Origin of the sequence: Mycobacterium europaeum, from assembly GCF_002102155.1 — a bacterium.
Classification (GTDB): Bacteria; Actinomycetota; Actinomycetes; order Mycobacteriales; family Mycobacteriaceae; genus Mycobacterium; species Mycobacterium europaeum.
Genome location: NZ_LQOU01000042.1, coordinates 1 through 112,049 on the forward strand (window position 1 = coordinate 1; position 112,049 = coordinate 112,049).

General features: G+C 67.5%; 118 protein-coding genes and 1 pseudogene (1 of these 119 running past the window's edge). 54 read left to right on the forward strand and 65 right to left on the reverse strand.

The genetic code is table 11. From position 1 onward, the window contains the following. Positions 1-343 (forward strand): annotated as a pseudogene (locus AWC03_RS27940) (transglycosylase family protein); the annotation flags it as partial. A gap of 78 nt (positions 344-421) precedes the next feature. Here the strand turns inward: AWC03_RS27940 and AWC03_RS19380 are convergent. From AWC03_RS19380 to AWC03_RS19395, 4 genes are read right to left on the reverse strand one after another with little or no spacing between them, the layout of a single operon-like run. Continuing rightward, entirely contained in the window at positions 422-847 is a 426-nt protein-coding gene (locus tag AWC03_RS19380) for a molybdenum cofactor biosynthesis protein MoaE (protein ID WP_085242339.1), read from the reverse strand. After that, complete coding sequence (locus tag AWC03_RS19385; protein WP_085242443.1) at positions 844-1,326, reverse strand: MogA/MoaB family molybdenum cofactor biosynthesis protein; 483 nt, start codon at positions 1,324-1,326, stop codon at positions 844-846. Before AWC03_RS19385 ends, AWC03_RS19380 begins: the two co-directional genes overlap by 4 nt. Further along, positions 1,326-1,853 carry a cyclic pyranopterin monophosphate synthase MoaC gene (gene moaC, locus AWC03_RS19390; protein ID WP_085242340.1) on the reverse strand — a complete coding sequence of 176 codons (528 nt, stop codon included), beginning with the start codon at positions 1,851-1,853 and terminating at the stop codon, positions 1,326-1,328. Before moaC ends, AWC03_RS19385 begins: the two co-directional genes overlap by 1 nt. Positions 1,854-1,861: 8 nt before the next feature. Further along, positions 1,862-2,062, reverse strand: coding sequence for a hypothetical protein (locus tag AWC03_RS19395; protein ID WP_090421285.1), 201 nt, complete (start codon positions 2,060-2,062; stop codon positions 1,862-1,864). A 118-nt stretch (positions 2,063-2,180) separates the two neighbouring features. Here AWC03_RS19395 and AWC03_RS19400 point away from each other — a divergent pair, with 118 nt between their 5' ends. Both AWC03_RS19400 and AWC03_RS19405 read left to right on the forward strand, forming a co-directional pair. Continuing rightward, complete coding sequence (locus AWC03_RS19400; protein WP_085242341.1) at positions 2,181-4,433, forward strand: helicase-associated domain-containing protein; 2,253 nt, start codon at positions 2,181-2,183, stop codon at positions 4,431-4,433. A gap of 94 nt (positions 4,434-4,527) precedes the next feature. Further along, on the forward strand, positions 4,528-6,177 hold the full coding sequence (locus tag AWC03_RS19405) for a DNA repair helicase XPB (protein WP_085242342.1): 1,650 nt from the start codon (positions 4,528-4,530) through the stop codon (positions 6,175-6,177). Between the two features lie 73 nt (positions 6,178-6,250). On the opposite strand, the gene AWC03_RS19410 is transcribed toward AWC03_RS19405, so the two are convergent. Together AWC03_RS19410 and AWC03_RS19415 are read right to left on the reverse strand one after the other, a co-directional pair. Beyond that, a complete protein-coding gene (locus AWC03_RS19410; RefSeq protein ID WP_085242343.1) occupies positions 6,251-7,396 on the reverse strand; it encodes a thiolase family protein in 1,146 nt (381 codons plus the stop codon). A gap of 68 nt (positions 7,397-7,464) precedes the next feature. Then, a complete protein-coding gene (locus AWC03_RS19415) occupies positions 7,465-7,878 on the reverse strand; it encodes a Zn-ribbon domain-containing OB-fold protein (RefSeq protein WP_085242344.1) in 414 nt (137 codons plus the stop codon). A gap of 150 nt (positions 7,879-8,028) precedes the next feature. Between AWC03_RS19415 and AWC03_RS19420 the strand changes: the two genes are divergently transcribed. Continuing rightward, on the forward strand, positions 8,029-8,322 hold the full coding sequence (locus AWC03_RS19420) for a putative quinol monooxygenase (RefSeq protein WP_085242345.1): 294 nt from the start codon (positions 8,029-8,031) through the stop codon (positions 8,320-8,322). A 3-nt stretch (positions 8,323-8,325) separates the two neighbouring features. On the opposite strand, the gene AWC03_RS19425 is transcribed toward AWC03_RS19420, so the two are convergent. Beyond that, positions 8,326-9,315, reverse strand: a complete 990-nt coding sequence (locus AWC03_RS19425; RefSeq protein ID WP_085242346.1) for an LLM class F420-dependent oxidoreductase — start codon at positions 9,313-9,315, stop codon at positions 8,326-8,328. Between the two features lie 127 nt (positions 9,316-9,442). Here AWC03_RS19425 and AWC03_RS19430 point away from each other — a divergent pair, with 127 nt between their 5' ends. The 3 genes from AWC03_RS19430 to AWC03_RS19440 are packed head-to-tail and all read left to right on the forward strand — an operon-like array spanning position 9,443 to position 12,180. Continuing rightward, positions 9,443-10,684: an FAD-dependent monooxygenase gene (locus tag AWC03_RS19430; RefSeq protein WP_085242347.1), complete on the forward strand. Its 1,242-nt coding sequence runs from the start codon at positions 9,443-9,445 to the stop codon at positions 10,682-10,684. Next, the gene (locus AWC03_RS19435; RefSeq protein ID WP_085242348.1) at positions 10,675-11,532 is read left to right on the forward strand and encodes an LLM class F420-dependent oxidoreductase; all 858 of its coding nucleotides are present in this window, start codon (positions 10,675-10,677) and stop codon (positions 11,530-11,532) included. Before AWC03_RS19430 ends, AWC03_RS19435 begins: the two co-directional genes overlap by 10 nt. A gap of 24 nt (positions 11,533-11,556) precedes the next feature. Continuing rightward, the gene (locus tag AWC03_RS19440) at positions 11,557-12,180 is read left to right on the forward strand and encodes a class I SAM-dependent methyltransferase (RefSeq protein WP_085242349.1); all 624 of its coding nucleotides are present in this window, start codon (positions 11,557-11,559) and stop codon (positions 12,178-12,180) included. A gap of 73 nt (positions 12,181-12,253) precedes the next feature. On the opposite strand, the gene AWC03_RS19445 is transcribed toward AWC03_RS19440, so the two are convergent. Together AWC03_RS19445 and AWC03_RS19450 are read right to left on the reverse strand one after the other, a co-directional pair. Continuing rightward, entirely contained in the window at positions 12,254-14,398 is a 2,145-nt protein-coding gene (locus AWC03_RS19445) for a 3-hydroxyacyl-CoA dehydrogenase NAD-binding domain-containing protein (RefSeq protein ID WP_085242350.1), read from the reverse strand. 4 nt (positions 14,399-14,402) lie between these two features. Continuing rightward, positions 14,403-15,614: an acetyl-CoA C-acetyltransferase gene (locus AWC03_RS19450; protein ID WP_085242351.1), complete on the reverse strand. Its 1,212-nt coding sequence runs from the start codon at positions 15,612-15,614 to the stop codon at positions 14,403-14,405. Positions 15,615-15,800: 186 nt separating this feature from the next. Between AWC03_RS19450 and AWC03_RS19455 the strand changes: the two genes are divergently transcribed. Then, positions 15,801-16,979 (forward strand): pyridoxal phosphate-dependent aminotransferase, encoded by a 1,179-nt coding sequence (locus AWC03_RS19455; protein WP_085242352.1) that lies wholly within the window; start codon positions 15,801-15,803, stop codon positions 16,977-16,979. A gap of 9 nt (positions 16,980-16,988) precedes the next feature. Here AWC03_RS19455 and AWC03_RS19460 read toward each other — a convergent pair whose 3' ends face one another. The 4 genes from AWC03_RS19460 to AWC03_RS19475 are packed head-to-tail and all read right to left on the reverse strand — an operon-like array spanning position 16,989 to position 19,584. Next, positions 16,989-17,438, reverse strand: a complete 450-nt coding sequence (locus AWC03_RS19460) for an SRPBCC family protein (RefSeq protein WP_085242353.1) — start codon at positions 17,436-17,438, stop codon at positions 16,989-16,991. 51 nt (positions 17,439-17,489) lie between these two features. Next, complete coding sequence (locus AWC03_RS19465) at positions 17,490-17,945, reverse strand: SRPBCC family protein (RefSeq protein ID WP_085242354.1); 456 nt, start codon at positions 17,943-17,945, stop codon at positions 17,490-17,492. A 57-nt stretch (positions 17,946-18,002) separates the two neighbouring features. After that, positions 18,003-19,136, reverse strand: coding sequence for a CaiB/BaiF CoA transferase family protein (locus AWC03_RS19470; protein ID WP_085242355.1), 1,134 nt, complete (start codon positions 19,134-19,136; stop codon positions 18,003-18,005). A gap of 4 nt (positions 19,137-19,140) precedes the next feature. Beyond that, positions 19,141-19,584 carry an SRPBCC family protein gene (locus tag AWC03_RS19475; RefSeq protein ID WP_067927510.1) on the reverse strand — a complete coding sequence of 148 codons (444 nt, stop codon included), beginning with the start codon at positions 19,582-19,584 and terminating at the stop codon, positions 19,141-19,143. Positions 19,585-19,647: 63 nt separating this feature from the next. On the opposite strand from AWC03_RS19475, the gene AWC03_RS19480 reads away from it, so the two are divergent. Further along, complete coding sequence (locus AWC03_RS19480; RefSeq protein ID WP_085242356.1) at positions 19,648-21,333, forward strand: alpha-keto acid decarboxylase family protein; 1,686 nt, start codon at positions 19,648-19,650, stop codon at positions 21,331-21,333. A gap of 10 nt (positions 21,334-21,343) precedes the next feature. Here AWC03_RS19480 and AWC03_RS19485 read toward each other — a convergent pair whose 3' ends face one another. The 5 genes from AWC03_RS19485 to AWC03_RS19505 all read right to left on the reverse strand — a co-directional run bounded on the left by AWC03_RS19485 (position 21,344) and on the right by AWC03_RS19505 (position 25,302). Further along, positions 21,344-21,529: a (2Fe-2S)-binding protein gene (locus AWC03_RS19485; protein WP_085242357.1), complete on the reverse strand. Its 186-nt coding sequence runs from the start codon at positions 21,527-21,529 to the stop codon at positions 21,344-21,346. A 13-nt stretch (positions 21,530-21,542) separates the two neighbouring features. Beyond that, positions 21,543-22,169 (reverse strand): fatty-acid--CoA ligase, encoded by a 627-nt coding sequence (locus AWC03_RS19490; RefSeq protein WP_085242358.1) that lies wholly within the window; start codon positions 22,167-22,169, stop codon positions 21,543-21,545. Then, positions 22,166-23,569 (reverse strand): FadD3 family acyl-CoA ligase, encoded by a 1,404-nt coding sequence (locus tag AWC03_RS19495; RefSeq protein ID WP_085242444.1) that lies wholly within the window; start codon positions 23,567-23,569, stop codon positions 22,166-22,168. Before AWC03_RS19495 ends, AWC03_RS19490 begins: the two co-directional genes overlap by 4 nt. 35 nt (positions 23,570-23,604) lie before the next feature. Further along, positions 23,605-24,795, reverse strand: a complete 1,191-nt coding sequence (locus AWC03_RS19500) for an amidohydrolase family protein (protein WP_085242359.1) — start codon at positions 24,793-24,795, stop codon at positions 23,605-23,607. A gap of 84 nt (positions 24,796-24,879) precedes the next feature. Further along, the gene (locus AWC03_RS19505) at positions 24,880-25,302 is read right to left on the reverse strand and encodes a lipoprotein LpqH (protein ID WP_085242360.1); all 423 of its coding nucleotides are present in this window, start codon (positions 25,300-25,302) and stop codon (positions 24,880-24,882) included. Positions 25,303-25,416: 114 nt separating this feature from the next. On the opposite strand from AWC03_RS19505, the gene AWC03_RS19510 reads away from it, so the two are divergent. Together AWC03_RS19510 and AWC03_RS19515 are read left to right on the forward strand one after the other, a co-directional pair. After that, positions 25,417-26,163: an enoyl-CoA hydratase/isomerase family protein gene (locus AWC03_RS19510; RefSeq protein ID WP_085242361.1), complete on the forward strand. Its 747-nt coding sequence runs from the start codon at positions 25,417-25,419 to the stop codon at positions 26,161-26,163. Beyond that, positions 26,160-26,585, forward strand: coding sequence for a hypothetical protein (locus AWC03_RS19515; protein WP_167542622.1), 426 nt, complete (start codon positions 26,160-26,162; stop codon positions 26,583-26,585). Before AWC03_RS19510 ends, AWC03_RS19515 begins: the two co-directional genes overlap by 4 nt. On the opposite strand, the gene AWC03_RS19520 is transcribed toward AWC03_RS19515, so the two are convergent. After that, the gene (locus tag AWC03_RS19520) at positions 26,501-27,202 is read right to left on the reverse strand and encodes a TetR/AcrR family transcriptional regulator (protein ID WP_085242362.1); all 702 of its coding nucleotides are present in this window, start codon (positions 27,200-27,202) and stop codon (positions 26,501-26,503) included. The genes AWC03_RS19515 and AWC03_RS19520 overlap by 85 nt on opposite strands. 184 nt (positions 27,203-27,386) lie before the next feature. Here AWC03_RS19520 and AWC03_RS19525 point away from each other — a divergent pair, with 184 nt between their 5' ends. Then, on the forward strand, positions 27,387-28,682 hold the full coding sequence (locus AWC03_RS19525; protein ID WP_085242363.1) for a cytochrome P450: 1,296 nt from the start codon (positions 27,387-27,389) through the stop codon (positions 28,680-28,682). Between the two features lies 1 nt (position 28,683). Here the strand turns inward: AWC03_RS19525 and AWC03_RS19530 are convergent, their stop codons facing one another. The 4 genes from AWC03_RS19530 to AWC03_RS19545 are packed head-to-tail and all read right to left on the reverse strand — an operon-like array spanning position 28,684 to position 31,131. Further along, positions 28,684-28,962, reverse strand: a complete 279-nt coding sequence (locus tag AWC03_RS19530; protein ID WP_085242445.1) for a cytochrome C oxidase subunit IV family protein — start codon at positions 28,960-28,962, stop codon at positions 28,684-28,686. Between the two features lie 5 nt (positions 28,963-28,967). Then, on the reverse strand, positions 28,968-29,546 hold the full coding sequence (locus AWC03_RS19535; protein ID WP_085242364.1) for a cytochrome c oxidase subunit 3 family protein: 579 nt from the start codon (positions 29,544-29,546) through the stop codon (positions 28,968-28,970). After that, positions 29,546-30,352, reverse strand: coding sequence for a hypothetical protein (locus AWC03_RS19540; protein WP_085242365.1), 807 nt, complete (start codon positions 30,350-30,352; stop codon positions 29,546-29,548). The genes AWC03_RS19535 and AWC03_RS19540 overlap by 1 nt, the downstream gene beginning before the upstream one ends. Beyond that, positions 30,349-31,131, reverse strand: a complete 783-nt coding sequence (locus AWC03_RS19545; RefSeq protein WP_085242366.1) for a hypothetical protein — start codon at positions 31,129-31,131, stop codon at positions 30,349-30,351. The genes AWC03_RS19540 and AWC03_RS19545 overlap by 4 nt, the downstream gene beginning before the upstream one ends. Positions 31,132-31,240: 109 nt before the next feature. On the opposite strand from AWC03_RS19545, the gene AWC03_RS19550 reads away from it, so the two are divergent. Further along, positions 31,241-31,843 carry a TetR/AcrR family transcriptional regulator gene (locus AWC03_RS19550; RefSeq protein ID WP_085242367.1) on the forward strand — a complete coding sequence of 201 codons (603 nt, stop codon included), beginning with the start codon at positions 31,241-31,243 and terminating at the stop codon, positions 31,841-31,843. Between the two features lie 3 nt (positions 31,844-31,846). On the opposite strand, the gene AWC03_RS19555 is transcribed toward AWC03_RS19550, so the two are convergent. After that, positions 31,847-32,230, reverse strand: coding sequence for a hypothetical protein (locus AWC03_RS19555; protein ID WP_208859369.1), 384 nt, complete (start codon positions 32,228-32,230; stop codon positions 31,847-31,849). A 319-nt stretch (positions 32,231-32,549) separates the two neighbouring features. On the opposite strand from AWC03_RS19555, the gene AWC03_RS19560 reads away from it, so the two are divergent. The 3 genes from AWC03_RS19560 (at position 32,550) to AWC03_RS19570 (ending at position 34,468) form a co-directional block, all read left to right on the forward strand. Beyond that, positions 32,550-33,227: a hypothetical protein gene (locus AWC03_RS19560; RefSeq protein WP_085242447.1), complete on the forward strand. Its 678-nt coding sequence runs from the start codon at positions 32,550-32,552 to the stop codon at positions 33,225-33,227. Continuing rightward, on the forward strand, positions 33,224-33,823 hold the full coding sequence (locus AWC03_RS19565) for a hypothetical protein (RefSeq protein WP_085242368.1): 600 nt from the start codon (positions 33,224-33,226) through the stop codon (positions 33,821-33,823). The genes AWC03_RS19560 and AWC03_RS19565 overlap by 4 nt, the downstream gene beginning before the upstream one ends. Before the next feature lie 123 nt (positions 33,824-33,946). Continuing rightward, a complete protein-coding gene (locus AWC03_RS19570) occupies positions 33,947-34,468 on the forward strand; it encodes an Rv2253/PknI dimerization domain-containing protein (RefSeq protein WP_085242448.1) in 522 nt (173 codons plus the stop codon). Between the two features lie 57 nt (positions 34,469-34,525). On the opposite strand, the gene AWC03_RS19575 is transcribed toward AWC03_RS19570, so the two are convergent. From AWC03_RS19575 to AWC03_RS19625, 10 genes are all read right to left on the reverse strand, one after another. Further along, positions 34,526-36,271, reverse strand: coding sequence for an MCE family protein (locus tag AWC03_RS19575; RefSeq protein WP_085242369.1), 1,746 nt, complete (start codon positions 36,269-36,271; stop codon positions 34,526-34,528). Further along, positions 36,272-37,537, reverse strand: coding sequence for an MCE family protein (locus tag AWC03_RS19580; protein WP_085242370.1), 1,266 nt, complete (start codon positions 37,535-37,537; stop codon positions 36,272-36,274). It abuts the gene before it with no gap. Then, entirely contained in the window at positions 37,534-38,961 is a 1,428-nt protein-coding gene (locus AWC03_RS19585) for an MCE family protein (protein WP_141659128.1), read from the reverse strand. The genes AWC03_RS19580 and AWC03_RS19585 overlap by 4 nt, the downstream gene beginning before the upstream one ends. Next, on the reverse strand, positions 38,958-40,076 hold the full coding sequence (locus tag AWC03_RS19590; protein WP_085242449.1) for an MCE family protein: 1,119 nt from the start codon (positions 40,074-40,076) through the stop codon (positions 38,958-38,960). The genes AWC03_RS19585 and AWC03_RS19590 overlap by 4 nt, the downstream gene beginning before the upstream one ends. Then, entirely contained in the window at positions 40,076-41,098 is a 1,023-nt protein-coding gene (locus AWC03_RS19595; protein ID WP_085242372.1) for an MCE family protein, read from the reverse strand. Before AWC03_RS19595 ends, AWC03_RS19590 begins: the two co-directional genes overlap by 1 nt. Then, positions 41,095-42,354, reverse strand: a complete 1,260-nt coding sequence (locus AWC03_RS19600; RefSeq protein ID WP_085242373.1) for an MCE family protein — start codon at positions 42,352-42,354, stop codon at positions 41,095-41,097. Before AWC03_RS19600 ends, AWC03_RS19595 begins: the two co-directional genes overlap by 4 nt. Positions 42,355-42,373: 19 nt before the next feature. Continuing rightward, the gene (locus AWC03_RS19605; protein ID WP_085242374.1) at positions 42,374-43,219 is read right to left on the reverse strand and encodes an ABC transporter permease; all 846 of its coding nucleotides are present in this window, start codon (positions 43,217-43,219) and stop codon (positions 42,374-42,376) included. A gap of 9 nt (positions 43,220-43,228) precedes the next feature. Next, on the reverse strand, positions 43,229-44,047 hold the full coding sequence (locus AWC03_RS19610) for an MlaE family ABC transporter permease (protein ID WP_085242375.1): 819 nt from the start codon (positions 44,045-44,047) through the stop codon (positions 43,229-43,231). A gap of 384 nt (positions 44,048-44,431) precedes the next feature. Then, positions 44,432-45,637: a CaiB/BaiF CoA transferase family protein gene (locus tag AWC03_RS19620; RefSeq protein WP_085242377.1), complete on the reverse strand. Its 1,206-nt coding sequence runs from the start codon at positions 45,635-45,637 to the stop codon at positions 44,432-44,434. Continuing rightward, complete coding sequence (locus AWC03_RS19625; protein ID WP_085242378.1) at positions 45,634-47,139, reverse strand: aldehyde dehydrogenase family protein; 1,506 nt, start codon at positions 47,137-47,139, stop codon at positions 45,634-45,636. Before AWC03_RS19625 ends, AWC03_RS19620 begins: the two co-directional genes overlap by 4 nt. Before the next feature lie 282 nt (positions 47,140-47,421). Here AWC03_RS19625 and AWC03_RS19630 point away from each other — a divergent pair, with 282 nt between their 5' ends. The 7 genes from AWC03_RS19630 to AWC03_RS19660 all read left to right on the forward strand — a co-directional run bounded on the left by AWC03_RS19630 (position 47,422) and on the right by AWC03_RS19660 (position 52,744). After that, entirely contained in the window at positions 47,422-48,123 is a 702-nt protein-coding gene (locus AWC03_RS19630) for an SDR family NAD(P)-dependent oxidoreductase (protein ID WP_085242379.1), read from the forward strand. Between the two features lie 49 nt (positions 48,124-48,172). Beyond that, positions 48,173-49,048, forward strand: a complete 876-nt coding sequence (locus AWC03_RS19635; protein WP_085242380.1) for a mycofactocin-coupled SDR family oxidoreductase — start codon at positions 48,173-48,175, stop codon at positions 49,046-49,048. 47 nt (positions 49,049-49,095) lie between these two features. Further along, on the forward strand, positions 49,096-49,296 hold the full coding sequence (locus AWC03_RS19640; RefSeq protein WP_085242381.1) for a ferredoxin: 201 nt from the start codon (positions 49,096-49,098) through the stop codon (positions 49,294-49,296). Positions 49,297-49,343: 47 nt separating this feature from the next. Further along, the gene (locus tag AWC03_RS19645) at positions 49,344-50,708 is read left to right on the forward strand and encodes a cytochrome P450 (protein ID WP_085242382.1); all 1,365 of its coding nucleotides are present in this window, start codon (positions 49,344-49,346) and stop codon (positions 50,706-50,708) included. A 125-nt stretch (positions 50,709-50,833) separates the two neighbouring features. After that, a complete protein-coding gene (locus AWC03_RS19650) occupies positions 50,834-51,265 on the forward strand; it encodes a hypothetical protein (protein ID WP_085242383.1) in 432 nt (143 codons plus the stop codon). Positions 51,266-51,314: 49 nt separating this feature from the next. Next, positions 51,315-52,175 (forward strand): hypothetical protein, encoded by an 861-nt coding sequence (locus tag AWC03_RS19655; RefSeq protein ID WP_085242384.1) that lies wholly within the window; start codon positions 51,315-51,317, stop codon positions 52,173-52,175. After that, complete coding sequence (locus tag AWC03_RS19660; RefSeq protein WP_085242385.1) at positions 52,172-52,744, forward strand: hypothetical protein; 573 nt, start codon at positions 52,172-52,174, stop codon at positions 52,742-52,744. The genes AWC03_RS19655 and AWC03_RS19660 overlap by 4 nt, the downstream gene beginning before the upstream one ends. 26 nt (positions 52,745-52,770) lie before the next feature. Here the strand turns inward: AWC03_RS19660 and AWC03_RS19665 are convergent, their stop codons facing one another. Both AWC03_RS19665 and AWC03_RS19670 read right to left on the reverse strand, forming a co-directional pair. Beyond that, positions 52,771-53,946, reverse strand: a complete 1,176-nt coding sequence (locus AWC03_RS19665; protein WP_085242386.1) for an acyl-CoA dehydrogenase family protein — start codon at positions 53,944-53,946, stop codon at positions 52,771-52,773. Next, positions 53,930-54,928 carry an acyl-CoA dehydrogenase family protein gene (locus tag AWC03_RS19670; protein ID WP_085242387.1) on the reverse strand — a complete coding sequence of 333 codons (999 nt, stop codon included), beginning with the start codon at positions 54,926-54,928 and terminating at the stop codon, positions 53,930-53,932. The genes AWC03_RS19665 and AWC03_RS19670 overlap by 17 nt, the downstream gene beginning before the upstream one ends. A 195-nt stretch (positions 54,929-55,123) precedes the next feature. Here AWC03_RS19670 and AWC03_RS19675 point away from each other — a divergent pair, with 195 nt between their 5' ends. From AWC03_RS19675 to AWC03_RS19700, 6 genes are all read left to right on the forward strand, one after another. Further along, a complete protein-coding gene (locus AWC03_RS19675) occupies positions 55,124-55,516 on the forward strand; it encodes a carboxymuconolactone decarboxylase family protein (RefSeq protein ID WP_085242388.1) in 393 nt (130 codons plus the stop codon). A gap of 52 nt (positions 55,517-55,568) precedes the next feature. Beyond that, the gene (locus tag AWC03_RS19680) at positions 55,569-56,492 is read left to right on the forward strand and encodes an NAD(P)-dependent oxidoreductase (protein ID WP_085242450.1); all 924 of its coding nucleotides are present in this window, start codon (positions 55,569-55,571) and stop codon (positions 56,490-56,492) included. Between the two features lie 207 nt (positions 56,493-56,699). After that, positions 56,700-57,791 carry an amidohydrolase family protein gene (locus AWC03_RS19685; protein ID WP_085242451.1) on the forward strand — a complete coding sequence of 364 codons (1,092 nt, stop codon included), beginning with the start codon at positions 56,700-56,702 and terminating at the stop codon, positions 57,789-57,791. A gap of 30 nt (positions 57,792-57,821) precedes the next feature. Continuing rightward, entirely contained in the window at positions 57,822-58,967 is a 1,146-nt protein-coding gene (locus AWC03_RS19690) for an amidohydrolase family protein (protein ID WP_085242389.1), read from the forward strand. A gap of 1 nt (position 58,968) precedes the next feature. Beyond that, a complete protein-coding gene (locus AWC03_RS19695) occupies positions 58,969-59,379 on the forward strand; it encodes a Rieske (2Fe-2S) protein (protein ID WP_085242390.1) in 411 nt (136 codons plus the stop codon). 15 nt (positions 59,380-59,394) lie between these two features. Then, on the forward strand, positions 59,395-60,261 hold the full coding sequence (locus AWC03_RS19700) for an alpha/beta fold hydrolase (protein ID WP_085242391.1): 867 nt from the start codon (positions 59,395-59,397) through the stop codon (positions 60,259-60,261). Between the two features lie 5 nt (positions 60,262-60,266). Here AWC03_RS19700 and AWC03_RS19705 read toward each other — a convergent pair whose 3' ends face one another. Next, positions 60,267-60,740: a hypothetical protein gene (locus tag AWC03_RS19705; protein ID WP_085242392.1), complete on the reverse strand. Its 474-nt coding sequence runs from the start codon at positions 60,738-60,740 to the stop codon at positions 60,267-60,269. 36 nt (positions 60,741-60,776) lie between these two features. Here AWC03_RS19705 and AWC03_RS19710 point away from each other — a divergent pair, with 36 nt between their 5' ends. From AWC03_RS19710 to AWC03_RS19750, 9 genes are all read left to right on the forward strand, one after another. Next, the gene (locus AWC03_RS19710) at positions 60,777-62,093 is read left to right on the forward strand and encodes an NADH-ubiquinone oxidoreductase-F iron-sulfur binding region domain-containing protein (RefSeq protein WP_085242393.1); all 1,317 of its coding nucleotides are present in this window, start codon (positions 60,777-60,779) and stop codon (positions 62,091-62,093) included. Beyond that, positions 62,090-62,386, forward strand: a complete 297-nt coding sequence (locus tag AWC03_RS19715; protein WP_068009970.1) for a ferredoxin — start codon at positions 62,090-62,092, stop codon at positions 62,384-62,386. Before AWC03_RS19710 ends, AWC03_RS19715 begins: the two co-directional genes overlap by 4 nt. 132 nt (positions 62,387-62,518) lie before the next feature. Continuing rightward, on the forward strand, positions 62,519-62,845 hold the full coding sequence (locus AWC03_RS19720) for a hypothetical protein (RefSeq protein WP_085242394.1): 327 nt from the start codon (positions 62,519-62,521) through the stop codon (positions 62,843-62,845). 112 nt (positions 62,846-62,957) lie between these two features. Continuing rightward, positions 62,958-64,613, forward strand: a complete 1,656-nt coding sequence (locus tag AWC03_RS19725) for a thiolase C-terminal domain-containing protein (protein WP_085242395.1) — start codon at positions 62,958-62,960, stop codon at positions 64,611-64,613. Beyond that, positions 64,610-65,491 (forward strand): alpha/beta hydrolase, encoded by an 882-nt coding sequence (locus tag AWC03_RS19730; protein ID WP_085242396.1) that lies wholly within the window; start codon positions 64,610-64,612, stop codon positions 65,489-65,491. Before AWC03_RS19725 ends, AWC03_RS19730 begins: the two co-directional genes overlap by 4 nt. Continuing rightward, on the forward strand, positions 65,488-66,303 hold the full coding sequence (locus AWC03_RS19735; protein ID WP_085242397.1) for an NAD(P)-dependent oxidoreductase: 816 nt from the start codon (positions 65,488-65,490) through the stop codon (positions 66,301-66,303). The genes AWC03_RS19730 and AWC03_RS19735 overlap by 4 nt, the downstream gene beginning before the upstream one ends. Positions 66,304-66,310: 7 nt before the next feature. Continuing rightward, complete coding sequence (locus AWC03_RS19740; protein WP_085242398.1) at positions 66,311-67,111, forward strand: NAD(P)-dependent oxidoreductase; 801 nt, start codon at positions 66,311-66,313, stop codon at positions 67,109-67,111. A 113-nt stretch (positions 67,112-67,224) separates the two neighbouring features. Next, positions 67,225-68,430, forward strand: a complete 1,206-nt coding sequence (locus AWC03_RS19745) for a cytochrome P450 (RefSeq protein ID WP_085242399.1) — start codon at positions 67,225-67,227, stop codon at positions 68,428-68,430. 12 nt (positions 68,431-68,442) lie between these two features. After that, complete coding sequence (locus AWC03_RS19750) at positions 68,443-68,643, forward strand: ferredoxin (protein WP_066957765.1); 201 nt, start codon at positions 68,443-68,445, stop codon at positions 68,641-68,643. A gap of 3 nt (positions 68,644-68,646) precedes the next feature. Here AWC03_RS19750 and AWC03_RS19755 read toward each other — a convergent pair whose 3' ends face one another. The 9 genes from AWC03_RS19755 to AWC03_RS19795 all read right to left on the reverse strand — a co-directional run bounded on the left by AWC03_RS19755 (position 68,647) and on the right by AWC03_RS19795 (position 76,297). Next, on the reverse strand, positions 68,647-68,880 hold the full coding sequence (locus AWC03_RS19755) for a DUF1330 domain-containing protein (protein WP_249025923.1): 234 nt from the start codon (positions 68,878-68,880) through the stop codon (positions 68,647-68,649). Positions 68,881-68,950: 70 nt separating this feature from the next. Further along, positions 68,951-69,139: a ferredoxin gene (locus AWC03_RS19760; protein ID WP_085242401.1), complete on the reverse strand. Its 189-nt coding sequence runs from the start codon at positions 69,137-69,139 to the stop codon at positions 68,951-68,953. Then, a complete protein-coding gene (locus tag AWC03_RS19765) occupies positions 69,136-70,407 on the reverse strand; it encodes a cytochrome P450 (protein WP_085242402.1) in 1,272 nt (423 codons plus the stop codon). Before AWC03_RS19765 ends, AWC03_RS19760 begins: the two co-directional genes overlap by 4 nt. Positions 70,408-70,524: 117 nt before the next feature. Beyond that, positions 70,525-71,031, reverse strand: a complete 507-nt coding sequence (locus AWC03_RS19770; RefSeq protein WP_085242403.1) for a hypothetical protein — start codon at positions 71,029-71,031, stop codon at positions 70,525-70,527. 17 nt (positions 71,032-71,048) lie between these two features. Next, positions 71,049-71,642, reverse strand: a complete 594-nt coding sequence (locus AWC03_RS19775) for a TetR/AcrR family transcriptional regulator (RefSeq protein WP_085242404.1) — start codon at positions 71,640-71,642, stop codon at positions 71,049-71,051. A 118-nt stretch (positions 71,643-71,760) separates the two neighbouring features. Beyond that, a complete protein-coding gene (locus tag AWC03_RS19780) occupies positions 71,761-72,909 on the reverse strand; it encodes a thiolase family protein (RefSeq protein WP_085242405.1) in 1,149 nt (382 codons plus the stop codon). 4 nt (positions 72,910-72,913) lie between these two features. Then, the gene (locus tag AWC03_RS19785; protein WP_085242452.1) at positions 72,914-73,723 is read right to left on the reverse strand and encodes an enoyl-CoA hydratase/isomerase family protein; all 810 of its coding nucleotides are present in this window, start codon (positions 73,721-73,723) and stop codon (positions 72,914-72,916) included. Next, entirely contained in the window at positions 73,720-74,886 is a 1,167-nt protein-coding gene (locus tag AWC03_RS19790; RefSeq protein WP_085242406.1) for an acyl-CoA dehydrogenase family protein, read from the reverse strand. The genes AWC03_RS19785 and AWC03_RS19790 overlap by 4 nt, the downstream gene beginning before the upstream one ends. Before the next feature lie 112 nt (positions 74,887-74,998). Continuing rightward, on the reverse strand, positions 74,999-76,297 hold the full coding sequence (locus AWC03_RS19795; protein ID WP_085242407.1) for an amidohydrolase family protein: 1,299 nt from the start codon (positions 76,295-76,297) through the stop codon (positions 74,999-75,001). A gap of 435 nt (positions 76,298-76,732) precedes the next feature. Here AWC03_RS19795 and AWC03_RS19800 point away from each other — a divergent pair, with 435 nt between their 5' ends. The 8 genes from AWC03_RS19800 to AWC03_RS19835 all read left to right on the forward strand — a co-directional run bounded on the left by AWC03_RS19800 (position 76,733) and on the right by AWC03_RS19835 (position 82,744). Then, complete coding sequence (locus AWC03_RS19800; protein WP_085242408.1) at positions 76,733-77,248, forward strand: carboxymuconolactone decarboxylase family protein; 516 nt, start codon at positions 76,733-76,735, stop codon at positions 77,246-77,248. Between the two features lie 13 nt (positions 77,249-77,261). Next, on the forward strand, positions 77,262-78,545 hold the full coding sequence (locus AWC03_RS19805; protein ID WP_085242409.1) for an aromatic ring-hydroxylating oxygenase subunit alpha: 1,284 nt from the start codon (positions 77,262-77,264) through the stop codon (positions 78,543-78,545). Continuing rightward, positions 78,523-78,852, forward strand: a complete 330-nt coding sequence (locus AWC03_RS19810) for a hypothetical protein (RefSeq protein ID WP_085242410.1) — start codon at positions 78,523-78,525, stop codon at positions 78,850-78,852. Before AWC03_RS19805 ends, AWC03_RS19810 begins: the two co-directional genes overlap by 23 nt. A 3-nt stretch (positions 78,853-78,855) precedes the next feature. Continuing rightward, the gene (locus AWC03_RS19815; protein ID WP_085242411.1) at positions 78,856-80,088 is read left to right on the forward strand and encodes a metal-dependent hydrolase family protein; all 1,233 of its coding nucleotides are present in this window, start codon (positions 78,856-78,858) and stop codon (positions 80,086-80,088) included. Continuing rightward, positions 80,060-80,494: a nuclear transport factor 2 family protein gene (locus tag AWC03_RS19820; protein ID WP_085242412.1), complete on the forward strand. Its 435-nt coding sequence runs from the start codon at positions 80,060-80,062 to the stop codon at positions 80,492-80,494. Before AWC03_RS19815 ends, AWC03_RS19820 begins: the two co-directional genes overlap by 29 nt. Beyond that, a complete protein-coding gene (locus tag AWC03_RS19825) occupies positions 80,491-81,588 on the forward strand; it encodes an acyl-CoA dehydrogenase family protein (protein ID WP_085242413.1) in 1,098 nt (365 codons plus the stop codon). The genes AWC03_RS19820 and AWC03_RS19825 overlap by 4 nt, the downstream gene beginning before the upstream one ends. 54 nt (positions 81,589-81,642) lie before the next feature. After that, positions 81,643-82,401, forward strand: a complete 759-nt coding sequence (locus tag AWC03_RS19830) for an acyl-CoA dehydrogenase family protein (RefSeq protein ID WP_085242453.1) — start codon at positions 81,643-81,645, stop codon at positions 82,399-82,401. Between the two features lie 76 nt (positions 82,402-82,477). Continuing rightward, complete coding sequence (locus AWC03_RS19835) at positions 82,478-82,744, forward strand: DUF4190 domain-containing protein (protein WP_085242414.1); 267 nt, start codon at positions 82,478-82,480, stop codon at positions 82,742-82,744. Here the strand turns inward: AWC03_RS19835 and AWC03_RS19840 are convergent. Beyond that, the gene (locus AWC03_RS19840) at positions 82,741-83,916 is read right to left on the reverse strand and encodes an acyl-CoA dehydrogenase family protein (protein WP_085242415.1); all 1,176 of its coding nucleotides are present in this window, start codon (positions 83,914-83,916) and stop codon (positions 82,741-82,743) included. The genes AWC03_RS19835 and AWC03_RS19840 overlap by 4 nt on opposite strands. 243 nt (positions 83,917-84,159) lie before the next feature. On the opposite strand from AWC03_RS19840, the gene AWC03_RS19845 reads away from it, so the two are divergent. The 3 genes from AWC03_RS19845 to AWC03_RS19855 all read left to right on the forward strand — a co-directional run bounded on the left by AWC03_RS19845 (position 84,160) and on the right by AWC03_RS19855 (position 86,727). After that, positions 84,160-84,810 carry a TetR/AcrR family transcriptional regulator gene (locus AWC03_RS19845; protein WP_085242416.1) on the forward strand — a complete coding sequence of 217 codons (651 nt, stop codon included), beginning with the start codon at positions 84,160-84,162 and terminating at the stop codon, positions 84,808-84,810. Between the two features lie 226 nt (positions 84,811-85,036). Further along, on the forward strand, positions 85,037-85,885 hold the full coding sequence (locus AWC03_RS19850; protein WP_085242417.1) for a mycofactocin-coupled SDR family oxidoreductase: 849 nt from the start codon (positions 85,037-85,039) through the stop codon (positions 85,883-85,885). A gap of 11 nt (positions 85,886-85,896) precedes the next feature. Beyond that, on the forward strand, positions 85,897-86,727 hold the full coding sequence (locus tag AWC03_RS19855; protein WP_085242418.1) for an SDR family NAD(P)-dependent oxidoreductase: 831 nt from the start codon (positions 85,897-85,899) through the stop codon (positions 86,725-86,727). Here the strand turns inward: AWC03_RS19855 and AWC03_RS19860 are convergent. From AWC03_RS19860 to AWC03_RS19900, 9 genes are all read right to left on the reverse strand, one after another. After that, a complete protein-coding gene (locus AWC03_RS19860; RefSeq protein WP_085242419.1) occupies positions 86,724-87,533 on the reverse strand; it encodes an SDR family NAD(P)-dependent oxidoreductase in 810 nt (269 codons plus the stop codon). The genes AWC03_RS19855 and AWC03_RS19860 overlap by 4 nt on opposite strands. Before the next feature lie 6 nt (positions 87,534-87,539). Continuing rightward, complete coding sequence (locus AWC03_RS19865; RefSeq protein WP_142278443.1) at positions 87,540-89,957, reverse strand: CaiB/BaiF CoA transferase family protein; 2,418 nt, start codon at positions 89,955-89,957, stop codon at positions 87,540-87,542. Further along, on the reverse strand, positions 89,957-90,952 hold the full coding sequence (locus tag AWC03_RS19870; protein WP_085242420.1) for an enoyl-CoA hydratase/isomerase family protein: 996 nt from the start codon (positions 90,950-90,952) through the stop codon (positions 89,957-89,959). The genes AWC03_RS19865 and AWC03_RS19870 overlap by 1 nt, the downstream gene beginning before the upstream one ends. A gap of 2 nt (positions 90,953-90,954) precedes the next feature. Then, positions 90,955-92,082 (reverse strand): M24 family metallopeptidase, encoded by a 1,128-nt coding sequence (locus AWC03_RS19875; RefSeq protein ID WP_085242421.1) that lies wholly within the window; start codon positions 92,080-92,082, stop codon positions 90,955-90,957. Further along, positions 92,072-93,322, reverse strand: a complete 1,251-nt coding sequence (locus AWC03_RS19880; RefSeq protein WP_085242422.1) for a M24 family metallopeptidase — start codon at positions 93,320-93,322, stop codon at positions 92,072-92,074. The genes AWC03_RS19875 and AWC03_RS19880 overlap by 11 nt, the downstream gene beginning before the upstream one ends. Before the next feature lie 9 nt (positions 93,323-93,331). Beyond that, a complete protein-coding gene (locus tag AWC03_RS19885; RefSeq protein ID WP_211279257.1) occupies positions 93,332-94,393 on the reverse strand; it encodes an amidohydrolase family protein in 1,062 nt (353 codons plus the stop codon). Between the two features lie 160 nt (positions 94,394-94,553). Next, the gene (locus AWC03_RS19890) at positions 94,554-95,801 is read right to left on the reverse strand and encodes a cytochrome P450 (RefSeq protein WP_085242424.1); all 1,248 of its coding nucleotides are present in this window, start codon (positions 95,799-95,801) and stop codon (positions 94,554-94,556) included. A gap of 1 nt (position 95,802) precedes the next feature. Further along, positions 95,803-95,997 (reverse strand): ferredoxin, encoded by a 195-nt coding sequence (locus tag AWC03_RS19895; protein WP_085242455.1) that lies wholly within the window; start codon positions 95,995-95,997, stop codon positions 95,803-95,805. A gap of 11 nt (positions 95,998-96,008) precedes the next feature. Continuing rightward, entirely contained in the window at positions 96,009-96,674 is a 666-nt protein-coding gene (locus AWC03_RS19900; RefSeq protein ID WP_085242425.1) for a TetR/AcrR family transcriptional regulator, read from the reverse strand. Between the two features lie 206 nt (positions 96,675-96,880). Here AWC03_RS19900 and AWC03_RS19905 point away from each other — a divergent pair, with 206 nt between their 5' ends. Then, positions 96,881-97,525 (forward strand): PAS domain-containing protein, encoded by a 645-nt coding sequence (locus tag AWC03_RS19905; RefSeq protein ID WP_158089983.1) that lies wholly within the window; start codon positions 96,881-96,883, stop codon positions 97,523-97,525. 9 nt (positions 97,526-97,534) lie between these two features. Here the strand turns inward: AWC03_RS19905 and AWC03_RS19910 are convergent, their stop codons facing one another. Continuing rightward, positions 97,535-98,341: an SDR family NAD(P)-dependent oxidoreductase gene (locus AWC03_RS19910; RefSeq protein WP_085242427.1), complete on the reverse strand. Its 807-nt coding sequence runs from the start codon at positions 98,339-98,341 to the stop codon at positions 97,535-97,537. A gap of 159 nt (positions 98,342-98,500) precedes the next feature. On the opposite strand from AWC03_RS19910, the gene AWC03_RS19915 reads away from it, so the two are divergent. Together AWC03_RS19915 and AWC03_RS19920 are read left to right on the forward strand one after the other, a co-directional pair. Next, on the forward strand, positions 98,501-99,268 hold the full coding sequence (locus AWC03_RS19915) for an SDR family oxidoreductase (protein WP_085242428.1): 768 nt from the start codon (positions 98,501-98,503) through the stop codon (positions 99,266-99,268). Between the two features lie 160 nt (positions 99,269-99,428). Next, positions 99,429-101,075: a multicopper oxidase family protein gene (locus tag AWC03_RS19920; protein WP_085242429.1), complete on the forward strand. Its 1,647-nt coding sequence runs from the start codon at positions 99,429-99,431 to the stop codon at positions 101,073-101,075. Between the two features lie 3 nt (positions 101,076-101,078). On the opposite strand, the gene AWC03_RS19925 is transcribed toward AWC03_RS19920, so the two are convergent. The 8 genes from AWC03_RS19925 to AWC03_RS19960 are packed head-to-tail and all read right to left on the reverse strand — an operon-like array spanning position 101,079 to position 110,237. Beyond that, positions 101,079-101,900 carry an alpha/beta fold hydrolase gene (locus AWC03_RS19925; protein WP_085242430.1) on the reverse strand — a complete coding sequence of 274 codons (822 nt, stop codon included), beginning with the start codon at positions 101,898-101,900 and terminating at the stop codon, positions 101,079-101,081. Beyond that, the gene (locus AWC03_RS19930) at positions 101,900-102,892 is read right to left on the reverse strand and encodes a cyclase family protein (RefSeq protein WP_085242431.1); all 993 of its coding nucleotides are present in this window, start codon (positions 102,890-102,892) and stop codon (positions 101,900-101,902) included. Before AWC03_RS19930 ends, AWC03_RS19925 begins: the two co-directional genes overlap by 1 nt. Beyond that, on the reverse strand, positions 102,889-103,713 hold the full coding sequence (locus tag AWC03_RS19935) for a coniferyl-alcohol dehydrogenase (RefSeq protein ID WP_085242432.1): 825 nt from the start codon (positions 103,711-103,713) through the stop codon (positions 102,889-102,891). The genes AWC03_RS19930 and AWC03_RS19935 overlap by 4 nt, the downstream gene beginning before the upstream one ends. A 31-nt stretch (positions 103,714-103,744) precedes the next feature. After that, positions 103,745-105,052: an LLM class flavin-dependent oxidoreductase gene (locus tag AWC03_RS19940; protein WP_085242433.1), complete on the reverse strand. Its 1,308-nt coding sequence runs from the start codon at positions 105,050-105,052 to the stop codon at positions 103,745-103,747. Positions 105,053-105,054: 2 nt separating this feature from the next. After that, a complete protein-coding gene (locus AWC03_RS19945) occupies positions 105,055-106,794 on the reverse strand; it encodes an FAD-binding protein (RefSeq protein ID WP_085242434.1) in 1,740 nt (579 codons plus the stop codon). Further along, the gene (locus AWC03_RS19950) at positions 106,791-107,708 is read right to left on the reverse strand and encodes a 3-carboxyethylcatechol 2,3-dioxygenase (protein ID WP_249025922.1); all 918 of its coding nucleotides are present in this window, start codon (positions 107,706-107,708) and stop codon (positions 106,791-106,793) included. The genes AWC03_RS19945 and AWC03_RS19950 overlap by 4 nt, the downstream gene beginning before the upstream one ends. Beyond that, entirely contained in the window at positions 107,656-109,374 is a 1,719-nt protein-coding gene (locus AWC03_RS19955; RefSeq protein ID WP_085242436.1) for a bifunctional 3-(3-hydroxy-phenyl)propionate/3-hydroxycinnamic acid hydroxylase, read from the reverse strand. Before AWC03_RS19955 ends, AWC03_RS19950 begins: the two co-directional genes overlap by 53 nt. After that, positions 109,374-110,237 carry an alpha/beta fold hydrolase gene (locus tag AWC03_RS19960; RefSeq protein ID WP_085242437.1) on the reverse strand — a complete coding sequence of 288 codons (864 nt, stop codon included), beginning with the start codon at positions 110,235-110,237 and terminating at the stop codon, positions 109,374-109,376. Before AWC03_RS19960 ends, AWC03_RS19955 begins: the two co-directional genes overlap by 1 nt. Before the next feature lie 125 nt (positions 110,238-110,362). Here AWC03_RS19960 and AWC03_RS19965 point away from each other — a divergent pair, with 125 nt between their 5' ends. After that, complete coding sequence (locus tag AWC03_RS19965; protein WP_085242438.1) at positions 110,363-111,040, forward strand: IclR family transcriptional regulator; 678 nt, start codon at positions 110,363-110,365, stop codon at positions 111,038-111,040. 14 nt (positions 111,041-111,054) lie between these two features. Beyond that, a protein-coding gene (locus AWC03_RS19970) for an FAD-dependent oxidoreductase (RefSeq protein WP_085242439.1) crosses the window boundary here: on the forward strand, positions 111,055-112,049 show its 5' portion. The gene runs 619 nt beyond the window's last position; the window shows 995 of its 1,614 coding nt (coding positions 1-995); it begins with the start codon at positions 111,055-111,057; its stop codon lies off the right edge, out of view.

The following is a 112,049-nucleotide window of genomic DNA, read 5'->3' on the forward strand; positions in this document are numbered from 1 at the left end:
CGCCCCTCCCCCGCCCGCTCCGGTGCAGCTGGCCGGCTTCGACCAGGCGGCCCCTCCGGCCGACCTGCCGCCCGCGCCCCCGGCCGACGTGCCGCCCGCGCCACCGGCCGACGTGCCCCCAGCCGACGCGATGCCGCCGGCGCCTCCGGCCGACCTGCCGCCGGCGCCTCCCGCCGACCTGCCCGTCGCGGACAACGACTTCCACGGCTTCGTGCCGGCCAACATGCCGCAGGACGTCTCCTCGGTCGGCTACACGAAGCAGCTGTGGGAGGCCATCCGGGCACAGGACATTCAGGGCAACGACGCGCTGGACGCGATCGCGCAGCCGTCCCCGGCCACCTGAGTTCCGCCCGTCAGACTGCCCGGCACGCCTCGAACGTCGACGCTTCGGGGCGTGCCGGCATGCCAAATCGCTACGGCGCTACGCCGAGCCCACCCATTCTTCGGTGCCGTCGTCGAAGAACTGGTGCTTCCACACCGGTAGCCGCGCCTTGATGGTGTCCACCAGCAGCGCACAGGTGGCGAACGCGGCCTGACGGTGATCGGCCGCCACCGCCGCCACCAGCGCCGCCTCCCCGATGCGCAGCACGCCGATCCGGTGGCTCGCCGCGACGGCACGCACCCCGCTCGACTGTTCAGCGACCTCCGCGACCACCTCGCCCATGACCTGCTCGGCCGACGGATGCGCGGAATACTCCAGCCGCACCACCCGTCGGCCGCCGTCGTGGTCGCGGATCATGCCGACGAAGCCGACGACGGCGCCGGCCGACTGATGGGCGACCAATTCTTCGTGCCCGGCCAAAGAGATCGGGTGATCGGTCATGGCCGCGCGGACGACGAGCGTCATCCCTGGTGATCTCCACCGGCGAGCTGGTCGAGCGCGTGATCGATCACGCCGGCGAGCACACCCAGGCCGTCGCGCACACCGCCGGGCGAACCCGGCAGGTTGACGATCAGGGTCCGCCCCGCCACGCCGCACACTCCTCGTGACAACACCGACGTCGGCACCTTGGGCAGCCCCGACCGGCGAATGGCGTCGGCCAGCCCCGGGATCATGTAGTCCAGCAGGGCCACGGTCTGGTCGGGGGTGCTGTCGCTCGGCGAGATGCCCGTGCCGCCGGAGGTGATGATGACGTCAACGCCGTCGCGGACCGCCTTGCGCAGGGCATCGCCCACCGGATCGCCGTCGGGAACCACCTCCGGCTCGGTGAATGAAAACCCGCGCTCGCCGAGCCATTCGGCGATGAACGGCCCGCACCGATCGTCGTAGACTCCCGCCGACGCGCGGGTCGAGGCGATGATGACGCGGGCGGATCGGGCGCCCATCACCGCTCCCACGTTCCGGTCTTGCCGCCTTCCTTGCGCAGCACCCGAATGTCATCGAGGCGCGCGGCGGGATCGACGGCTTTGATCATGTCGTAGAGCGTCAGGCCGGCCACACTGACGGCGGTCAGCGCCTCCATCTCCACGCCCGTGCGGTCGGTGCTGCGCACCGTCGCGGTGATCTCGATCTCGGAGGGCCCCACGGTGAATTCCACGTCGACTCCGGTGAGCGCCAACTGGTGGCAGAGCGGTATCAGGTCGCTGGTGCGCTTCGCCGCCAGGATGCCCGCCACCCGGGCGGTGGCCAGCGCGTCGCCCTTGGGCAGGCCCCCTGCCGAGATCAGCTCCACGACGCGCTGCGACGTGCGCACGGCGCCCGCCGCGACGGCGGTCCGCTTGGTCGCGCCCTTGCCGCTGACGTCGACCATGTGCGCCGAACCGCGGTCGTCCAGGTGTGACAGCGAGCCAGCAGGGGATTCACCCGTCGCCCAGCTCGCCGGGGGCTTGGCGGCCTCGGAGGCCCTAGCCATGCTGGCGCCTACCGGTTAACGACGGTGACCGGGTGCAGGTAGGGCAGGTCAGTGGAGGGCAGCGGGAACACCATCTCGCCGAAGGGGGACAACGCACCCGTCCGGTCGGTCACGAGTTCGCTCACCGCGTGGTCGTCGGGGTCCGTCGTCGGCCACCCGTTGTCGACATACCTGGTTTTGCGGGCTTTGCCCTCAGCAGTGTCAGCCACGCCGTCCATTCTGACAGGTCGCTGTTGCACGCGTCGTGCAAGACCGTCAGTTCGGCCGACGAGCTGCCGGCCTTCGCTGCCTGCTCAGCACCGACCGACTGCTTTACGCTGGTCAGCAATGACCGACAACACCCCGGATATCCCGCTGGGGTCGTGGCTGGCCGACTTGCCCGACGAGCGGCTGATCCGCCTGCTAGAGCTGCGGCCGGACCTCGCCCAGCCGCCGCCCGGCAGCATCGCCGCGCTGGCCGCCCGCGCGCAGGCCCGCCAGTCGGTGAAGGCCGCCACCGACGAGCTCGACTTCCTGCGCCTGGCGGTGCTCGACGCGCTGTTGGTGCTGCAGGCCGACGCCACGCCGGTGCCCACGGCGAAACTGCTGGCCCTGATCGGCGAGCGCGCTCCCGAGTCCGACGTGGCGCAGGCGCTGGACGATCTCCGGGAGCGCGCCCTGGTCTGGGGGGATGCGGCGCTGCGCGTCGCTCCCGACGCCGGCACGGCCCTGCCGTGGCACCCGGGCCAGGTCACCCTCGAGGACGCCTCCCGCACCGGCGAGGAGATCGCCCGTCTCATCGACGGGCTGAGCCAGGCGCAGCGCGAAGTGCTGGAAAAGCTCCTCGAGGGCTCCCCGATGGGCCGCACCCGTGACGCCGCGCCGGGCGCCCCGGCGGACCGGCCGGTGCCCCAGCTGCTGGCGATGGGCCTGTTGCGACGCATCGACGCCGAAACGGTGATCCTGCCCCGCCACGTCGGGCAGGTGCTGCGCGGCGAGCAGCCCGGCCCCATGCGGCTGACGGCACCCGACCCGGTGGTGTCGACCACCACCACCGCCGACGTCGACGCGGCGGCGGCCGGGGCCACCATCGACCTGTTGCGTGAACTCGACGTCCTCATCGCCGCGCTCGCCGCCGCACCGGTTTCCGAGCTGCGCAGCGGCGGACTGGGAGTCCGCGATGTCAAACGGCTCGGCAAGACGACCGGCATCGACGAGTCGCGGTTGGGGCTCATTCTGGAGGTGGCGGCCGCGGCCGGCCTGATCGCGAGCGGGATGCCGGACCCGGAACCGGCCACCGGCGAGGCCCCGTACTGGGCGCCGACCGTGGCCACCGACCGGTTCACCGCGCTGCCCGCCGCCGAACGCTGGCAGCTGCTGGCCAGCAGCTGGCTCGACCTGCCGAGCCGCCCGGCCTTGATCGGCACCCGCGGTCCCGACGCCAAACCCTATGGCGCCCTTACCGATGCGCTGTACTCGACCGCCGCGCCACTGGATCGCCGGCTGTTGCTGGACACGCTGGCGCACTTGCCGCCGGGCGCCGGTGTCAACACGGCCGAGGCGTCGGCCGCCCTCATCTGGCGGCGGCCGCGCTGGGCCAAGCGGCTGCAGCCGGGGCCCGTGGGTGACCTGCTGGCCGAGAGCCAGGCGTTGGGCCTGGTGGGACGGGGGGCGCTCAGCACCCCCGCCCGGGCCCTGCTGAACGAAGGCCCCGCCGCCGCGGTCGACGCCATGGCGCGGGCCCTGCCGCAACCGATCGATTACTTCCTGATCCAGGCCGACCTGACCGTCGTCGTGCCGGGCCCACTGCAGCGCGACCTGGCCGAGCAACTGGCCGCGGTGGCCACCGTCGAATCGGCCGGCACCGCGATGGTGTACCGCATCAGCGAGCAGACGATCCGGCATGCCCTCGACGTCGGGAAGACCCGCGACTGGATGCATACCCTGTTCGCCAAACATTCTAAAACCCCTGTCCCCCAAGGGCTTACCTATCTGATCGACGACGTCGCACGCCGGCACGGCCAGCTGCGGATCGGGATGGCGGCCTCGTTCGTACGGTGCGAGGACCCGGCGCTGCTGGCCCAGGCCGTCGCCGCCCCCGCGACCGAGGGGGTGCAACTGCGCGCCCTGGCGCCGACCGTCGCGGTGTCTCCGGCGCCGATCGCCGAGGTGCTGCTCGCATTGCGGGCCGCGGGCTTCGCCCCCGCGGCCGAGGACTCCACCGGCGCCATCGTCGACGTCCGGCCGCAGGGGGCCCGGGTGCCCACGCCCCAGCAGCGGCGGCCCTACCGCCCGATGCCGCGCCCCAACAACGAGAGTCTGAACGCGGTGGTGGCGGTGCTGCGGAAGGTGACGGCCGCGCCGTTCGGCAGCATTCGCGTCGACCCGGCGGTCACCATGTCGCTGTTGCAGCGCGCGGCCAGGGAACAAGACACGCTGGTGATCGGTTATCTAGACGCCGCCGGTGTGGCCACCCAGCGCGTGGTGTCGCCGATCACCGTCCGGGGCGGCCAGCTGACCGCCTTCGACTCGGCGTCGGGGCGGCTGCGCGACTTCGCCATCCACCGCATCACGTCGGTGGTGTCGGCCAACAGCCGATAATGGATGGTTGGTGCGGCGAGACATGAGGAGGATCGGCGTTCGTGACTCGCGCCGGCGACGATGCAGAGCGAAGCGATGAGGAGGAGCGGCGCCCGTGACTGACGGCCCGTTGATTGTGCAGTCCGACAAGACGGTGCTGCTCGAGGTCGACCACGAGCTGGCCGGCGCCGCGCGTGCCGCCATCGCGCCGTTCGCCGAGCTGGAGCGCGCGCCCGAGCACGTGCACACCTACCGCATCACCCCGTTGGCGCTGTGGAACGCCCGCGCCGCGGGCCACGACGCCGAGCAGGTGGTCGACGCGCTGGTCAGCTTCTCGCGCTACGCGGTGCCCCAGCCGCTGCTCGTCGACATCGTCGACACCATGGCCCGCTACGGGCGCCTGCAGCTGGTCAAACACCCGGCGCACGGCCTGACCCTGCTGAGCCTGGACCGCGCGGTGCTCGAGGAGGTGCTGCGCAACAAGAAGATCGCCCCCATGCTCGGCGCGCGGATCGACGAGGACACCGTCGTCGTGCACCCCAGCGAGCGCGGCCGGGTCAAGCAGATGCTGCTCAAGATCGGTTGGCCCGCCGAGGACCTGGCGGGCTACGTCGACGGCGAGGCCCACCCGATCAGCCTGGCGCAGGACGGCTGGCACCTGCGCGACTACCAGCAGATGGCCACGGACTCGTTCTGGTCCGGCGGGTCGGGGGTGGTGGTGCTTCCGTGCGGGGCAGGCAAGACGCTGGTGGGCGCGGCCGCGATGGCGAGGGCCAGCGCGACGACGCTGATCCTGGTCACCAACGTCGTCGCGGCGCGGCAATGGAAGCGCGAACTGGTCGCGCGCACATCCCTGACCGAGGACGAGGTCGGCGAATATTCGGGTGAGCGCAAGGAGATTCGGCCCGTCACGATCTCGACGTACCAGATGATCACCCGCCGCACGAAGGGCGAGTACCGGCACCTGGAGCTCTTCGACAGCCGCGACTGGGGTCTGATCATCTACGACGAGGTCCACCTGCTGCCGGCGCCGGTGTTCCGGATGACCGCCGACCTGCAATCCAAGCGGCGCCTGGGCCTCACCGCCACGCTGGTCCGCGAGGACGGCCGCGAGGGCGACGTGTTCTCCCTCATCGGCCCGAAGCGCTACGACGCGCCGTGGAAGGACATCGAGGCCCAGGGCTGGATCGCGCCGGCCGAGTGTGTCGAGGTGCGGGTCACCATGACCGACAACGAGCGGATGATGTACGCCACCGCGGAACCCGAAGAGCGCTACAAGCTTTGCTCGACGGCGCGATCCAAGATCGCCGTCGTGAAGTCGATTCTGGACAAGCACCCCGGCGAGCAGACGCTGGTGATCGGCGCTTACCTCGACCAGCTCGACGAGCTGGGCGCCGAGCTGGACGCGCCGGTGATCCAGGGATCGACCCGGACCAAGGAACGCGAGGAATTGTTCGACGCGTTCCGCCGCGGCGAGGTGTCCACGCTGGTGGTGTCCAAGGTCGCCAACTTCTCCATCGACTTACCGGAAGCCTCTGTGGCCGTGCAGGTTTCGGGGACCTTCGGCTCGCGCCAGGAGGAGGCTCAGCGGCTCGGGCGGTTGCTGCGGCCGAAGGCGGACGGCGGTGGGGCCATCTTCTACTCCGTGGTGGCCCGCGACAGCCTGGACGCCGAGTACGCCGCGCACCGGCAACGCTTCCTCGCCGAGCAGGGCTACGGCTACATCATCCGCGACGCGGACGACCTTCTGGGCCCGGCGATTTAGCCTCGGCGAGCAGACGCAGAATCGCATGGATCGCCCTGCGCCAGTGCGATTCCGCGTCTGCTCGCGCCACTCACTAGAGCGACAGGATGGTCGCCGAGGCGGTGCCCGGGGCCCCGTATACCTGGGCCAGCCCGACGCGCGGATTGCCGGGCACCTGGCGCTCGCCGGCCTCACCGCGCAACTGGCGCACCAGTTCGTGCATCTGCCGCAGCCCGGACGCGCCGATCGGCTCGCCGTTGGCGATCAACCCGCCGTCGGTGTTGACCGGCATCGAGCCGTGGATCTCGGTGGCACCGTCGGCCACCAGCTTCTCCTGCTCACCGTCGGCGCACAGACCGGTCTCGGCCATGTGGATCACCTCCGCGCCCGCATCGGTGTCCTGCAGTTGGGCGACGTCGACGTCCTCGGGCCCGATGCCGGCGGCCTCGTAGGCCGCCCGCGCCGCGTACACCGTCGGCGAGGCGTCCTCGTCCAGCGGGGCCGACGTGGCGTGCACCTCGTAGGCACCGAACCTCCGGGTACGAATCTCGCAGGCGCGCACGTACACCGGCTTGTCGGTGAACTTATGTGCCAGGTCGGCGCGGCACATGATCACCGCGGCGGCGCCCTCGTCGGGCGCACAGAACATGTACTGCGTCAGCGGGTAGTTGAGCACGGTGGAGTTGAGGATCTCGTCCTCGGAAATCGGCTTGCGGCGGAAGGCGTTCGGATTCAGCGCGCCGTTGCGGAAGTTCTTGGCCGCGACCTTGGCCAGCGTGGCCTGGGAGATGTTGTGGTCGTGAATGTACTTGTTGGCCTTCATGCCGAAGAACTTGGTGGTGACGAACTGCCCGTTCTGGGCGTACCACTGCGGCAGCGCCAGCTTGGCGGGGTCGTCGGTGAACGCGCCGCGGGGGTGCTTGTCCAGGCCGATGGCGATGCCGATGTCGTACTTGCCCAGCCGGATCGTGTCGGCGGTCTGCTGAATCGCACTCGCCGCGGTGGCGCACGCGTTGAACACGTTGGTGAACGTGATGCCGGTCAGCCCGACCAGGCGGGTCACCGCGTCGGGATTGGACACCTCGTGGCTGCCGCCGAAGCCGAACTGGATGTCCTTCCACGCCACGCCGGCGTCCTTCAGGGCGGACTGGACCGCCTCGGCACCCATCTGCATTGCGGTCTTGTCGAACCGGCCGAAGGGGTGCAGGCCCACGCCGATGATGGCGACGTCGTTGGTCATCTCAGTCTCCTACGGGGTAGATGGTCGCGGCCCGCTTCGCCCGGCCGAGGCCGCGCTCGCGATCGCCACTAGACCGGCCGGAACGCGAACGTCATGATTTCGGTGCCCTCGTCGTCGGTGGTGAGCGGCACCATGGTGAGCTCGACCTCCTGCCCGAATTGCAGCTTGGCCGGGTCGTTCTCGGTCAACCGCCCCTCGACGCGGATCACGTCGTCGAGCTGTACCAGCCCCACCCCGAACGGGACGAAGTCCTTGCCGGTGGGGCCGGCGTAGGGGGCCCCGGGCGGGAAGCCCTGGGTGGTCCACGCGACGAGCGTTCCCCGGCGTGGCAGCAACACGTCGCTCATCTGGCCGGCGCTGCAACGCGGGCACCACTGCTGCACCGGGAAGGTGGTGGCGCCGCAGCTGCCACACCGACTGCCGATCAGCTGTGGGCTCTCATCGGGCCAGGTCGAGATCTCGGGGGCGAGTGCTTTTTGCATCGGGATCCTCCAGCGGGGCCGCCAACAGAATGTTGCTCACTGAACCGTATAACAGCTTTCCGAAAAGTGGAAACCGCATTCTCATGGCGTGCGGGAGCGCGGGGCTGGGCTATCTTGGCCGAGGGTCGCGGCGACGTAAGGAGACGATCAATGCCCGTCACGGTGATACTCGAGCTGAAGTTCAGGCCCGACGCGGTGCCCCAGGCGCGCGAGGTCATGGGCCGGGCGCTGAAAGACACCCGCGCGTTCGCCGGCAACCTGGGCACCGATGTGCTCGTCGACGAGGACGACCAAGCCCACTGGCTGATCTACGAGCTGTGGGACACGGTCGAGCACGACGAGGCCTACCGCGCGTTTCGCGCCGGCGAAGGCCGGCTCACCGAGTTGCCGCCGCTGCTGGCCGAGCCGCCCGTCAAGAAGAGGTACACCACCTCCGACATCTGACGGCTAGCTGAGGGCGGGGATGACCTCGCGCTCGAACAGCTCGATGCCCGAGCGGTCGTACGCGGCCTCCGGGAAGTAGCAGATGGCGTACTCGCAGCCGAGGTCGCGGAGCTTGGCGATCCGCTCGATCACCTGTTCCGGCGTGCCCGTCGCCGAGTCGGGTCCACTGCCGGCGGCGAGCATCGCGTCGGCGGCCGCCTCGGGCACGTAGCGGACCAGGCGGTCGCGGACGCGCCGCAGCCGGTCCTTGACGTCGGCGTCCGAGGTTCCGACGACGGCGTTGAAGTTGGCCGACCGCACGATCGCATCGAAGTCGGTGCCCAGCTCCTGGCAGTGCCGCGCAAGCACTTCCGACTTGTGGGCGAACGCCTCGGGTTCCGGCGTGAAGTTGGTGTACTGCGCGTACTGCGCGGCGATGCGCAGGGTGACCTTCTCACCGCCGCCGGCGATCCACAGCGGGATTCCGTTGTCCTGCAAGGGCTTGGGGGCGACGATGGCGCCGTCGACCTGGTAATGCCTGCCACCGAAGCTGACCTTGCCGTCACGCCAGGCGTCCCGCATGATCTGTACGCCCTCGTCCAGGCGGCCCAGCCGCACGCCGGCCGAGGGGAAGCCGTAACCGTAAGCGCGCCATTCGTGTTCGTACCAGCCGCCGCCGATGCCCATCTGGATCCGGCCGCCGGAGATGATGTCGGCCGTCGCCGCAACCTTGGCCAGGTACACCGGATTGCGGTAGCTCATCGCGGTGCACATCTGGCCGAGTTTGATCCGCGAGGTGACCGCCGCATAGGCGGCCATCAGCGACCACGCCTCGTGGGTGGCTTCGCCGGTCGGCACCGGAACGGTGTGGAAATGGTCGTAGACCCACAGCGAATCCCACGCGCCGTTGTCGGCGTAGCAGGCCAGGTCGCGCATCACCGCCCAGTGCCGCTCCGGTTCGATGTCGACCAGATCCATTCGCCAGCCTTGCGGGATGAAGAGACCGAAGCGCATGACAACGGACTCTAGCCCCAGGACCAACGCGCCGCGGACGGTGCGGGGACCTCAGCGGTCAGCGCCGCCGCGGCCCCGGTGCTGCTGATTAGGCTTACGGAATTCGGTGAGGCACGGGGAGGTCGGCATGCGGATTCTCGTCTCGGGCGCGAGCATCGCCGGACCGGTGCTCGCGTACTGGTTGACCCGTCATGGCTTCGACGTCACGGTCGTCGAGCGCGCGCCCGCCCTGCGCAAGACCGGCGGCCACGCCGTCGACCTGTTCCGTCCCGCGATGCAGATATCGGCGAGCATGGGCGTCCTGCCCCAGATCGAAGCGCTCGCCACCGGAACGAACCGCATGACCATGCATCGGGAGGGCCGGGCGCGGCCCTTCGACATCGACCTCACCAAGGTCTACGCCGCCACCTCGGACCGGCACGTGGAGATCATGCGCGACGACCTCAGCGAGATCTACTACGCCGCCGGCCGCGACGACGTCGAGTACCTGTTCGGCGACTCGATCACCGCGATCGATCACGACGGCGAGGTGACGTTCGAGCACGCCCCCGCCCGCCGGTTCGACGTCGTCGTCGGCGCCGACGGGCTGCACTCCAACGTCCGGCAGCTGACCTTCGGCGACGAAGCCAACCTCACGCGATTCCTCGGAGGCTATCTGGCGGTGGTGTCGGCACCCAAGGGGCTGGCCAGCCCCGGCGAGATCACCTGTCATGTCGGCGTCGGCCGCGTCGCGGCCGTCTACACCGCCGAGCACCTGGACGACGCGCGCGCCGTCTTCCTGTTCCGTTCCGGTCGGGAGCTCGCCTACCACCATCGGAATACGTTGCGGCAGAAGGAGCTTCTGCGTGCGGCGTTCGGGAACATGCACGAGCAGGTGGACGGTTGGCTCGGCGAACTCGACCGCACACCGGCGTTCTACTTCGATTCCATCAGCCAACTCCGGCTGGACCGATGGTCGCGCCGGCGGGTCACCCTCGTCGGCGACGCGGGATACTGCCCCGGCCCCGCGGTGGGCGGCAGCACCAGCCTGGCGGTGCTCGGCGCCTACGTGCTGGCCGGCGAGCTCGCCCGGGCCGACGGCGACCACCTGCGCGCGTTCGCCGGCTACGAACTGCAGATGCGCGAACCGGTGCACCGCAGCCGGGCCTTCGCGCGCGGCGCCGCCAAGGGCGTCATCCCCGGTTCGCGACTCGGGGTGTGGGCGTTGACCCGTGGCGCCCAGCTAGTCTCACTGATGCCGGGCTCGCTTTCCCGGGCGCTGGCCAGACTCAACACCAAGGGCGTGCGCATGCACGACTCGATGCCGGTGCCCGACTACGGCGCGACCGGCCTCCACGCCGACGAAAGGAACATCCGCCCATGGAACTGACCGGCGTCGGAATCTGGAGCAGTCAACTGCGCTACGGCGACCCGGCCGAATCCGCCGACGCGGCAGCGGAATTGGACGAACTAGGCTTTCCGGCGCTGTGGATACCCGACGTCGGCGGGCCGGTGTTCGACGCGGTCGGCAACCTGCTCGCCGCGACCAAGCGGACCGTGATCGCCACCGGGATCCTCAACCTCTGGATGCACGCGCCCGGCGACGTCGCCGAGTCCTATGCGGCGCTGACCGCCCGGCACGGCGACCGCTTCCTGCTGGGCATCGGCGTGAGCCACGCGCCGCTGATCGACGCCGGCCAACCCGGGCGATACCGCAAACCACTGGCGGCGACGGCGGCGTTCCTGGACGGGCTGGACGCCGCCCCACAGCCCGTACCCGCCGGGAGCCGGGTCCTCGCCGCGCTCGGCCCCAAGATGCTGGCCCTTGCCGCGACCCGGGCCCGCGGGGCGCACCCCTACCTGGTCACCCCCGACCACACCGCGTCCGCCCGTGCGGCGTTGGGCGACGGCCCGCTGCTGCTGCCCGAGCAGACGGTGATCCTGACCGACAGCGCCGACGAGGCGCGGCGCATCGGAACCGATTGGCTGCGCGCGTATCTGGCGTTGCCCAACTACGCGAACAACCTGCTGCGCAGCGGGTTCTCCGACGACGACCTGGCCCAGGTGAGCGACCGGCTGTTCGACGCCATCATCGCCTGGGGCGACGAGGAGGCGATCCTGCGCAGGGTCGCCGTGCACCGCGCGGCCGGCGCCGACCACGTCTGCGTTCAGGTGCTGCTCGACGATCCGAGGGCCTTCCCGCGCGAACAATGGCGCCGGATCGCCGCGGCCCTGTAACGGGTTTAGGCATACCGTTGGGGCATGGCCTCCAAGCACACGCTGTTCCGGATCTTCTACCGCATCGGCTTCACCCCGTGGGACGGTCATCCGATCGCGCAAAACCTGCGAGACCTGGTCGAGGGCACCGATGACACGCCCCCACTGCCCATCGGGTCGGCCCTCGATCTCGGATGCGGCACCGGGGACTCGTCGATCTACCTCGCACAGCACGGATGGAAAGTCACCGGCGTCGACTTCGTCCCGAAGGCGCTCGACAAGGCCCGGGCCAAGGCCGCCGATCTGCCGGTCAACTTCGTCGGGGCCGACGTCACGCGGCTGAGTCAGACGGGGATCGGCACGGGCTTCCACCTGATCGTCGACAACGGCTGCCTGCACAACATGAGCGACGCAGATCGCGCGGCGTACGTCCGGGAGGTCAGCGCGGTGGCCGCGCCCGACGCACGGCTGTTCATCGTCGCGTTCCGTCCCGGCGGGCGGTTCGGCGTGCCGGGTGTCGAGCCCGCCGAGATGGAATCACGATTTTCAGCCGCATGGACGCTGTTGTCCGCCGGCGACGAGGGGGACCTCGATGAAGCGCGGCTGGGTCGGGGAACTGCGCGCGAGCAGACCCCGGCGCGGTACTACCTCTTCCAGCGCCGCACCTAATCCGCGAGCAGACGCAAAATCGCACTGCGGGAACCGTTCCCATGCGATTCTGCGTCTGCTCGCCGCGCCTGCCCTACGTCAGCGAATCCGGCGGCAGGAAGCGGTCGCCGTACTTGGCGGCCAGCTCACGCGCCCGCGCCACGAAGGCTTCCTTGCCCGTACCGCCCGGGCCGGAGTAGCCCACGATGAACTGCGCGCTACCACCGGTGTACGGCGGGAAGCCGATGCCCATGATCGAGCCGATGTTGGCGTCGGCCGTCGACGTCAACACGCCCTCGTCGAGGCACTTCTGCGTCTCGAGCGCCTCGGCGAACAGCATGCGATCGATCATGTCCTGCAACGGAATATCCGCGCTACCGGAGTTGAACGTCTCCCGCAGGCCCGGCCAGAGCCGGGTCCGTTTGCCGTCGGCATACTCGTAGAAGCCGGCGCCCTTCAACCGCGACGGGCGGCCGATCTCGATCATCTTCTCCACGACCGCCTCGGCCGGGTGCGGCTCGTAGGTGCCGCCCGCGTCCTCGACGCCCTTGCGGGTCGCGGCCGCGATCTTGTGCATCAGCTCGAGGTTGAGCTCGTCGGACAGCTGCAGCGGCGGGGCCGGGTAGCCCGCCTGCGAACCGGCGTGCTCGATGCTGGCGGGTTCGACGCCCTCACCCAGCATCGCCAGCGCCTCGTTGACGAAGGTGCCGATGACGCGGCTGGTGAAGAAGCCGCGGCTGTCGTTGACCACGATCGGGGTCTTGCCGATGGCCAGCGTGTAGTCGAACACCCGGGCCAGCGCCTCGTCAGAGGTCTTCTCGCCCTTGATGATTTCGACCAGCGGCATCTTGTCCACCGGTGAGAAGAAGTGGATCCCGATGAAGTCCTCTTGGCGCTTCACCCCGGTCGCCAGGCCGGTGATCGGCAGCGTCGAGGTGTTGGACCCCAGCAGCGCGTTCGGCTCGACGACGTCCTCGATCTCGCCGAACACCTTGTGCTTGAGTTCCTGGTTCTCGAACACCGCCTCGATCACGAAGTCGACGCCCTTGAAGTCGGCGGGGTCGGCCGTCGGCGTGATGCGGTCCAGCAGCGCCTTGCTCTTCTCCTCGGTGGTCTTGCCCCGCTGAAGCGCCTTGGCCTCAAGCTTTTCCGAGTAACCCTTGCCCTTCTCGGCGGCCTCGATGCTGACGTCCTTGAGCACCACGTCGAAGCCGGCCTTGGCCGACACGTAGGCGATACCCGCGCCCATCATGCCCGCGCCCAGCACACCGATCTTGTTGATCTTGACCGGCTCGATGCCGTCGGGACGCGAACCGCCGCCGTTGATGTGCTGCAGGTCGAAGAAGAACGCCTGGATCATGTTCTTGGCGACCTGGCCGGTGACCAGCTGCGTGAAGTAGCGGCTCTCGATGCGGCTGGCGGTGTCGAAGTCCACCTGCGCACCCTCGACGGCCGCATCCAGGATGGCCCGCGGTGCCGGCATCGGTGCGCCCTTGAGCTGCTTGCGCAGCAGCGCGGGGAACGACGGCAGGATGCCGGCCAGCGCCGGGCTGGACGGGGTGCCGCCGGGCATCTTGTAGCCCTTGGCGTCCCACGGCTGGGTGTGCGAGTTGGGGTTGGCCTTGATCCACGCCTTGGCGGCGGGCACCAGTTCCTCGACGGAGCCGACCAGCTCGTCGACCAGCCCCATCTCCTTGGCCTTGTCCGGCTTGAACCGGGTGCCCTGCGACAGGATGTTCATGAACGCGTTCTGGATGCCGAACATCCGCACGGTGCGGGTCACCCCGCCACCGCCGGGCAGCAGGCCCAGCGTCACCTCGGGCAGCCCCACGACGAGGCCCTTGACGTCGGCGGCGATGCGGTGATGACAGGCCAGCGCGATCTCCAGGCCGCCGCCGAGCGCGGCGCCGTTGATGGCCGCGACCACCGGCTTGCCCAGGGTCTCCAGGGCGCGCAGGTCGCGCTTGATCTCCTCGACCTCGGTGAAGACTTCCCCGGCGTTCTCCGGGCCGGCGGTGATCATGCTCTTGAGGTCTCCGCCGGCGAAGAATGTCTTCTTCGCACTGGTGATCACCACGCCGGTGACCGAATCCTTCTCCGCCACAAGGCGTTCGACGGCCTTGTGCATCGATTCCTTGTAGTGCTCGTTCATCACGTTCGCCGACCCGGTGGGGTCGTCGAGCGTCAGCGTGACGATGCCGTCGGCATCCTTGTCCCACGCAATGGTGTTCTCAGCCATGGTCTTAAACCCTCTCGATGATGGTGGCGACACCCATGCCGCCGCCGATGCACAGCGTGATCAGCGCGCGACGCGCGTTGCGGCGCTCGAGCTCGTCGACCATGGTGCCGGTGATCATGGCGCCGGTGGCGCCCAGCGGGTGGCCCATCGCGATGGCGCCACCGTTGACGTTCAGCTTCTCGTCGGGAATGTTGAGATCCTTCTGGAACTTCAGCACCACCGAAGCGAACGCCTCGTTCAGCTCGAACAGGTCGATGTCGTCGACGGTCAGCCCCGCACGGTCGAGCACCTTGCGGGTGGCCGGGGTCGGGCCGGTCAGCATGATGACCGGGTCCGCGCCACTGGTCGCCGTCGCCACGATGCGGGCGCGCGGGGTCAGGCCCTGCGACGTGCCGGCACTCTCGGACCCGACCAGCACCAGCGCGGCCCCGTCCACGATGCCCGAGCTGTTACCGCCGGTGTGCACGTGGTTGATCTTCTCCACAAAGTGATACTTCTGCAGCGCCACGTCGTCGAAGCCGCCCATCTCGCCGATGCCGTCGAACGCGGTCTTCAGCTTGGCCAGCCCCTCCATGGTGGTGTCGGGCCGCATGTGCTCATCGTGGTCCAGGATGACCAGACCGTTCTGGTCGCGCACCGGCACCACCGACTTGGCGAAGTAGCCGCCCGACCAGGCCTCGGCGGCCTTCTGCTGGCTGCGCAGCGCGTAGGCGTCGACGTCCTCGCGGGAGAAGCCCTCGATGGTCGCGATCAGGTCGGCGCCGATGCCCTGCGGCACGAAGCCGATCTGGTAGTTGGTCTCGGGGTCCAGCGCCCAGGCGCCGCCGTCGGAGCCCATCGGGACGCGGCTCATCGACTCCACACCGCCCGCGAGCACCAGGTCGTCCCAGCCGGAGCGGACCTTCTGGGCGGCGGTGTTGACGGCCTCCAGGCCGGAGGCGCAGAACCGGTTGAGCTGCACGCCGCCCGTGGTCTCGGGCAGGCCGGCGGCCAGCACCGCGGTGCGGGCGATGTCGCCGCCCTGGTCACCGACCGGCGAGACGCACCCCAGGATCATGTCGCTGATCAGGTTCACGTCCAGGTCGGGGTTGCGCCTGCGCAGCTCGTCGACCAGCCCGACGACCAGGTTCAGCGGCTTCACCTCGTTCAGCGAGCCATTGCGTTGCTTGCCTCGGGGCGTGCGGATGGCCTCGTAAATGAAGGCTTCTTCGGACATGTCGAGTTCCTCTTCGCGAGTGGGTATCGGATCCGTATTAAAGGTAGGTCCAGATACCGCACCCTAACAAAGTGCCCGGCCAACCTGTTGGTTGGGCCGATCGCCGCTGGTCAGCCTCAACCTCGGAGCGCAGCGGGGGCGCCCGGCCACGCCGTCGAGCCTGCGCGGCCCCTAAGCTCGACCAGCATGACGGTGTCGCGACTGCGTCCCTACGCGACCACGGTGTTCGCCGAGATGTCGGCGCTGGCCGCGCGGGTCGGTGCGGTCAACCTCGGTCAGGGGTTCCCCGACGAGGACGGGCCCGCTGCCATGTTGAAGGCTGCCCAAGATGCCATCGCCGAGGGGAACAACCAATACCCGCCGGGCATCGGCGTCGCGCAGCTGCGGCACGCCATCGCCGCCCAGCGGCAGCGGCACTTCGGCATCACCTACGACCCCGACACCGAGGTGCTGGTGACGGTCGGGGCGACCGAGGCCATCGCGTCCGCGGTGCTGGGCCTGGTCGAACCCGGCTCGGAGGTGCTGCTCATCGAGCCGTTCTACGACTCCTACTCGCCGGTGGTGGCGATGGCGGGCGCGCATAGGGTGGCCGTCCCCCTGGTCCCGCATGGCCGCGGCTTCGCCCTGGACGCCGACGCCCTGCGCCGGGCCCTGACGCCACGCACCCGCGCGCTGATCGTCAATTCGCCGCACAACCCGACCGGCACGGTGCTCAGCGAAGCCGAGCTGACCGCCATCGCCGAGGTCGCGGTCGCCGCCGACCTCTTGGTGATCACCGACGAGGTGTACGAGCACCTCGTCTTCGACGACCACCGGCACCTGCCGCTGGCCGGCTTCGACGGCATGGCCGAACGGACGGTCACCATCTCCAGCGCGGCCAAGATGTTCAACTGCACCGGATGGAAGATCGGATGGGCTTGCGGCCCAGCGGAACTCATCGCCGGTGTGCGGGCGGCAAAGCAGTATCTGAGCTATGTCGGCGGCGCCCCGTTCCAGCCGGCGGTGGCTCTCGCGCTCGACACCGAGGACGCGTGGGTGGCCGGGCTGCGCCGCTCGTTGCGAGACCGCCGCGACCGGCTGGCCGCCGGGCTCTCCGAGATCGGCTTCGAGGTGCATGACAGCGCCGGCACGTATTTCTTGTGCGCCGACCCGCGCCCACTCGGCTACGACGACAGCACCGCGTTCTGCGCCGCCCTACCGGAAAGGGCGGGCGTGGCGGCCATTCCGCTGTCACCCTTTTGCGACCCGGGCGCCCCGCACGCCTCCGCGCAGGCCGAGGTGTGGAACCACTTGGTGCGCTTCACCTTCTGCAAGCGCGAGGACACCCTCGACGAGGCGATCAGGCGGCTGGGAGTCCTGCGGTGACCGGAAGGCTCACCCGAGCGGGCCGAAGATCTCCATCACGCGGTTGCGCAGTCCCTCGAGCGCGGCGTGCAGGATCTTCTTGCGGGCCCGGTTGACCCAGAACTCGGGCAGCGGGGCAAACGGTTCGACCGTGATGGCGAACCGCACCCTGGTCTTGTCGTAGCCCTCCCGGGTGAGGGTGTACTCGCCGTGCTGGCCGCGTTGCTGGGCGGTCTTCTGCGCGTCCCACACCATCCAGTCCGGCCCCCAGTGGTATTCGAGCAGTTCGGTGTCGTGGATGCCCGTCACCGAGATGGTGACCTTGACGTGGTACGGCCGGCCGTCGGGGTGCTTGTCGACGACCTCGACCCGCTTGTGCACCGACGACCACGACGGCACGGCGTCCATGTCGGCCAGCGCCTCCATGATCACTTCCGGAGGCGCGTCGATGACGATTTCCGACGACGCTTGAACGGCCACTGCTAATAAGTTAGCAATCGCCCGGGCGCTGACGAAGGAGAAAAAGGCGGACTATTCGGCATCGGATGAGCCTTGGAAGCGCTTGACCAATTCGCACAGTCCCTTGACCGACGAGTCGAGAACGCTTTCGCTGGCCCGCCGGACGATGAACGCGGGCATGGGCCGGCCGGGTTCGACCGTGACATCGAAGCGCACCCGCGTCTTGTCGAGGCCCTCGGGCTTGAGGTTGTACTCGACGTGCTGACCGTGCTGCTGGGAAGTCCCTTTGGCGTCGTAGACGACCCAATCGGGGCCCCAGTGATATTCCAGGATCTCTTTGTCGACCAACCCCAGAATCTTGATGGTGGTGGCGACATGGTGCGGCCGACCGTCGGGATAGCGGTCGATCACCTCGATGTGTTTGTGCAGTGGTGACCACGACGACAGGACGCCGACATCTGTCAGCGCCTCCATCACCACATCTGGCGGCGCGTCGACGACAAACTCCCGTGATGCTTTTACGGCCACTGAGTTCAACCTAGCAACGCCGGTCCACCCGCGGATCGGTTCGGCGTAAAACGCTGGCTACCAATCGATTTCGGCAAGGGGCGTGGTGGCTGCCGGTGGCCGCCCGACCGGTGCGGCCGGGGTGCGCGAGAAGCGCGGGCCCGGTGCCGCCTGGTCGACGCCGTGCGCGGTGACGATCGTGGCCCGCGCCCTCAAGTGCTCGTCGGCGGCCGCTTCGTTCCACGTCAGCACCGGGGTGACGCACGCATCGGTGCCGGCGAAAACGGCCATCCATTCGTCGCGGGTCCGGCCGGCGAACCGTTGCGCGAAGACGTCGTACATCCGCCGGTAGGACCCGGTGTCGAGCTGGGCGGGCACCTCGTCGGGGGACAGGCCCAGCCCGGCCAGCAACGCCGCGAAGAATTGCGGCTCGATGGCGCCGACGGCCACATACTTGCCGTCGGCGGTTTCATAGCAGCGGTAGAACGGGGCGCCCCCGTCGAGCAGGAACGACTCCCGCCGGTCGCGCAGCGCCCCGGTGGACTTCATGGTCCACATCATCTGGGCGAGCAGGCTGACGCCGTCCACCATCGCCGCGTCGATGACCTGACCTCTGCCCGAACGTTCCCGTTCGTACAGCGCGACGGCGATGCCGAGCAGCACCAGCATCGACCCGCCACCGAAGTCGGCGACCAGGTTCAGCGGCGGCATCGGGGGCCGGTCGGCGTAGCCCAGCGCGGACAGCGCGCCGGTGCGGGACAGGTAATTGATGTCGTGGCCCGCCGTCTGGGCCAGCGGCCCGTCCTGCCCCCAACCGGTGATCCGCGCGAAGATCAGGCGCGGATTGACCGCCGCGCACTCGTCGGGACCGATACCGAGCCGTTCGCAGGTGCCGGGCCGGAAACAGTCCAGCAGCACGTCGGCTTTGGCGGCCAGATCCAGCAGCGCCCGCGGCTGCGCCTTGACGTCCAGGTCGACGATCCGCTTCCCGCGATGCAGCAGATCGCGATCCTCAGGCGGCATCACCAAGCCGCCCCTATGGTGGCGATCCGCCGCGCCCGGCTTCGCCGCGCTCGCGATCGCCACGCCGGGCCGGCGCACCCGCACCACATCGGCGCCCAGGTCGGCGAGCATCATCCCCGCGTGCGGCCCCGGTCCGATCCCGCCGAGCTCGATCACCCTCACCCCGGCCAGCGGCCCGCCGTCGCCCACGCGATCAGTTGCCCTTCTTGACCTTGAGCACCCGCTCGCGCAGCGCCTTGGTCGCCGAATCGATCGTGCCCTTCACGGCGCGTTTCAGGACGAACCCGGGCAGTGGCACGTTGGGGTCCGCGAGCAGCTCGAACTTGACCAGCGTCGCCTCGCCCTGCGGTATCAGGGTGTACTTCCCGTCCTGCGCCTTCTGCTGCGAGGAGCTGACCAGCTTCCAGCTGACCGAATCCGCCGCCCAGGTGTAGGCCACCACCTGTTCATCGGTGATCCCGGCGACCTTCACCTTCATCTTCACCTGTTCGGGCCGCCCGTCGGCCCCCCTCGAGAGGACTTCCGCACTTTGATGGGGTTCGGACCATTCGGGCATCGCCTCGAAATCGGCGATCACGTCCAGAATCTCCTCCGGGCCGGCTTCGATGACGATGTCGCGGGATTCTTTGAGTGCCATGGCCCGCACGATACTGAAGCGGCGTGGCGGCCGGTACGGATTGGTCCGGGTACCGTCGTGCTTGTGACTGACGCCGCCAGCCAGCCCGTCTACACCGTCGGTGACTACCTGTTGGACCGCCTCGCCGAACTCGGTGTGACCGAGATCTTCGGCGTCCCGGGTGACTACAACCTGGAATTCCTGGACCACATCGTCGCTCACCCCAGCATCCGGTGGGTGGGCAGCTCCAACGAGCTCAACGCCGGCTACGCCGCCGACGGCTACGGCCGGCTGCGCGGAATGTCGGCCGTGGTAACCACTTTCGGCGTCGGCGAGCTGTCGGCGGCCAACGCCATCGCGGGCAGCTACGCCGAACAGGTGCCCGTCGTGCACATCGTCGGCGGGCCCTCCAAAGACGCGCAGGGCACGCGGCGCGCGCTGCACCACTCGCTCGGCGACGGGGACTTCGAGCACTTCTTCCGGATCAGCCGCGAGATCACCTGCGCGCAGGCCAACCTCATGCCCGCGACCGCCCGCCGCGAGATCGACCGGGTGCTGTCCGAGGTGCGCGAACAGAAGCGGCCCGGCTACATCCTGCTGTCCACCGACGTCGCCCGCTTCCCCACCGAACCGCCCGGTGACCCACTACCCCGCTACACCGGCGGCACCAGCCCGCGCGCGCTGTCGCTGTTCGTCGAGGCCGCCTCGGCGCTCATCGGCGACCACCAGCTGACCGTGCTGGCCGACTTGCTGGTGCACCGGCTGCAGGTGGTCAAGGAGCTCGAGGCGCTGCTGACGGCCGACGTGGTGCCCTACGCGACGCTGATGTGGGGGAAGAGCCTGCTCGACGAAAGCTCGCCCCACTACCTGGGCATCTACGCGGGCTCGGCCAGCGCCCCGGCGGTGCGCGCCGCCATCGAACAGGCGCCGGTCCTGGTGACCGCCGGCGTGGTGTTCACCGACATGGTGAGCGGCTTCTTCAGCCAGCGGATCGACCCGGCGCGGACCATCGACGTCGGGCAGTACCAAAGCAGCGTGGCCGGCGAGGTCTTCGCGCCGCTGGAGATGGGCGCCGCGCTGGAGGCGCTGGCCACCATCCTGACCCGGCGTCCGGTCTCGTCGCCGGCGGTGGCCTCGCCGCCCGCCGAAGCCCTGCCGCCTCCCCCGCCGCGCGATCAACCGCTGACGCAGGAAATGCTGTGGGACCGCCTGTGCACAGCCCTCACCCCGGGCAACGTCGTGCTCGCCGACCAGGGCACCTCCTTCTACGGCATGGCCGACCACCGGCTGCCGCAGGGCGTCACCTTCATCGGCCAACCACTTTGGGGCTCAATCGGTTACACGCTGCCCGCGGCGCTGGGGGCGGGGGTGGCACACCCGGACCGCCGGACCGTGTTGCTGATCGGTGACGGCGCCGCGCAACTGACGGTGCAAGAGCTGGGCAACTTCTCGCGGGAAGGGCTGTCCCCGGTCATCGTGGTGGTGAACAACGACGGCTACACCGTCGAGCGGGCGATCCACGGCGAGACGGCGCCCTACAACGACATCGTGAATTGGAGGTGGACGGAGATCCCCGGCGCGCTCGGGGTCGCCGACCACCTGGCCTTCCGGGTGCGGACCTACGGGGAACTCGATGACGCCTTGACTGCCGCCGCGCAGCACTCCGACCGCATGGTGCTCGTCGAGGTGGTCTTGCCGCGGCTCGAAATCCCCCCGCTGCTGGTCGAACTCGTCCAGCCGATGTCGCCGGACGGCAGCGTTCGCCGCTAGGGCCACCGCGTCAGGATCGTGTGGGTGCGCCGTTCGGGCCCGACGACCGCAGTATCGCCTGGACGGTTCGCCGGCAGCGGCCGCAGTCGGCACCCGCCCCGCAGGCCTGTGCGACGTCCTTGGTCGTGCACGCCCCGGCCTCGACCGCCTCGGTCACCGTTTGGCTGGTGACGCCGTTGCACAGGCACACGAACATTCCCGGTGGCCGCTCAGTCCGCCTCGATGCGCATCATGTTGGTGAATCGGCCGACGAAGACCGGCGGGTAGGGCCCCACCCCCGCGCCGGACATCCATTCGGCCGCGGCGTCGGGATGCTCGATCCATCGCCGCGCGCTCTCCTCGTCGGGCAACTCCGACATGATCAGCACCTCGTGCTCATCGTCGAACGCCTGGAAGATCCAGGTCTTGCGGATGCCGGCCGCGACGAATCTGTCGGTGGCCGAGGCGACTTCGGCGGTCAGGGCCGACACGTCGTGGACCGAGGCGATGGTGGCGACGACCACGCCCGGCGCCTCCGGGGTCGCGGTGGGTGCCGGGACGAATCGGTCGACGATCTCGCCGGCGAAGACGGCGGGTATGTCGTCCACGCCGGCCGCGTCGAACCAGTCGAAGAAGACCCGCGACCGCAGCAGCTCGACGATCGGCTCGCGGCTGTGGACGCCGATCATCACCAGCACGCGGCCGTAGTCATGCGTCGAGGTGTAGACCAGCACGTGGTGGGCGCCGATGTCGGCCAGCGCCGCCTTCCTGCGCTCGAGCAACGGCCATACCCGGCTGGGATCCGGAACGCGGTAGTCCGACGCGATCACCATCGAATGAATGTCGCCGTCACTCAACGGAGTTGATCCTTCATCACTTTCCCGGTGGCATTGAGCGGCAGCGCGTCGAGAAACTGGATGGATCTCGGCGCCTTGAAACCAGCCATCCGCTCCCGGCACCATATCAGCAGGTCATCCTCGGCCACCGGTGTTTTCGCCACCACGAAGGCCTTGCCCACCTGGCCGAGGCGGTCATCGGGGACACCAATGACGGCGGCCTGTGCCACCGCCGGATGCTCGAGCAGGTAGCCCTCGATCTCCGCCGGGTAGGCGTTGAACCCGCCGACGATGAACATGTCCTTCTTGCGTCCGTCGATGCACAACCGGCCCGCGGCATCGAGCCGGCCCAGATCGCCGGTGTGCAGCCAACCGTCGGCATCGATCGCCGCGGCGGTGCCCTCCGGATCGTCGAGGTACCCCTGCATGACGCCGTACCCGCGGACCAGCACCTCGCCGTCCCCGGCGATGCGCACCTCGACCCCCTCGCAGGGCAGGCCCGCGGTGGTAGCCACGTCCTCGAATGAATCGCCGTGCCGGGACAGGGTGACGTTGCCCGCCTCGGTCAGCCCGTATCCGGTCATCAGCGTCTGGAAGGGCAATTCGCCGTGGATGCGGCGGACCAGTTCGACGGGGATGTCGGCGGCGCCGGTCACGCCCGCCCGCAACGTCGCAAGCTTGGCTTTGTCGGCGACCGTCAGCAGGGAGTGATACAGCGTCGGCGGGCCGGGCAGCATCGTGACGCGTTCGCGTGCAATGAGATTCACCACCGTGTCGACGTCGAAAACTGCGACCGGCAGCATCGTCGCGCCGCGGAGGAACGACGTGACCAGCCCCGCCTTCAACCCGAAGGTGTGAAAGTACGGGTTGATCTGCAGGTAGCGGTCGCCCTCGCGCAGATCCGCGAGCGTCGCCCACTCCTCGTACATCCGCAGCGTCTGGCGATGGTTCATCATCGCCCCCTTGGGGCGCCCGGTGGTGCCCGAGGTGAAGATGACGTCGGCGATGTCGGTGCCGCTCACCGCGCGCTCGAACGGTGAGCCGCCGGACAGGAAGTCCGACTTCACATCGATGACCGGCACACCGGCGGGGGCGGTGTAGTCCTGTCCCAGGAAACCCTTCTGGGCCAAGACCGCCTTCGCCTTGCTGCGGACGATGATGTCGGCCGCTTCGTCGGTCTTGAACCGCGTATTGACCGGAACCAGCACGCCGCCCGCGGCGAGCACCCCGAACGCCGCGATGATCCACTCCGCCGAGTTGGGCGCCCAGATCGCGATCCGGTCACCCTTGTCCACGCCGAGGCCGGCGAATGCACCTGCGGCGCAGCGGATCCGCTCGACCACTTCGGAGAAGGTGAGGCGCAGCGGACCGTCCACGATCGCTTCCGCGTCGCCGAAGCGGTCCGCCGCGCTCAAGACCATCTCGGGGATGGTCTGCCACTCGTTCTTGGCCGACGTCACACCGTGACGAGTCGGCCGAGGTTCCCACCCATGATCTTCGCCTGGTCGTCGACAGGCAGGTGCGACAGCGCGTTGATGTAGAAGGTCGGCTCGGCCAGCCCCTCCGGGTGCGGCCAGTCCGAGCCGTACAGCACCTGGTCCACACCGACGAGGCTGATCAGGTCGTCGATGCCGTCCTCGAAGAACGGGCTGACGTAGATCCGGTTCTTGACGGTCTCGACGGGGTCGCTCGGGAAGGCTTCCGGCGCCTTCCGGTAGACCTCGGCCAGGCCGTCCAGCAGGGGGGTCATCCACTTCGATCCGGCCTCGACGATCGCGACCTTCAGCTTGGGATGGCGGTAGAGCGCGCCGTGGATCACCCAGGAGCCCACCGCATCCTGAATCGGCCGCCACTCGTTGAGGATGCCCATCGCGTTGGTCTGGAACGGCAGCATCTCCTGGTCGGCACCGTCCCACTCGGAGGTGTACCGGGAGTAGCCGCTGTCGGACGAGTGCATGCCGACCAGCAGGTCGTACTCGACGACCCGCTCCCAGAACGGGTCGAACTCGGGCAGCGCGAACGACCGGGGACCGCGGAATCCGGGGACCGGCGCCGGGCGGATCAGGATGCACCGCGCGCCGCGCTTGACCACCCACTCCAGCTCCTCGATCGCCTTCTCGACGATCGGCAGGGTGATCACCGGGGTGGTGAAGATGCGGTTCTGGTAGTTGAAGCCCCAGACCTCGTCGAGCCACTGGTTCAGCGCGTGGATCAGCACGTGGATGGCGACCGGGTCGTCGCGCAACCGCTCCTCGATCAGGCTGGCCAGTGTCGGGAACATCAGGGTGCGGTCCAGGCCGAGCTCGTTCATCTTCTCCAGGCGCGGGCCGGGCTCGAAGAACGCCGGGATCGCGCGCATCGGCTCGCCGAACAGCTCCCGCTTGCTCTTGCCCTCGGGGTTGCCGTACTTGAAGTACTCCTCCCAGGCGCCCGGCCGGGCGACGACCTCGAAGGTCGGGTTGGGAATGTAGTTACTGATCACCCCGCGGAGCGCGATCTTGGTGCGCCCGTTGATCTGCACGTACTGGACGTAGTCCTTGTACTCCTTGGGCAGGTACTTGGTGAGCGCCTCCGGCGGCTCGTAAAGGTGATTGTCCGCGTCAAAGAGCGGGAACGGGACGTCCTCCCGATGCGACAACTGGCCCATGAAATCCTCCTTCGCAAATTATGAGAATACTATTCTCTCGTGGCGCCGAACCGCAACGGGGCCCCGGCAGTCTCGGGGAACCGGTCAGCAGGTGGCGACGATTTTGAAGGTGGCGGTGTCGGGTTGGTTGGGCTTGTCGGCTTTGTAACCGTGCGCGGAGCCGGTGATGGTGAACCGGTCGCCGCTCAACCTCGTGTCCGCGCCGCCGTCGCCGCCCCGCGAGTACATGCCGGTGAAGCCGTTCACGTTCCGGATGTGCACGGACTCGGCGCTGACGGCGTCCCCTTGCTCGTCGACGACGATTCTGGCTCCGGCGAAATCACCGCCGATGTCGATCGTCCGGGTCCATTGCAGTTGGCCGCACTTGACGACGTTGAACTTCGTTTCGCTTCCGTTGACGGTCACCGACGCGGTGCTGGACAGCCGGGACGGCGGCCGCGGAGTGCACGCCCCGATCATGGTGACGGCGAGCGCCGCCATGACCGCGGCCCCGATTCGATCCCGCAAGGGGTGCCCCTGTCTTTGCTGACGGATAGCGCTTCGGCCTGCAACGACGATGTTATTCTCTGCACTTCAGACAAATGCCGATATCGTCTGTTCTCGTCCAAGGAGCGATGACGCATGGTGGACCTCGAGATCGACGACGGGCTGGCGGTGCTCACCATCGATCGGCCTCACGCGCGCAACGCCATCGCCCTGGACACCATGCAGCAGCTGGAAAAGGCACTCGATGCGGCGGCGGGCGCCAAGACCCTGGTGATCAAGGGCGCGGGTGATCGGGCTTTCGTGTCCGGCGGCGACCTCAAGGAGCTGCGCGCGCTGCGCACCGAAGAGGATGCCGCGGCGATGGCCAAACGGATGCGGGCGATCTGCGATCAGCTCGCCGGCTTCCCCGCTCCGGTGATCGCCGCGCTCAACGGTCACGCCTTCGGTGGCGGCGCCGAGGTCGCCGTCGCGGCCGACATCCGGGTGGCGGCCGACGACGTCAAGATCGCGTTCAATCAGGTCGAGCTGGAGATCATGCCGGCCTGGGGCGGCGCCGAGCGGTTGGCCGAGCTGGTCGGAAAGAGCCGTGCGCTGTTGCTGGCCGGCACCGGAACCGCCCTCACCGCGGACGAGGCCGAGCGCATCGGCTTGGTGGACCGGGTGTTGCCACGCGCCTCGTTCGACCAGGGCTGGCAATCCATCGCGAGGTCGCTGGCTCGCCACCCGGCGACCGAGATCAAGCGCGTAATCAACGGAGCTTCGGCGGACGAAGCGATAGCATCCTTTGCGCGGCTGTGGGTTGCCGACGCGCACTGGCGAGCCGCGGAACGGGTGATGAACCGCACCATGAGTGCGCGACGGGCCTCCGGAGGAGCGAAATGAGGGCCAGACTGGCGGGCGCGGCGACGTTGTCGGTGCTGCTGGTGGGTGCGACCGCGTCATTCGTGAGCGCCGGCCATGCCCGGGCCGACGACCCGGTCATGCATCACGTCAAATACACCGTGACGGCGAAGAATCCGATCTACACCGACATCTACTACCTGGACCACCAGCCGGAGAAATTCTCCGATTACAGCCACAACCCTTACTCGTTCACGCCGCACGTCGATGTCGACCTCGGCCCCGGCACGCCGTGGAGCTTCGACCTGGACATGTCGAACCCCGACGATTACGCGATGGTCGTGGCGAGCACGGGTACGGAACCCGGCACGCCGGGGCTTCACTGCGATCTGGCGGTCGACGGCGCCGTGGTCGTATCCAAGGACGGCCCCAAGGGCGTGCTCTGTTCGCTGCGCAACTGGTGAACAACCCAGGTCTGCGGCACACCATCGATCGGCTGCGGCTCGCCTTCCAGGCGCCGCAAGTGATGTTCGACTAATTGCACGGTTTCGGCGTGGCCGCTGGACATGCCGATCGCCCGCTCGAGGACCAGGAATCTCGACAAGCTGGACATGAGCACGGTAACCACCACCGGCGGCATCTCTTCTCTGGCCACTCCGTACCGCTGCAAGGCGGCCGTCACCGCTTGTCTTTCCTCTTCGCGCAAACGTTCGGCGTAGTAAGCGATTTCGGCCCGCAACTCCTTGCGGTGGTTGGCCAGCGCCATGAATTCCATCGAAATCCGCGTGAACGCGGGATCGGTGCCGAATCGCCACAGCGCCCACAGCGGCTGCGGCGACTTCATCAACTGCGCATGCACCGCGAGCGCTTCCTCACCGCGGCGGCGGAACACCTCGAGGAACAGCTCCTCCATGGTGCGGAAGTAATAGTGCACCAGTTGGGGCTTCAGCCCCGCCTTGTTCGCGAGGCGGCGCGACGTGACTGCGGCATAGCCCTCGTCGAGCATCAGCTGCTCGGCCGCGTCGAGCAGCAGACCGCGATTCTTCGCGTCCGGCGCCCCGATCCTGCGGACCGATGTCATCCCGCTACTCCGTCCCTGCCGCTCGCGTGCCGACCACGGAAATCGTATCGCGGCAAGGCGTTGCGACCTTGACCACGACATTACCGCCGTGCTAAGCAGGTGCTCAGCAGATTCTCGAAACGGGGGCGGTTCCGCATGCCGACGAACCCCACCGGTAAACCCAGCCCAGGGAGACGCACAGCCAATGAGTGACTACGACTCGATCGACTTCTTCACCGATCCGTCCCTGGTTCCCGATCCGCACCCCTACTTCGACTACCTGCGCAGCCAGAACCCGGTGCTGCGCCTGCCCCACCACGGGGTCGTCGCCGTCACCGGATACGACGAAGCCTGCGAGGTCTACAAGGACCCCGAGACGTTCTCCAACATCGTCGCGCTCGGCGGTCCGTTCCCCCCGCTGCCGTTTGCGCCCGAGGGCGACGACATCAGCGCGCTGATCGACCGGCACCGCAGCTATTTCCCGATGAACGAGCACATGGTCACCATGGATCCGCCGGACCACACCAAGGCCCGGTCGGTGCTGAGCAAGCTGCTGACCCCGAGCCGGCTCAAGCAGAACGAGGAGTTCATGTGGCGCCTCGCCGACCGTCAGCTCGACGAGTTTCTGCACAACGGCGAGTGCGAGTTCATCGCCGAGTACTCAAAGCCGTTCGCCACGTTGGTGATCGCCGACCTACTGGGCGTGCCGGAATCCGACCACAAGGAGTTCCGCAAGGTGTTGGGCGCCGACCGTCCCGAGGCGCGGGTGGGCGCGCTGGACCACGAGTCCGTCGGTATCAACCCGCTGGAGTGGCTCGACGAGAAGTTCTGCAACTACATCGAGGACCGGCGACGCGAGCCGCGTAACGACGTCTTGACCTCGCTGGCGTCGGCGAAGTACCCCGACGGCTCGACGCCGCCGGTCATCGAGGTGGTCCGCTCGGCCACGTTCCTCTTCGCCGCCGGCCAGGAGACCACGGCGAAGCTGCTCAGCGCCGCGCTGCAGGCGCTCGGGGACCGACCCGACATCCAGCAGGAGCTGCGGGAGGACCGCAGCCTCATTCCCGGCTTCATCGAGGAATCGCTGCGGATGGAGAGTCCCGTCAAGAGCGATTCGCGGCTGGCCGTCAAGAAGACGACCATTGGCGGGGTCGAGATCCCGGCCGGCACCGTGGTGATGGTCCTTCCGGGTGCGGCCAACCGCGACCCGCGCCGGTTCGAGAACCCGCACGAGTTCGACCTGCACCGGCGAAACGTGCGCGAGCACATGGCCTTCGCCCGCGGCGTCCACTCGTGCCCCGGCGGACCGCTCGCCCGGGTCGAGGGCCGCGTCTCGATCGAGCGCCTGTTGGACCGGATGGCGCACATCGAGATCGACGAAGCCCACCACGGGCCCAGCGCCGACCGGCGCTACACCTACGAGCCGACGTACATCCTGCGCGGGTTGAGCGAACTGCACCTGACGTTCACCACCGCGGACGCGGTGGCGCCGGTCGCCTGAATCAGGCCGCCGCGCCGACGAAGTAGCAGCCCAGCAGGGCGGCGGCCATCACGATCACCCACGCGTCGGTCAACCTGCACAGCGCTACGGGGGCGTTGCGGACCTCCATGAACTCGCGAAAGATGATGCGCACCTTGATGAGTGCGATCACGACGACGCTCGACGTGACGATCGCGCTGGATCTCGGCGACACACCGGCGGAATGGTCTATCCACAGGTAGGCCAGCGTCAGCGACGCCAGGATCAGCCATACCACCAGCAACCGCTTGTTGAACTTCATCCCGGTCACCTCACCACGTACAGCAACGCGAAAATGAGCACCCAGAGGAAATCAACGGTGTGCCAGTAGGTCGCACAGGTCTCGACAATCTCCTGCTCCCGTCGCGCCGCACCGCGCAGCTGGTACACGACCACGCCCAGGGCGACGAAGCCGATCAGCAGGTGCACGAAATGGATTCCGGTGAGAAAGAAGTAGTAGGTGAAGAAGTCGTTGCTGTCCAACCCGTTTCCCATGCGGACCAACCGGACCCATTCGAACACCTTGAAGAACAGGAATACCGCGGCGAATGCGGCCGTGACGAACACGTCTCGCAGCGCGGCCCGGTAGGCGCCGGCGCGGGCGGACTGGACGCACCGCGCCACCGACCACGAGCTCAACAGCAGGACGAGGGTGTTGCAAACCCCGATGCGCAGGTCGAGCTGCGCCTGGGAACGCAGGAAGAGTTCGGGACTTTGGGCGCGGTAGAACAGGTAGAAGCCGAAATAGGCGGTGAATATCAAGGTTTCGAACAGCACGAAGGCCCACATGTCGGGCTGCCCGGGCACAGACCTGGCGGGTGCGTCGTCGTCGGCCAGGTCGGTCATCACGCGGCCGCCCGGGTGCGGGCCAAGCCGGACAGCGGGCCGGTGCCGAGGTCGTCGCGCCGGATCATCCGAAACAGCATGACGATGAACGTGACTTGATAGATGCCGAACACGACCATGTCCAGCCACCAGGCGATCTGGCCATTCCAGGCCAGCACGCCGCGCCGGAAGATCCAGCACGGTGCCACCACGACCTCGGTGAGCGCGTTGCACAGGTTGAGATAGCCGAACCACTTGGGGAATACCCGGTTCTTGTCGAGCAGGATCGCGACCATCCAGATCAGCGAGCCGATCAGGAACACGCCCATGGTTCCGTCGAACGACAAGAAGGCGAAGTCGTAGAGCCAGCCGACGGCTTCGGGGTCGCGCCCGGGCCGCAGCGTCCCGACCATCAGCGCGATGTTGAGCAGCAGCATGCCGGGAACGGCGCTGAGCGAGTAGATGATCAGATATGAATACGCGAACGCCGGGCTGACCGACATGCGCCGCATCGAGTACGCGATCAGGGCGTTGTTGATCGCGATCATGCCGCTGATGGCGAAGATGACGCCAAAGCCAACCGGTATCCCGAGGTGGCGCTCGTGGAACCAGTGCACCTGCGCCGCGAGGTCCCAGGTGGGCTGCGGCGGCGGCTGGACTCGTGCCACGATGAAGAACACCGGGAAGAAGACGTTGTAGAAGACGACGAGTATCCCCCAGGCCAGCCAGAGCTCGCGCTTGGGACCGCGGCGCAAGTGCCAGCCGATTCGCTGATGCAGGGGTCCCGACGGGACGGTGGCCGGCGACGGCGTGATCACCGCGCTCATGCCTCGACCAGTTCCGTTCTCCGTCCTCGGCTTTCGGCCCGCTCGCGATAGATGGTCCGGCCCAGCACCACGCCCATCACGACGATCCAGGCGGCGATGGCGATGTTCTTCACCCAGAAGGACAACAAGCCGTCCCAGGCCAGCGGTCCCGTCAAGGCGACGCCGACGAACGCCGCGGGCACCAGCGCGGCCGCTACGAGAAGGTTGAAGTGCGCGACCCAGCGGTTGAATACCGGGCGCGGTTGGTCGTCGAAATAGATTGCCAGGGAGAGAATCACGCTTTCCCCGATCAGGAACGGAACCAGGATCGTGAAGGTGATCCAGGCGAGGTCGTTGAGCAACTGGGTCAACTCGGGGCTGCGTTCGGGGCGGAAGGCGGCCAGCAGCCAGCACACGTTCGCGACGAGAAATAGTGTCGGGCCGCCGGCCACGCACCCGAGCATCGCGTAGGAGAAGATCGGTGTCCGGTGCGCCATCCTGCGGATCTGCAAGACGATCAGGGCCAGGATCGGCACCAGGCAGACGCCGAACCAGTTGAACAGGATCATGCTGTACCGGATCTCCGGAAGGTGCGCCGGGTCGCGATAGAACGCCGCGACCTGTTCCGCGGGCATCGTCGGTGACATCGGCGGGTTGAAGCCCGGAAACAGGAGGAACCCGGCGATCCAGAGGACCAGTGCCGCTGGCAACGTCCACAACAGGATCAGCTCGCCGTCGGTGCGCCGCGACGGGGCTTGCGCAGCTGGGCGATCGTCTGCACCGCTTCCGTCGACGGACATCGGTACCCCTTCCCCGCATTCCCCGCACGAATCGCCACCCGCACCCGGCTAGTGAGCGAAGCTAGCCGATCGGCTAGCCCCGGTCAAGAGCATCGTCTAGTCTCGGTGGGTGGGAACAGCACGGCAACAGGTCGCCGGTGGCCAATTCCGGCTGATCGAGCACAGCGCGGCCCGGACCCGGGTGCTCGATGCCGCGTTGGAACTGTTCGCCGCACACGGTGTCAGCGGCACGTCGCTGCAGATGATCGCCGATGCCGTCGGCATAACGAAAGCCGCTGTCTACCATCAATTTCGGACGAAAGAGCAGATCGTCATCGCGGTTACCGAGCGCGAGCTCGGCCGGCTGGAGCCGGCCCTCGAGGAGGCCGAGGCATACGACGACGGGCCCCAGGCGCGAGATGCCTTATTGGTGCGGGTGGTCGAGATGGCCGTTCGCGACCGCCGGTTGGTCCGCACACTGCAATTCGACCCCGTCGTCGTCCGATTGCTGGCCGAGCACAAGCCGTTTCAGGTTTTCATGGACCGTCTGTACCGGGTGCTGCTGAGCGATGCGGGCCTGGACGGGCGGATCGAGGCGGCCATGTTCTCCGGCGCGCTCAGCACGGCGGTCATGCACCCGCTGGTTGCCGACATCGACGACGAGACATTGCTCGACCGGGTTACCGATTTGAGCCGGCGCCTGCTCGGTCTGCCTCGCGAAGGCCACGAGTGATGGCTAGGTATCGGCGCGGACCCAGGTCATGACGCCGTCGTGGGCGAAACAGATGAGGAAAAGGCCGTCGGGCGCCTGCGCGACGTAGTTCTGGTAATTCTGGCAGCTGGCGCCTTCCTCCTTGACGCCCGCCATCGGCGGTGACCGGAACCACCGCGGCTGGTATCTCCTGGGGGAGCCGCAGAACATCAGCCGTCCGGGCTCCGATGCGAACGAAACGTATCCGTCGGCGACACCGAAGGCGTAGTAGGTGGTGTTCTCGCACGGCGCGCCCAGGACCTGATGCGGCATGATGCCCGGGGTGCAGGCGGGGTAGTCGCAAACGGTCGGCCCGGCAAGCGACGGCGGCGCGGCCAGCACGCCGGCGCCGACCAACGCGGCAGCCATTGCCACGAGGAATCGCACCCGATTACTTTGCCACACCCGAAAAGAAAATTCTCCTCGTTGGAGAAGATCACCCGAACCAGAAGCGATCGGCGCCGCGCCGCCCCGGCGCCACCCCGCCCGGCCCCCTTGGCGAGTGCGCATTTCCGCATGTCGGGGGCGCAAGGTCGGTGGCCGATGACGCCGTTGGGGCCGGTCCGAAGTGATAAGCTCCTTCTCCGTGCGCGACCCGGAACGGCCTGGCGCCGACCAGTGTGACGGCCCGGCGGACGTGGCCGATGCCGACGAATCGCGGCCGCGCCCAGGGGCGGGCACCGGCGACATGGCGCCAGTGTCGGACGTGGACACCGAAGAGGAAGTCGCCGAGGCCGAAGCGCGCGCCGAGGCGGCTCGGGCACGCCTCGCCAGGCTGCGCGCGGACGCCGACGACGACGCCTCCCACGCTGCCGAGCAGCGCCCCGCACGCTCGATCCGGGCACGACTGCGGTTGCCGGGGCGGCCACGGTGGCTCCGGCGCCCGGCGCGGAAAACCGTTGCCGCCGGCGTCGGCGTCGTGCTCGCCTCCGGTTCGCTGGCAGCGAGCGGTTACATGGTGTGGCAGCACCGTTCCACCGTGCACAAACAACAGCTCGCGGCGGAGTTCACCGCCGCAGCCCGGCAACGGGTCACGGCGCTGATGTCGATCGATGCCAACCATGCCAGGGACGACTACCAGCGCATCATCGACGGGTCCACGGGTGACTTCAAGGCCCAGATGTCTGCGATGTCGGCCATCATGGCCAAGCAGACCGAGGATTCGAAGGTCAGCAGCAAGGCCACCGTCGAAGCCGTTGCGGTCGAGTCGATGAGCGACAATTCGGCGGTCGTGCTTGTCGCGGCGAAATCCGATGTCACCAATGCGGACAACACGCATCGACCACCCGTCGTGTGGCGGATCAGCGTTGTCCTCGCACGGGACGGTGGTCAGCTCAAAATGTCGAAAGTCGATTTCCTGCAATGAGTCTCGAGCACGAATCGTCGCTGGACGGCGCGGACACGGCGCCGTCCGAGGAGGCGGGGTCGGCACCCGCTTCGCCGGGGCAGGGCAGAGCCAAGCGCCGGATCGGCCGGTGTGTGGCCAGCTGGCGTTCGATGCTGGCGACGGTGTTGGTCGTTGCCGCGGTGGGCGTCGCCGCCGTGCTGTACGTCGTTCTGTACCGACCGGATCAGCAGGTTTCCGAAGCGGTGGCGCACCGGGCGGTCCAGGCGGCGTCAGAGGGTTCCGTCGCGGTGCTGTCGTACTCTCCCGACAACCTGGACCGCGATTTTTCCCGGGCGAAGTCTTATCTCACCGGTAATTTCCTCGCCTACTACACCAAATTCACCGAACAGATCGCCGTGCTGGCACAGCAGAAGCACGTCACGGAGACAGCCCAGGTTATTCGGGCCGCCGTTTCGGAGTTGCACCCGGATTCAGCCGTCGTGCTGGTATTCATCAACCAGACCGCGACAAGCAGGGAGAAGCCAGAACCGCAGACAACCGCGAACAGCGCCCGGGTGACGGTGGTGAAAGTCAGGGGTTCCTGGCTGATCTCGAGACTGGATCCGCTGTCGTGACCGCTTGCGGTTTTTGGTTCAATCGGCATTTTGTCGGAGCCGACGCGGTGTTAATCTCATTGCACGAAAAGCCGCAAGCCGCATAACAATGTCGGTTGATTAATGCGGGCGGAGGAGCACCTGATGCGTTCGATTCGACCACTCACCGCCGTTACGCTGGTCGCCGCCACCGTATTCGGCGGTTTGAGCACGGCATCCATGGCGCGGGCAACGACCAAGGAAGAAGTGGCCGTCAACGGAACGTTCCGCGCCACGTCGATCGGCGATTGGGCCCAGCGGAACGATCAGTACTACGGCGAGCCGACCGTCGTCCAGACCTGGACGATCAGCTCGACGTGCGTCACGTTTCAGGAATGCCACGGCACGGTGACCAGCGACCAGGGATGGAGCGCTCCCCTGTACATGAATGACGGGGAGATGTGGAAGGTCAAACGCGAAGTGCGGGACTGGGAGCGGTGCGAGGACGGCACCGCGTTCACCGGGCAGCAGACCTATTACTTCTACCCGGTGAACGAATACGGCGGATATCAGCTCGGGTCGTCGACCTACGCCGGAAAAGACAAGACGGTCGGCCCTTCCGGTGCCTGCGGGCAAAACCAGTGGCTTGATATCGCGATGCCGTTACGCCTGGACAAAATCGGCTGACCGGGCGCTCCCACTCACTTACCTATCTCGCTTTGCGGCGGTCGCCGCGCAGCGATTTCAGGTCGGAAGCATGTCCTGCCACGTCTTGGGCGCCTTCGGGGCAACGAGATCCGACTGCTGGTACAACTTGCCGTCCGGACCGACATAGCGACCCGTACGCGGGTCGTACCGGGCGATGGTGACGGACGGCGCTGGCTTACCGGCCCCGCCGCGCAATGCGCTCGGTGCCGCCTGCGGGCCGCCGCCCCCGGCCGCGTCGGGGGGCGCGGCATCGGCCGGAATGGGCGCCGCGGGCGCGGCCGGTGGAGCGGGAAGCTCCCCGGCTGCCGGGACGTCCAGTGGCGCTATGGGCGGGAGGTCGGCCGACATTCTCGACATCGGCGCCAGCGGAGGCGGTCCCGACGACGGCACGGGCGGGACGGCCGCTCCCACCGTGCCCGGTGGCGGATTCTCTCCCCGAGGCCCCGCCGGCGAGCCGCGCGGCACCGCCCCCGGCGGCAGCGGGGTTCCCTCGACCGGGCCGAAGATCCTGTCGTTGACGGTCACCCGGTCGTCGGGCGGGACGCCCTGGGCGAGCAGGTTGGGGTCAAGTGGGTAGGGACCGAGAACGTGCTGCTTCATCGCCAAAGGCATGTACGGCTTGTCGCTGTTGCAGATTTCTACGGTGGGCGCGCGCTTGCCCGGGTGACCCATACACGGGTAGTTGCGGGCACCGCGAACGCCGATCGGCGAATCCTGCGGGAGTTTGCAATACAACCCGTCGGGTGTGTCGATGTCGGTGAGGTCGTCCGGGGATCGCCAGGTGTTGGGTGGCATGAAGCCGACCGTGCAGATCGGCGGGTCGTCGATCGTGAGCGCGAAGTCACCCTGGGCCGTGCCCTCGGGGTGGTTCGGCGCCGCGGCTGCCTGCTCGATGGCAACCGCCGACGGCAGCAACACCAGCAGCTGCTCCAGCGAGGGGTGGTACGTGACGCCGATCTGACCGATCGTGGTCAGGTTGGCCAGCAGCACCGGCAGCGTCGGTTTGATTTGTTCGAGAAGCCGGGACGCTTCGTTGGCGGCCTCAGGGCCGTTCTGCAGGATGGTGCGGAAGTGGGAATCATTGTTCACCAGCACATCCGAGATGCCGGCAAAACTGCGTGCCCACTTCCTGATCGAATCGGTGGTGCGCGCCTGCGTATCCAAAAGTGGCCCAGTGTCTTCGGTGAGGGCCTTGGTGCGGTCGACGACGCCGTTGGCGTCGCGGGACAACGTCTGTGACGAATCGAGCAGCGACCCGAGGTCGTAACCGGAACCGTTGAAGCCCTGGAATGACTCGTCGAGCAACTGGCCGAGTTTGGTCTTCGGGATGCTTTGGACCAGGGCATTGAGCTGGTCGAGCATCGGCCCGACCGGCTGCGGAATGGTGGTGTCGCGCGCGGCGATTACCGAACCGTCGTGCAGGTAGGGCGGCGAATCGTTTTTGGGCCGTAAGTCCACGTACTGCTCACCCACCGCGGAGACACTGAGCACCTCCGCCGTCAGGTCCGCGGGGACCTTCGGTGAAGTGCTAAGCGACAGAGTCGCTTTCGCACCGGTCGGCGTCAGGCCGATCGACGTGACCTTACCGAGCTGAACCCCACGGTAGGTGACGTTGGAGAACCGGTACAGGCCGCCGGTGGCCGGCAGCTCCAGCGTCACCGTCATCCGACCGATCCCCAGCAGGGTCGGTGCCTGGATGTAGAAGAGGACCATCGCGATCACCCCGATGGTCCCGGCGATCGCGAAAATCGCCAGCTGGATCCGGACGAAGCGCGTCAGCATCTACCCGCCACCTTCCGTCGGTGCCGTTGCGGGCGGCGTGCTTTGACCAACACCCGCGTCGGACTGCGGGGCCGCGGTCGGCGGCGGTCCCGGCAGCGGGGCCGCACCCGGCGGAGGCCCGGGCAGCGGAGGGAGGCTCGCCGGGTCGACCCACGGCGGCCGCACCGGGTCATGCATCGGATCGTGGGTGTATTGCAGGTAATACGGGTCCCCGGGTGCCGGTACCAACGGCTGGTCCAGCTGCCCCCAGTGGGTCCCCAGCATCAGTCCCCGCTTGAGCCGTGGAATCGACAAGTCCAGATCGACGTGCAGGTTGAAGTAGTCGCCCCGGACCGCCCGGTCGACGAAGTTCTGGGTGAACGGGAACACGAATCCCGCCGCCACCGCCGTCCCGAGTTCGGGCCCGACGTCGGCGAGCGCGCGGATGGTCGGCTCCAAGTTCTTGAGGTTCTTGACCAAGTCGGCCTGGGAGTCGTTGACCAACCGGGTGGCGGTGTTGCTGAAGACGCGCAGTTTGTCCAGCGCGGCCGTCAACCGCGGCCGCTCCTTGATCAGCACATCGAGCGCGGGTGGAATCTTCTGCAGCGCCTGGGTGAGAACGTCGCGCTGGTCGGCGAACGTGCCGGCAAGCCGGTTCAGCGCCTCGATGGAGTCGACGAGGTTGTCGCGCTGGTCGTCCAGCGTTCCCACGAACGTGTCGAGGCGGGTGATCAGATCGCGCACGGCGCCCTCGCGCCCCGACAGCGCGGCGGAGAAATTGTGGATGATCTCCCCGATCTGTCCGAGCCCGCCGCCATTGACGACCGCCCCCAACGACGACAGCGTCTGCTCGGTCGACGGATAGGCCGACGACCGGCTGAGCGGGATGGTGGCGCCCGGCTGCAGCCGGCCGCTGCCCTGCTGGCCGAGCGGAGTATTGAGCTCCACGTGCATCGACCCCAGCAGGCTGGTCTGACCGACGGTGGCCACCACGTTGGCCGGCACGACGACATCGCGCTTCACCGAGATCTCGACGTCGGCGTGCCAGCCTTTAACCCTCATCGTGCCGACACTCCCGACGACGACATCGTCGATCATCACCGGCGAATTCGACTCCATCGTGCCGACATTCGGCAGCTCGACGTGGTAGATGTTGGCGCCCGGCCCGCGTCCGACCGCGCCGGGCAGCGGTAGTGAATTCAGGCCGTGGAAGGCACACCCCGTTGCCGTCACCACCACGCAACAGCCCACGGCGAACACCCGACGCGCCGCTACCCCGGCGATCATTGTTGGGGCCCGTCGGCCGGCAGCAGCATGCCCGACGTGCTCTGCGCTGGGGGCGGTGGTGGCACCTCCGGGGTGCTCGGCGGCGGCGGCAGCGGCATCGCCGCGCCCGGTATCCGCGCGGGCGGCACCGCCCCCGGCGGTCCGACCGGATCGCCGGGCAAGCCGGTGTAGGCCGACACCGCGGGCGGGATCTCGGGCGGTCCGGGCTTCGGGCCCTCGCCGCCGGGTGCCAGGCGCGGTTCGCTGTAGAGGATGTTGGACGGATCGACCGACTTCTGCAGGAAGATGTTGATGGGGATCGGCAGGTTGTTGAAGTTGAGCACCCGCAAACCCGGACCGAGGAACAGCGAGCACAGCTTGCCCGATTCCACCGCGGTGACGTTCTCGATGGCGCCGAGCGCCGTGCAGCCCGGCACGGGCAGGGGAACCATCAAACCCGAGAACGTGGGGTTCGCGAAGTTCATGATCCCGAACCCGCCGACGATGGTTCCGGTGTCGGCGTTGTAGTCGTTGAAGAAGTTGCCGAGCGCGTTCGGCGCCGCGTGCAGGATGTTCTCCAGGTCCATGTGCTGATCGACCAGGACCTGCGTGACATCGGCCAACCGGGCAATCTGCTCGCTGGTCTGGTTGCGCGTCCCGGCGATGAAGCGCTGCACCTCGCCGACCGCCGTCGACAGGTCGGTCAGCGCCGCGTCCAGTTCGGATTTGCTGTCGTTGACCACACTGGTGAGCGTGGCCAGGCGGTCGTTGAACTGCACGATCTGGACGTTGCTGTCGCGCAGCGCGCCGACGAAGGTCTGCAGGTTCTTGATGATGTCGACGATGTTGCCGCTGCCGTTGGCGAGGATGCGGCCCACCCCCGACAGTTGACCGAGGGTTTGGCGCAGCTTGTCGCCGTTGCCGTCGAGCGCGTTGGCGGCGCTGTCGATGAACCGGCCCACCGACGTGCCCGAGACGCCACTCTTTGGCCCCAATTCCGTTGCCAGCCGCATCAACTGGGTCTTGACCTCGTCCCACTCGACCGGCACTGCGGTCCGTTCGACCGGGATCACCCCCCCGTCGCGCATGACCGGTCCACTATCTCGATAAGCCGGCGAGAGCTGAACGTAGCGGGAGGCCACCAGGTTGGGGGCGACGATCACCGCCTTCGCGTCCGCCGGAATCGGCACATCGCGGTCGACCTTCAGGGTCATCTTGGCCTGGGTGCCTTGCGGCTGAATGGATTTGATGTTGCCGACCTTGACACCCGACACGCGCACCTCGTCGTTGGGATAGATCGCGGTGGCCGTGGTGAAGTAGGCGGTGATCGTCTTCGGGCCGAAGACCGCATTGCGGACGAGCACGGCGGCGCCGGCCACGATGAGCCCGACCAGGACAACCGCCGCCACGGCCATCACCCTGTTACGGGGAATCCGGGAGGTCATTGCGATCCTCCGACCCTGCCACCCAACGTGCAGCCAGGGCACACCGGAATACCGTTGTACGGCCAGGGAGTCAGCGACCGCGGCAACGGTGAAGGGTGGCCAGGACCCTTCGAGGTGTCGAAGGTGCGGAATCCCCAGAGGTAATCGATGATCGGTTGGAAGAGTTGCGGGGCAAGGAAGTTCGGGACGAAGGCCTGATAGGCGTACATGCTGGAGATGCCCTCGCCGACCGTGATCTGAAATTTCTTCAGGCCCGTCAGCGCTTTGCTGATGTTGTCGCGATTCTTTTGCAGCATGGCGGTCACCGAATTCAGCCGCTGAAGCGTCGGCGCCAGCTTGCTTTCGTTTTCGTGCACCAGTGCCGTCAACTGTTTGGCCACCGCCGACGTGTTGGCCAGCAGGTCCACCACCTCCTGCCGGCGCGCCACCAGCACTTGGAGCAGAGAGTCGGAGTTGAGGATGAGTTTGTTGACCTGCTGGCTGCGTTCGGAGAGAACGCCGGTGACGTCGCCTGCGCTCTTGAACAGCTCGCCCAGGTTCTTGTTGCGGCTATTGAGGCTGCGCGACAACCGGGTGAGCGCGTCGAAGGCCGGCCCCATTTGCGGCGCGATCTGGTCCAGCGTCGCCGACAACGTGTCCAACGACTGGTTCAGCGCCGTGGTGTTCGTTCCGGCAGTGTCGGTTGTCAGGTCGCTGACCGCTTCCGTCAGCGAGTACGGCGAAGACGTGCGCGAGACCGGAATGAGCGCCATCGGGTGCAACGTGCCGCTGCCTGCGGACTCCACCGTCAGCATCCGCTCGCCCAACAGCGTGCCGGTGCGAATGTGCGCGGAAGTCTCCGACCCGAGCAGGACGTTGCCCTTCATCGCGAAGGTCACCAGAGCATCGCCGTGATGCAACTTCACATCCGACACCGTGCCGACCTTCACGCCCGACACGATGACCGGGTTGCCCGCCGCAAGGCCGCCGGCTTCGGTAAACAGCGCCTGGTACCTGACCATCGTCGCCCATGCGATGAACCGGTCGGGCGACAGGCCGACGAGGATGACCATCACCGCCAGGACGACGCCGATGAGTCCCGCCTTGACGAGCCCAGCTCCGCGATACTTGAGCATCAGGGTTCCGTACACCTTCCAGCGTCTGACCTGAATATCGGGGCTTTCACTGTCCTGCCCTGAAGATCGGTGCCGCGCAGTTCCAACTGGCACAGGTAGTACGGGATGGTGGCGCCGTCCGCGCCGAGTCGGACCAGCTTCCGGTAGTTCTTTGGTGCCTTCCCGATTGCGGCGTCGAGGCGGTCCTTGTCGTTATCGAGGATCGGCGCCAGCCGATTCAACTGGTCTATGGTGCCGGACAGCGGCGGCCGCGCGCTGCTCAGCAGATCCGCCAGCGAGGCGGTTCCCCTGTCCAGGGCGTCGATGGCGGAGCCGATGGTGTTGCGGTCGTCCGACAGCCCGCTGACGAGCCGCTCGAGGCGGTCGATCGCGCCGGAGAACTTGGTGCCGTCCTTGGAGATCGTGCCGATCACGATGTTGAGGTTGTCGATCAGCTGCTGCACCGTTTGATCGTGGTCGGCCAAGGTGTTTGAGAACGACGTCGTCTTGGCGAACAGCGACTCCAGCGTCCCGCCCTGCCCCTGGAAGACCTGCAACAACCCGGATGTCAGCGCGTTGACGTCACGCGCATTCAGGCCCTGGGTAACCGGTTTCAGCCCGCCGAGCAGCAGATCGAGGTCGAGCGCCGGCGCTGTGTGGCTGACCGGAATCTGACCCCCGGCCGGCAGATGCTTCGTCGAGCCAGGACCATCGACGAGTTCGAGGTAGCGGTCGCCCACCAAGTTCAGGTAACGGACCGCCGCCCTGGTGCCCTCGGTGAGGACGACGCTGCGGTCCGCGTCGAACTTCACCACGACCTTCTTGTCCGGCTGCAGCGAAACGCTGTCGACGGTGCCGACCCGGATGCCGGCGACCCGCACCGACTGCCCCGCCTTGAGGCGCGACACATCGGTGAAGACCGCCGAATACCCGTTGGTCGCACCGGTCCGGTATTGGCCGAAGATGAAGAACAGGAAGGCGGTCAGCATCGCCATCACGACCGCAAAGATCGCGAACTTGATCAGCGTGGCGCGCGTTCTCATCCGGGCATCCCCACCTGGGCGGAGTTACGTGGCGGCCCGGCGATCGGTCCGTACAACAGCTGTTTGAGGAGATCGGAGTTGATCAGCAGCTGTGGGTTTCCGTACCCCACCGGGTCGGCGCCGATATCGGTGATGAATTGCTTCGGATGCGTGTTGAACGGCAGGTTCGGCAGGCCCATGCACTGCGGGCCGCCGGTCGCCGCAACCTTGGGCAGGTTCGTCGGATACCGGTAGCGTTCGCCGCCCCAGGTGAGGCTCGCCGAGATGTTGATGCTCGGTTCCGACAACGGCGGACCGTGCGCGATATTGATCAGGCCACCGAATCCGCAGGTGAAAACCTCGTGGTACTCATTGGTCAGATCGGTGGTCGGCACCAGCAGATGCAGCGCATCCGTGAGCCGTTGGCGGTTGGTCGACAACACGTCGTTGCCGATGTCGGCCAGGCCGATCGCGCTGATCAGCAACGCATCCAGGTTGTGTTGCTCATCGACGATCGTCTTGCTGATGCGGGTCGCGTTGGCCGCGGTCTTCACCAGGTTCGGCGCCGCGTCGGCGTAGGCGTTGGACACCACCGGTAACACCGAGAGGTCATGCCGGAAAGCCGGAAGGCTCGGCTCCAGCTTGGCCAGAAACGAATCCAGGTCGCTCAGCGACTGGCCAAGCTGCGGGCCCCGCCCACTGAACGCTTGTGCGAGCGCACCCAACGACTCGTTGAGCTTCGGCGGGTCGATGTGCGCCAGGACCGACACCAATTCCTGGAACACCGTGTTGATTTCGACCATGACGTGCTGGCCCTGCAGCGTCTGACCGCCGTGCAGCCGCTGGGCCGAGGGTTGGGCAGGTTCGACCAGCTGGACGGACTTCGCACCGAATACCGTCGATGACGCGATGTCGACGAGCACGTTGCTGGGAATGAAGCGCAATTGCGACGGGTCCATCGCCAGGTGGATGGCCGCTTGCCCGTTGGGCAGTGATTCGACCGAGGCGACCTTGCCCACCTGCACGCCGCGCATCTTGACCTTGGCGTCCGAGTTCATGACAAGGCCGGCGCGTTGCGAGATCACGGTCACCGGAACGGTTTCGGTGAACGAGCCCTGAAACAGGCCCACCGCCAACGCGAAGATCAAGCCGATGATGACGACCGTGAGCAGCCCGAGCACGGGCGGCAGATAGTTCCGTCCGGCCGGCGGGTGCGCATGGCCGGCGCGCGGCGGTCGCCCGGCGACCGCGCGACCCGCTGGCACACTCTGCGTCACTGCCGTTCCACCTCCTTCGCTAACCGGACAGGTTGAAGTTGCCGTTCGTACCGTAGATAGACAGCGAGACCAGCAGCGTTACCGACACCACGACGATCAGCGAGGTGCGCACCGCGTTGCCGGTCGCATTGCCGACACCGGCCGGGCCCCCCGAAGCGAAGTAACCGTAGTAGGTGTGGATGAGCAGGATGGTGAGCGCCATCAGGATGGCCTGCAGAAACGACCACAACAAGTCGATCGGGTTCAAGAACGTGTTGAAGTAGTGCTGGTACAAGCCCTGCGACTGCCCGAGCAAGAACGTCGTGGTGAACTGACTGGCCACGAACGACAGGATGACGGCGATGCTGTACAACGGCGTGATGGCCATCATTCCCGCCAGGATCCTGGTGCTCACCAGGTAGGCGACCGGCCGAATTGCCATGCTCTCCAAGGCATCGACCTCTTCGTTGATCCGCATGGCACCCAGCTGGGCGGTCACCCCGGCGCCGAAGGTGGCGGCCAGACCGATCCCCGCGACCACCGGCGCCGCGATGCGCACATTGATGAACGCGGCCAAGAAGCCCGTCAGCGCCTCGATGCCGATGTTGCCCAGCGAGGTGTAACCCTGGATAGCCAGTGTGCCGCCCGCCGCCAGCGTCAGGAAGCCCACGATCACCACGGTTCCGCCGATCATCGCCAAAGTGCCCGCGCCCATGCTGATCTCGGCAACGAGTCGAACGACTTCGCGCGTGTAGCGGGTAGCGGCGAAGGGCACTCCGGCGAGCGCTTTGCCGTAGAAGATGGTGTGGTCGCCGATCCGGCCCATCAAGGCGACCGGCCTCTCGAATTCGCGGATCAACCGCGGATATGTGGCCCTCAGCGCCATTGCCAGCCCCTACTTCGCCGTCATCTTGATGCCGATCGCGGTGACGACCACGTTGACGACAAACAGGGACATGAAGGCATAAACCACGGTTTCGTTCACCGCGTTGCCGACGGCCTTGGCGCCGCCGCCGCTGATCGACAGGCCCCGATAGCAGGCGACCAAGCCTGCGATGAGCCCGAAAAGCGCTGCCTTGATGCACGAAATGATCACCTCGGGCACCCCGGTGAGCAACGTGATACCGGCGGCGAACGCGCCGGGATTGACGTCTTGGACGAACACCGAGAAGACGTAGCCGCCCAGGACGCCGATGATGACCACCAGGCTGTTGAGCAGGAAGGCGACCAACCCGGAAGCCAGCATGCGCGGTGTGACCAACCGCTGCACCGGGTTGATGCCCAGCACCTCCATCGCGTCGATCTCTTCACGAATCGTTCGCGCCCCCAGGTCCGCACACATTGCCGTGGCACCCGCGCCCGCCACGATCAAGACCGTGACCAGCGGTCCGAGCTGGGTGACCGCACCGAACGCGGCACCCGCACCGGAGAGGTCCGCCGCGCCCAGTTCGCGCAACAGGATGTTCAGCGTGAAGCTGACCAGGACGGTGAACGGGATGGCCACCAACAGGGTGGGAGCCAGCGACACCCGCGCGACAAACCAGGACTGCTCCAAGAACTCCCGCCACTGGAACGGCCGGCGGAACGCGAACTTCACCGCGTCGGCCGACATCGCGAACAAGGCCCCGACGGCCTGCATGGGTCCCGACAGGTCCCATTTCAGCCTCAGCTGGGGCAATCCCGCGGACCAGCGGTCTGCTCCTCCAGTCGCCATCGGCCTCAAACCCTTTCCTGAGTTACGAGACCGACGGTCTTGTTCCCGCCTATTGACTGCTGTAGATTTGGCTGAGACGACGGCCACGACGGCGCGCTGGCGACGACGAAACGCCCTGTGCGCGGCCGGAATCCGGCATCTGCCTCGGGCGGGACGGCGTTGTCCATCCTCACGCCGGGCCCTCCATTCTGTTGCGTGAGTTGACGCTCCAAAACGTGGGGCCCCATGTCTTGAAGCGTCCGGCGATTATGACTCATGCCGGGTCCGGACGGAATGGAAAACGCATAACCGTTATCCGACAAGCAATCAGCAGTCCGCTTAGTCGGGGCCAATGTGTCGCCGCAGCCGCGACGGTCGCCTCGAACATCGACGAGATCTCCGGTCCTAGGTGACGGCGCCGGCCGTCTTGAGTTCGATGATGCGGTCCCAGTCGAGTCCGAGTTCCATCAAGATCTCGTCCGTCTGCTCGGCGAATCCGGGCGCCGGCCCCGTTTGCGGCGCCGCGACATCGAACTGGACCGGGTTCGCGACCAGGTCGAGCTCGCCGGCGTGCACCATGTACTCGTTCGCCCGAACCTGCGCGTCGTCGGCGGCCTGCAGGGTGTCCTGGACGGGCGCCCACGGCCCCGCCAGCGTGGCGAAGCGCTCGCTCCACTCGGCCAGCGTGCGGGTTGCGATGGCCTTGGTCAGGAGCTCGACCGCATCCGCCGTGTTGGCGGCGATCTTCTCCACCGTTTCGAAGCGCGGGTCCTCGGCCAGCTCCGGTAGGTCGACGTGCCGGCACACGTCGGCCCAGAACTTGGTGGGCTGCATCATCACGAAGGAGATGTAGCGCCCGTCGGACGTCGTGTACAGGCCCACCAAGGGGTTGTTCGGGGCGCCGTGCACCCCCGGCGGCGGCGCTTCCAATCGCTGGCCCAAATGCTTTGTGAGCGCGACCGTGTGTCCCATCGACCACAGCCCGCTGCCCAGCAGCGACACGTCGACGATGGACGGTTCGCCGGTGCGTTCCCGTTTCAGCAGGGCCGCCGCGATGCCACCCGCGAGATTGGTGCCGGAGATGGTGTCGCCGTACGCGGGTCCGGGCGGCGCGATCATCCCCGGCATCCCCGCCGGCGTGATGGTCGCGGCGGTCCCGGCCCGGCACCAGAAGGCGGTCATGTCGTAGCCGCCCCTGCCGGCCTCCTCGCCGCGCGGGCCGAGCGCGCTTCCGCGCGCGTAGACGATGTTCGGGTTCACCGCCCGGATGTCGTCGATGTCGATCCCGAACTTCTGGCGGGCGCCGGGCAGGAAGCTGGTGAGAAAGACATCCGACCGTCGGGCCAGCTCGTAGAGCACCTCCTTGCCCTCCGGCACCGACATGTCCAGGCCGATGCTGCGCTTGCCGCGGTTCGCGTGTTCGATGTTGGGGTTGGGGTCGCCCTCGACGCGCAGCATGCCGGTCTGCCGCAGACCGCGCTGCGGGTCCCCGGTTACCGCGTGTTCGACCTTGACGACGTCGGCGCCCCACTCGGCGAGCACGGCGCCGGCCGACGGGACGAACCCGTACATCGCGACCTCCAGGACGCGGATGCCCTCGAGCGGCCTCACGCCGGGGCCCCCGCCGCTGGAACTGCATAAGTCTTGCTCTCCAGGAACTCCTCCAGCCCGGCCACACCCATTTCGCGGCCCACCCCCGACTGCTTGAATCCCCCGAACGGGCTGTCCGCACCGAAGTAGTTGCCGCCGTTGATGGAGAACGAGCCGGCCCGGATCCGGCGCGCCACCGCGAGCGCCCGGTCCTCGTCGCGGCTGAAGACGGCGCCCGCGAGTCCGTAGATCGAGTTGTTGGCGATGCGCACCGCATCGTCGTCATCGTCGAACGCGATCACGACGAGCACCGGGCCGAAGATCTCCTCCTGCGCGATCTCGCTGTCGGGATCGACGTCGGTGAGCAACGTCGGTGCATAGAAGTAGCCCGGATCCAGCCGCCTGCCCCCGGTGACCAGCGTCGCGCCCGCGGCGACGGCCCGCTGGACCAGGCCGTCGACCTTGTCCCGCTGGCGCTCGTTGATCAGCGGGCCCATGTAGGTTTTCGGATCCGCGGGGTCGCCGTGGCGGACGTGGGCGAAGTTCTGCGCGATCAGCTCGACGATTTCGTCGTGGTGCGACCTCGGGACCAGCAGCCGCGATGTCAGGGCGCAGCCCTGCCCCGCGTGGGTCACCATGCTGAACGCCGCGAACGTCGCCGCGGCGACGAAGTCGGCGTCGTCGAGCATGACGGCGGCCGACTTGCCACCCAGTTCCAGGAACACCCGCTTGACCGTCCCGCTCGCGGCGGCCATGATCTTGCGCCCGACGGCCGTTGATCCGGTGAACGTGACGACGTCGACGTCGGGGCTGGTGGTCAGCGCCTCCCCCGCCGCGGGTCCCGAGGAGCTGAGCACGTTCACCACGCCGTCGGGGATGTCGGTGTGCTCGGCGATGAGCTCACCGAGCGCCAACGTGACCAACGGTGTGTCCGGCGCACCCTTGAGGACCACGGTGCACCCGGCGGCCAGCGCGGGGGCGAGCTTCGCCAACGCCAGCTGGTTCGGATAGTTGTAGGCGATGATCGCCGCGACCACGCCGGCGGCTTCCTTTTCCACCCAGCGGTGGTGGAGCATGCCGCGCGACTGCCTCTCCCCGAGGTCCTCGGAGAACTGGTAGGTGCGCAGCAGATCGGCGTAGTAGCGCACGATGCCGATCGGCTCGTCGAGCTGGGCGCCGTGCGTCAGCGCCCGGGTGGCGCCGACCTCGGCGATGGTCAGCTCGCGCAGCTCGTCGGCGTGGTCGACCAGCGCCTGATGCAGCTGATCGAGGCAGCGGATGCGCAACTCGACGTCGGTCGGCCAGCTGGTGGCATCGAACGCATCCCGGGCCGCTTCGATCGCCGCCGCGGCCTCGGCGGCGCCGGCGTCCGGCGCATGCCCGATGACCGCGCCGGTGGCGGGATTGATCGACGGGAATGTGGTGTCGGCGGTGACCAGCCGGCCACCGATCAACAGCCGGCGGTCGGCGTGTGACTCAGGCGCGGCATCCGCGGCGGGCTCTGCCGTGTCCTGGGCAGCCATTCCGTACCCCCTAATGTGGTGACGGTCGCGATAATTCGGTTCTCTTCCCCGGCGAATCTTACATTCGCGTCTCGATAATTCAAGAAATTGTCAGGAATGAGAGCGGGCCGCTGACCAGCGCCACAACCGCCGATGGGGTGGTGCACCGACTGCCGCGACGCAGGCCGCGCGGGGTTTCCCGGCGAGGTTGCCACCCGCTCCGGCGTGAGAGTAGGGTTCTCATAATTGTAAGCGTGATTCTTTGTGACTGAGACGGTCACCCGTGGAGTAAGAGGCATCAACGTGAAGACTGCGGTGGTCACCGGTGGCGGATCCGGCATCGGCCTTGCCGTCGCGCAACGGTTGCGCGCCGACGGCCTCGACGTCGCCACGATCGACCTCCGGCCGTCGGACGACGACCACTCCTTCACCGCCGACGTCACCGACCGGTCGCAGGTGGATGCCGCCTTCGCGGCGATCCGCTCCCGGTTGGGCCCCGTCACGGTCCTCGTCAACGCCGCGGGCCTGGACGGATTCAAGCGCTTCACCAACATCACGTTCGAGGACTGGCAGCGGGTGATCGACGTCAACCTCAACGGGGTCTTCCACACCATCCAGGCGGTGCTGCCCGACATGATCGAGGCCAAGTGGGGGCGGATCGTCAACATCTCTTCGTCGAGCACGCATTCCGGCGCGCCCTACATGAGCCATTACGTGGCGGCCAAGTCGGCGGTCAACGGGCTCACCAAATCGCTGGCGCTCGAGTACGGCCCCGCCGGCATCACGGTCAACGCGGTGCCGCCGGGTTTCATCGACACCCCGATGCTGCGCGCCGCGGCGGAGAACGGCTTCCTGGGCGACATCGACGAGACCATCGCGCGGACCCCGGTGCGCCGGATGGGTAAGCCGGAAGACATCGCGGCGGCCTGCGCCTTCCTGGTGTCCGACGAGGCCGGCTACATCACCGGTCAGTTGTTGGGCGTCAACGGCGGTCGCAACACCTGAAACGTCGCGACCCTCGACGGTCTTCGGCGGCCAATTGGAAGGAGAAGCGGTGGCGGACGGCGCACACGGGCGCGTACGGGGCAAGGTCGCCTTCGTCACCGGCGCGGCGCGCGGCCAGGGCCGCAGCCACGCGGTGCGACTGGCCGAGGAAGGCGCCGACATCATCGCCGTCGACCTGTGCTGCGACATCGACACCATCGGCTACGCGATGGCCGCGCCCGAGGATCTCGACGAGACCGCCCGGCTCGTCGAGAAGACCGGCCAGGCCGTGGTGACCGCCCGCGCCGACGTGCGCGACGCCGCCCAACTGCGCGACGCGCTGGACACCGGGCTCGCCGAGTTCCGCCACCTCGACATCGTGGTCGCGCAGGCCGGGGTCGCCGGCATGAAGGGCGAGCCGCCGGTGCAGGCGTGGTGCGACGTGATCGACACCAACCTGATCGGCACCGTCAACGCCATCCAGGTCGCGTTGCCGTACCTGCGGGCCGGCGCCTCGATCATCGCCACCGGATCCACTGCGGCGCTGATGGATACGGCCAAGAAGGACGCCCCGGGTAACGATCCGGGTGGCATGGCCTACGTGCACTCCAAGCGCGCGATCGCGCACTACGTGCACGACCTGGCAACCGAGCTGGCGCCGTTGGGCATTCGCGCCAACGTCGTGCACCCCACGAACACCAACACCGCCATGCTGCAGAGCGAGCCGATGTACCGCTCGTTCCGGCCGGACCTCGAACACCCGACCCGGGCGGACGCCGAGCCCGTGTTCGGCGTGCAACAGGCCATGAGGATTCCCTATGTCGAGCCGGAAGACATCAGCAACGCCGTGCTGTGGTTGGCCTCCGACGAGGCCAGGTACGTCACCGGCATGCAGTTGCGCGTCGACGCCGGCGGCTACCTGAAGTGGTACGACTACCACAACTGAGAAGCCGCCAATTCGAGTCCACACCGAACCACCGCAAGGAGACAACCGTGAAGGTCTGGGTCGATCCCGAACGCTGTCAGGGCCACACCCTGTGCGCGATGATCGCGCCGGAGTCGTTTCAGCTCAGCGACATCGACGGCAGTTCGTCCGCGGTCGACGAAGTGGTGCCCGCCGATCGGCAGGACCAGGTTCGTGAAGCCGCCCAATCCTGCCCGGAGCAGGCCATCATCATCACCGAAGACGCCTGAACGGGCACCCCGGTACTGACCGACGAAATACGCAGGGAGACAGAGCTTTGAGTGTCGACGACGTCGTCAGCGACAGCGACCGCAAAAAGAACCAGTACCACTTCGATCGCCATTCCGCGGAGTACCGGTCACAGTTCGAGGCGATCACCAAGGAGATGCACACCAAGTGCCCGATGGCGTGGAGTGAGACCTATGGCGGCCATTGGGTGGCGGCCGGCAGCCACGAGGTCTTCGAGCTGGCCCGCTGCCCCGCCGTCTCCAACGATCACGACATCAACGGCGAACGGCGTGGCTACAAAGGCATTTCGATCCCCACCGCCAGCCGCATCAGCGCGGTGCGCGGCGGCATCCTGGAGATGGACGACCCCGAGCACCGCATCTACCGCACAGTGCTCAACCCGTATCTGTCGCCGGCCGCGGTCAAGCGCTGGGAGCCGTTCATCGACGACGTGACGCGCGCGTGCCTCGACGAAAAGATCGAGGGCGGCAGCATCGACTTCGTCGACGACCTGGCCAACATCGTCCCGGCCGTGCTGACGTTGGCGATGATGGGCATCCCGCTGAAGAAGTGGAAGATGTACAGCGAGCCGGTCCACGCCGCGGTGTACACGCCCGAACACTCCCCCGATATCGAGCGCGTCACCGAAATGCACAAGCAGATGGGCCTCGACATGGTGAACAACATGCTCGAGATCCGCCAGCATCCGCGGCCGGGAATCGTCAATGCCCTGCTGCAGATGCGCATCGACGGGGAGCCGGCGCCGGACTTGGAGATCCTGGGCAACCTCGGCCTGGTCATCGGCGGCGGGTTCGACACCACGACCGCCCTGACCGCCCATTCGTTGGAGTGGCTTTCCGGGCATCCCGAACAGCGCGACCTGCTCAGCAGGGAACGCAAGGCGCTGCTCGACCCCGCGACCGAGGAGTTCTTGCGCTACTTCACACCGGCCCCCGGCGACGGTCGGACGTTCTCCGACGACGTCGAGCTCGACGGCACCCGCTTCAAAGAGGGCGAGCGGCTGTGGATCTCGTGGGCGATGGCCAACCGCGACCCCGCGGTGTTCCACGATCCCGACGAGATCGTCCTGGACCGTAAAGGCAACCGGCACTTCAGCTTCGGGCTCGGCGTCCACCGGTGCGCCGGGTCAAACGTGGCTCGCACCGTGTTCAAGTCCATGCTCACCGCGGTGCTCGACCGGATGCCGGACTACCGCTGCGACCCCGAAGGCACCGTCCACTACGAGACCATCGGCGTCATCCAGGGCATGCGCAAGCTGCCGGCCACCTTCACCCCCGGCCGCAAGATCGGGGCCGGGCTGGACGAGACGCTGGAGAAGCTGCAACGCATCTGCGACGAACAGGAACTCGCCAGGCCGATCACCGAACGCAAGGAAGCCGCCGTCATCGACTGACCTGCGGCGTCGCCATGCAGAGAAAGCCGTCCATTGACCGCCCCAATTTTCCCGAGTACGCCTGTTCAGCGTGGCCGCGCTCTATATTCAGGCCAGGCGCGTGCGCAGAGACGGGAGACGCATCGGTGAAGACGTTCGCAGTAGGCCTTGCGCTCGCCACGGCCGCGCTGACTGTCACGCCGACCGCCCATGCCGACATCCAGGTCGGCAACTACCGGGTGGACACCAACCGGGACCCCGGCCACAGTTGGATTTGGGCGATTCGGCCGTGCCGATACGATCAAGGACCGGAATGCCTGAGCATCCAAGCGATTCCGCAACCCAACGGGCAGGCGGCGCCCTGGAGGTCGGACGCACATCTGTCCAACGGCCGCTACACCATGGCCGTTGACGTCCCCGACGGCGTGCGCTGCGTGGTCCAGTTCTTTCCCTCGCATGACGTTTACTCGTGGGATGCGGTGACGATGGCGGGTCAGGTCGACTCCACGTTCGACACGGGTTGCGGTGGCGGACCGGGGGGCACCGCCAGTTATCCGTTTTCGCTCGTGCGATGGTAGCCACGTGACCCGGAGTCAGTCGATATGAAAGTGACGGGCAGCAAGCGCGATGGCTGAGGCGAAGGAACCGCCGCAAGATCCGGCTCCATCGAAAGCCGACACGATGGCCATGATCGCGGAAGCCGAGGCGGAAGCCGCCGAAGCCGAAGCACTCGCGGCCGCGGCACGGGCCCGCGCCCGCGCCGCCCGGCTCCGGCGTGAGGCCCAGGCCCAGGCGGAGCGGGAGGCCGGGGCCAAGGCCGCCGAGGCGGCCCCGGGCACCGGCGAGGACGCGACCGAGACCGCCGAGGCACAGACCAAAGACGACACCACCGACACCGTCGAAGCAACCGACGAAGCGGAGACCGCCGGCGAAGTCACCGACGAGACCCCGGAAGAAACCGAGTCGGAATCCGAGCCGGCCCGCTCCCGGCGACGCGTGCGGCTGCCACCGTGGTCCGTGACGTGGAAAGCGGCCGTCATCGTTCTCATCTGCGCCTTCGTCGGGGCCAGCGGATACATGGTATGGGAACGCCACGAGACCACCGAGCGCAACCAGCGCACCGCCAACTTCATCGCGGGGGCCAAACAAGGCGTCGTCAACATGTTCTCGATGGACTTCAATCGGGCCAAGGAGGACGTCCAGCGGGTGATCGACAATTCAACCGGCCAGTTCAGGGATGACTTCCAGCAGCGCGCGAAGGATTTCACGACGGTTGTCGAGCAGTCCAAGGTGGTCACCCAGGGGACCGTGAATGCGGCGGCCGTGCAATCCATCGAGGGGAATTCCGCGTTGGTGCTCGTCGCGGCGTCATCGCGGATCAGCAACGCCGCGGGCGCCAAAGACGAACCACGCAATTGGCGGCTCAAGGTGACCGTCACAGACGACGGCGGGCAGTACAAGATGTCCAAACTGGAGTTCGTTCCATGAGCGACGACAGCCGCGACGTCGACGCCGCCGACGACTCTCCCGAACAGACCGACGACAGTGAACCGAGCAAGCCTCGGGCGCGGGGCAGGGTGAAGGTCGTTCCCTTCCTTCTGGTTTCGCTCCTGCTGCTCTCCGGTGGTGTGGCGACGTGGCTGTACTTCACCCAGTACCGGCCCGACAAACAAACCGACGCCGGCGTCGCCAACGCGGTCGTCGCTGCGGCGTCCGACGGCACGGTCGCGCTGCTGTCCTACTCGCCCGACACACTCGACAAAGACTTCGCCGCGGCGAAGTCGCACCTGTCCGGGGATTTCCTGTCGTACTACAACCAGTTCACCGAGCAGATCGTCGCTCCGGCGGCCAAGCAGAAGTCGCTGAAAACCAGCGCCCGGGTGATCGGGGCCGCCGTCTCGGAGCTGCATCCGAATTCGGCGGTCGTGCTGGTGTTGGTCGACCAGAGCACCACCAGTAAGGACAACCCGGACCCGGCGATGGCGTCCAGCAGCGTGCTGGTGAGTTTGAGCCGCGTCAACGGGGCTTGGCTGATCACCAAGTTCGACCCTGTCTAGCGACTCGGGTCGCTCGACAGGGGGAGCTAACCCCGCGGCAGCCCGAGCACCCGTTGGGCGATGATGTTGCGCTGGATCTCCGAGGTGCCCCCGGCGATGGTCCCCGAGAAGCTGCGGGCATAGCGCTCGAACCAACTGGCGAAGTAGTGGTCGAGGTTCATGTGTGCGTACGGCCCGGTCAGGCCCGGGTGAACCAGGCCGTCGGCGCCCGCCGACGTCAGCGCGAGCTCCATGGCACGCAGCTCGGCCTCGGACCCGAGCAGCTTGAGCACCGAGATCGCCGCCACGTCGTCTTCGCCGCGGGAGGCGCGGGCCAAGGCCGCCGACCCCAGCAGGCGCAGCGCCTGCTTGTCCATGATGGTGCTGGCGTACTGGTCGCGCTCGACCTCCGTGCGGGGATGGAAGTCGTCGATCATGTTGTCGAGCCGATCGGCGAAACCCAGCCACATCATCGTGCGCTCGTGCCCCAGCGACCCGTTGGCGACCCGCCAGCCCTGGTCGAGCTCGCCGACCAGATTCTCCGCCGGCACCCGGGCGTCGGTGAAGAACACCTCGTTGAAATCCCGGTCGTCGGCGCCGCAGATCGACGGGAACGGCCGGCGCACGACTCCCGGTGTGTCGGTGGGGATGATCAGCGCGCTGATCCCCTTGTGCTTGGGCGCATCCGGGTTGGTGCGCACGAACGTCAGCAGGACGTCGGCGTCGTGGGCGCCCGACGTCCACACCTTCTGCCCGTTGACCACGAAGTGGTCGCCGTCCAGCACGGCGCGGGTGCGCAACGACGCCAGGTCGGAGCCCGCGCTGGGTTCACTCATGCCCAGCGATGCGGTGATCTCGGCCCGCAGGATCGGCACCGCCCAGCGGCGCTTGTGTTCCTCGCTGCCGAACGACAACAGCGACGCCGCAACGATGTTCACGCCCTGCGGGTTGAAGCTGTGGTAGATCCGGCGGCGGCTGAGTTCCTCGAGGTAGACGAACTGCTGAATGACCGTCGCGTTGCGGCCGCCGAACTCCGGCGGCTGGCTCGGCAGCAGCCAGCCGTTGTCGAACAACAGCCGCTGCCAGTCGCGCGCCCACCGCGGCATATGGGATACCGAACGGGGCCGCTCCAGCGTTTCGCTTGCGGGCGGCAGGTTTTCGTCGAGGAAGGCCGCGAACTCCGACCGAAACGCCTCGACGTCGGAATCAAAAGTCAGCTGCACGGTACTCCTCCGCGATGCGCGCCCGGTGCTCGGCGGCGCCGCCCAGCATCAACTCACCGGCCTTGGCGCGCTTCAGCGCGAACTGCAGATCGTTCTCCCACGTGAATCCCATTGCGCCGTGGAGCTGTAAACCATGCCGGAAGACCAGCGACTGGCACTCCCCGGCCGACGCCTTGGCCATGGCCGCCGCGAGCCGGCGGCGGGGATCGTCGGCGGCGATGGTCAGCGCCGCGAAGTACGCCAGGGCCCTGGCCCGTTCCACCGCGACGTGCATGTCCGCGGCCTTGTGCTGAACGGCCTGGAACGAACCGATCGGCACGCCGAATTGCTGCCGGCTCCGGACGTGTTCGAGCACCAGATCGAGGATGCGCTGGCACGCACCGACCATGGTGATCGCCATGCCCGTCAGCGCGATGTGGTGCGCGCGCTCGGAGTCGACGGTGAGCCGGGCGCTGTCGGGCACCCGGACTTCGCCGAACGACAGGTCGGCGACGTGCAGGACGGGATCGAAGATCGCCGTCCGCCGCGCCGACACCTGGTTCGACGCGATGACGAACACCCCGGCGTCGGTCACCACCGCCAAGCGGTCGACGCGATCGCCGTCGAGCACATGCCGCGCGGTCCCGTCCAACACCCAGCCCTCGGCGTCCCGGTGCGCCGCCACCCCGCCGTACACGGCGGTGCCCGACTCGTGCGGATCGAACTGCTCAGCCGCCAACGGGGCGAACTGGCTCATCGTCGCCAGGAAGGGGGTGGGGTCGGTCGCGCGCCCCAATTCCTCGAGCACGACCGCCAATTCGACGGCGCTGGCGGCATCGTTCAGCTCGGTCCAGCCCTGGTCCACATACGACTTCCACAAGGGGCTGGGGTCGACACCGTCCTCGGCCACGCCGCGCACCAGAGCGGGTGGGCACTGCTTGGCGACGGCGTCGCGAACGGTCTTCTGCCACAGCCGCTGATCGGCATCGAACTCCAACAGCATGAAGGCCGCCTCCCTGTCATCACCGCCGGCGCGAGAATATCATTCTCGCATGCGGAAGTAATGATCTCGCAGTCGGGTTACGGGGTCACGGACGCGGCCCGGCGGATATCGATGCCGACCGCGTTGACCGGTCGCGATGCGAGACTGCGCTCGGGGCATTACGACGCCGGCGCCCCCGGACGAAGGGAAAGACCATTGGATCGCGAGACCTACCAGCGGGGGCTGGACATCCGCTCCGCCGTGCTGGGCGAGGAGTATGTCAGCCGCGCCCTGGCCGACGCGGACGACTTCACCAAGCCCCTGCAGGACCTGGTCACCGAGTACTGCTGGGGCGCGGTGTGGGGCCGCGACGAGTTGTCCCGAAAGACGCGCAGCATGCTCAACCTGGCGATGATCTCGGTGTTGAATCGCCCGAACGAACTGCGCACGCACGTCAAGGCGGCGCTGACGAACGGCGTCACCCGCGAGGAGATTCGCGAGATCTTCCTGCAGGTCGCCATCTACGCGGGAGTGCCGGCCGCGGTCGACAGCTTCCGCATCGCCCGCGAGGCGTTCGCCGAACTAGAGCGGGACCGTGGCGATCGCTAGCGCGGCGAAGCCGGGCGCTGCGGGTCGCGACCATCAAGATTCGGGGATCGCCGTGCGGGTGGGATTCGTCGGGCTGGGGAACATGGGTTTTCCCATGGCACGGCGCCTGATTGAGCAAAACCATGACGTCGTGGCGTTCGACACGCGCGAGGAGGCGCTGGAGCGCGTCGTCGCCTTGGGGGCGCGTCCCGCGTCGTCGCCGAAAGACGTCGCCGACCGTGCCGAGACGGTGCTGGCCAGCCTCCCCACGCCGGCCGCCTCGCTCGAGGTGGCGACCGGTGCGGCGGGCGTGATCGCGGGCGCGCGGATCGAGCGCTACGTCGACCTGTCCACGATCGGCAGCCGCACCGCGGGCCAGATCCACGACCGGCTCGCCCAGCGCGACATCGTGGCGATCGACAGCCCGGTCAGCGGCGGCGTCGGCGGGGCCGAGAAGGGCGCCCTCGCGATCATGGTGTCCGGTCCGCGCGCCGGATTCGAGGCCGCCCGACCCGCCCTCGAGGCGATCGGCCGACCGTTCTACGTCGGAGCCAAACCCGGTTTGGCGCAGACGATGAAGCTCGCCAACAACGTGCTGGCGGCCAACGTCCTGGCCGCGACCGCAGAGGTCGTGGTGATGGGCGTGAAGGCCGGGCTCGACCCGGCCGTGATGATCGAGGTGCTCAACGCCGGCTCGGGCGCCACCAGCGCGAGCCGGGACAAGTTCCCCCGCGCGATCCTGCCCGGGACGTTCGATTACGGGTTTGCCACCGGGCTGATGGTCAAAGACGTGCGGCTCTATCTCGAGGAAGCGGAAGCGCTCGGCGTGCCGACGGACGTGGCCACCACCATCCGCCGGCTCTGGGAGCGGGTCGCGGATGACCAAGGCCCCGATTCCGACTTCACGACGGTCATCAAACCGCTCGAGCGGGCCGCCGGCGTGACGGTCGGCCCGTCGCCCGCCCAGCCCGGTCACCCCCTGCATAGAGGCGGATGACCCCGATCCGCGGGCCAGAGAATGGTATTATCCGGATTTAAGAACGATACTTGCGAAACCCGTGGGAAATCGCCTACTACCAGCGATGATGACTAAACGAAACGCTTACCGAAAACCCATTGAATGACCGTTGAGAAGAATGTTAGGTTATCTATCATATGACCCGGCTGGGCTCGCGTTGGCCGCCCGAGTCGAAGGATGGCTTTCGTGATCGAACACGCTGACGGCACTCGCACACCCCTGATCGACGCGAGCGTGCACATTTTCTTCCCGTCCAACAAGGCGCTGCGGAAGACCCTGCGCGAGCCGTTCAAGAGCCGCGGCTTCCCCGATTACGAGATGGACTGGTATGGCGCTCCCGGCGGTGAGTACGCGCCGAACACCGAGGGACCGGACGGCCAATACCCCGGATCAGATCCGGAATTCGTTGCCCAGGAGCTGTTTTCGAAGCGCGGGGTCGACGTCGCCGTCCTGCATCCGATGGGCCGCGGCATCATGCCCGACCGGCACCTCGGCACCGCCCTGCACGCCGCCCACAACGAGATGATGGTGTCGAACTGGCTGGAGTCCAGCGAGTTCGGCGAGAAGTTCCGCGGCACCATCCGGGTCAATCCGGACGACATCGCCGGCGCATTGCGGGAGATCGAGAAATGGCGCGCGCATCCGCGCGTCGTCCAGATCGGCGTCCCGCTGCAATCCCGCGAGCTGTACGGCAAACCGCAGTTCTGGCCACTGTGGGAGGCCGCGGTCGACGCCGGGCTGCCAGTGGCCGCGCACATCGAGGTGGGCAACGGGATCATGTTCCCGCCAACGCCGTCCGGCAACACCCGCACCTACGAGCAATACGTCAGCTTCATGGCGCTGAATTACATCTACCACCTGATGAACATGATCGCCGAGGGAGTGTTCGAGCGCTTCGCCGGACTGAAGTTCGTCTGGGCCGACGGCGCCGCCGACTTCGTGACACCGTTCATCTGGCGGATGGACACGTTCGGGCGGCCGCACCTCGAGCAGACGCCGTGGGCGCCGCGCATTCCCAGCGACTACCTGCCCGGGCACGTGTACTTCGTCCAGGGCAGCCTCGACGGTCCCGGCGATGTCGAGTTCGCCGGCGAATGGTTCGGCTTCACCGGCAAGGACGACATGGTGATGTTCGGCTCCAGCTACCCGCACTGGCAGTTCGGTGATGCGACGAAGCTGCCCGGCGCGCTCTCCGCCGAACAGCGCGAAAAGGTGTGCTGGCGCAACGCGGCGCAGCTCTACGGCATAGACATGCCCGCCGGGGTCGGCGCACAGTAGGAGTAGGACGTGAGACCGAGGAGTTCGGAGATGACGTTGACACATTCGCAGGAGCGGATTCCCGCTGCCGAGCGCATAGCCGTCCGGTGCGTCGACTCGGATGTCCACCCGGCGCCCAAGCGCGGCGAGCTGGTTCCATACATCCCCGAGCCGTGGCGCAGCAAGTACTTCCTCAACCGCAATGTGGGTGAGCTGATCTACTACGACGCCCCCGACTATGCGCACTCCTACGCGATGCGCGTGGACACCTTCCCCCCCAACGGCGAGTTTCCCTGCAGCGACCCGGACTTGGCGTTTCGCCAGCTGATCATGGAGGCGGGCTCCGACATCGCGATCCTGGAACCCGCCGCCTACCCGGCCCGGCTGCCCGAAGCGCAACACGCGATGTCGTACGCGCTCAACGACTGGCAGGCCAATCACTGGCTGGACAGCCACAACAACTGGCACGAGCGGTGGCGCGGTTCGATCTGCCTGGCCATCGAGGAGCCGCAAGAGTCCGTGCGCGAAATCGAGCGCTGGGCGGGGCACCCCTACATGGCGCAGATCCTGATCAAGGCGGAGCCCAAGCCGTCGTGGGGCCATCCCAAATACGACCCGATCTGGGCGGCGGCGACCAAGCACGACATCACCGTGAGCTGCCACCTGTCGCGCAGCCAGTACGACGAATTACCGATTCCGCCGGTGGGATTCCCCAGCTACAACCACGACTTCATGGTGACCTATTCGCTGCTGGCCGCCAATCAGGTGATGAGCCTGATCTTCGACGGCGTCTTCGACCGCTTCCCGACGCTGCGGATCGTCTTCGTCGAGCACGCGTTCACCTGGATCCTGCCGCTGATGTGGCGGATGGACGCGATCTACGAGGCCCGCAAGTCGTGGGTGGACATCAAACGCAAGCCGTCCGAATACGTCAAGGACCACATCAAGTTCACCACCCAGCCGCTGGACTATCCCGAAGACAAGACGGAGCTGACCCGAGCGCTGGAATGGATGGAGTGCGAGAAGATCCTGCTGTTCTCCTCGGATTACCCGCATTGGACGTTCGATGACCCCCGCTGGCTGGTCAAGCACCTGCCCAAAGCTGCCCGCGACGCCGTGATGTACAAGAACGGCATCGCGACCTATCACCTGCCCGAGACCGTTCCGGTCCTCGAGGGTCAGACCCGGGTGCTCTGAGTTGACCTTCGAACAAGAAGGGGCAGCCAAACGGCCCGAGCCCCGTCTCGCCCAGGGCCGCGAGCATGTCGTCGCAACCGTGGACGAGATCCCGCCGGGCAAGCACAAGCTGGTACCCATCGGGCGGCACGGCGTCGGTGTCTACAACGTCAACGGCAGCTTCTATGCCATCGCGAATTACTGCCCCCACCAAGGCGGTCCGCTGTGTTCGGGGCGGGCCCGGGGACGGACGATCGTCGACGAAACCGCTCCGGGTGACTCGGTCATGGTGCGCGACCTGGAATACATCTATTGCCCCTGGCACCAATGGGGTTTCGAGCTGGCGACCGGCACGACCGCCGTCAAACCGGAATGGAGCATCCGCACCTATCCGGTGCGCGTCGTCGGCAACGACGTTCTGGTGCAGGCCTAACCACAGGAGAATCGCGTGCCTTCAATGGAGATCAACGGGGGAAATGTCGTCTACGAAATCCTCGGTGAGTCAGGCGATCTCATTGCGCTGACGCCGGGCGGGCGGTTCAGCAAGGAGATCGAGGGGCTGCGCCCCCTCGCCGACGCGCTCGTCGCCGGCGGGTATCGCGTCCTGCTGTGGGACCGACCCAACTGCGGTGCCTCCGATGTGCAGTTCTACGGACAGAGCGAGTCGCACATGCGCGCCGAGACGCTGCACAAGCTGGTGACCGGCCTGGGCTTCGAGCGCTGCATCCTCGCCGGCGGATCGGGCGGGGCACGCGATTCCATGCTCACCACGATGCTCTACCCCGAGATGGTCACCAAGCTGGTGGTGTGGAACATCGTCGGCGGCACCTACGGCACCTTCGTGCTCGGTTCCTTCTACATCATCCCGAGCATTCTCGCCGTGCGCGGCACCGGAATGGACGGTGTGGTGAAGGTGGCCGAATGGCGTGATCGCATCGAGGAGAACCCGAACAACAAGCAGCGGTTCCTCGACTTCGACAAAGACGAATTCCTCAAGGTGATGCTGCGCTGGCTCAACGCGTTCGTTTCCAAACCGGGGCAGACGATTCCGGGTGTCGAGGACGAAATGTTCGACCGCATCAAGGTTCCCACGTTGATCATCCGCGGCGGTGAGAACGACATGGATCACCCCAAACGGACGTCGCTCGAGGTGAGTTGTTTGATCAAGGGGTCCAAGCTCATCGATCCGCCCTGGCCGGAGGACGCGTGGGAGCGTGCGGCCGAAGACCGCGCGGCGGGGCGGGTGCAGCACTTCAACATGTTCGACACCTGGGTGCAGGCCGCACCCGCGATCCTCGAGTTCCTGGGCTCGTGATGTTGCTAGACGGTGCGAATGTGGACCTCGCAGTTGAGCGAGGCCTCCAGAGCCGTGTGAACCCGGCTCTCCGGGATGCGGTCGAGGTCCTCCTCACGCAGCGTCACGTAGACGATGTCGAAGCCTTCGTCGCCCGGGGTCCGCTCGATCTCACCGGTGAGCCCGAAACCGGACAGCACGCCGTGGGCATCGTCGTCGGTCCCACGGCTGATGAAGGTGACCACCCCGGCAACCGGGGAGCCGCCGAACACTGTGGTGCACAACCCGATCGCCGCCTCGATGGCCTCGTCACCGTGTTCGGCCGCGATCAACAATTCAACTTCACGGCGGCCCAGGGGCATAGCCGGGAGGTCGTTCTCGACCACGCCGGCACCCGACTGCCCGGCGAGCTGAAGGAGCGCTGCCATGCCGTCTCGTAGCTGCGCGGGCGTGCACACGTCTTTCGGATCGACATTGACGCGCACCACCGCAGTTCGCATGGGCGCAAGCCTAACCAAGACGCCGGCGGGCCAGCCGTGAACACCGCGCAATCCACCGCCATCACCACCGTCGCCTTCCCCGGGTGTGAACCCCGGTTGCTGTTCGAACGAACCGGCCAACCCCGCGAGGACCTCGCGGCGTATCGGCGGCTCGGCGGATACCGGCCGCTGGTCGACGCCGACTCGTTGCTGCGCGAGGTCGACGCCGGTGGGCTGGTCGGCCGCGGCGGTGCGGCCTTCCCGCTCGCGATCAAGTTGCGTACGGTGCGCGACAATGCCGGCCTCGCAGGGCGCGGTGCCGGTGGCGCCGTGGTCGTCGCGAATGGCGAAGAGGGAGAACCGGCTTCGATCAAAGACCGCTGGCTGCTGCGCAACCGGCCCCACCTGATCCTCGACGGGCTCCGGCTGGCGGCAGCGATCGTCGGCGCGGGCCGCGCCTACGTCTACGTGTCCGACCCGGAGTCGGCGCACAGCGTCGAGACCGCGCTCGATGAGCTGGGTCCCGACGCGCTCGGCGTCACGGTCGGCATGTTGACCGTGCAGCCCGGGTATGTGGCCGGCGAGGAAACCGCCGCCGTCCGCGCGATCAACGGCGGCCCGGCCAAGCCGACCGACAAGCCGCCACGCCCCTTCGAAACCGGCGTCGACGAGCGGCCCACACTGGTGAGCAACGTCGAGACGCTGGCCAACCTGCCGTTCCTGCAGGGCCACGGCGCCGCGGCATTCCGCTCGCAGGGCACATCACTCTCCCCGGGCACCTTCCTGGCCACCATCACCGGGGCCGGCCGGTCGCCCGTTCTCTACGAGCTTCCGCACGGCATGCCCTTCACCGAACTCCTTGCCCTGCACGGTGTTCCGGCGGAGCACGTGCGAGGTGCGTTGCTGGGCGGCTACTTCGCCGGTCTGCTCAACCGCACCGTGCTGGACACGACGCTGGACCACGAGACGATGCGGCGACTGGGCAGCGGCCTGGGTTGCGGCGCCATCTCGGTGATCACCGACGACTGCCCCGTCGCGGTCGCCGCGTCGGTGCTGGCCTACTTCGACCGCGAGAACGCCGGCCAATGCGGGTCGTGCTTCAACGGGACGGCGGCGATGGCCGCCGTCGCAGGCGCGCTGCGAGACGGCGTGGCGACAACCGAAGACGTCGAGCGGTTGCGCCGCTGGTCGGTGCTGCTGCGCGGACGCGGCGCGTGCGCAACGCTGGACGCCGCCACCAACGTCGCCGCCAGCCTGCTCGGTCAGTTCCCGGGCGAAGTCGCCACCCATCTCGACGGCGCGTGCCCGGACTGCGCCCGCGGCGCGTTCCGGGCCGACCGGCCCTACCAGGCGGAGGCGGTGAGGCTCGCATGAAGATCCGTTTGGACCGCACCGTTTGCGACGGCTTCGGAATCTGCGCGAAATACGCGCCCGGGTATTTCTCGCTGGACGACTGGGGCTACGCGTCCCTCATCGGCGACGGCACCGTGGCGGAGGCGGATCGCGACGCCGTCATGCGCGCATTGATGGACTGCCCTGTACACGCCATCGCCGAGATCGGTGAGCGCACGTCCCCGTCCGCACACCCGCCCCTCGCCGACGCGGACGATCCGGCCGAGCGCCTCAAAACCGAGGAGAACGAGGCGGAGTGGGGATTCACCCGTTGACCCGTCTTCGGTCGCGCTGATCACCGGGTGCGCTCTGTCGCCGCCCTTGAAAAAGTTCCTCCTGGTCAGGGCGGCATCGACGGAATAGGCTGACACCAGCCAAGGTCAGGATGGCCCCACTGGAGGCCCACCATGAGGTGGTTCGTTCGTCGTCTGGCCGCCGCCCTCGCGGTCGCCTTCGTGGCGATGGCGGTCGCGGTGATCGCGACGCCGGCAATCAGCTCGGCGGAGTGCGACCAAAACATGTCGTTCAACCCGGCGACCCGCGAGTGCAAACCGCCGCCGGCACCGCCGTCGTGGTCGTGGTACACACCCCCGCCGCCATACGCCCCCTCGTTCGCCGGGCAGGACGTGCCGCCGCCTCCGCCACAACCATGGTGGACATCGGAGCCCCCGATGTGGAGTGTCGGCTTTCACCAGTGGGGCATCTACGTGGGCGGCGTGTGGGTGCCGCTGTGACGGGTGGCGAGCGTGCCTCGATCGCGCCGCGTGCGAGTGATAACGTAATTCTCCGATTCGTATAACGGTCCTACCAGTTGCGCTGCAGGACCGTTCGACGCGCGGAGGTGACGTGCCAGCAGCACCGGGACGACCGTTGCCCCTGATCACCCAGGACAACGAATTCTTCTGGACCTCGGGCGCCGACGGCACGTTGCGGCTGCAGCAGTGCAATGGCTGCGAATCGCTGATCCACCCCCCGGCCCCGGTGTGCCGGTACTGCCGATCGCGCGATATGGGCGTGCGGCCGGTCTCCGGCAAGGCGACGCTCGCCGGCTTCACCGTGAACCACCGGTTCAGCGTGCCCGGCATGCCGGCGCCCTACGTGATCGCCCAGGTCGCCATCGCCGAGGACCCCCGGGTCCGGCTGACCACCAACATCGTGGACTGCGATCCCGACCGGCTCGAACTCGGCCAACAGGTGGAGGTCGTCTTCGAACCGGCCGAAGACGTGTGGCTGCCGCTGTTTCGGCCGGCCGCGGATTCCGCGCGCGCACCCCTGCCGGCCGACGAGATCGCGCCCGAGCGGTTCGGCGAATACGTCCGCCCGATGCTGACCACGGCGAAATTCGAGGACAAGGTCGCGCTGACCGGAATCGGCATGTCGCCCATCGGGCGCCGATTGATGCAACCGCCGCTGGCGCTGACCGTCCAGGCGTGCGAGGCGGCGATCGCCGACGCGGGGCTGACGTTCGCCGACATCGACGGCCTGTCAACGTATCCCGGCGGGGGCAACCTCGGAGGGTTCGGCGAGGGCGGCGTCACCTCGCTCGAGGCCGCCCTGGGCATCCGGCCGGTCTGGCACAACGGCGGGATCGAAACCTTCGGCCCGGGAGGATCGTTGATCGCCGCGATGCTCGCTGTCGCCGGCGGGCTGGCCCGTCACGTGCTGTGCTTCCGCACGTTGTGGGAAGCCACCTTCAACGAGCTGATGAAGCAGGGCAAGATCAGCGGATCGATGGGCCGGGCGCCTGGCTGGCTGATGCCGTTCGGCGCCACGTCGGCGGCCCACACGCTCGCCATGAACGCGCAGCGGCACTTTCACCGCTACGGCACCACCAAGGAGACGCTCGGCTGGATCGCGTTGAACCAGCGGGCCAACGCCGAGCTGAACCCCACGGCGGTGTACCGAAGCCCGATGACGATGGATGACTACCTCAACGCGCGGCCCATCACCACGCCCTTCGGCCTCTATGACTGCGACGTGCCCTGCGACGGCGCCATAGCGGTCGTCGTCTCCGCCGTCGACGCCGCCCGGGACCTCGCCAAGCCGCCGGTGCTGGTGGAGGCGGTGGGCACGCAGATCATCGAACGCATCGACTGGGACCAGAGCACGTTGACCCATGAGCCGCAGGTGCTGGGCCAGGCCGCGCACGTGTGGACACGTACCACGTTGCGCCCCAAGGATGTTGACATCGCCGAACTCTACGACGGTTTCACCATGAACTGCCTGTCATGGATCGAGGCCCTGGGCTTCTGCGGCATCGGCGAGGCCAGAGAGTTCCTGGACGGCGGCAAGAACATCGCCCGCGACGGCCAGCTGCCACTCAACACGCACGGCGGCCAGCTCTCGCACGGCCGCACCCACGGCATGGGCCTGGTCCACGAGGCCGTCACCCAGCTGCGCGGCGAGGCCGGCGATCGCCAGGTCGCCGGCGCCCGCGTCGGCGTGGTCAGCAGCGGCGGCCTCACCCCCAGCGGCGTGCTGTTGTTGCGGGCGGACACATGAGCGGCCCCGCGCCCCGCCCCCGGCTGGTGATCGTCGACGGCGTGCCGATGTCGGCGCTGATCGCCGAATCCCCCGAACCCACGGCCGTGATCGTCGCGATCCACGGCGGTGGCACCACCGCGATCTATTTCGATTGCCCGGGTCACCCGTCGCTGTCGATGCTGCGGACCGGCGCCGCGGCCGGATTCACCGTGGTCGCGCTCGACCGGCCCGGCTACGGCAGCTCCGCCCCCTATCCGGAGGCGATGGCGCTGCCCGAGCAACGGGTCAACCTCGCCTACGGCGCGGTGGACCGCATCCTCGGTGATCGGGCTCGCGGCGCGGGGCTGTTCCTGATGGGGCATTCCGGCGGATGCGAACTCGTGATGCGGATGGGCGCCGACGAGCGCGGCGCCGATCTGCTGGGAATCGAACTGGCCGGCACCGGTCGGCACTACCACCCCGCGGCCAAGGAAATACTCAAAACAGCGACCCGCGAACGACGCCCGTCGGGCATGCGCGACCTGCTATGGAGCCCGGAGCACCTGTACCCGCCCGAGGTCCTCGGCGGCGCGACGGTGTCCCCGTCCGCGCCGTCCTATGAGGACCAAATGGTGTCGGACTGGGCACGCCAGACTTTCCCAACGCTTGCCCCGGCTGTCCGGGTGCCCGTGCACTTCAGCATCGCCGAACACGAAAAAGTCTGGCAGGCCGATGATTCGGCGGTGCAGCAGATTACCGCGATGTTCTCCGCTGCGCCGCGGTTCACCGTGCATCGGCAGTCCGGCGCGGGGCACAACATCAGCCTCGGCCACACCGCCGCGGATTATCACGCGGAGGTCCTTGGGTTCGTCGATGAATGCGTGACGTCATCAAGCTCGGAAGAGGCCACCGGATGAGAGTCGGATTCATCGGTCTGGGCAGCCAGGGCGGCCCCATGGCGCGGCGGATCATCGAGGCCGGCTACGAGACGACACTGTGGGCGCGCAGGCCCGCAACCCTCGAGCCGTTCGCCGACACCACGGCCAAGGTTGCCGAGTCACCGGCCGAACTCGCCGCGGCCAGCGACCTGGTCTGCCTGTGCGTCGTGGGCGACGCCGACATCGACGAGATCGCGGGCGGTGAGCGCGGGCTGCTGGCGGCGATGCAGCCGGGCGGTGTGATCGCGGTGCACAGCACCGTGCACCCCAACACCTGCCGGATGCTGGCGAACAGGGCTGCGGCCAAAGGCATCTCGATCATCGACGCACCCGTGAGCGGCGGCGGACCGGCGGCCTCCGAGGGGCGGCTGTTGGTGATGGTCGGCGGCGACGCCGACGTCGTCGAGCGGTGCCGCCCCGTCTTTGCCACCTATGCCGATCCGATCGTCCACCTCGGGGAGCTCGGTTCCGGTCAAACCACCAAGCTGCTCAACAACCTGCTGTTCACCGCCCACCTGGCCACCGCCGCCACCGCGCTCTCGCTGGCCGGCGCCCTCGGTGTCGACCCGGACCGCCTCACCGAAGTCGTGTCTCGCAGCAGCGGGAACAGCTTCGCCCTCAACGCCCTTGGCGGGATCGGCGGATTGGAACGGCTCGCCGGCGTGGCCGGGACGCTGCTGCAAAAGGACGTTCGCCTGGTGGTCGACCTGGCCGAACGGGCCGGGGCGAGCGGGGGAATGGTGCTGGACGCGGCCGACGCCGCGCTGGACATGATGGGCACTTCCCGATGAAGGCCCAGTGAGAATCGGGTTCGTCGGTGCCGGACGGATGGGCCGACCCATGGTGGCCCGTCTGATCGAGGCCCGGCATGACGTCCTGACCCTGGGCCGGACGTCGGAAAAGCGAAGCGATCTCGAGCGGCTCGGCGCGCGTGCCGTCCACGACGTCGCCCAGGCCGGTGCCCGGGCCGACATCGTGGTGCTCTGCGTGTTCACCGACCAGCAGGTGCGAGAGGTATGCCTGGACGGCGGGTTGCTGTCCGCCATGCCGCAAGGTTCGGCGCTGGTGGTGCACACCACCGCCAGCCCGAAGACGATCGACGACCTCGCCGCACGCGCCGACGGAGTCGACGTCGTCGACGCCGCGGTCAGCGGGGGCCCGCACGACATCGCGGCCGGCCGGCTCACGCTGTTCGTGGGGGGAGCCGACGACGCGGTGGCGCGCGTGCGGCCCGTGCTGGACTGCTACGGCGACCCGGTTTTGCACGTCGGCGCGCGTGGCTGCGGACAAATCGTGAAACTGGTGAACAACGCCCTCTTCGCGGGGCAAATCGGGCTGCTCGCACACGCCATGCGATGGGGTGAGCGGCTCGGCGTGCCGGAACCGACGTTGCTGACCGCGTTGACACAGGGCAGCTCGACCAGCCGCGTCCTCGACCTGGCGGCGGCGGCAGGTTCCGTCGCCTCGTTCCTCGAGGTGGCCGGCGAATTCGTGCGCAAGGACGTGGCCGTCGTGCGCAGCATCAGCGCGGAACTCGGCGGTGACCTGGGCACCCTCGACGACGTCATGAAGTCCGTCGACGTCGCGAAGAGGGCTTGAGAACTTGGCGTTTCGGTCTTTCCGGTTCGTCACGAAGGTATTACCGTTACCGTTACAGTCAGCGACTCCGCTGTAACGGTTGCAGCCCGCCCTCGCCGCTGAGGAGGATTTCAGTGACAAAACCGAAGGTCGTCTTCGATCCGTACTCCGAGGACTACTTCAACAACCCGTTCGACATCTATCGACGGATGCGCGAGGAAGCGCCGCTGTATTACGACGAAAAAGAGGACTTCTACGCGCTGACCCGCCACGAGGACGTCGCGGCCGCGTTCAAGGACTTCGAGACCTACTCCTCGGCGCGCGGCTGCGACCTGGCGATGGTGCGCCGGGGCGTGTCCCCCGAGCAGAAGTCGATCATCTTCATGGATCCGCCCGAGCACCGCCACATGCGCAGCCTGCTCAACAAGGCGTTCACTCCCCGGGCGATCCAATCGCAGCGCGAGACGATCATCGAGGTGATCGACAAGTACCTCGGTGCCGCCGACCCCGGCAACTTCGACGTCGTGCAGGACTTCTCCGGGCCGTTCCCGGTCGAGGTGATCACCCGGATGGCCGGCGTGCCGGAGGAGTACCGGCAGCAGGTCCGCCACTGGATCGACACCAGCCTGTCCCATGAACCGGGACAGATCGAGATCAGCGAAGCCGGCATGCAGGCCAACATCGACACCGCGATGTACTACTTCGGCCTGGTCCAGGAGCGCCGCGCGGAGCCGCAGGACGACATGATCAGCAGGCTGATCGCGGCGGAGATCCCCGGCGAGAACGGTGAGATGCGCAAGCTCGATGACATCGAGATCACCGGCTTCGCGACGCTTTTGGGCGGGGCGGGCGCCGAGACCGTCACCAAGCTGCTCGGCAACGCGGCGGTGATCTTCGCGCGCCACCCCGACCAGTGGCAGAAACTGCAGGAGGACCGCGACAAGATTCCCGGGGCGGTGGAAGAGCTCCTGCGCTTCGAGGGGCCGGTGCAGTACAACGTGCGCTACACCCTGAAAGAGGCACACGTCAGCGGCGGCGTGATTCCCGCCGGCAAGCCGGTGTTCCTGTGCGGCGCCGCGGCGAACCGCGACCCGGAGGCCTTCACCGACGCCGACACCTTCGACATCGAGCGCGACCAGACCGAGGCGCAACACCTCGGCCTGGGGTACGGGATCCACAGTTGCCTGGGCGCGGCGCTGGCCCGCCTGGAAAGCAGGATCGCGCTCGAGAGGCTCCTCGATTTCATGCCGCGCTACGAGGTGGACTGGGCGGGCTGCACACGGGTGAACATGCAAAACGTCGCGGGCTGGAAGAACGTGCCCGTCAAGATACTTCGGTAAAGGGGGTCACGGATGACCAAGAAGATCGAAGTCGACTGGGGACTCTGCGAGAGCAACGGCGTCTGTATGGGCATCAACCCGGAGATTTTTCTGCTCGGCGACGACGACATGCTGACCGTGCTGCAGGAAGAAGTCACCCCGGAGAACGAGGCGGACGTGCGCGAGGCCGTTCGCCAGTGCCCCCGGCAGGCCATCTCGATCGTGGGCGAGTAGCGATCAGAATCCGGAGACGATGACGGCGTTGCAGTCGGCCGCGGCCTGCCGCAGCTTCGCCGCCTTTTGATAGGCCTCGGACTCGTACCACGCACGGGCCGCGTCCACCGATTCGAATTCCAGCACGACGGTCTGGTCGCCGTGCCAGGCGCCCTCGATCACTTTCGGAGCAGTGTCAACCGCCAGGATGGTGGCACCGGCCATCGCCGAACCGGCAGCCTGGGCATAGGCTTTCATGCCCTCCGGATCCTTGATGGCCTCGGTGAGGATGACGTACCCTTTCGCCACTGAATCTCCTTAACTCCGATCAGATCTTGCTGATGGCCTGCTCGGGACAGCACTCGATGGCCTCTTGAGTGGCGGCCTCGAATTCCGTTGGGACGTCGGACGTTATCGCCTCCGCGTAACCGTCGTCGGTGAGGGTGAACACCTCCGGGCACAGCGTGGTGCAGACGCCATGGCCGCGGCAGCGCTGGTCGTCGACTGTGACTTTCATGCCGGGGTGAACTCCAGGTGCAGTTCCGTCAATCCGCGCAGGATGTAGGTCGGAACGTATTGGTAGCGGCGGTGGTTCGCGGGGCCGTGCAGGTGCTCGTCGATCCTGATGTCCGACGTCCTGTCGAGTAGGCGCTCGATCGCCACCCGCGTTTCGGCGCGCGCCAGCGGCGCTCCCGGGCAGCTGTGGATACCGCGCCCGAACGAGATGTGCTGACGGGCGTTCTTGCGGGCCGGGTCGAAGGTGGCCGGGTCGTCGAACCGGCGCGGGTCACGGTTGGCGGCCGCCTGCACGACCATCACGGTGGTTCCCGCCGGCAGGTCGACGCCACCGACATTGACGGGCACCCGATTCAAGCGGAAGTCACCCTTGACCGGGCTCTCGTGCCGCAACGACTCCTCGATGAAATTGGGGATCAGGCTGCGGTCCTTGCGCAACTGCGCCTGGATGTCGGGTCGCTCCCCGAGCGTCTGCAATGCCGCCCCCAGGAGCCGCACGGTGGTCTCCTGCCCCGCGGAGAAGACGTTGCTGGCGACGCGGGCCACGTCTTCGACCTCGGGGGTCGAGCCGTCGGGATACGTGGCGGTGGCCAGGCCGGTCAGCACGTCGTCGCGAGGGTCGCGCCTGCGGTCGGAGACGTAGTCGGAGAACAGCCCGTAGAGGAACTCCAGCGGGCTGTGCGCGAGCGAGCCCTTGGTTCCCCCGACGCCGCCACCCGAGTGGTCGCGGATGCCCTTGACGAACTTGTCCCGATCTTCCTCGGGCACGCCGAGCAGGTCGGCGATGACGAGCAGCGTGAACGGGCCGGCAAAGCCCTTGATGAACTCGCCACGGCCGGGCGCCAGGAAGGTGTCGAGCGCCTGATCGGCGAGCACCCACATGGCGTCCTCGTTCTCCTTGAGACGCTTCGGGGTGATGAGCCGCATCAGCAGCGAGCGGTGGTTGGTGTGGGTCGGCGGATCGAGCGTCGGCAGTTGGTCGCTGAACGGCAATTCGTCGCGGTGCTCTTCGATCAACCCGGTGATGTCGTCACCTTCCAGCGGCACCGGAAAGCCGGGAAAGGGGCCGGTCACCGAGATGCACGAGGACCACGTGTCGGCGTCGTTGAGCACCGCGCACGCCTCGTCCCAGCCGGTGATCATCGTGACGTTGTGATGGGGTTCCCGCGTGACGGGGCAGCGCTGGCGCAGCGCCTCGTAGTAGGGGTACGGGTCGCCGATGAGCTCGCCGCCGCGGAAGAAGTCCAACTCGGAGAATTCGTTCGCCATCTCCCGCTCCTCGAATCTCGGCTAGTGAGAACGCGCCTCTCGGATATGAGTATTACATTTCCATAAGGCATGCCGGTCGTCAACGAGGGGCCCGGCCCTGGGCGGCCGGTGCACGGCTCAGCTGGCGGGAACCAGATCGGCGGCGACCGATGGCCAGGCCAGCAATCCGCTACGGAAGGTCTCGACGGGACCGATCGAGCCGTCTGGAAGAGCGGCGGCGGCCAGGGCCTGGGCCTTGAACGTGTGGGCGGCCATGCTCAGCCGGTGCTGCACCAGGCCGACGCTGTCGTCGAGCTCGGCCGGCCAGTTCTCCCCCCACAGCGTGACCTCGGTGACGCCGTGATCGAGGGCCTGCAACACGCCTTGCCGAACCCGCGAGTCGCAGCCGAACAGGTCCGCCGCGGCCGCCAGGGCCTGGGGACGGGGACGTGATTGCACCGACGCCAAGGCGTCTTCGAGGTCGATCACCCGGGCGCCGAGGATCTGCAGTGGCCGATCGTCGGGGTGGTCAGCAACGAGCACGGTGACGTCCCACCCTGCCATCGCCCGGTCGAAGAGCCAGCCACCGGCGAAGCGCACCACGTCGACAACGGTGGCGGCGACCACGTCGAGCCGGTATCTCATTTCCTCGCGTGGCTCTTCTACGGGGCGAAGTCCCGCGCCAGTGTCTCGGCGTACTGCTTGAACGCCTCGGTTAGCGGTATCGATGGATCGAGCAACCATGTGGTTTCCATTCCGTGGACGAAGGCGAGAATCTCTACTGCCTTGACGGCGGGGTCGATGTCCGCGCGGTATCGGCCATCGGCCTGCCCGCGGCGGATGAGATCGGCGACGATGTCGGTGGCGGCGCGATGCCGGGCCAGCATCCGGTCGTGCAGCGGGGCGTCGGGAAGGATGTTCTCGACCAGCAACACCGTGAATGTCCCCACCAGTTCGGGTGCCCGGTTGAACCGATCGGCGACCTGGGCGATCTGGGCGAAGAGATCACCGGTGCGGTCGGCGTGGAGGTCGTCGTCGAGGTCGCGCGCGTCGAGGACGGCGTGCAGCAGCTGCTCTTTGGATTCGAAGTGATGCAGCAGACCGGCGGGGGTGACCCCGGCCTCGCCGGCGATCTGGGCGAGGGTGGTGCTGCGCCAGCCGTTGCGCGTCAGCAGCCGTTGCGCGACGTCGAGGATGCGCTGCTTGCGGTCCTCACCTTTGGCGAGCAACGTGTCGTATCGCCGTGCGTCGGGCACCGGACTCCTTCGACCGAATGGCGGGCAACCAACCTAGTGAACACACAGTAGGTTAGTTTGCCGGCTGTGACAAGGGTCACCCGGGGCCTTTTGTTTTCGGCGTGCGGGGACGCCGGCGCTACCGCACGAGTTCGACCAGGGTGGCGTTGGCGGTGCCGCCGCCCTCGCACATGGTCTGCAGCCCGTATCGAATCCCGTTGTCGCGCATGTGGTGCACCATGCGCGTCATCAGCACCGCCCCGGACCCGCCCAGCGGGTGGCCCAGCGCGATGGCGCCGCCGAGCGGGTTGACCCGCTTGGGGTCCGCCCCCGTTTCGGCGAGCCACGCCAGCGGCACCGGCGCGAAGGCCTCGTTCACCTCGAACGCACCGACCTCCGACAGCTGCACGCCGGCCTTCTTCAGCACCTTCTCGGTCGCCGGGATGGGACCGGTGAGCATGAGCACCGGGTCCGCCCCGGTGACCGCGCCCGCCAGGTAGCGCACCAACGGGGTCAAGCCGAGGTCGACCGCCATTTCCGCCGTCATCACCAGCAAGGCCGCCGCACCGTCGGAGATCTGCGAGGAGTTGCCCGCGTGGATCACGCCGTCTTCGGTGAAGGCCGGCTTCAGGCCGCTGAGTTTCTCCACCGTGGTCCCCCGCCGCACACCCTCGTCGGCGGCGACGACCATTCCGTCTTCGGTGAAGACCGGCACGATCTGTTCGGTGAAGGCGCCGGCGTCCTGGGCCGCGGCGGCCCGTTCGTGGGAGCGCGCGGAGTATTCGTCGAGCCGGGTCCGGGACAAGCCCCACTTCTTGGCGATCATCTCGGCCGACAGCCCCTGGTTGAAGGAGAAGTCGTCATAGCGGGCGAGGACCTTCGGGCCGTACGGCATGCCGGTCGCCCGGGCCGAACCGAGCGGGACACGGCTCATGACCTCGACGCCGCCGGCCACGACGACGTCTTGCTGACCGGACATCACCGCCTGCACGGCGAAGTCGAGGGCCTGCTGGCTCGACCCGCACGCGCGGTTGACGGTGGTACCGGGGATGGTCTCCGGCCAACCGGCGGCCAGGACCGCGTAACGCCCGATGTTGCTGGACTGGTCACCGACCTGGGATACGCATCCCCAGATCACGTCGTCGACGGTCTCCGGGCCGACTCCGGCGCGCTCCAGCAGTTCGTTGAGGACGACGGCCGACAAGTCGGCGGCGTGCATGCCGGACAGGCCGCCGTTGCGCTTCCCCACCGCAGTGCGCACGGCTTCGACGATGACTGTTTCCCGCATATCCCTACTCTTCTTCCTTCGATCGTGCTGATGCCCACCGGCCAGTGAACGACGGCTCCCGCCGCTCCGCGAAAGCGGCGTACGCCGCGGCCGCGTCGGCCGTTGCGAAGTTTCCCACTTGCGCGCGTGCCTCGTTCGCGAGGGCACCGCGCAAGGTGCTGTCGGCGCCCTGGTTCAGCAGGGCTTTGGTGTGGGCGAGGGCGATCGGTGGACCCGCCGCCAACCGGTCCGCGAGGTCGTCGACGAAGGCGTCGATTTCCGCGCCCGGCACCAGCCACGTCACCAGGTTCAGGGCGTACGCTTCCGCCGCGTCAATCGTCTCGCCCAGCAGCGCGAGCCGCTTGGCCTGTTGCAGGCCAACGAGTTTGGGCAGGAGCCAGGAGCCGCCGAGGTCGATCGACAGACCACGCTTGGCAAAGATCTGGCAGAACCTCGATTCCGGTGTGGCGACCACGAAGTCACATCCCAGGGCGAGGTTCCAGCCCGCCCCGACGGCCACCCCGGTCACCTTGGCGATCGTCGGTATCGCGAGCTCGTGCAGAGCGAGCGCGACGTCGGTCAGCCGCTGCAGCTTGTAGTTCGGGTGCACGTCGTCGGGCGCCGAGATGTCGGCGCCCGAGCAGAAGCTGCCGCCGGAGCCGGTGAGCACGAGTGCGCGCACGCCACGATCCCGGCCGGCGCCGAGCAGCGCGTCGCGCAACGCGGCCCAGAGTTCGGGGTTGATCGCATTCTTTCGGCGCGGACGGTTGAGGGTGAGCGTGCGCACTCCGTCGCGGTCTTCCGACAGGAGCACGGGTTCGTCGGCGGACGTCAGTAGCTCCTCGGCAATTTCAGGACGTTCGCTCCCAGGAAGTTCAGGATCATCTCCTGGCTCACCGGTGCGATCTTCATCAACCGGGCCTCGCGGAAGTAGCGCGTGATGTGGTACTCCTCCGCGTAACCCATGCCGCCGTGGGTTTGCAGCGCCCGGTCGGCGGCGGTGAAGCCCGCATCGGCGCACAGGTATTTCGCGGTGTTCGCCTCGCGCCCACACGGTTTCCCATGGTCGTACAACCAGGTCGCCTTGCGCAGCATCAGCTCGGCGGCGTCGAGGCGCGCCAAAGAGTCCGCGAGCGGGAATTGCAGGCCCTGGTTCATTCCGATGGGCCGGCCGAAGACCTCACGCTCGTTGCCGTACTTGACCGCCCTGTCCAGCGCCACGCGGCCGATGCCGAGCGCCTCGGCGGCGATCAGCATGCGTTCCGGGTTCAGACCGTCCAGGATGTACTGGAAACCCTTGCCCTCCTCGCCGATTCGGTCCTCCACCGGTACCTCGAGGTTGTCGATGAACAACTCGTTGGAGCTGACGGCGTTGCGGCCCATCTTGCGGATCGGCCGGATGTCGATGCGGCTGCGGTCCAGATCGGTGATGAACAGGGTCATCCCGTCGGTCTTCTTGGTGACTTCCTCGTAGCTCTGCGTGCGGGTCAGCAACAGGATCTTGTCGGACTCCATGGCTTTGGAGATCCACACCTTGCGGCCGTTGACGATGTAGCGATCGCCGTCGCGTTTGGCGAAGGTGGTGATGCGCGAGGTGTCCAGTCCCGCACCGGGTTCGGTCACGCCGAAGCAGACGTGGACTTCGCCGGTTGCGACCTTGGGCAGGGTGCGCGCCTTGAGTTCGTCGGAGCCGTGCACCACCACCGGTTGCATGCCGAAGATGGAAAGGTGGATCGAGCTGGCTGCGTTCATGGCGCCGCCGGATTTGGCGACCTCCTCGAGCAGGATGGTGGCTTCGGTGATACCGAGGCCGTGTCCGCCGTACTCGGTGGGAATCGTCATGCCCAGCCAGCCACCCTGCGCGATGGCCTGGTAGAACTCGCGCGGAAATTCGTGCGCCTGGTCTTTTTCCATCCAGTACTGATCGTCGAATTTCCGCGCCAGCTCGGCGACCGACCGTCGGATCAGCTCCTGGTCATCGGTCAGCTCGAAGTTCATTCCAGCGCCGGGCATTTAGCGCTCCTCCTCTTTCAGCGCGAGCAGACGCAAACTCGCATAATCGCGACCGGAGTTATGCGAGTTTGCGTCTGCTCGCGGGGCTGGGGGACCCTCAGTCCTTGTTGCCGGTAAGGGCTTTCGCGTTGGCCGCGAAATCGGCGAAGGACGAACCGCCCCGGGTGTCCTTGTCGTGGCCCTGCGCCTTGATGGACACGTCATGCCCCTCGGCGGCCTTACGCAGCGCACCGACGGTCGCCTGTTCACGCGAGATGTGAGTGAACGGGTCGAACGAGTACCAGCGCATCGCGTTCTCGTAGGTCATCTTGTTGATCTCGTCGTCCGGAACGTTGTTGATGGACAACACATCCCACAGCTCTTCCGGCGCACCCGGCCACATCGAGTCGCTGTGCGGATAGTCGGCTTCCCAGCAGATGTTGTCGATGCCGATCATGTTGCGCAGCGCCACGCCGACCTTGTCGCTGATGAAGCAGGTCAGGAAGTGGTCGCGGAAAACCTCGCTGGGCAGCTTGCCCTTGAAGTCCTGGTGCGTCCAGGCGGAATGCATTTCGAAGGTCCGGTCGGCACGCTCGAGGAAGTAGGGGATCCAGCCGGTTCCGCCCTCGGAGAGCGCGACCTTCAGGTCCGGGTATTCCTTGATCGGCCGCGACCACAACAGGTCGGCGGCGGCCTGCACGATGTTCATCGGCTGCAGCGTGATCATCACATCCATCGGCGCGTCCGGCGCGGTGATCGCCAGCCGGCCCGACGAACCGATGTGCACGTTCATCACGGTGTCGGTGTCCACCAAGGCTTTCCACAGCGGATTCCAGTACTCGTTGTGAAAGCTCGGATATCCCATCGCGGCCGGGTTCTCGGTGAACGTCAACGCGTGCACGCCCTTCTTCGCGACGCGTCGCACCTCGGCCGCACACGCCTCGGCATCCCAGATGACCGGGATCGCCATCGGGATGAACCGCGCCGGGTAGGCACCGCACCACTCGTCGATGTGCCAGTCGTTGTACGCCTGCACCAGCGCGATCGAGAAATCGTGATCCTCGGTGGCGAAGAGCCGGGCGGCGAAGCCGGGAAACGAAGGGAAGCAGATGGAGGCCAGGATGCCGCCGGCGTTCATGTCCTTGACTCGCTCGTCGACGTTGTAACAACCCGGCCGGATCTCGTCGAGCCCGGTCGGCTCGATGCCGTACTCCTCCTTCGGCCGTCCGGCGACCGCGTTCAATGCCACGTTGGGGATCACGGTGTCGCGGAACTTCCACATGTCCGAGCCGTCGGCGTTGTGCACCAGGCGCGGCGCGTCGTCCTGGTACTTCTTCGGCAGGTGGTTCTTGAACATGTCGGGCGGCTCGACGGTGTGGTCGTCGACGCTGATCAGGATCATGTCTTCTTTGTTCATGGCCGTTGCCCTTCCATCGGGTCCGTCTATTCGATTCCGCTCCCACGCAGCCTCGGCGAATCGTTGTCCCGTGCCAAGATCACTAAAATGAAAACTATCTTCTCGCCAAGCGAGAATCAACATCCATCCGATGCGGTGGCCCGCGTGCGGCGGCCGACCAGGCGGGGACCGGCCCGGCGCGGCGCCCACCCCCGAGCGGCCGGGTGTGAAAGGTGAAGCGCGGCGTCGACCCGCAAAGCGGCGCGGCGGCCGGCGTTCTCGCAGGAAGGCGGGCATTTCGCCGCGCCGGGGCGGCGAACCGCCTGCGGCCCGGGCGCGTCGCCGGCCGCCGCCATTGACCCGCCGCGCGATTCATGCAACTCTATTAGTTGGAAATGAGAATCTGATTCTCCTTCACCGAGAGGTGCATCGGGGGATGGCGAGAGGAGTGCGCGGATGCGGTTGGCGCCGCTGCCCGCTGACCAGTGGGACGACAGTGCCCACCGGGCGCTCTCGGCGATGCGCGACCCGGACACCAACAATGCGCTCAGCACCCTCGCCCACCATCCCGCCCTCGCCAAGGCGTTTCTGCGCTTCAACGTCCACCTCTTGACCTCGTCCACGCTGCCGCCGCGCATTCGTGAGCTGGCCATCCTGCGGGTCGCGCATCGCCGAGGCTGCGCCTATGAGTGGTCTCACCACGTCGCGATGGCCAAGGCCGAGGGAGTGACCGACGACGAGATCGCCGCGGTCCAGCAAGGCCGGCCCGCGGACGAGTTCGACCGCGTGGTGATCGCCGGTGTCGACGAGCTCGAGGAGAAATCACAGCTGTCCGACCAGACCTGGGCCGCGCTCGGTGTGCGCCTCGACGACCGGCAGCGCATGGATTTCGTCTTCACGGTCGGCTGCTACGCGCTGCTGGCCATGGCCTTCAACACTTTTGGCGTACAGCTCGAAAACGCCGAACACTAAGAGAGGTAGAAAGTTGCCCCACTTCCCCAAGCCAGCCGCAGGCAGCTGGACAGAGAACTACCCCGAGCTTGGCACGGCGCCCGTCGACTACACCGACTCGATCGATACCGCCTTCTTCGAAGCCGAGCGCGACGCCGTCTTCAGGAAGACATGGCTCAACGTCGGCCGAGTCGACCGCCTGCCCCGCACCGGCAGCTACTTCACCAAAGAGCTGCCGTCGGCGGGCAAGGGCACCTCGGTGATCATCGTCAAGACCAAGGACGGATCGGTCAAGGCGTATCACAACGTCTGCCGCCACCGCGGAAACAAGTTGGTGTGGAACGACTTCCCCAACGAGGAGACCTCCGGCACCTGCCGGCAGTTCACCTGCAAGTACCACGCCTGGCGCTACAACCTCGACGGTGACCTGACCTTCGTTCAACAGGAAGAAGAATTCTTCAACCTCGACAAGGGCAACTTCGGCTTGGCGCCGGTCCGCTGCGAGGTGTGGGAGGGCTTCATTTTCATCAACTTCGACCCCAACGCGGCGCCGCTCACCGACTACCTCGGGCCACTCGCCAAGAGCATCGAGGGCTACCCCTTCGGCGAGATGACGGAGACCTACTCCTACCGCGCCGAGGTCGGCAGCAACTGGAAGCTGTTCATCGATGCGTTCGTCGAGTTCTACCACGCGCCGATCCTGCACCAGGGGCAATACACGAAGGAAGAAGCCGCCAAGATCCAAAAGTTCGGATACGAGGCGCTGCACTACGAACTGGCCGGCCCGCACAGCCTGCAGTCGACGTGGGGCGGTCAGGCGCCTCCCCCGGACATGTCCATGGTGAAGCCGATGGACCAGGTGTTGCGCAGCGGTCTGTTCGGCCCGTGGGACAAGCCGGAGCTCATCGAGAAGCTGGACCTGCCGCCGGGGGTCAATGTGAAGAGGGTGCCGCAATGGGGCATCGACTCGTTCCTCTTCTACCCGAACTTCATGCTGCTGATCTGGGAGCCGGGCTGGTTCCTCACCTACCACTACTGGCCCACCGCCGTGGACAAGCACATCTTCGAGTGCACGCTGTATTTCGTCCCGCCGCGCAACGCGCGGGAACGGCTGGCCCAGGAGTTGGCCGCTGTGACGTTCAAGGAGTACGCGCTGCAGGACGCCAATACGCTCGAAGCGACCCAGACCATGATCGGCACGCGGGCCGTCACAGAGTTCCTGCTGTGCGACCAGGAAGTCTTGATCCGTCATCTGCACAAGACGACCGGTGACTACGTGAAGGAGTATCAGAACAATGGCCACGTCGCTGCCCGCTGAATTCGCCGAACTCGAGCCGTTTTTGGACTGGGATCTCGCCACCGAACCCGAGCGCTACGCCAAGCGACTGGCCTCGACGATGGCCGAGATGCAGGCGTTCTACGACGTGGCCTTCCCGCGCCTCAATGACGTGATCGCCTACTGTGACAAATACCCACTAGACGATCTGCCCGAGGACGCAAGGACTCTCATGCACATCATGCAGTCGCTCGTCATGGTGTCGTTTCCCATCGAAGCGTGGAAGCAGCCGCGGGTGCCCGACAGCGGGGCCGCCTGGGTGGAGTGCATCCGGGAACCGGTGATCTAACCGGTGTTGACGCTCAAGGCCGCCGGGCTGCTCGACGTCGACGCCGGCGAGATCGTCTCACCCGGCATCGTCCAGATCGAGGGTGACCGGATCGCGAGTGTCGGCGGTGAGCCGGAAGGCCAACTCATCGACCTCGGCGATCAAATCCTGCTGCCCGGGCTGATGGACATGGAGGTCAACCTGTTGATGGGTGGCCGCGGTGAAAAGCCCGGGCTGTCCCAGGTTCAGGACGACCCGCCCACGCGGGTGCTGCGCGCGGTCGGCAACGCGCGGCGCACGTTGCGCGCCGGATTCACCACCGTGCGCAACCTCGGCCTGTTCGTCAAGACCGGTGGCTACCTGTTGGACGTCGCGCTGGGCAAGGCCATCGACGCCGGCTGGATCGATGGTCCGCGCGTGGTGCCGGCCGGGCATGCCATCACCCCCACCGGCGGCCACCTGGATCCGACGATGTTCGCGGCGTTTGCGCCGCACGCGCTGGAGCTGACCGTCGAGGAGGGCATCGCCAACGGCATCGACGAGATCCGCAAGGCCGTGCGCTACCAGATCAAACACGGCGCCGAGTTGATCAAGGTGTGCTGCTCGGGCGGGGTGATGTCATTGACCGGCCCGCCTGGCGCGCAACACTATTCGGACGAGGAGCTGCGCGCGATCGTCGACGAGGCGCACCGGCGCGGGCTGCGCGTCGCCGCCCACACGCATGGGGCCGAGGCCGTCATGCACGCTGTCGACGCCGGCATCGATTGCATCGAGCATGGCTTCTTGATCGATGACGACGCGATCGCGTCGATGGTCGAGCACGGCACCTTCCTGGTGAGCACCCGGCGCCTGGCCGACGGCGATGCCATGGACGTCTCTCATGCCGCCCCCGAGCTGCAGGCCAAGGCCGCCGAGATGTTCCCGAAGGCGCGGACCTCCATCCTGGCCGCCCACGAGGCCGGGGTGAAGATCGCGGTCGGCACCGATGCTCCCGCGATCCCGCACGGACGCAACGCCGACGAGTTGGTCACCCTGGTGAACTGGGGACTGCCACCGTTGGCCGTGTTGCGCGCGGCGACGGTGACCGCGGCCGAACTGATCAACTCGACCGACCGGGGCCGGCTCGTTGCGGGCCAGCTCGCCGACATCATCGCGGTGCCGGGAAATCCCTTGGAAGACATCACCGTTACCCAGAGCGTGAGCTTTGTCATGAAAGGCGGCAAGGTCTATGTCGACAAAACAGCCAACCCGAACTGACGACCTGGTCGAGATCCAGCAGCTGCTCGCCCGCTACGCGATCACCATCACCCAGGAAGACATCGACGGGCTCATCGGGGTCTTCACCCCGGACGGCACCTACAGTGCGTTCGGCGACACCTACCGGTTGGACAGATTTCCGGAGCTGGTGGCCGCCGCGCCAAAGGGCTTGTTTCTCACCGGGACTGCTCTGATCGAGAACATCGACGGCGACTCCGCCAGCGGCACCCAGCCGCTGTGCTTCATCGACCACGCCACCCATGACATGCGGATCGGCTACTACCGCGACACCTATGCCCGCACACCCGACGGATGGCGGCTGAAGACCCGTGCCATGACGTTCATCCGCCGCAGCGGCGTGCACGACTCCGGGCGCCCGCATGCCGTGGGCCGCCCCGCGCCGTGAATGTCGCGGAGTTCCGGGCAGGTTTGCGTGCGTGGCTCGACGACAATGACCTGACCCCCGGTCCCGACCACTCGCTGCAGGGCCATATGCGGCAGTTCGCCAGGGTCAGCCGCGCGCTCTACGACGCCGATTGGATGCGCTACGGCTGGCCCATCGAAGTCGGCGGGCTGGGCGGTCCCGCGGTCCTGCGCGCGATCGTCGGCGAAGAGGTGGTCGGTCGCCGCCTCGCCGAGCCGGGCCCCTACTCGATGCTCGAGGTGCTCGCGCCCACGATGATCGATTACGCGCCTTCGGCGCTCGCCGCCGAGATGGTGCCGCGGCTGCTGCGCGGCGAAGAGCATTGGTGTCAAGGCTTTTCCGAACCGGGCTCCGGCAGCGACCTGGCTTCGCTGACCACCCGCGCGACGCAGCGGGGTGACGACTGGGTCGTCAACGGGCAGAAGGTCTGGACCAGCTTCGCGCAGTTCTCGACCCGCTGCGTGCTGCTTACCCGCACCGCGCCCGGCCACGACGGAATCACCGCCTTCTTCGTCGACCTCGACACCCCGGGCATCACCATCCGGCCGCTCCGGACGATGCACGGCGTCGACGAATTCTGCGAGGTCTACTACGACGATGTGGTGATCCCGGGCAGCCGGATGCTCGGCCGGCCGGGTGACGGCTGGCGGCTGGCAATGGACCTGCTTCCCTACGAGCGGTCGACGTGCTTCTGGCAGCGAATCGCCTACCTGTACTCCCGCTTCGACGACCTCGTCGCCCAGGCCTGCGATGCCGGCGAGCCGGACGAATCCGCGCTTGGGGCGGCTTATCTGGCGCTGCACACCCTGCGCTGCCGATCCCGCGACACCCAGCACCGCCTGCGCGACGGGGCGCGACTGGGACCGGACACGTCGATCGACAAGGTGCTGCTGGCCGCCGCCGAGCAACGGCTTTACGACACGGTCCGTGACCTGCTGCCCGGAACGCTCGAGCTCGACGAGACGCCGTGGCGCCCGGAATACCTGTACTCGCGCGCGGCGACCATCTACGGCGGCACCGCCGAGATCCAACGCAACATCATTGCGCGCCGACTGCTCGACCTCGGGAAGGACTGAGCCGTGGACGATCCCGAGTCGCTGCGCCTACTAGAAACTTCGCTGCGGACGACGATGGCGGCCGCATCGGGGGGCAAGCTGGACGCGGCGCTGACCGAGCTGGGCTGGGGTGACATGCTGGACGAAATGCCCGGCATTGCGATCCCTTTGGTCTTCCGCTTGCTCGGCGAGACTGGCGCGCACGCCCCGGTGCTCAACGACGTGGTGTCACGCGAGACCGGCGCGGCGCCGGGAGGAACACCGCCGCTGCCGTTCGCCGGCGGTGCCTGGGTGATCTGGGCGCGCGGCGAGTGCGTCGGTTCGGCGATCGACGACGCGCTGCCGATACAGCGCGTGGCGCAGGGGGATTGGCTGCCGTCGTCCGCGCTGGCCGCCGGCAGGCAGGCACTGGGCTGGTGGTTGGTCGGCACCGGCCGGGCCATGCTCTCGCTGGCCCGCCGGCACGCGCTGGACCGCGTGCAGTTCGGTCGGCACGTCAGCTCGTTCCAGGCGATCCGGCACCGGCTGGCAGAAACGCTCGTCGCAATCGAGGGCGCCGAAGCAACGCTGCGCGTCGCCGCGCAGGTCGGGGATCACGACGGGCTGGCGTCGCTGCTGGCCAAGGCCGCCGCCGGCCAGGCCGCCCTGACCGCCGCCCGCCATTGCCAGCAGGTGCTGGCCGGTATCGGCTTCACCGCCGAGCACCCGCTGCACCACCACGTGAAACGGTCGCTGATCCTGGAGGGCCTGCTGGGCAACACCCGTGAGCTGACCCGCGAGGCGGGAAAGGTCCTGGCGGACAACGGTTTCGCGCCGCGGCTCGCCCAGCTCTAGGCTCGCGGCCCTTCCGGCGGGTGGGGCCCGAAGCCGGCGCGTAGACTGCGTCTGGCCGCCAACAGGATGGGACGCGATGAGTCAGCCCGAGCCAGCCCCCCGAAACGAGATGGGCGTCGCTTCGCTGCTCGTGGGCCTGGTCGCGCTCGGCACATGCTGGATGCTGGTCGGGGTGCCGTTCGGCATCGCGGCGGTGATAACGGGCGACGTCGGTCGCAGACGGGTGCTGCGGGGCGTAGCGAACAATCCCCGAGTCGCATTGGCGGGTATGGTGTTAGGGGCGGTTTCGATCGTTGCCGGGCTCGTCGCGATCGGCTACTACGCCTGGCTGGACGCCCGCTAGTTCCGCGGCATCCCGAGCACGCGCTCGGCGATGATGTTCCGCTGAATCTCCGACGTGCCGCCGGCGATCGTCGCGGCGAAGGTGCGCGCGTAGCGGTCGAACCAGCTGCGGTAGTGGCTGTCGAGGTTCAGCGGCGCGAACGGGGCGGTGACCGCGCGGTGCACGAGCCCGTCCGCATGGGCGGCGTTGAGGGCGTCCTCGGATGCGCGTTGCAGGGCCTCGGAGCCCAGCAGCTTCAGCACCGACTGGGCCGGCACGTCCTCTTCCCCGCGAGCGGCCCGCGACAACGCGGCCGAGCCCAGTAGCCGCAGCGCATAGGCGTCCATCACCAGGCTGGCGTAGCGATCCCGCTCGAGCGGGCCCGTCGGCCGGAAGTCGATGCTCAGTTCGTGCAGCAGGTCGACGTATCCCATCCACAGCATGACGCGTTCGTGCCCCAGGGAACCGGTGGCCACCCGCCAGCCCTGGTTCAGCTCGCCCACCAGGTTCTCGGCCGGCACGCGCGCGTCGGTAAAGAAAACCTCGTTGAAGTCGACCTCGTCGCTGTCACACATCGACGCGAACGGGCGGCGCACCACACCGGGCGTGTCGGTGGGGATCAGCAACACGCTGATGCCCTTGTGCTTGGGCGCCTTTGGGTCGGTGCGCACGAATGTCAGCAGCACGTCGGCGTCGTGGGCGCCGGACGTCCACACCTTCTGGCCGTTGACGACGAAGTGATCACCGTCGAGCACCGCCCGGGTTTTCAGCGAAGCCAGGTCCGAACCCGCGCCTGGCTCACTCATTCCCAACGACGCGGTGACCTCGGCCCGCAGGATCGGGACCGCCCACTTCCGCTTCTGCTCGGGCGTGCCGAAGGTCAACAACGAGGCGGCGATGATGCCGACGCCCTGCGGGTTGAAGCTTTGATAGATGCGCCGCCGCCCCAACTCCTCCAAGTACACGTATTGCTGCAACAGCGTGGCGTTGCGCCCGCCGAACTCGGGCGGATTGCCCGGGAGCAGCCATCCGCTGTCGAACAGCAGCCGCTGCCAGCGCCGGGCCCAGGCCGGCACGTGCGAGCTGGAGCGGGGCCGTTCGAACGCCTCGGCCTCCGATGGGGAATGCGCCTGAAGAAAGGCGACGAATTCGGCTCGAAACGCCTCCACGTCGGCGTCAAAGGTGAGCTGCACGCGACTCCCCGCAACGGTCGTGAGCACTTCCCCGCGCCGATAGATCACGATTTCCGCCGACGGCCCGGTTCGCTCTTATGATTAACGCTTCCATACACACGTCTAAGAGAATAGTATTCTCGTGACGAGAAAGTTACAATCTCCGACATATGATCCGTGAGGGGGTCGAGCGCAGCGATGTCACGGCGTTCTCCGGTAGAGTCCAACCATGTTCTCCCCTCGCGGCAAGCAGCCGAGCCGGCTGTGACCAGCCCCAGCGAAGAGCCAGCCTGGAAGCAGCGCGCCGTCGAGAGGTCGATCAAGACGGCGAAATTGCGTGCCGCGCAACGCGTTCAGCGCTTCCTCGACGCGGCCCAGGCCATCATCATCGAGAAGGGCTCGACGGACTTTACCGTGCAGGAGGTCGTCGACCGGTCCCGCCAGTCGCTGCGCAGCTTCTACCTGCAGTTCGACGGCAAGCACGAGTTGCTGCTCGCGCTGTTCGAAGACGCCCTGAGCCGCTCCGCCGATCAGATCCGCGCCGCCACAGAAAGCCAGACCGATCCGCTGGAGCGGCTGAAGGTTGCCGTCCAGCTGCTCTATGAGGCCTCGCGTCCGGATCCCACCGCCAAGCGGCCGCTGTTCACCGACTTCGCGCCGCGTTTGCTGGTCACGCACCCGGCCGAGGTCAAGGTCGCGCACGCACCCCTGCTGGCGTTGCTGACCGAACTGATGGAAGCGGCGTCCGACGCCGGTGAATTGCGCCAGGGCGTCAATCCGAAGCGCATGGCCGCGATGACCATGCAGACCGTGATGTTCATCGCCCAATCCAGCGGCGGCTCCGACGACGCGACGGTCCACCCCATCACCGGCGACGAGGTCTGGGACTTCTGCTCGCGCGGTTTCGTCGGCTAGCGCGACGCACAACGCCGCCACGACTCCCGGTGCTGATCACATAGCGCACCGCATTTGCTGCCGAGAATCATATTCTCTAATATTTAGAACCATAAATAGCCAAAACGGATTCGTCGTTGACACCCGCGACGGGGTGGTGACAGAGTGCGAAGGCGGCGGCCCGGGGGATGCGGTTGCGGCCCTTCGCGATCGGCCGTGCGATCACTAGTCAGGAGTTGAGGTAACCATGACCGGACGTGTTGAGGGCAAAGTCGCCTTCGTCACCGGAGCGGCCCGCGGTCAGGGCCGCAGCCACGCGGTGCGGTTGGCGCAGGAGGGCGCCGACATCATCGCCGTCGACATCTGCAAGCCCATCCGCGACGGCGTTACCGACACCGCGATCCCCGCGTCGACGCCCGAGGATCTCGCCGAGACGGCCGACCTGGTCAAGGGGCACAACCGCAGGATCGTCACCGCCGAAGTCGACGTGCGCGACTTCCAGGCGCTGAAGGCCGCGGTGGACAGCGGAGTCGAACAACTCGGCCGGCTCGACATCATCGTGGCCAACGCCGGAATCGGCAACGGCGGCGACACCTTGGACAAGACGAGCGAGGAAGACTGGACGGAGATGATCGACATCAACCTGGCCGGGGTGTGGAAAACCGTGAAAGCCGGTGTGCCGCATCTCTTGTCGGGGGGCCGGGGCGGTTCGATCATCCTGACCAGCTCGGTCGGCGGGCTCAAGGCCTACCCCCACACCGGCCATTACGTCGCCGCCAAACACGGCGTCGTCGGGCTGATGCGCGCCTTCGGAGTCGAGTTGGGGCAGCACATGATTCGGGTGAACTCGGTGCACCCGACCCACGTCAAGACGCCGATGCTGCACAACGAGGGCACCTTCAAGATGTTCCGCCCGGACCTGGAGAATCCCGGTCCCGACGACATGGCGCCGATCTGTCAGATGTTCCACATCCTGCCCATCCCGTGGGTGGAACCGATCGATATCAGCAATGCGGTGCTGTTCTTCGCCTCGGACGAATCCCGTTACATCACCGGAGTGACCCTGCCCATCGATGCCGGTAGCTGCCTGAAATAGAGTGCCGTCCCATGGACGGGTTCGAAGGTCGCGGAACGGTGGTCACCGGCGGTGCGAGCGGTATCGGTCTGGCCACAGCCACCGAATTCGCCCGCCGGGGAGCCCGCGTGGTGCTGTCCGACGTGGATCAGCCCGCGCTGGAACAGGCGGTAAATCACCTGCGCGGCGAGGGATTCGACGCGCACGGCGTGGTGTGCGACGTCTCGCGGCTCGACGAGATGGTGCACCTCGCCGAGGAGTCCTTCCGCCTGCTGGGCCGCGTCGACGTCGTCTTCAGCAACGCCGGCATCGTGGTTGCCGGTCCGATCGCGCAGATGACGCACGACGACTGGCGCTGGGTGATCGACATCGACCTGTGGGGCTCGATCCACGCGGTCGAGGCGTTCCTGCCGCGGCTGCTCGAACAGGGCACGGGCGGGCACATGGCGTTCACCGCGTCCTTCGCCGGCCTGGTTCCGAACGCGGGCCTGGGGACCTATGGCGTCGCCAAATACGGTGTGGTCGGCCTGGCGGAGACGCTCGCGCGCGAGGTCAGGGACGACGGCATAGGCGTATCGGTGCTGTGCCCCATGGTCGTCGAGACCAGGCTGGTGTCCAACTCGGAACGGATCCGCGGCGCGGACTACGGGCTGGCGTCTTCACCCGAGGCGGCCGCCGCGACGTTGCCGACGCAGGACGAGAGCGTCGGCGTCGACGACGTCGCCCGGCTGACGGCCGATGCGATCCTGGCCAACCGCCTCTACGTGCTCCCGCACGAAGCCGCCCGTGCCTCGATTCGTCGCCGGTTCGAGCGCATCGACCGCACCTTCGAAGACCAGGCCGCGCAGGGGTGGAGCCACTAGCCGGACGGACCCAGGCGGTAGGCGCCCGTCTGCGGGTCGTGATACCAACCGCTCGCCGCGTGCGTGCCGCCGTCGACGTGCAGGGTCTGCCCGGTCAGGTATGACGACATCCCCGATGCCAGAAACACCGCGACGCCGGCGATTTCGTCGACATGACCGGGGCGCCCCAGCGGCACGACGTGGCCGATCCCGCTCAGCGCGGCTTCACCGCCCAGCTTCGCCAGGCCTTCGGTAAGCGTGATGTCGGGCGCGATCGCGTTGACCCGGATGCCGTGCGGCGCCAGTTCCAGCGCGGCGGTCTGGGTGTAGTTGATCACGCCCGCCTTGGCCGCCGCGTACGCCGCATAGCCCGGCGCCGCCCGCACGCCCTCGATCGAGGTGATCGCGATGATGCTGCCGCCGACGCCCGCTGACACCATCTGCCTCGCGACGCGCTGGGTGCACAACAGCACGTGGCGCAGATTGGCCCGGTAGAGCGCATCCCAGCCGTTCTCGCTGGTTTCCAGCAGCGGCGAGGAGAACACCCCGCCGGCGTTGTTCACCAGGATCGTCGGGGTGCCCAGTTCGGCGTTCGTGCGCTGCAGCGCGTCGTCGACCTGGGCGCCATCCCGCACGTCGGCCACGATTCCCAGGGCGCCAAGCGATTCCGCGGCGTCAGCACAGGTTTGCGGGTCACGTTCCCAGATCGCCACTGCGGCGCCGAAGGCGGCCATCCCGGCGGCGATGCCGCGACCGATGCCCGCTCCCCCACCGGTGACCACCGCCACGCGGCCGGTGAGCAAGACGTCCGAGGGATCGATCGCCATCGTGGGTCACATCGCCGGTGCGCGGCCGATGACGCCGTCGGCTTCCAAGCCGGCGATCTCCGCGTCGCTCAACCCCAGTTGGGCGAGCAATTCGTTGTTGTGCTCGCCGAGCAGCGGCGCGTGCCGGGTGTGGAATTCCGACGGCCCGGATGACATTCTCATCGGCACGGTGCTGAGCCTAGCCGGGCCGTTCACCGGGTGGTCGACTTCCTCGAAGAAGCCGCGAAACGCGAGCTGCTCGAGCTCCGTCTGGCGGTGTGGCTGCATGACCTTGGCCACCGGAACGCCGGCATCCCACAGGGTTGCCACGATCTCGTCGCCGCCTCGCCGCTCACACCATTCGGCCAGTCCCTTGTCGATGGTGTCGTGGTGCTCGCTGCGGCCGGCTGCGGAGGCCAGCTCGGGATCGGCTGCCCACGAGGGCGATCCGATCGCCGCGCACAGACCGTTCCACTGCTCGTCGGTGCTCACCGCTATCGCGACCCAGCAGTCCCGCAGGCCGAATTCGTCGGTGTCGGCGCTGCGGTAGAGGTTTTGGGGCGCCGCGGTCGGTCCCCGGTTGCCCGCCCGTTCCAGCAGCGCCCCGTAGGCGGAGTATTCGATGACCTGCTCGGCGGCGATGCTGAGCGCGGCATCCACCATCGCCGCCTCGACAAACACCCCCTGCCCGGTGCGGCGCCGGTGCTCCAGCGCCAACAGCAACGCGTTCACGGCGTGCACGCCCGCGTTGGGGTCGCCGATCGAGTAGGGGTCATACGGGGTGCGGTCGGCGTACCCGGTCAGCCACGTCAGTCCGGACGCGGCCTCGATGACGTAGGCGAATGCCGGATTATCACGCCATGGCCCGTCCAGGCCGAACCCCGGCATCCGGACCATCACGACGTCGGGCCGAATGGCTTGCAGGGCTGCGAAATCCAGCCCCATCTGGTCGAGCACCCGCGGCGTGAAGTTCTCCACGACCACGTCGCAGGTCGCGATGAGCCGGCGCAAGATGTCCCGGCCGCGCCGGTTTTGCAGGTCCAGCGTCAGGCCCTTCTTGTTGGTGTTGAGCGCCGCGAAGATCGGGGACTTCTCCCACCACTGATTTTCGGTGACGGGTACGCCCGCGATGAGCCGCGTCCCGTCGGGGCGGCGGGTGGACTCGACGTGGATGACCTCCGCGCCCAGCATCGCCAGGATATGGGTGCAGCAGGGGCCCGCCCAAAACGTTGTCATGTCCAGCACCCGAAGCCCCCTCAGCGGCAACCGATTCGCCGATCCGGTGGGCGCGGGCCGTGTCACGGCCTGCGCGGCGCGGTACCGCGCGGTGTGCTCGCCCAGCCGCGGCGCCGCTTGCGGCTCGCGCAGCAGCGCCGGCACCATGCGGTAGGGAGGGCCCGGCTGCCGGAACCCCCCGACCGGGTTGCGAACAAAGGAGCGCCGCGCGCGGAAGTGGTCCAGCGACGCGATGTTGGCGCCGTTGGCCACCGGAGCGTTGGGAATGCGGAATGCTGTTGCGAGTTCGCGGATCTCGTCGACCGTGTTCCCTTCGAACCATGCGTAGATCTCGGCGGCCTTGATGTTGGCCCGCTCGGTGATCGTCAGCGACGAATCCTCATCGATCCATTCCGGGTGCCCGACCATCGCGCACAGGTCGAACCACTGCTGCGCCGTCCCGCAGCCGACGTCGACCAGGCCGTCCTTGGCGCGCGCCACGCCCGGCACGGTGACGCGACGCGCGTCCCGCCACGGCCGCCCGAGCATCTCGAAATAGGTGACGGGATAGTAGGTCAGGGAGAGGATCTGCGTCTCCAGCATCGACAGGTCCACCAGTTCGCCCGGCTCGTCGCCGTTGCGGCCGTGGCGCGATGCCAGGACGGCCACACTCGCATAGAGGCCGGCCACGTACTCGCCCACCTGCCCGCCGACGAACACGGGGGCGCGGTCCGCCTCACCGCGCCCGAGGCCGATGATCCCACCCGACCATGCTTGCAGCGTGAACTCGGTGGCCGCCCGGCCGCGCCAGGGCCCGTCCAGCCCGAACGGGGTGATCGAGACGACGGTGAGATGCGGATGGCGCCGGTGAATCACCGCGGGCGCGAAGTCCGCGCTCTCCGCGACTTTCGAGCCGCCGGACCACACCACCGCATCCGCGGACGTCAGCAACCGGTCGACCAGCTCGACATCGTCGGCGATGCCGGGATCGGCGACGACGCTGCGTTTCGACCCGGCCAGAAAGCCGAACAGCGCCCCGTCGCCGCCGGGCGGTATGACGGCGCCCGAGGCGGACCAGGAACGCAGCGGATCACCCTCCGGCGGTTCGACTTTGACGACGTCCGCCCCGCCGTCCGCCAGCAGCCTGGTGCAGTAGGCGCCCGCTATGCCGGTGGACAGATCGACCACGGTGTACCCGGTCAAGGGAGGTTCCACGGCGGACTCCGCCACTAGCGCTTCCGCTTCCGGCCGCGCTCGTCGGGGCTGTCCTTGCGCTTGCGCCCCTTCTTGCTCAGGCGCCAGTCCGGGGGAAACTTGTCGTCGTTTGCCTTCACCGCCGTACCCAGGCCCCGTTCGATGGCATCGCCGAGCGTGAAGTCGTCGGGACCGTCCGGCCGGACGCGGCCGCCCATCGATTCGAAGAAGCCGCTCAGCATGCTGCCCAGGTACTCGCCCTGGAACTGCTTCATGATCTCGAAGAAGACCTTCTGCATGAACACCGTATCGGTGGGGCGATTGCGTGCGCAGGCCAGCGCGTACCTCTCCACCTCCGCCTCGAGCTCGTCACGGGGCACCACACTGTTGAGAAAGTTGCAGTCGTACATCTCGGCCGCGGTGAAAGCCCTTCCGGTGAAGACCATTTCCTGGAACTTCCGGATCCCCATGGTCTGCGCCCACCACCACATCCGCGGCCCCCAGCCGTAATAGCGGAACGAGGGATGCCCGAACAGCGCGTCGTCGCTGGAGATCACCAGGTCCGCGTCGGCCGCCTGGTAAAAGTGCCAGCCGTAGCAGTAGCCCTTGGCCTCGAGGATGCTGATCTTCTTGAAGTCCTGCAGGCCGCGTATCCCCGAGTTCGGGTTGGCGTACCACTGGCCCAGGGTGGCGCCATGCCGGAACGAGCCCTCGGGAGGAAAGCGGACGTCCTCGTCGTCGATCCGGTACTCGGCGAGCCGGTGACGCTGGTCCGCCGAGTTCTGCGCCGCCATTTCCTCGAAGAGATCCGCGCCCGAGCCGAGGTCCTCGCCGGATCCGCGCACCACCAGCACCTTGACCTCGTCGTCAACGGCGGCGCGGTGCAACAGGTCCGCGTAGCGCAGGCGCGCGGCGATGGTGGGGGCGTTGAGCTGACCGGGGCGATCGAACGTGATGGTGGCGATGCGGGTTTCGGGGTCCTTGTGGTACTTGATGATCTCCTCGGCCGGCGGGCCGGGCTTGCCGGACATGGCTATTCGCGCCACGACGGGCTGGATGTCAGAACCTCGGGCCCGTCGGCGGAGATCAATACGGCTTCCCGACCGAAGACGGCGCCGACGCCCCGCTCCCAGACATAGCCGGTGACCGCCAGCACCATGCCCTGCTCCAATCGTTCGGCGGCCGCGGTCGCGGGCAGGTGCTGGGAGATCACCGGCGGGTCAAAGCCCATGCCCAGCCCGCGGGCCACCGGCATCGGCGGCGCCGGCTCCCCCGCAGCCTGATAGGCCTCCAGCAGTTCGGCCGCGCCCGCTCCGGGTCGGCATGCGGCCAGCAGGCTGTCCCACAGGCGTTCCCATCGCCGATACACCGCATCCGCGCCGCGGGCCTCGCCCGCCGGCCAGGTTCGCCCGACCTCGCCCATGTAGCCGCCGGCAAGCACCCCGGCCGAGAACGCCACCAGGTCACCGTCTTTGACGCGGCGCGGAACACGATCGCTGCCAGCCGTCCGCCACGGGTGATCGGGTGAGGTCACCCACGCCACGTCTTGGTTCGACGGGGTGCTCACCCCGCCGGCCGCGACGGCCTCGAGCAGGGCCCCGGCGAGCGTCTGCTCGCTGACGCCCGGCCGCAGTTCGGAAACGGCGGCAGCCAGACCCTTTTCGGCCACCGCGATCGCCTCCCGCAACGACACCACTTCTTCGGCCGTCTTGATGCGGCGGGCGGCGCGCATCGCCAGTTCGCCGTCGACGAGCTCCGCGCCGGGAAACGCCGTCGGCAGCAGCTGGGCGAACACCGGTGATATCGCGTCGGTTCCGACGCGACGCGCGGTCGCGGCGCCATCGATGCGCCGCAGCGCCGACATCGTGTTCATCGGGTTCCACGAGATGCCGTACAGGTTCTCGTGTGGGATGTCCTCGGGGACACCTTCGTCCCATGTGCTGAGCAGATGGATCGCCCCGGTCGCGCGGACCAGCACACACGTCGGGCCGAACGGGCGGGTGCCCGCGACCCACAACTGCGGCGCACCGGTGACATAACGGACGTTGGCCTGGCGGCCGAGGACCAGGACGTCGAGGTCGTGCGCCGCCATCTGTTCCAGCACACGCCGGCGGCGACCCGAGCGCAGCGCGCGGTCGTCGGGGCAGACGTCAACTGACATGGCAGCCATAGGGGTCATAGGGGTAGTCGGTCAATCGGATCCAGCCTTCCTCGGTGATCACCAGGACCTCTTCGCTGCGGTACCCGCCGGTGCCGTCCTCCCACACCACGGGCTCCAAGACCAGCACCATGCCGGGTTGCAGGACGAAGTTCTCGTCGAATTCCTGGCCCAGATCCGTTCCGATCATGGGCATTTCGGCGGCGTTCACCCCGATGCCATGGCCCAGGTAGAAGTGCGGCAGCCACGGCTTGCGGCCGCCGTTGGCGTTGGTGGCCGCCCGCCCCAGATCCGCCGCCGTGGCGCCGGCCTTGGCGACGCTCAGGACGGCGGACATGATCTCGAACCATTTGTCGAACTGCGCCCGTTGGCGCGGCGACGGATCCCGGCCGACGATCCAGGTCCGTCCGAAGTCCGAGCAGTAGCCGCGATAGGTGATGCTGACGTCGGTCCACAGCACGTCGCCCTCGGCGAGTTCGCGCTCGGTGCTCAGCAGGGGCAACGCCAGGTCGCCGTGCGTGGTCCAGACACCGTCGGCCTTGCTCGGCGGCATCACCTGCCAGATCGGTTCGAGCATGCTGGCCGTCGCACCCAACTCGAAGGCTCGCCGCAGAAAGCTTGCCGACAGGTCGATTTGGCGGATTCCCGGGGCCAGCCGCTTGTGCACCTCGACCATCGCCTCGTCGGTGATCCGGATGGCGGTGCGCATGCACGACAGTTCGTCCGGTGTCTTCACCGACTTGGCGGCGCTGACGATGGCCGCGGCGTCGACGGGCGCCCCGCCGGGGAACAGCGCCTGTGCGGCGCGCGTCATCGCGCCGGTGCATTCGTCGACCGCAATCACCGCCGCGGTGGGAATCAGGCCGGCCAGCAGGCGAGCGAAGTCTTCGACGCCCTCGTCGAATTCGAGATACACCGGGCCGTGCACATGGTCGGCGGGCAGGTCCGACTCGTGCGAGGCGCCCTCGCGAAACGGCAGGAACAGGTGCGGCCACTCGTCCGCGGCGAGCACCACGGCCACCGGACGCTCCACGTAGGACAGACCCGCGTCACCGAGCGGCCAACTGGTGCCGGTGGCGTAGACCACCGCACTGTTGCCCAGCAGGATCATGGCGTCGACACCGCGTTCGGCCATGGCCGAGCGCAGCCGTGCCCCGGTCTCCCGGCGCATGCGGCCCAGGTCGGGCGTCTCGGGGATCACCAGGCTGCTGGTGCCCGCGCCCGTTTGCGCGAAGGTCGTCATCCGGCCGCCCTACAGTCCCAGGAATTTCGTGACGTTGCCGCTGACGATCTTCGCGGCGTCCGCGGGACCGACGGCCTCGACAACGGCGGCTAGCGACTTTTCGGAGTAGCCGTAGGTGCTTTCGTTGTGCGGGTAGTCGCTGGACCACATGACCTTGTCCACCCCGATCTTGTCGATCAGCTGCAGACCGAGCGGGTCGACCATGAACGACGCGCTCATGTGGTTGTCCCAGTAGTACCGCACGTCGTGCTGCAACGGTCGGTTGAACATGTGCTGGTAGGACGCCACCAAGTGCTCGGCGTCCTGCAGCGCCCATGGAACCCAGGCGATTCCGCCCTCGAACCAGCCGATCCGCAGAGCCGGGTGATCATCGAGGATGCCGCCGAAGATGTACTTGGAGAAGGTCTCCCGGAAACCGTCGATGTTGATCATCATGCCGACGACGACGCTGTTGAACTCGCACGGGCTCTTCGGCGGCGTTTCGCCGATGTGGTGGGTGAGCGGCAGGCCGGCGGCCTCGATCTCGTCCCAAACCGGCCTCATGGACGTGCTCGCGTAGTCGATCGGGTTGCCGTCGTCGTCCTTGCCGGGGTTCAGCGGCATCAGGAAGGTCTTGAGCCCCAACGACTTCAGCTCGTCGAGTGTCCGGCGGGTGCCCTGTGGGTCCCACCAGTTGATCAGGCCGGCGCCGTAGAAGTGGCCGCCCGAGCGCTCCTGCAGCTCCGCGATGTATTCGTTGTAGATGCGGAAGGCCAGTTCGCGCAGGTTCTTGTCCGGGTAGTGGAACAGCGCCAGAATCGCGTTGGGGAACGCCAGTTCCTTGTCGACCCCGTCGTCATGCAGTTCCTGGATGCGGGCCTCGATGTTGGTGCTCGCCGCGCCGGGCAGGTCGTCGTACTGCATCAGCACCGCGCTGAAGTCACCCGGCAAAAACGACTGGCCCTTGCGGCCGACCTGGTAGGCACCGTCCTCGTACCAGATCCGCGGCGCCTTGTCCTTGAGGTCGTCCGGAAAGCGTTGGTAGAAGATGTCGTCCGCCAGCGAGATGTGATTGTCCGCGGAAAACACCACGGTTCCCGCCGGCAGGCCGACGTCCGCGTCCGAGGCGTGGCCCCGGCGGTCCTTCGGGGCGCCGAAGCCTCCGGGCGGGTAGAGCGAAACGGTGCTGGTGTGAGTCGTCATCGTTGACCCCTCCATTCGGATCGGCATTGGGACAGTTGCGGCCTGGGGGCTACCAGGTCACCGGAAGTTCGTAGACGCCGTAGGCGAGCCGGTCGTCTTTGAAGGGCACGTCCTCGACGGGGATGGCCAATTCGAGGGTGGGGACGCGGCGGAACAGGGTGCGGTAGACGATTTGCAGCTCGGCGCGGGCGAGCTGCTGCCCCACGCATTGATGCCGGCCGTAGCCGAAGGCGACGTTGCGGTCGGCCCCGGAGCGGTGCAGGTACAGCCGTTCGGGTTCGGGGAAGGCGTGCGGATCCCAGTTGGCCGGGGCCAGGTCGATGATGATGCCCTCGCCGGCGCGGATGGTCTCCCCGGCGATGTGGATGTCTTCGAGCGCGACGCGGCGCTGCCCGTTCTGAATGATGCTCAGGTAGCGCAGCAGTTCCTCGACGGCGCTGGCGATGACCTTGGGATCCTCGGCGTCGCGGATGACGGCCAGCTGGTCCGGGTTCGTCAGCAGGGCAAGCACCCCGAGACCGATCATGTTCGAGGTGGTCTCGTGCCCGGCGATCAGCAGGCCGGTGCCCAGTTGGGCCGCTTCTTTGACGCTGAGCTCGCCGGCCTTGACGCGCTCGGCGAGGTCAGAAACCGCGTCCTCCGCCGGGTTCGCCATTTTCGCCTCGACCAGCTCCGCGAGGTACTTGTTGAGGTTCATGGCACCTTTGACGGTGTCTTCGCCGGTCGCGTAGCGCGCCAGCCCGACGTTGGCGTGGTGCTGGAACATGTCGGCGTCCTCATACGGGACGCCGAGCAGTTGGCTGATCACCAGCGACGGGACCGGCAACGCCAGCGCGGTGACGACGTCGGCGGGCTGCGGGCCGGCCAGCATCGCGTCGATGTGGTCGTCGGTGATCCGCTGGATGGTCGGGCGCAGGCCCTCAACGCGCTTGAACGTGAAGGGTTTCGACAACATGCGACGGAATCGGGTGTGCTCCTCGCCGTCGGCGGTGAAGACCGACCGTGGACGCTTGTGCACGGTGGACAACATGCCCGCGTTCCAGTGCGGGAAGCCGGGCAGCCGGTCGTCGACGCTGACGCGCGAATCCGAGAACAGTTCCCGCACTTGCTCATAGCCGGTGACGAGCCACGGCGTGCTGCCGTCCCAGATCCGGACTCGGGACAGCGGGCGCGCTTCGGCCAGTGCCATGACACCCGGCGGCGGGGCGAAGGGGCAGCCTTTCTGCCTGGGCATCGGGTAGTCGGGGATCTCCGCGGCCGCCTCGGTCGCAGAAGTGTTCGTCATCGTCTCGGACATCTCATTCCTCGATGTGAATGGCCAGCGCGGGGCACGCCGCGGCGGCTCGCCGCGCGCCCTCGGCCTGCTCGGCCGACGGATTGGGGTTGAGCAGAACGACGACGCCGTCGTCGTCGCGCTGGTCGAACACGTCGGGGGCGTTCATCACGCAGTTCCCCGACGAGGCGCATGCGTCTTGGTCGACAGTCACTTTCATCTGCAGACCTTTCACTGGTACGGCGTCACGGGCGCCAGCCACAGGCCCACGATCGCATCGATGAGGCCCGACGCGGCGGCCCGCCAGGAACGCCGGGGCGGCGAGGCACCCGCGGCGAGCGCGCGTTCCCGGTCGGCGCAGGTATGCATCAACAGGTTGCGGGCCATGATGTTTCGTTCGAAGTGCACCTCGGCCGGCAGGTCCGGCAGGCAGCGGTTGATGCCCTCGACGACCTGAACCAGGGAGGGCGAGCTCAGGGCGCCCTTGACGATGATGTGGTAGTACGCGGGATCGGTCATCGCCTGCGCCGCGAACCGCGCGTACCAGGTGGGATTGCCGAGCTCCTCCAGGTGATCGGTGAGGGGACGCACCAGGCAGGCCACCCAGTCCCTCAATTCGGCGGAACCACCCGACTCGAGCAGCTCGGCCACCATCCGCTCGCGCAGCCGCTCGACCGGTCCGCGGTGCTTGTGTTCGATCGCCCGGACCAGGTCGGCCTTCGTCCCGAAGTGGTAGCCGACGGCGGCGTTATTGCCTTGGCCGGCGGCCTCGCTCACCTGCCGGTTCGACACCGCGAACATGCCGTGCTCGGCGTAGAGGCGCTCGGCCGCAACCAAGATCGCTTCCTGGGTGGAGCTGGCCCGCTCGGTGCGAACGGGCCGGCCGATGGTGGTCACCCGGCCAGTCAACCGCGGCCCTTCGATTAAGTCAAGCGATTGATTTAATCAATGGGCTCTGTCGATGGGCCGTCGCTTGGATGCCACTTGGCGGGCGGCGGGTGACAAAGGTCCCTCGCCGGGGTCGGCGCCGCGGGGTCACGATGGTTTCTTGCGCGTCGGGAGCGTGGTGGTATCAGGGCAGTGAAGGACCGGTGGGGGTAGTCATGTTGTCAGCCGACCGCGTCTCGGCGATCGAGGAGTCCGCGTGGTTTCAGTCGAAGTGGGCACCGTACCTGTTGTGTGATGCGGACTGGCGGATCCGTGCGGTGAACGTGGCCTGCGAACGCGTGTCGGGGCACCCGCGGGAGAGCTTGCTCGGCCGTGAGCTGTTCGACGCCTTCCCGGAAAACCCGGCCGATCCGGAAGCGGACGGCGTGGCCAACGTCTCGGCGTCGCTGGAGTTTGTCCTTCGCCGCGGGGTCCGGCATTGGCTGGGTGTGCAGCGCTACGACATTCCCGACCCGCAGAATCCGGGCGAGTTCGTGTACAAGGTTTGGACGCCGATGAATTCGCCGATCAAGGAGGGCAAGAAGACCATCGCGGTGTTGCAGCACGCCCAGGACGTCACCCGCGTGGTGCCGCCGACGCCGGCGGAACGGGCGTATCCCAAACTCTTCGAGTTGCGGAGGGCGGCCGAGGTGCTGTCGCGCCAGTTCCCCGACCTTCCCAGCGAGGCGGTGTTGAGCGTGCTGACGCATTCCCACAGCGTGATCGCGGAAAGCGCCGGCATCGAGGACCTCGAGCGCGCGGAGGCGCTGGCCAAGCTGCGGCTGGAAACCCACGCGGGACATCCCGCGAAAGAGCTCTGACGCGCAACCTCACTCGCTCTTGGGCGAGCGGATGACCTTGCCGGCGGAGGTCCCCCCGTCGACCGGCAGCACGGCGCCGGTGACATACCTCGACCGATCGGTGGCGAAGTACAGCGCCGCCTCGGCGACGTCGTCTGGCGTGCCCTCCCGCTTCAACGGCCGGTCGTCACGCATCCCCTGGCGAATCCGCGCCTCGAACCGCGCCAGCTCGGCCGGGTCCACATCGACCGCCGACGACGCCAGGATCGGCGTCGGGATGCTACCCGGCGCTATCGCGTTGACCCGAATCTCGTGGCGCGCCAGCTCAATTGCCGCGGACTTGGTGAACTGGATGACCGCCGCCTTCGAGGCGCGGTAGATCATCACGCCGCCGCCCGCCTGGATCCCACCGATCGACGTGAGGTTGATGATCGACCCGCCGCCGCGGTCGGCCATGTGTCGGGCGGCATCGCGGGTACCGGCCATCACCCCCAGCACGTTGACCCCCATCACGCGGTGGAAGTCGGACAGGTCATCGTCGAGCAGCCGGCGCAACGGGCTGGAGATCCCGGCGTTGTTCACCATGACGTCCAGTCCGCCGAATTTCTCGACGGTGGTGGCGACGAGCGCGCCGACCTGTTCGGGATCGGAGACGTCCGTCCGCCGAAACAGGACTTGGGGACCCAGCGTGGCGGCCAACTCCTCCCCCCTGTCGGCCTCGACGTCGGCGATGACGACCCGCGCCCCCTCGGCCGCAAACCGTTCCACGATCCCGCGGCCGATGCCGGACGCACCGCCGGTGACAATGGCGACCTTGCCATCCAATTCGTTGACCACCCGACGAGTTAATCGGTGCCGCGAGCGTTAAGTCAAGCAGTTGATTTAAGGGCCGCCGTTCCTCGGCATCGCCTCGCGCAGACATTGAGGGTTCCGCACGTCCTGTGCAAGCGCCATGCTGGGTGGGCCAGTTCATCGGGAGACTCGGGAGGCGTGGTCATGAAGGTTTTGGTCGTCGGGGGCAGCGGACTCATCGGATCACAGGTCGTCGCCCAACTCAGCGAGCTGGGCCACGAGGCCGTCCCGGCCTCGCCGAGGTCGGGGGTCAACGCCGTGACGGGCGAAGGCGTCGCCGAAGCGTTGGCCGGTGTCCACACGGTTGTCGACGTCTCCAACTCGCCGTCCTGGGCCGACGAGGACGTTCTGAACTTCTTCACCACCTCGACCCGCAACCTCCTCGAGGCGGAGCGGGCGGCCGGCGTCCAGCATCACGTCGCGCTCTCGATCGTGGGGGCGGACCGGACGGCCGAAAGTGGCTACATGCGAGCCAAAATCGCCCAGGAAAAAGAAATCGTGGAATCGGGAGCCACGTATTCGATCGTGCGGGCGACCCAGTTCTTCGAATTCGTTGACGGCATTGCCGATTCGATGACCGACGGCGACACCGTCCGCGCGCCGCACGGGGCGTTCCAGCCGATCGCCGCGGCGGATGTCGCCACGGCCGTGACCCGCGCGACGACCGGTGACCCGGTCAACGGGCTGACCAACATCGCCGGCCCCGAGAAGCGCGGCATGGACGATTTCATCCGGACCCGGTTCGCCGCGACCGGCGATGAGCGCCAAGTGGTCACCGACAATGGCGTCCGCTACTACGGTGCGTTGCTCGATGACCGCAGCATCGTTCCCGTCGATGGCGAAGACGTCGTCGTCTACGCCACCACGTTCGATGACTGGATGGCTTCCCAGGCGCCCAGCGGCGCACAGTAGTAGGGACCCCGCCATCCCGAGATTGCCGTCGGGGCTGTGGTTGCCGTCGACGGCACGACCCTGGCGGCAATCTCGACATCAACCGCATGGGTAGTTGCGCTGAGCCCCGCGGCCGAGCAGCGTATAGAACGCCAGAGATCGACGACGACGAGGAGCGGTGATGTCTGTGCTTCCCACGAGCGAGACCACCGCCCCCGGCGGTCGGCTCACCAGGCGCGGATTCATCGCCGCCGGCATCGCCGGCGGATTCGCACTGGCGGCGTGCAGTCAGTCCAAGCCCCCGCCGTCCGGCAACGCTCAGCTGGCCGCCGCCATCGCCGCGGCCGAGGCCGCCCGGCCGCACAGCGGCCGCACCGTCACCGCCAGGCTGACCGCCCAGCAGGTCCAGGTCGACCTGGGCGGCCCGGTCGTGCGCACGCTGGCCTACGGCAACGCCATCCCGGGCTCACCGATCCGGGCCAGGATCGGTGACGAGCTGGCGGTGACGGTGTCGAATCGGCTCGACCGCCCGACGTCGGTGCACTGGCACGGCATCGCGCTGCGCAACGACATGGACGGCGCCGCGCCCGCCACCCCCAACATCCCCGCCGGCCAGGACTTCACCTACCGGTTCTCCGTCCCGGACGCCGGCACCTACTGGGCCCATCCGCACACCGGTCTGGACGCCGACACGGGCCTTTACCTGCCGGTCATCGTCGACGACCCGACCGAAGGCGACTACGACGCCGAATGGATTGTGGTCCTTGATGATTGGACCGACGGCGTCGGGAAGTCGCCGCAGCAGCTCTACACCGAACTGACCAGCCCCAACAAGCCCGGCCCGCCAAGCGCCCCCGAGACCACGACGAGCACGACCACCACTGGCACTACCACGACCAGTGAGACGCCGAGCACCACGTCGTCGACCGGTGAGACCTCGTCAAGGTCGACCAGCACCACCTCGAGCGGCCCGCCAGCTTCGCCGGCCGCGGCGCCGGGGGGCGGCGTCGGCAGAAGCGATCTGCTCGGCGGCGACACCGGGGACATCGCCTACCCCTACTACTTGGTCAACGGCCGAATTCCCGCCGCGCCCATGACCTTCAACGCCAAGCCGGGACAGCGCATCCGGATCCGCTTCATCAACGCCGGCTCCGACACCACGTTTCGCGTCGCGCTGGGCGGCCATTCGATGACGGTCACGCATACCGACGGTTATCCCGTGGTGCCGGTCCGGGTCGACGCCCTGCTCATCGGCATGGCGGAGCGCTACGACGTCATCGTGACCGCAGCCGACGGCGTTTTTCCGCTGGTCGCGCTCGCCGAAGGGAAGAACGCCCTGGCGCGAACGCTGCTGTCCACCGGCGCGGGCAGCGCACCCGACCCGGGGTTCCACCCGGCCGAACTCGACCGACGGGTGGGCACGGTGGAAATGTTCACCGCGACAACGCCAGTCAACCTGGGCCGGCCGCAGCCCGGCCTGAACCTCCCGGTCGTGCTGGGCGGCAACATGACCCAATACAACTGGACGATCAACGGAAAGCCCTACAGCGACACCGAGCCGTTGCACATCCGCCAGGGCGATCGGCCCACCATCACGTTCGACAACACCACGATGATGTATCACCCGATGCACCTGCACGGCCACACGTTTCAGCTGATCAAGGCCGACGGTAGTCCCGGTGCGCGCAAGGACACCCTCATGGTGCTGCCCAAGCAGAAGCTGCTCGCCGTGCTGGTGGCCGACAATCCGGGCCTGTGGCAGTTGCACTGCCACAACACCTATCACCAAGAGGCCGGCATGCAGACCCGGCTGGACTACGTGTTCTGAGCCTCAGGCGTCGCCGAGGAAGTCGAGCAGCAGCCGGTTCACCGTGGTCGACTGCTCGATCTGCGGGCAGTGTCCGGCCTTGTCGACAACGACCGACCGGGCGCCGTCGATCGCCTTGGCGATCTGGGCGGCCCAGCCGGCCGGAAGCAGCTTGTCGGCTCCCCCCTCCACGACCAGCGTCGGCACGGTGATGCGTTCGTACGCGCGGGCACTCGAAGGCGTGGCCGACGGTGTGGCGCCCGGGCGGCGGAACCTGGCCGCGGCGACCGCCTCCCACGCGCCGGGCGCGGTGCTCGACTCATAGCGGCGCCGCACGTAGCGGTCGTCGTCGGGATAGCCCGGGTCGCAGAACAGCGCCTCGACGATGCGCCGCATGCCCGGAAGCGTTGCGTCGTACTGTTGTAGGGCCTCGAAGTGCCGGTTCTGTTGAATCTCTCCGCCCCCGCAGATGATCGCCAGGCTGCGGACTGGCAGCCGCGGCGCGTCCGAGGTGGCATCGGTGAGCAGGTTGATGGCGCCCATCGAGTTGCCCACGAAGTGCGCCGAGCCGACGCCGAGCAACTCGCAGAACCGCGCCACGTGCCGAATCCGCATTCCGCGCCCGTCGACGAAATCGATGACCTTCGCCGACTGCCCGAAGCCCAGCTGGTCGGGCGCCAGCACCCGGTATCGAGCCGCGAGTGCGGCGATGTTGCATTCCCAGCCCAGTTCGGCGCCGGCACCGAACTCCCCGCCGTGCAGCAGTACCACCGGGTCGCCGTCGCCCGCCTCCAGGTAGCTGGTGGCCAGGCCGTCCACCAGCATCGTCTTGCGCTCAAAGTCCATCACTTGATCGCGATCGGGTTGACCGGAGAGCCCACCGCGCCGACAACCCGCAGGGGTGGGGCGACGAGCTGGAACTCGTAGACGCCGTCTGCGGCGCAGTCCTCGGCCAGCGCGGTGAGATCCCAGTATTCGCCGAAGATCATCCCCATATCGCGCAGGCAGAGCAGATGCAGGGGGAAGGTGATGCCGTCGATGCCGGACACCAGGTCTTCGACCTGAAGGTTGTCGGCGGCGACGGCAGCGATCTCGTGATCGTGCAGCCACTGGGCGCATCGCCAGTCCAGCCCCGAGTAACCTTCCGTCTTGTTCCCGGTCATGAGAAAACTTGTCCACCAGCCGGTCCGGATCAGCACGATGTCGCCCCGGCCGATCGTCACACCCTGGGCGCGAACCACGTCGTCGAGTTCTTCCGGCGAGATCGGGTTCCCGGCTGCGAGGAAGACGTCGGCCCCTCGGTGGCGAACCAAGTCCAGCAGCACACCGCGCGACGTGATGCCCTTGACGTCGACCTTGTCGATGCCGCAGTGGTAGGCGCCCATGCTGGTCACCGAATCCGCCGCAAAACCGTTGTAGAGGTGATCGTCGTAGTAGACGTGGGACAGCGCATCCCACTGGCTTGCCGCCTGCAACGGCATGATGATGATGTCGTCGTTGAAACGAAACGGGTTGTCGGCCGTCATATAACCACTGAGCTGCTGGGCCAACGGGTTACGCGGCCAGCTGGGTCCGTACTTGGCCAGCGTGTTCGCGTCGCCGCCATCGACGGTCATGATGTGGACCGGGTTGTGCCGGAACTCGAAGGCGCCCTGCGGCCCCGAGGCGCCGAAGTCGACGCCGAGCGGGAACACCTTGCCGTGCCTGACCAAACTCGCGGCGTGGGCCACCTTGTCCGCGGTGATGAAATTCAGCGTGCCGAGCTCGTCGTCGTCGCCCCACCTTCCCCAATTCGAAACGTCGCGCGCGACGCGCCGGAAATCAGTCAAGTCGGTCACGGGGCTCCTTCCCGTCCATTCACGAGCTCACGAGCGATCGCGGCGCCCACGTTTCCGCCGTCGACCCAGATGATCTGCCCGGTGATGTAGCTGGCTGCGCCGCTATTCAAGAAGAGCAGTACCGCGGCCTGCTCGGCCGGATCGGAGACCCGGCCCAACGGCTTGGGGATGTCGTCGAGGAAGCCCTGACCGTAGGCCGTGCGCAGCTGGTCGAGGATCGGGGTCTCGGTGACCCCGGGACCCGTGCAGTTGATGCGGATGCCCCTGGCTCCCAAGGGCGTAGCACTTCGCATGGTGTAGAAGATGATCGCCTCTTTGGACAGTTGGTAACCGTTGCCCAAGCCCTCGTGATTGGCGCGACACCAATCGATGCCTTCCCGCATTGTCGCGGTGTTCAGCAGAGGCGCCACCGCGGCCGCATGTTCGCGGTAGGCGGCGGCCGCGAGGGAGGAGACGCTCACGATCGAGGATCCCGCAGCCATCTTCGGGACCAGCGCCTCGGTCAACTGACGCAGGCCCAGGAAGTTGACTGTGGCGACCAGCACCGGGTCACCGATCCCGGACGAGACACCGGCGACGTTGAACAGTGCGTCGACCGGCCCGCCGATCGCCGCTGCGGCCTCATCGATCGAGCCAGGGTCGGCCAGGTCCGTCTCACGAAAGTCGTTGAGCGGGACATCGGGTCGACGCTTGTCCAGCCCGATGACGTCCGCGCCGAGTTCGCCGAGCTGGCGCACCACGTGTCCGCCGATGCCCGAGGCGCATCCGGTCACCACCGCGCGGCGGCCGTCGTAGCGCCAGAGCTCGTCGATCGATCCCAAGACCGGCTCCTCATTCAGCGACCGTCCGGGGTCACTTCTTCTGCTGCTGCTCCTTCAGGCGCTGCGCCGCCTGGACGCGGCCCTCGTTGATCTCCGCCATGGCTTCGGGGATCTCGCTGGCGGTGAACTTACCGCCCCGACCGGTGGGCAGGCCGCCGAACGAGTATTTCTCGTCGAACTGCGGCGCGGTCGGTGCGGGCCGCCGCGCTTCCACCTTCTCGATGACGGGTTCCAGCCGCTTCGCCTTCTCGGCGACCGCCTTGGCGTCGCGTTCGATGAACTCGGGCAGCACCTCGGAGCCCATCAACTCGATGGATTCCATGGTGCCCTCGTGGCTGCGCGGGTTGAGCAGCAGGATGATCTCGTCGACACCGCTCTCCTCGTACCCGCGCAGGAATTCCCGGACGGTCGCCGGCGACCCGATCGCGCCGCGCCCGGGCCCGTAGGCCAACGTCGGATCCTTTTCCACCTCTTCGAGATACCGCCTCCACACGCCGGTCCGCCCGGGGGTGTGCACGCCCGTCATGTAGTAGTGCATGATCCCGAACGAGAAGAATCCGCCGCCCTTTCCCAGCCGTTGCAGCGCCTGCTCGTCGGTCTTGGCGACCATCATCGACAGGTCGCCCCCGATGGCCAGGATGTTCGGATTGATCCGGGGTGTGACGGGAACGCCGCTCTCTTCGAACTCCTTGTAGTAGCCGTTCACCCGCTCGGTCAGCGGCCCGGGACCGGTGTAGGCGAAACTCAGTGCGCCGATTGCTTTTTGGGCGGCCATTTGCACGCTCGCCGGCCGGGTGCAGGCGACCCAGACGGGTGGATGCGGCTTCTGCAGCGGCTTGGGAACGACGTTGCGCGCCGGCATCTGGACGTGTTGGCCGTTGAATCCGGCGAACGGTTCCTCGATCATGCAGCGGATCGAGACCTCGAGCGCCTCCTCCCATTGGGCGCGCTTGTCGGCGGGGTCGATGTTGAATCCGCCGAGTTCACCGACGGACGACGATTCGCCGGTGCCGAACTCGACGCGGCCGTTGGAGAGCAGGTCCAAGGTGGCGATGCGTTCGGCTACCCGGGCGGGGTGGTTGACCACCGGGGGCAGGTGCATGATGCCGAACCCCAGGCGGATGTCCTTGGTGCGCTGGCTGGCCGCGGCCAGGAAGATCTCCGGTGCCGTCGAGTGGCAGTACTCCTCGAGGAAGTGGTGTTCGGTCAGCCACACGGTGGAGAAGCCCGCCTTGTCGGCGGCCTCGACCTCGTCGAGACACTCCTGCATCATGACGTGTTCGTCGTCGGGCGCCCACGGCCGCGGCAGGGCGAACTCGTAGAACAGCGAGATTTTCATCGTTACCTCCTATGAGAACTAAGGGTCCGTTTGGCCGCATGTGCGGCAATGTGATTCGCCGCGACGAAGCCGAAGGTCATCGCCGGCCCGATGGTCGCCCCCGCGCCGGCGTAGCTGCGCCCCATCACCGGGGCCGCGGTGTTACCCACCGCGTAGAGCCCCGGCACCACGGTGTCGTCGTCGCGAAGCACCCGCGCGTGTTCGTCGGTCCGCAGGCCACCCGACGTCCCGAGGTCGCCGAGGACGATCCGGAAGGCGTAGTACGGCGGGTTGCCCAGCGGGAACAGGTTCGGGTTGGGCAGCGTCGGGTCGCCGTAGTAGTTGTCGTAGACGCTGTCCCCCCGGTTGAAGTCGTCGTCATGGCCCGTACGGGCGAGTTCGTTGAATCGGCGGGCGGTTTCGGCCAGGTTCGCGGCCGGCACACCGATCCTGTCCGCCATTTCCTGCCACGTCATGGCCGCCTTGACCACGCCCGATTCCAGCCAGGCCGCCGGGACCCGACGCCCGGTGGGCACCGGCGCGCCCGGGATTTTCGGTATCGGCAGGTGCCCGCCGATGACGTAGCGATTCCACGACCGGTGGTCGGTGATCAACCAGCAGGGGATGTGGGTGACCCCCGATTGCTGGCCGTCGATCATCGCGTGGCCGAAGTCCATGTAGGGCGCCGCCTCGTTGATGAAGCGCTTGCCGTCGCCGTTGACGATGAACTGCGCGGGCATCATGCGCTCGTTGAGCATGAACTGCATGCGGCCGTCCGGCCATTGGATGGCGGGAAACCACCATGCCTCGTCGAGCAGCTCCGTTGCTGCACCCAGCTTTTGGGCCGCACGGATGCCGTCGCCCATGGCGGCGGGATTTCCGAAGCTCCAGTCCTGGTCCACGACGGGCAGGAGTTCCTTGCGCCAGGCCAGGTCGTGGTCGAAGCCACCGGACGCCAGGATGACGCCGAGCCGCGCCCCGATCCGCCGGATATCTCCGTCCCGCCCGACCGCCACACCGGTCACCGATCCCGCGGCGTCGGTGAGCAACTCGGTCATCGGCGAGTCCAGCCACAGCGGGATGCCGCGTTCGCGCATGGTCAACCGGAGCCGGGCGGCCAGCGATTGGCCGATGGCCGCCATGCGCTCGCCGAAAACCCGCGCCCGGACCATCCGCGCGATCAGCTTGAGCAGCACCCCCTTGCCGGCCCACGACTGCCGGATGCGGTAGAACGTGCGAAGCTCCCTGGGCCCCAGCCAGATTCCCTTCGGGGCCAGCGCCAGGGGCTGCAGCAGCCGCTGCTCGTCGCGGCCGAGCGTGCGCAGGTCGATGGGCGGCACGTTGATCGTGCTGCCGAGTTCGGATCCGCCGGGCAGTTCCGGGTAATAGTCGGCATAGCCGGGCTTCCAGACGAACTCACACCACCCCGAGAGCCGTTCGAGGAACTCCAGCATCTTCGGGGCGGACTCGACGTACTGCCGGATGCGCGCCTCGCTGACCAGTCCGTCGGTGATCCGGCGCAGGTATTCGACGACGCGTTCGGGTTCGGGGGCGTAACCCTCCCTGCGCTGGGCGGGCGCCCCGGGCACCCAGATGCCGCCGCCGGACAGGGCGGTGGAGCCGCCGAAGAACGACGACTTCTCCACCACCAGCGTGTCCAGTCCGGCGGCCTGGGCGGTCAGCGCCGCCGTCATGCCGCCGCCGCCCGATCCGACGACGAGCACGTCGACGACGTGGTCGAAACCATCCGGCGCCGCGGTCATTTCGGCACCGCCGTCCTGATGGCGAAACCGGCGATCAACTCCGCGGCCGGCTTGTAATAGCGGCCGACGGTCTCGTAGGGGCCCGCGCTCGCCAGCGCCGCGAATGCGGCGACCCAGGTTCGGATTTCCTGCGCGGAACTGCCGCCCTCGTGGGCCACGAACGAGTTCGACCACTGGTCGAGTTCGCCCAGCCGGCCGCCGTCGATGATCTCGAGGAACCGCTGATCCCACACCGGGTTCAGTTCCTGCAGGTCGCTGTCGCCGGCCGCGAAGCTCCTGGCCGCCTCGATCACGGCCGCCTGCCGCGCCTGGCGCTGCTCGGGTGTCATCGGCCGGCCGTGCACGATGCGCTCGAGCACCGGCGGCGGCGCGGTGGCCAAAGCCGGCACCGGTGGGCTGTGGGACAGCCCACCGGATCCCAGTAGCAGCACCCGCTTGTCCAGCGTGGCCAGATAGTGGCCGACGGCGGTACCGAGCGCTCGGCACCGACCTATCGGCCCGAGCGGCACGCCGATCGCGTTGATGAAGACGGGTATGACCGGGCGAGAGGTGGCTTCGCCGAACAGCTTCTCCAGCGGCTGCACGGTGCCGTGATCGACGTCCATGCAGGCCGAGACGGCGATGTCGACGCCCGCGTCCAGCACGGCCTTCGCGCACTCGGTCGCCAGGTCCTCCGGAACGTCCAGCGGGCCGGCATAGGTGCCGTAATCGCCGACCCCGGTGGCGCCGGTGCCGATGCAGAAGGGCGGCATCATCTTGTAGAAGAAGCCGTTGTAGTGGTCCGGGGAAAAGATGACGACGAGTTCGGGGTCGTAGTCGTCGACGAATTGTCGCGCGTCGGCGATCGCGCCTTCGATGTCGTCAAGCAGGTCCCGCGCCGGCCCCGGAAGATTCAGGAGCGGGCTGTGCGACATACAGCACAGAGCCAGTGCCACTTTGCGGATCACCCCCTCGGGGCGTGAGCGTGAGCGCATCGATGAGCGCGGCGCTCAGGTCGGGCGCCCGCTGCGCGATGCAGGCGCCGGCGACGCACCGGTCGGGACGCAGGAACAACACCGATTCCTGGTGGGTGTCGAACCAGGATTTGACGGCCCCGTCGCGGTCCCCCACGACCACGACATCGGGATCGTCGTGTCCGGTCCAGTGCAGCTGGGTCAGCGGCCGCAGCGCAACGAACCGGGCGCCCAGCGCTTTCCAGTTCGCGAAGGCGACGTCGCCGAGAATCCTGCGGGGGTGATTGTTCCAGCACAGCACGGCGAACCAGTCCCCGAGCACGTCGTCCAGCAGCACGTTCTGCCGATCGCGGGTATCGACCCGGGGCTGGATGAACAGCGTGCCCACCGGCGAATCCGCCCGGCCGGGAGCACTATGCACGACGGCCCCCTGCTCGTAGCGCGGCATCGGCTTGAACCGCATCTCGAGCACATACCGCTTGAGCGACGGCACAATTGAGGCCGACCGCACGAGCAGGTCGCGGGCGCCGGTCACCCGGCGGTTGGTCGGCGAGATCACGCGACCCACCATCGTGGACAGGTCGATCATCGCCCGCGCGTGTTTGCGGCGCTCCACGTCGTAGGTGTCCAGGAGCTTGTCGTCGGCGCGGCCGCTGACCACCGCGGCGAGCTTCCAGCCCAGGTTGGCCGCGTCCCGGATCCCGCTGTTGTAGCCCTGGCCCTGCCATACCGGCATCAGATGCGCGGCGTCCCCGGCCAGTAACATGCGGCCCCTGCGGAACGCGCCGGCGATCCGCGAGTGATGCGTGTAGACCCGCCGCCGGATCACGTCGACGCGGTCGGGATGGGGCACCATCCGGGCCAGCATCCGCGTCAGGAACTCCGGGTCCTCGGCCTGCTCGTCGGTCTCGTTGGCGTGAATCATGAACTCGAATCGGCGAATTCCGTGCGCGATCGAGATCGAGGCGTACGGGCGTTCGGGGTCGGCGCCGACCTCGCTGTTGGGATGGCCGAGCGGGTCGTTGGCGACGTCGACCACCAGCCAGCGGGTCGACGAGGTGGTTCCGTCGAAAGAGACACCCATCATGCGGCGGGTCGTGCTGCGACCACCGTCGCAACCGACCACGTAACGCGCTTGCAGGCTGGACGTTTCGTGGTCGCGCTCCCCGCCGAGTTCGACGGTGACCCCGTCGTCGCTCTCCTGGCACGCCGCCATCGGGCGCCCCCACCACACCTCGACGTGCTCGAATCTGTCCAGGCCGGCCAGCAATTCGGCGTCGACAAGCGGTTGGACGAAGCCGTTGCGCTTCGGCCATCCGAATCGCGCGTCGGGCGGGGCCATTTCGGCCAGCACGCGCCGCTTGGCGTCGACGAAACGCAGGATCTGATTGGGCACCGTGTGCGGCACCACCCGGTCGGCGAGCCCGATCGACTGGAATGTCCGCAGGGCCTCGTCGTCGAGCCCGACCCCGCGCGGATAGTCGATCAGGGTGTCGCGTTCTTCGACCACCACCGTGCGGATGCCCTGCAGGCCGAGAATGTTGGCCAACGTCAGGCCGACCGGACCGGCTCCGACCACGACAACGTCGGTCTCGATTCCCGCCGGCTCGCGCCCCGCCCCGCCCATCACCGCCCCAGCAGGAAGTCGAGATGCAAACGATTGAAGGTCTTGGGGTCCTCGTACTGCGGCCAGTGCCCACACCCGGGCATCACCTCGAAGCGCGCGCCGGGGATCATCGACGCGATGCGGCGGCCCTCCGTCACGTCCGCGGTGGGGTCGTCGCTGGTCCACAGCACCAGCGTCGGCGCCGTGATCGCGCCGTACTCGTCGGGACCGATGATGTTGCGCGCCCGGATCTCCGGATCCTGCAGCGCCATGATGTCGCGCATGGCGTCGACGAATCCCGGTTGCCGGTAGACGCGTTGGCGGCTGGCGACCAAGTCGTCGTAGTCCTTGGACTTGTCGGCCATCAACCACTTGATCCGTGCCTGCACCGTCTCCCAGGCCGGGTCCTCGGCCGCGGCCATCGACAGGGTGATGATCCGATTCATCACGACCGGGTCGGCCTGGGAGCCGCCGGCGGTGTTGAGGACGAGCCGGTCCACGACGTCGGGGTGGTCGATGGCGGCGCGGGCGGCCACCCAGCCGCCCAGCGACTCACCGCTGATGGAGGCGCGGTCGACGCCGATGGTGCGCAGGACCGCCATCAGGTGCTCGACGTAGTGGCGGACTTCCAGAGGGTGGCCCGGCTTGCCGGTGTAGCCGTGCCCCAGCATGTCGATCGACCACGTCCAGAAGTGCTCGGCATGCGCGGCCAGGTTTCGGACGTAGGCCTCGGCGTGGCCGCCGGATCCGTGCAACAGCACCAGCACCGGCGTGCCGGGATCCCCGGCCCGGAGATAGCGGGTCCGCACCCCCCCGGCGTCGAGGTAGCCCTGCTCGAACGCGACGCCCTGGAGATCGCTCCAGATGCTCTCGAACTCCGCCACGGTTCCTCTCCGGCCGAAAGATGGGAAATCTTGTTCTCGTTTTTGCCGTATCTGGTGTGCTAATATCGCACATTGATGTGCGTTATATATAGAGCTTCGCTCTCGGACGTGGGTCTGTCAAGGCTGTGACGGGTTCGGGAACGGGTTCGCAGACGCTGGCCAGGGGACTGACCGCGCTACAGATGGTCGCGGACTCCCCCGGCGGGCTCACCGTGCAACAGCTCGCCGACCAAATTGGGGTGCATCGCACCATCGCCTACCGACTGCTGACGACGCTGGCGGAGTTCCGGCTGGTGGCCAAGGGGGAGGATGGTCGCTACCGGCCCGCGGCCGGGCTCGCGGTGCTCGGCGCGTCATTCGACCGCAACGTCCGCCAAGTCAGCCTCCCGACGCTGCGCGCGCTGGCCGACGAACTCGGCACCACCGTGTCGTTGCTCATCGCCGAGGGTGACCAGCAGGTGGCCATCGCGGTCATCGTGCCGAGCCACGTGGCCTACCAACTGTCCTTCCACGAAGGCAGCCGCTATCCGCTGAACCGCGGCGCCGCCGGAATCGCCTTGCTCGCAAGCATGCCGCCGCGCCCGGGGGAACGAGAGCTGGTCACCCGCGCACGCGAACGCGGCTGGGTGACCACGTACGGAGAGATCGAGCCGAACACCTACGGGCTCGCCGTGGCGGTGCGCCGCCCGGCCCCGTCCCCTCCCACCTGCATCAACCTCATCTCGCACCGGGAAGACGTCGTGATGCGCGGAAAAGATGCGGTCGTCAAAGCCGCGAAGCAGCTGTCCGAGCTGCTGAGCTGAAGGGATAGCAGTCCATGTCCTGGGACAAAGAAGTCGACGTCGTCGTGCTCGGCACCGGCGGCGCCGGGCTCACCGCCGCCCTGTCGGCGGCCGCCGCGGGCGCCTCGGTGGAGGTCTTCGAGAAGGCGCCGACCGTTGGGGGGACCACCGCGGTGTCGGGGGGCGTGGTGTGGATCCCCGCCCATAACCGTTGCCCCGACGGCGAATTGACACCCGCGGACGCGTTGCGTTACCTGCGCGCGCAGTCCCTGGGCTCGATGGACGACGAGTTGGTGGAAACGTTCGTGCACACCGGCCCGGCGATGCTCGACTTCGTCGAGGCACACAGCGGTCTGCGCTTCGAGATCGCCACCGGCTTCCCCGACTACCGACCAGAGCTGCCGGGTGGACGGCCCGGCGGGGGCCGCTCACTGAGCGCGGGACCGTTCGACCTGAACCAGATCGGCGAGTGGGGCAAGCGGATCACCTCGTTTCCGGCCGACTGGTCCAACGTCGGTATCGACGCCGAAACCAGGGCGCGCCTGCATGTGACGATCGACGAGGGCAGCGACCTCTGCGTCGCCGGCACGGCGTTGATTGCGGGCCTGCTCAAGGGGCTGCTCGACGTCGGGGTCACACCGCACACCGACGCCCGGGCCGAGGAGCTCATCGCCGAGGACGGCGAGATCGTCGGGGTGCGCATCGCGGTGCCCGAGCGAACCATCACCGTGCGCGCGCGCCGCGGGGTCGTCCTGGGTGTCGGCGGCTTCGAATGGGATCCGGGTCTGGCCCAGGCATTCCTGCGCGGCCCGATGCACGGGGCGGTGTCCCCGCCCAACAACACCGGAGACGGCCTGCGCATGGCGATGGCGCACGGCGCCGACCTGGCCAACATGGGCGAAGCGTGGTGGGTGCCGATCGTCCAGATCCCCGGTGACACCATCGACGGCAAGCCACGCAGCCGCAGCGTGCGCCTGGAACGCACCCGGCCGAGAAGCATCATCGTCAACTCGGCGGGCCGCCGCTTCGT

Coding starts and splice junctions, on each gene's coding strand:
- AWC03_RS19445 (WP_085242350.1), bottom strand. CDS start 14,398: ATGGCTGAGAACACCATTGCGTGGGACAAGGATGCCGACGGCATCGTC.
- AWC03_RS19875 (WP_085242421.1), bottom strand. CDS start 92,082: ATGTCAGTTGACGTCTGCCCCGACGACCGCGCGCTGCGCTCGGGTCGC.
- AWC03_RS19835 (WP_085242414.1), top strand. CDS start 82,478: ATGAGTCAGCCCGAGCCAGCCCCCCGAAACGAGATGGGCGTCGCTTCG.
- AWC03_RS19520 (WP_085242362.1), bottom strand. CDS start 27,202: ATGACATCGGTCCGCAGGATCGGGGCGCCGGACGCGAAGAATCGCGGT.
- AWC03_RS19915 (WP_085242428.1), top strand. CDS start 98,501: ATGAAGGTTTTGGTCGTCGGGGGCAGCGGACTCATCGGATCACAGGTC.
- AWC03_RS19890 (WP_085242424.1), bottom strand. CDS start 95,801: ATGTCCGAGACGATGACGAACACTTCTGCGACCGAGGCGGCCGCGGAG.
- AWC03_RS19545 (WP_085242366.1), bottom strand. CDS start 31,131: ATGTCCGTCGACGGAAGCGGTGCAGACGATCGCCCAGCTGCGCAAGCC.
- AWC03_RS19625 (WP_085242378.1), bottom strand. CDS start 47,139: ATGGCTGCCCAGGACACGGCAGAGCCCGCCGCGGATGCCGCGCCTGAG.
- AWC03_RS19945 (WP_085242434.1), bottom strand. CDS start 106,794: ATGACCGCGGCGCCGGATGGTTTCGACCACGTCGTCGACGTGCTCGTC.
- AWC03_RS19385 (WP_085242443.1), bottom strand. CDS start 1,326: ATGGGCGCCCGATCCGCCCGCGTCATCATCGCCTCGACCCGCGCGTCG.
- AWC03_RS19380 (WP_085242339.1), bottom strand. CDS start 847: ATGACGCTCGTCGTCCGCGCGGCCATGACCGATCACCCGATCTCTTTG.
- AWC03_RS19925 (WP_085242430.1), bottom strand. CDS start 101,900: ATGGACTTTGAGCGCAAGACGATGCTGGTGGACGGCCTGGCCACCAGC.
- AWC03_RS19750 (WP_066957765.1), top strand. CDS start 68,443: ATGACCAAGAAGATCGAAGTCGACTGGGGACTCTGCGAGAGCAACGGC.
- AWC03_RS19850 (WP_085242417.1), top strand. CDS start 85,037: ATGACCGGACGTGTTGAGGGCAAAGTCGCCTTCGTCACCGGAGCGGCC.
- AWC03_RS19715 (WP_068009970.1), top strand. CDS start 62,090: ATGAAGATCCGTTTGGACCGCACCGTTTGCGACGGCTTCGGAATCTGC.
- AWC03_RS19435 (WP_085242348.1), top strand. CDS start 10,675: ATGGAACTGACCGGCGTCGGAATCTGGAGCAGTCAACTGCGCTACGGC.
- AWC03_RS19590 (WP_085242449.1), bottom strand. CDS start 40,076: ATGCTCAAGTATCGCGGAGCTGGGCTCGTCAAGGCGGGACTCATCGGC.
- AWC03_RS19895 (WP_085242455.1), bottom strand. CDS start 95,997: ATGAAAGTGACTGTCGACCAAGACGCATGCGCCTCGTCGGGGAACTGC.
- AWC03_RS19580 (WP_085242370.1), bottom strand. CDS start 37,537: ATGATCGCCGGGGTAGCGGCGCGTCGGGTGTTCGCCGTGGGCTGTTGC.
- AWC03_RS19810 (WP_085242410.1), top strand. CDS start 78,523: ATGGCCACGTCGCTGCCCGCTGAATTCGCCGAACTCGAGCCGTTTTTG.
- AWC03_RS19870 (WP_085242420.1), bottom strand. CDS start 90,952: ATGTCCGGCAAGCCCGGCCCGCCGGCCGAGGAGATCATCAAGTACCAC.
- AWC03_RS19455 (WP_085242352.1), top strand. CDS start 15,801: ATGACGGTGTCGCGACTGCGTCCCTACGCGACCACGGTGTTCGCCGAG.
- AWC03_RS19495 (WP_085242444.1), bottom strand. CDS start 23,569: ATGGTCTTGAGCGCGGCGGACCGCTTCGGCGACGCGGAAGCGATCGTG.
- AWC03_RS19555 (WP_208859369.1), bottom strand. CDS start 32,230: ATGGCTGCCGCGTTGGTCGGCGCCGGCGTGCTGGCCGCGCCGCCGTCG.
- AWC03_RS19860 (WP_085242419.1), bottom strand. CDS start 87,533: ATGGCGATCGATCCCTCGGACGTCTTGCTCACCGGCCGCGTGGCGGTG.
- AWC03_RS19720 (WP_085242394.1), top strand. CDS start 62,519: ATGAGGTGGTTCGTTCGTCGTCTGGCCGCCGCCCTCGCGGTCGCCTTC.
- AWC03_RS19500 (WP_085242359.1), bottom strand. CDS start 24,795: ATGGGCCAGTTGTCGCATCGGGAGGACGTCCCGTTCCCGCTCTTTGAC.
- AWC03_RS19795 (WP_085242407.1), bottom strand. CDS start 76,297: ATGAACAAAGAAGACATGATCCTGATCAGCGTCGACGACCACACCGTC.
- AWC03_RS19415 (WP_085242344.1), bottom strand. CDS start 7,878: ATGCAAAAAGCACTCGCCCCCGAGATCTCGACCTGGCCCGATGAGAGC.
- AWC03_RS19420 (WP_085242345.1), top strand. CDS start 8,029: ATGCCCGTCACGGTGATACTCGAGCTGAAGTTCAGGCCCGACGCGGTG.
- AWC03_RS19515 (WP_167542622.1), top strand. CDS start 26,160: ATGAGGGCCAGACTGGCGGGCGCGGCGACGTTGTCGGTGCTGCTGGTG.
- AWC03_RS19585 (WP_141659128.1), bottom strand. CDS start 38,961: ATGACCTCCCGGATTCCCCGTAACAGGGTGATGGCCGTGGCGGCGGTT.
- AWC03_RS19800 (WP_085242408.1), top strand. CDS start 76,733: ATGCGGTTGGCGCCGCTGCCCGCTGACCAGTGGGACGACAGTGCCCAC.
- AWC03_RS19755 (WP_249025923.1), bottom strand. CDS start 68,880: ATGAAAGCCTATGCCCAGGCTGCCGGTTCGGCGATGGCCGGTGCCACC.
- AWC03_RS19525 (WP_085242363.1), top strand. CDS start 27,387: ATGAGTGACTACGACTCGATCGACTTCTTCACCGATCCGTCCCTGGTT.
- AWC03_RS19905 (WP_158089983.1), top strand. CDS start 96,881: ATGTTGTCAGCCGACCGCGTCTCGGCGATCGAGGAGTCCGCGTGGTTT.
- AWC03_RS19605 (WP_085242374.1), bottom strand. CDS start 43,219: ATGGCGCTGAGGGCCACATATCCGCGGTTGATCCGCGAATTCGAGAGG.
- AWC03_RS19610 (WP_085242375.1), bottom strand. CDS start 44,047: ATGGCGACTGGAGGAGCAGACCGCTGGTCCGCGGGATTGCCCCAGCTG.
- AWC03_RS19570 (WP_085242448.1), top strand. CDS start 33,947: ATGCGTTCGATTCGACCACTCACCGCCGTTACGCTGGTCGCCGCCACC.
- AWC03_RS19540 (WP_085242365.1), bottom strand. CDS start 30,352: ATGAGCGCGGTGATCACGCCGTCGCCGGCCACCGTCCCGTCGGGACCC.
- AWC03_RS19780 (WP_085242405.1), bottom strand. CDS start 72,909: ATGCGGGAAACAGTCATCGTCGAAGCCGTGCGCACTGCGGTGGGGAAG.
- AWC03_RS19655 (WP_085242384.1), top strand. CDS start 51,315: ATGGCTGAGGCGAAGGAACCGCCGCAAGATCCGGCTCCATCGAAAGCC.
- AWC03_RS19730 (WP_085242396.1), top strand. CDS start 64,610: ATGAGCGGCCCCGCGCCCCGCCCCCGGCTGGTGATCGTCGACGGCGTG.
- AWC03_RS19880 (WP_085242422.1), bottom strand. CDS start 93,322: ATGACGACCTTCGCGCAAACGGGCGCGGGCACCAGCAGCCTGGTGATC.
- AWC03_RS19535 (WP_085242364.1), bottom strand. CDS start 29,546: ATGACCGACCTGGCCGACGACGACGCACCCGCCAGGTCTGTGCCCGGG.
- AWC03_RS19575 (WP_085242369.1), bottom strand. CDS start 36,271: ATGCTGACGCGCTTCGTCCGGATCCAGCTGGCGATTTTCGCGATCGCC.
- AWC03_RS19855 (WP_085242418.1), top strand. CDS start 85,897: ATGGACGGGTTCGAAGGTCGCGGAACGGTGGTCACCGGCGGTGCGAGC.
- AWC03_RS19595 (WP_085242372.1), bottom strand. CDS start 41,098: ATGAGAACGCGCGCCACGCTGATCAAGTTCGCGATCTTTGCGGTCGTG.
- AWC03_RS19735 (WP_085242397.1), top strand. CDS start 65,488: ATGAGAGTCGGATTCATCGGTCTGGGCAGCCAGGGCGGCCCCATGGCG.
- AWC03_RS19560 (WP_085242447.1), top strand. CDS start 32,550: ATGGCGCCAGTGTCGGACGTGGACACCGAAGAGGAAGTCGCCGAGGCC.
- AWC03_RS19660 (WP_085242385.1), top strand. CDS start 52,172: ATGAGCGACGACAGCCGCGACGTCGACGCCGCCGACGACTCTCCCGAA.
- AWC03_RS19820 (WP_085242412.1), top strand. CDS start 80,060: ATGTCGACAAAACAGCCAACCCGAACTGACGACCTGGTCGAGATCCAG.
- AWC03_RS19770 (WP_085242403.1), bottom strand. CDS start 71,031: ATGAGATACCGGCTCGACGTGGTCGCCGCCACCGTTGTCGACGTGGTG.
- AWC03_RS19430 (WP_085242347.1), top strand. CDS start 9,443: ATGCGGATTCTCGTCTCGGGCGCGAGCATCGCCGGACCGGTGCTCGCG.
- AWC03_RS19765 (WP_085242402.1), bottom strand. CDS start 70,407: ATGGCGAACGAATTCTCCGAGTTGGACTTCTTCCGCGGCGGCGAGCTC.
- AWC03_RS19830 (WP_085242453.1), top strand. CDS start 81,643: ATGGCGGCCGCATCGGGGGGCAAGCTGGACGCGGCGCTGACCGAGCTG.
- AWC03_RS19475 (WP_067927510.1), bottom strand. CDS start 19,584: ATGGCACTCAAAGAATCCCGCGACATCGTCATCGAAGCCGGCCCGGAG.
- AWC03_RS19705 (WP_085242392.1), bottom strand. CDS start 60,740: ATGCGAACTGCGGTGGTGCGCGTCAATGTCGATCCGAAAGACGTGTGC.
- AWC03_RS19400 (WP_085242341.1), top strand. CDS start 2,181: ATGACCGACAACACCCCGGATATCCCGCTGGGGTCGTGGCTGGCCGAC.
- AWC03_RS19410 (WP_085242343.1), bottom strand. CDS start 7,396: ATGACCAACGACGTCGCCATCATCGGCGTGGGCCTGCACCCCTTCGGC.
- AWC03_RS19530 (WP_085242445.1), bottom strand. CDS start 28,962: ATGAAGTTCAACAAGCGGTTGCTGGTGGTATGGCTGATCCTGGCGTCG.
- AWC03_RS19950 (WP_249025922.1), bottom strand. CDS start 107,708: ATGTCGCACAGCCCGCTCCTGAATCTTCCGGGGCCGGCGCGGGACCTG.
- AWC03_RS19450 (WP_085242351.1), bottom strand. CDS start 15,614: ATGTCCGAAGAAGCCTTCATTTACGAGGCCATCCGCACGCCCCGAGGC.
- moaC (WP_085242340.1), bottom strand. CDS start 1,853: ATGGCTAGGGCCTCCGAGGCCGCCAAGCCCCCGGCGAGCTGGGCGACG.
- AWC03_RS19760 (WP_085242401.1), bottom strand. CDS start 69,139: ATGAAAGTCACAGTCGACGACCAGCGCTGCCGCGGCCATGGCGTCTGC.
- AWC03_RS19955 (WP_085242436.1), bottom strand. CDS start 109,374: ATGGGCGGGGCGGGGCGCGAGCCGGCGGGAATCGAGACCGACGTTGTC.
- AWC03_RS19940 (WP_085242433.1), bottom strand. CDS start 105,052: ATGAAAATCTCGCTGTTCTACGAGTTCGCCCTGCCGCGGCCGTGGGCG.
- AWC03_RS19510 (WP_085242361.1), top strand. CDS start 25,417: ATGGTGGACCTCGAGATCGACGACGGGCTGGCGGTGCTCACCATCGAT.
- AWC03_RS19565 (WP_085242368.1), top strand. CDS start 33,224: ATGAGTCTCGAGCACGAATCGTCGCTGGACGGCGCGGACACGGCGCCG.
- AWC03_RS19440 (WP_085242349.1), top strand. CDS start 11,557: ATGGCCTCCAAGCACACGCTGTTCCGGATCTTCTACCGCATCGGCTTC.
- AWC03_RS19425 (WP_085242346.1), bottom strand. CDS start 9,315: ATGCGCTTCGGTCTCTTCATCCCGCAAGGCTGGCGAATGGATCTGGTC.
- AWC03_RS19485 (WP_085242357.1), bottom strand. CDS start 21,529: ATGTTCGTGTGCCTGTGCAACGGCGTCACCAGCCAAACGGTGACCGAG.
- AWC03_RS19920 (WP_085242429.1), top strand. CDS start 99,429: ATGTCTGTGCTTCCCACGAGCGAGACCACCGCCCCCGGCGGTCGGCTC.
- AWC03_RS19790 (WP_085242406.1), bottom strand. CDS start 74,886: ATGAACTTCGAGCTGACCGATGACCAGGAGCTGATCCGACGGTCGGTC.
- AWC03_RS19670 (WP_085242387.1), bottom strand. CDS start 54,928: ATGCTGTTGGAGTTCGATGCCGATCAGCGGCTGTGGCAGAAGACCGTT.
- AWC03_RS19690 (WP_085242389.1), top strand. CDS start 57,822: ATGACGTTGACACATTCGCAGGAGCGGATTCCCGCTGCCGAGCGCATA.